Genomic DNA, 114,084 nt, shown 5'->3' on the forward strand with positions numbered 1-114,084 from the left:
GACCAATTCGGGGTTGCGTTGCGATTGATGTAAAACGATTGAGTGCCCGTGACCACTCTTGACGCTCGATGAGCGCTCGTGACGACATGGAAGTGTAAAACCCCATTGATTTCAGTCGAAATCACGTTGTCACTTAATCAACGGGTCCACGGTTCGAGCCCGTGATCACCCACCAATACTTTGCAACGGCAGCACTATTTTCCAAGTCCGTTTTGCATTTGCAGCTGACTATCAAATTTTCGATCACGAGATGTCAGTTCTTCATCTGAAATCAGACGGGATCAACTTCGCCGTGGATGTCAGCTGTGGGCCATAACCGGACCCCCGTTGCATTGCGTGTGCGAATTGAACGTCAGCCTGTCGGCACCGCGACGCCCCTGCAAAGATACCCGACCGAGCGCGGCACGCCGCCAAGGTAGTAGTGATCAACCTCTGGCAGCCGAAAGCCGGCTTTTTCAAAGGTCAACGCGACAGGTCGATTTAGATTGCAGCCGACGGCGAGCCGCTTCCATATTGGGTTGAGCCGATGCTGCCACGCTGAGACCTTCTCATTGTGTGCCAGCCCATGTTCCAAGAACAGCACGCGGCCTGTCGGCTTAAGAACACGCCGTAGCTCTGCAAGAACGCGCATGGGGTCTTCGACGGAGCACAGCGTGTAGGTGACGACCGCCGTGTCTATCGAAGCGTCGGATAGCGGCAATGCCTCGGCAGGCGCCTCGATAATCTCCAAGGGCACCGGAGACGTCGCGTGCCGCCCGGAGCCGATACGAAGAAAATCCGAGCCGGGATCGACGCCTATCACGCGTTTCACACGGCCCGGATCGTAGAGCGGCAAGTTGAGACCCGGGCCAATCCCAATCTCGAGCACTACGCCTGACGCGTAAGGTACGACCTTCAAGCGTTCGGCGGTAATGTCTTGCATTGAGCAGAGGCAGCTTACGAAGCGCGGACCGATGTATCGAGCGTAAAGACCCATGACTTCCTCCTTGAATAAATGGAGTTGGATCCGCTTAAAGAACCTCTTTCTGTGGAAGTGTTCCGCCGGTTACAAGTCCGCTAGGGGTGATAGGCAGTCGTTTTGTGGAACACGCGCCGGCACAACGTATTGGAACGCTGTGGGAGATGTTTCTGTCCCCCACTCGCGCGCAAGCGATTGAGCTCAGTCGCCCACACCCGGATTGGGAGAAAAGTACTTGTCGAATTTCCCCGTCTCGGCCCAGTAGACGCGGGCGTCCTTGGGCATGTCCTTCTTGACCGTTATATTTGGCCACTTCTGCGCGTACTCGTGGTTGAGTGCCAGCCACTTTTCGAGGCCAGGTTCGCTATCCGCCTTGATGGCGTCGACGGGGCACTCGGGCTCGCACACTCCGAAGTCGATGCACTCCTGCGGGTGGATGACGAGCATGTTTTCCCCCTCATAGAAGCAGTCGACCGGGCACACCGCGACGCAATCAGTGGTCTTGCACTTGATGCACTTCTCATCGACGACGTAGGTCATAGTGCGTTCCGTTTTAAAGGGCAGGCGGGAGAGTTACTGTCGCTATCGCCACAACTAGGTCGCGGCAGGGCCCCGTTCCCGCGTCGTCTATTTGTAGGGCGCATCTAGCTCCAGGTTCTTCGCAATCTCGCGCTCCCAGCGGTCCCCATTGTCGAGCAGTCGCTGCTTGTCATAGAAGAGCTCCTCTCGCGTCTCCGTCGCAAATTCAAAGTTCGGACCCTCGACGATGGCATCGACCGGACACGCTTCTTGGCAAAGCCCGCAGTAGATGCACTTGGTCATGTCGATATCGTAGCGCGTAGCGCGCCGCGTGCCGTCGTTGCGGCGGGGGCCGGCTTCAATCGTGATCGCCAACGCCGGACAGATCGCCTCGCACAGCTTGCACGCTATGCAGCGTTCCTCCCCGTTGGGATAGCGCCTGAGGGCGTGCTCACCGCGAAAGCGAGGCGACAGCGGCCCCTTCTCGAAGGGATAGTTGAGTGTCTTCTTCGGCGCGAGGAAATAGCGCATGGATAGGAAGAACGCCGAGACGAACTCGGTGAGGAAGAGAGACTTGATACCCCGTCCGATCGAGGTCATGCGACGAGCCCTTGCAAATCGCATCTGCGCCTCAGTCAGTTTACGCCTTTTCCGTCAACTCAAGTGGATTAAAACACGAATGTGATTGGCGCTTATGTGTGCGGATCCCCACATCCGGAGCGCCATTTTGGTCGCGACATAGCCCGCGCCAGCGTGTCGATCATGGCGCCGTTTGCTGCCCAACGCTGTCGAATGCTCCGCGATCGATCCGCCGCGACAGGATTGAGAGGAGGCTCCAATGGCAACGTATATCGTGTTTGGGAACTTCACCGAGCAAGGCATTCGCAACGCAAAGGATTCGCCCAAAAGGAAGGAAGAATTCAAGGAAATGGCGAAGCAGCTGGGAGTGACGGTGAAGGATCTGTACTGGACTCTCGGACGATTCGACATCGTCCTCATTCTTGAGGCGCAGGATGATACGGTGGCTGCCGAGCTCGGCCTAAAACTTGGCAAGCTGGGCAATGTCCGCACGGAAACAATGCGGGCTTTTGGGCCCACCGAAGTGACCAAGCTACTTGACAAGATCTAACCATCGCGATCCCGTGCGGTTCGCCAACTGCGAGTCCGCCCTGACGCTGGCCGTACGGGTTCTGCGGTAGATCTTGAAACTGCAATGCGAGGCAGTCCAGGTGTCGTCCCGCCATCGCCGATCGAAACCAAGTCGATGACCTTCTCATATTTTGGCGTCGGGGCGCAGATCACCCTCGTCGATATGATCTCCCGGACTGTGGTTGTGGGGCGATGTTCGACCTTTTAATACAATTTTTTGGGCGTAATCCCGCTCGGTTATGATGCCGACGAGATCGCCGTCGGCGAGAGTACGACTAGGGCCCCGACATCATGCTCCGCCATGATCTCGAGTGCAGCGAGCAGACAAGCGTCTCGTTCGACGCAATAGACGTCGTGGCCCTTGCGATTGAGCGCATCCCTTAAAGTTGCTCTGTCGCGTTACCTTTCGGCAGTCCAGATGCGTCCTCGCGACAACGGCCGTCTGGCGACACTCCGCCCAGTGCCCTGTCGCAATTACCCTGGCCGGCAGTCGCTGACAGATACGGCGCGTATGCGTGAGCAGGCCGCCCGCTCAAGGCGTGCATTATTGATCGGATGGCAACCCGTGCAGCAAAGCCGCCGTCAAGGAGGCGGCCACTACTCCGATCCAAGTGTCCTCAATGGTTGCGCGCGCCAATGGGGGCGTGCGGTACGTCAGCCATCAACCGGTGAAACTCGCGGCCATTCAGACGCACCAGAGTGCGATGGTCCCCGCTCTCGAAGTAAATATCATCGAACCCTTCGAGGCTGTCATCCATCACAGCCTGCAGTCCGTAGGCGCCCGCGACCGGTGGAATAGCGCCAAGTGCGCAATCCTTGAATACAGTTGCGACCTCAGCTTCGCTCGCCAAGCCTACCGGCTGCTGCAACCACATGCCGAGCGCGTCGAGGCTCACGTGGCAGGAGGTCGGAACGATCGCTAAGATGTAGGCGTCGTTACGACGTATAAGTACGCCTTTGGCGAGATTGTCCTCTGCGATGCCGCCGGCTTCAGCCGTCGCTGAAGAACGCTTCGTAGGCTCGTGTGTCATCACGTCATAACGGACGTCACGGCCGTCGAGATACTTTTGGAGTGATGGTGCGATACTCAAGGCATACCTCGCTTTCCGACCTTAGTTAGTCAGTCACTTTCGACCGGCGAAAAGGGCCGCCTCCGCGAACACAGCGTATTGGCTGCCCGCTAACGCCTTTTTGCCGGAAACGATTTCGGCGGGTGTGCGCTCACATGCCCTGCCGGTGCAAAGTGCAGCCCCTTGGGCGGTGCGTGGGCCGTTGCGGGCGTGGGCGTCAAGGTCGGAGGCGCCATTGGAATGGCCGTCCGCGACTTCTGAGCCATCTCTTTGGGGGGCTGTTAGCACAGCACCGCCTCGCTTGGTGCCCCACGCCCAGCCGATAGCCGACTCTATTCCGATCACTGTGCGATGTATATTATTTAACCTCCGAACTTGGACTGACGCTCGACTGACGCACGACCCTAAGTCGGTTTCGGCCGGTTCTATTCGGCAAGATAGTTCTCAGCTTCTTCCAGCGAGAAGGAGTAGGGATGTGTGCGGCTGTGCGAACGGATAGGCCCGCCAAATTCTGGATCGACAACCAAGTATCGACCGCGATCCTGGCCGTGGCTCGCCTTAAAAATCGCAAGCCCCTTGCGCGCCGCACCGCGACGCAGGCGGCGCTCACGAGCCGAGAGCAAATCCTTCTGAGCCATCGTCTTCACTTTCTCTCTTTCCCAGCGAAGTGAATAGGCGTCATTGGCAACTGTTCTGCTCGACGACAAGAAACGTGGATGTAAGTACTGGGCGCGACGAGTTAAGTTCAGCAAAGAAGGGGGAGATTGAACGCGAGAATTGCCATGTCGAAGCCGATTAAAGTTCAGATACTGAAGAGGGCCCGAGCCCTGATTGAGGACCAACGGCGTTGGTGTCGGGGCGACCTCGGGCGGGACGCGATGGATGTTTCGGTCGGCCCAACAGACTGCAACGCTGAGAGACGTTGTGCCTTGGGCGCTCTTGTGTCGGCGGCTTATGAATTCACCAACGATCTTCATCTGGCGCACGAGCTTGCCATGACAGCAATGAGGCCCTTCGTCGGAGCCACCGCGCTCACGCACATCAACGACACTGAAGGTCACGCTGCCGTACTCACTCTCTTCGACATCGCCATCGAGCGAGATCACGAAGGTCGGACTAACACCTGAGCTCTTCGAGCCCACGGAACAGTTTCAGCGCTTCGGGCTTGGCAAGCACCATTTTGTTCTTCACCTCGCGGTCCATGATAACATCGTGCACGGCAAGCTCAGTGATCCTGCCGCATTTGGTGCGCGGGATGTCAGCCACGGAGATAATCTTGGCTGTAACATGCCGTGGAGAGGTGCCTTCGCGAATCTGCCCAAGCAAAGCGTCATCGAATGCCACGCCCTGCTTCAGGACGACGAGTAGTACAATGCGGACGTCCCCGTTCACCTCCTGTCGACTTGGCGGTAGATCTTGGGTGGAGAGAGTGAAGCCGTTCTTTTGTCGGCTTTGGGCGCGTAGCTGACGTCGGAAATTGGAAGAGTCGACTATCCCGATGTCGGCTGTCATGTAGCAAGGAACTCGCCCCTAAAAATCGCGTTGACAAGCACCGGCGCTGAGAATGCCCGGTTCTGGAGGAAAAACCCATGCACACGATTGGAAAATTTAGAACCGCCTTCCTCACGGCGGCTGTCGCTCTTTCTATGATGGCAGCGGCGGCCTTCGCCGCCAGCGAGTTTGTGGGCACCTGGAAGGTTAAGGATACGGGCGGTAAGGCCTTTGAGATCACGCTCACGAGCGACGGATCTGCTAAGGCCAATCGCACCGGTGATGGCATGACGGGCACTTGGAAGGAGGAAGGCTCGGCGGCAGTGATAACGTGGGACACGGGCTGGACCACGAAAATCGCGAAGAACGGCAACAAGTATACAAAGAGTGCTTTTAAGAAGGGCGAGCCGGTGGATGGCAAGCCGACTAATACCTCGATTGCCGAAAAGGTAAAGTAAGCACACTGGGCCGGGACGAACCCGCTTTATCCAACAGATCGTACACGAAATCCGAGAAGCCTTGCTGATCGCTACCGCAGGGAAGATAATGAATGTCCGCCCACAAAACCGGCGCGGTGACGGTCGTCGCCTGCCGTTAGACGGTCAGCGTCATTGACGCAAAACGCTTCGGGCGCGGCGAAAAAAGGAGGTCCCCCATGTATGCGGGAATTCGCCAAGCCAAGGCAAAGTCTGGCGCCGCCGAAAAGTTGGCGAGTAAGATCAAGGAAGGTGCGATCCCCATCATCAGCAACGTTCCAGGATTCAAAGCCTACTACGTCGTCTACGCGCCGGATGACACGGTGACGGCGGTCAGCATATTCGACGACTACACATCGGCTGAGGAAGCTAACAAGCGGGCGCTCGCGTGGATCGAGGCGGAGCTCGCCCCGTTTCTCGCCGGCCCTGCGACCGCAGTGGCCGGGCCCGTAATTGTACACACGATCGCGTGAGTGCAACACATACGGTCGCCCAACTTGGAAAGAGCGCGCCAGGCGGCGGGAGCTGTTTGCGCAGCGCTCGACCAGGATTGCCAACATTCAGCACTAGCATGGGATGGGGCACATCTGTTCGCAAAGGAGGAGAAACACAAGAGAGGCAAAGGCCATGAGCGAATTTGTGAAAGTCGCAACGATAAACGAGATTGGGCCGGGGCAAATCCGATTAGTTACCGCAAAGGGCAGAGACATTGCGCTATTCAATCTCGACGGTGAGTTCTTCGCGCTCGACAATCTCTGTACGCATGACGACGGGCCATTGGCCGAGGGAGAGATCTCGGGTCACGAGATCATCTGTCCGTTCCATGGAGAGGTTCTTGGTCAGCCGGCTTACGAAGCGGTTACGCACTACGACGCGCGGGTGACGGGAGTCGACGTCGAGGTCGCTGTGTAGCGACTGCCATGGAACAACTCGTCAGCAGGCAATCAATCCTCACGCTACCGACGCCCGAGTCCGCTTTGGGTCAGGAACAGACGTGGTGTGAGGAGTTGTCGAAGTCCTGCTTATCCCTCCTTAGCGAAACCCATTGGAGATTTTGTAAAACGGGCGAAGCCTGTGATCACTCCTCTGAGGCTCGATTAGGCTAGAAGGGCAACCATCCGGCAACCACCGCTTTGATCGATTGGCGCGATCCGAATGTTGGCTCGGCCTACCAAAGTTTTTCTGCTTACATTCGTCGACGGCATCGGTGGTCGACGTGGGGCACGTTTGAACGAGCGTCGGCTTCTGGCGAAGAATCTTAAGGGCTCTAACGAACCCCGGTTTCTGAGCAGACGTCGGCAATCGCCCTCTTCGCAAACTGACATCAATCTGCTGCTAGCTGTTTAGCTGCTGAAGCTCTCAGCATATTGGAGTTGAACGGTCATTGGGCAGAAAGGTCGATAAGCCTAAGACCATGTCGATCGATGTCCGCGATGTATTCCCGATGCCACACGTCCCAATCGCGCGGCATCTCCGTTACGGCTGAGCGGTTGTGAATGAGGGTGAGGGGACGCGCGCCGCGGTCCATGTTTCCGATGCCGGCTCGCGACCAGATCAGCCCTGAAACACGCTCGAAATAAGGGTGCAGGAAGGCCGTGCGCTGGATGGGCTCTCCCGCTCGTTGGATCTGTTCATCCCTGTGAAAGCCGTGACCGGCAATTTGCATGTTGTCCATGTTGGATAAACGTCATGAGCAAACGGGACGATTTCAAATACGGGGGCCCTGGCCGACGGCAGTCCATCTCTATGTTCGCCGTCCGCCGTTGGTTGGACTACCCGCCCGAATGCACAACATAGCCTTGTATACCGCGCTCTCTGATCCGTCCCAAATCGCAAACGTATATAGCTGGATCGAAAAACGTGCCGGGGCCGATGGATCCGCCCTCGCAAAAGCTCAGCGAAGCTTTGCAATTCGTATCATCGTGACAACCCAAAGCTTGGAACGCGTCACGGCCTGACGTTGTCGCGGACTGGCACTGATCCAAGTCCGTGCGGCAAGTTTCCGAAGCTCGAATGTTTAGGCCAGGTAAGGCCGAAGCAACACTAACGAGACACACAATTCTCGCAAGCCTCATCGGCCAATTCTCTCGATCCGAACACGTCGACATTTGATCGCTCAACCGTCGCTAAGCCGACTGAGTTGCTCGCCATGGGAAATTTTTCGCCTGCCCAATGCGGAGACCATAAATGCGACGACAACAATCCGTTTTCGTGTGGCTGTGATGCGAAGCAACGCGAACGCCGTTGTGCAAATGAACAAATTTTCCGGCTAACGCCAAGTGGAACGGGGGATGCCTGGTTTCTGTTTGAACACTCGGACGCGGGAGAGCAAAACAAGGAGAAGGTCGATGTTGAAATATTCTATCGCAGTCACAGCACTGATCCCGCGAGTTCACTCGCGGTCGCCGATCAGATGGAGCGCGACGACAAAGGGGCAAGCTCCAATGCGAACTCTGCGGCTGAACACGCCCCCGGCCAGATGAAGGAAAGTGGATCGGCCAAAGACTTCGCGCCCGGACAAAGAAAAGAGGAAGGAGGTTCGGCAAAGGAAGTATCACCAGGACATCTCAAGGACAATGCCGCTTCGCGGTCGGATGATAAAGGCGGTTTGGACAGGAACTCGGAAAATTCTGAAGGCCTAAAGAATAAAGGTTCCGATCGCCATTCCGAAGGCGGTACCGACCGTAATTTGAAAGCCGATAAATCTGATCATAACGCGAAGAATGATCGGCTGGAACAATCAGGCAAGATGAAAAAGGACGAGCAGTCGCGAAGCGAAACTCGGAATGGCAATAATTCAACGGGCGCGAGCGAAGGTAGTGAAGGGCGTTCCGGAGGAAAAGGTTCTGTCACCGGCGTCACTGAGGAACAGAGGACGCGCGTAAAATCCGTCTTCATCCAACATCATGTTGAACCGGCAAGAGGCCTCAACGTTTCTGTCAACGTGGGCGTCGCTCTGCCTCATTCGGTTCATCTGTATCCGGTTCCAGAGGACATCGTAATGATTGTTCCGGAGTATCGCGGATACAGGTACATTTTGCTGGAGGATAACCGGGTTGCAATCGTCGATCCCGATACCTTCGAAGTCGTCGACATCATCGTTATCGCATAGCCAAAAGGAGAGACCTCTATGAACCTTTTGTCGAAGAGCGTGATGGCCGCCGCGAGCATGGTAGCTTTGACCGCGACCACCGTTTCCGCGGAGATCGTTTGCAATGATGAGGGCGATTGCTGCACGTGCGAGAAAGGCATGCCTATCGTCCGGAGTTCGGCGTGAAAGTGTACCCGGATGATTGGCGGTGGTCCGAAAGTGAGGGAAAGCGCTATAGGTGGCGCGAGCACGAGGGGCGCGGTTACTGGCGTAACGGTATCTGGATCGAGTTCTAAACTTCGGTTTGGCTGGCGGCTTCGCTTTTTCGTGCGGGGCCGCCAGTCATTCGCTGGGGGGGAGATGTAGCCGATCGGCCGGGGCGGTGGTTAATGACGTCCCTCAACGGCTCTTCACGCTGCGGTCTGAATATTCCGTCGGTCCGGTCTTTTTCCTCGACGACGAATGGAGACCAGTTCCAACAGGTCGGACTTCGCCGGTGACGCCCAACTGGGGAAATATTGCGTGGATTTCGTGGATCGCGCTCTCGAGATGATCAATGACCTTGAGAGCGCTTGAGCGCATTGCAAAGATGCGGGGACTCGGACAGTTGGCCGTCTCGGCCAAAAACTGTTTCCGGTTCTCTATCGCGCGGAGGTTCTCGATGAGCGCTTGCTTCGCAATTTCCAGTTCTTTAGCAGTCGTCATGGCTTGATGCCCAGGAGTTAGAAAATACAGCGGCCGAGTCTTAAAATTTTATCTTAGAAATGGAGACCGCCCTTGCGCCGCTGCTTTCGCTTTGTCCCAGCTGGTTATCGGTCAATGAAGCTGTCGTCCGATGTGCTATTCACCGATTGTGGCGCGTGTTTTTCACTCTGGGACGAACCGCTTTGACGTTTTCGTTGGCTTCAAGGGGCCGGGCGCTTCGTTTCAGCTGGTCCTTTAGGTCGACAGGGCGGCCATGCTTCTTGAGGAGGTCGCGAAACGCTTCGTCGGCAAGCTCTTGAAAGTCGCGCATGCTGTCGGCGGCAAGCAGGCGAACGGCGTCCCAAGTCTCATCATCGAATTGCACCCGCTTGCCCGGCATCGTCTCCCCGCTACTTCAGTTTTCGGCCCGCCCGCCTGCCACCGGCGGCCAGCTTTTGCGACGTCATACTTAGGTCGCTGGCCGTGCCGGTGGGCGGCTTTTGTTTCCTACCGGGCGTCGCGTCGTGGATAGAATTGGCTTCAGCAAAAATTGCGGCCCGACAGCGAGAGCCTGTTAACCGCTTTGAAGCCGGACTGGTTCTCTTTATCCACGACCAAAGCGGCCTCCGGTCTTCGAGGAACGACTTGAGCCCTCGCGTGGTTTCGTCGTGATCCAAAACAAAAGATGTTGTTACCAACACTTCCCGGGGCAGAGTGGGCGACAACAAAGCTAGCTAAGGTTGGAGTAGATTTGTTGGAAAGCGATGAAAGGCATCTCCTGACACAAACCGTCGACGGCCGGTACAGGATGCTGGTCGAGGGGATAACTGATTACGCAATCTATTTGCTCGACGCTGCTGGCCTGGTAACGAGTTGGAATCGCGGCGCAGAGCGGTTCAAGGGCTACAGCGAGGCCGAGATCATCGGACACCATTTCTCTCGCTTTTATACTGATGAAGACAAGGCGATTGATCTCCCCGGCACAGCTTTGCGCACGGCGCGGGAAGAAGGTCGGTTCGAACGAGAGGGCTGGCGCGTACGGAAAGACGGCACGCGCTTCTGGGCGCACGTGGTGATCGATCCGATCCGCGATTCACAAGGCAAACTCGTTGGCTATGCAAAAATAACCCGTGACCTTTCCGAGCGCCGCCGCGCAGAGGAGCAGCTGCGCCAGAGTCAGGAACAATTTCGACTTCTTGTGGAAGGGGTCACTGATTATGCGCTCTACCTGCTCGACTTGACTGGACATGTGAGCAGCTGGAACGCGGGTGCTGAGCGCATCAAGGGATATTCGCGGGATGAGATTATCGGTCACCACTTCTCTCGGTTCTATACAGAAGAAGAACGCGAAGCCGGAGTTCCCACCAAAGGCTTGCAAGAGGCCGCTGCCAATGGCCGTTGGGAAACGGAAGGTTGGCGAGTGCGCAAGGACGGCAGCAGATTCTGGGCTCACGTGGTCATCGACGCGATCCGCAACGATAACGGCGAGCTTGTAGGGTTTGCTAAAATCACGCGCGATGTAACGGAGAGAAAGAAGGCGGAAGAAAAGTTGGAAGAGGCCCGCAAGGCGCTCTTTCAATCGCAGAAGATGGAAGCTGTTGGCCAGCTGACGGGCGGCGTTGCTCATGACTTCAACAACCTGCTTACCGTCATCATCGGCGGACTGGACACGATAGCGCGTAGCCAACCAACCGATATGGTTCGTATCAAGCGGGCCTTGCAAATGGCGCGGCATGCCGCCGACAGGGCAGCGAGCCTTACTTCTCGTCTCCTTGCGTTTTCCCGTAAGCAGGCTCTGGAGCCGACCCCGAGCGATCTCAACACCGTGGTTCGCGAGATGGCCGACCTGCTCCACCGAACGCTAGGAGAGCAGATCGAGCTGGAAAGGATTTTATCGCCACGAGTTTGGACAGTGGAGGTCGACCAAAACCAGCTGGAAACTGCCGTCTTGAACCTCGCTATTAATGCGCGAGATGCCATGCCGTCTGGCGGAAAGCTCACGATCGAGACGCAGAACACCTTTCTCGACGAAACCTATGTCGCCAGAGATGCGGAGGTGCGTCCTGGCCAGTACGTTATGATTGCGGTCAGCGACACGGGTTCAGGGATGTCAAAGTCGACGCTCGCTCGCGTTTTCGAACCGTTCTTCACGACGAAAGAGCTAGGCCGCGGGACAGGGCTTGGCCTAAGCATGGTCTACGGTTTTGTGAAGCAGTCCGGCGGTCACGTCACAATCTACAGCGAGGAAGGTCAAGGAACCACGGTCAAACTGTACTTCCCGCGTCACTTCGCGAGTGCGGATCAGACGGATGCGAAAGTTGACAAGGTCGAAGCCCCGTCGGCCAGCGGTGATGAAGTAGTGCTTGTTGTTGAGGATGACCCTGAGGTCCGCGCCTTCAGCGTTACGAGCCTCGTCGAACTTGGTTATGGCGTGCTCGAAGTGRCCGACGCCGACGCCGCGCTGTCAATTTTGCAGTCGAGCCAACGTGTCGACCTCCTTTTCACCGACGTCATCCTACCAGGTCGCAGTGGAAGAAGCCTCGCAGATGAGACGGCGATAGCCAGGCCCGGTTTGAAGATCCTATTCACCACGGGTTACTCTCGCAACGCCATCGTGCATCATGGCCGCCTCGACGCAGGTGTACGGCTCCTGCAGAAACCGTTCACCTTTGATCAGCTCGCGAGCCGCATACGGCAAGTGCTGGACGAAGCTTAGACGGGAAGACAACACCCAACCAGCCTGCTGCAACTACGCGTGCAAGATCGTGACGCGTGACGTGGCGAGGTCTATTCGCCCATTGTCGGGCGCCGATGCGGAAGGGAGGAATGATGCCGCTGAAGCAGCCGCAATCAGACGGCTACCACTGTCTCTTCAATGGCCTTGCCGCTACCGCCGCCGGCTACGCTGCATCAGTCTGATGATCAGCAAACACCTGGCGGTCGGTATTGTCACACACCGAACACCATAGGCGTCAGTCCCTATCGGTCCGAAGCGAGAACCGCGATCGCTTCGAGCTAGAGGAGTTCCTGCGATCCGCGCCGGATCGCTTCGAATGACCTAATGGCGAATGCCGCTAGCTCTTCGGCGTCCAGTCCGGATACGTTCCCGGCAGATACTACGATGGTCGCGAGGAGTTCTCTGGAGCGCGCTGTATCTGCTGGTTCGACGCCTGAACCTACTGACGCCCAGGCAGCTTTAAAAGCGTATTGGAGGCGATTTACATCGTCCGGGTTAAATGCCCCGGTTTGAAGAATTCTGCGCGCTCGCATTGCTAGTCCCGGTAATTGAACGAGAAAAACTTCCCGAACCGCGCTGCCTTGTCAACATAGTCGGATCGCTACACTCCAGGCCTGCGAGCCCTGAGGCTATCATCATTATCGAAGCTTCCGTAGCGCAGCCTTGATGGCCTCGGCTTCGCTGTCAAAGCGCCGGACAAGCCCGCAATCGATCACCTCGGAACCATCGATGTGCGCGATCCAGAAGTCGCCGTGGTGCTCGATTCTGATCCGGGCGTCGTCTGAAATCAGAGGCGAGCGGTGCACGCTCACGCGGTAACTTTGAAACCGCACGCCGTCCACGGTCAGCCAATGATAGAGGGGGTGCAGCGTCGGCCATTTTGCCATCACGGCTGGAGCACCTGGCGCTGGGATCAGCTCGCGCATCGGCATGGGGGTCTCGAAGCCTAGACGTCGTTCGTCGATGCGTGCCGCTGTGAGTGCCTTCGCGATCCGCCGGGCGGCGCTGTAGCCTTCGATGACGAAAGAGCTTTTCGTTACGACGTCATTGAGGACGATCTCCTCAACGATGCGGGCGGCAGCGTCGCGATCTCTGGCGTTTGGGCAGTCGTCGTCGTCCATATAAATGCGCAAGAACCCGGCCTCTTGATCAAATGACAGGCGAGAACATAGCAAGAACGACTTCTTGTCGGCAACCCGCCGCTGCGCTACATCCACATAATGTGCAATGATACGATTCTTGGTTGCCGAGGCTTTACGGCGGATGGCTCGTTCACGAAGCCCACACGGGCGAGGGGGCCCTCTACCTGTTCCAGGCCAATCACGTTGACATCGTTTTCACGGACATTGAACTCGGGGGAACGTTGAACGGCTGGGAGATCGCTGAGAGGTTTCGCGTGACGCACCCGGGGCTGGGCGTCATTTATACGTCCGGCAGGGATCCAGACGAGTCCAGGAAAGTCACAAAATCCGTGTTCTTTGAAGAGCCCTACGATACCTCGAAGATCGTGGCAGAGTGTCACCGTCTCACGTCGTGGTGAGCATGACTGGACGCGGATGCACAGCTTCCCCGGTACACGCTTTGGCGATCGGACTTCGAGTCGGTCCGATGCGATAGTCGAGGGAAGCGCGCTCGATTGTGACCATTTTCTCCCGGAGGAGCTTTTAGCGAGTTTTGCTCTTCCTCGACTAGGGCGAGCACCACGTACTGAAATTCGACCGTGCCTTCGCCAGGGAATGCCTCGTGCCTGTCTCGCCTCAGCGTTTGAATTTTGTGCGGCGACCGCGAAGTAGGGCCACCGCTTATTCCGATTCGCGCGCCCGTTGGCGCGTTCAACGTACTACGACGGCAACGGCGTCAAGAGGCACGACGAGCCGATAAATGAGCCCGGATGGATGATACGCAAGGTCGACGCGGCCGTTGAGTTGTGCGCCTAGAGACTCCATCATGCGTGTTCCAAAACTTCGCCGGGTCGGTGCAACCACTGCGGGCCCGCCCTTTTCGATCCAGGAAAACCGGAGACGCGCATCTTCCGCGTCAATCGACCAATCAATGGCTACGCGACCGGTGGGTGCAGAAAGAGCGCCGAATTTGGTGGTGTTGGTACATAGCTCATTCAGCGTCATTGCAAGCGAAATTACCGCCGCTGAATTTATTAAAATATCGGGTCCTTCTATGGAAATGCGTCCCATGCCCTTGTCGAAAGGCTCGGTCGCTTTGCTAATGGTGCTGGCGAGACTTGAACTGGCCCACTGGACCTGTAGCAGTAAGTCGTGGGCGCGCCCGAGAGCGGCGAGCCGGCCTTCGATAGCTTTTTGCGCATATGTGATGCTGGTCGCGGTGCGCAGGCTTTGAGAGGTTATCGCACTAACGGTTGCGATCGTGTTTTTGATGCGATGATGGAGTTCACCTACAATTAGGTTTTGTAGGTTGTCCGATGCTTCCCGCTCGCGCGCCTCAATGCCGGCCTTATCAAGAAGGGATCGTGTATCGATTTCGGCTTGCTCAAGAAGTAGCCGCAACGTGCTGTTCTCGGCCGCCAACGCTTCAGCATCGAACGCATGTAAACCCAAAGATTCATCCGGGAGTTCGACGCGGGGAATTATTTTCAGCGCCCCGACTCCGATCATGTCCTGAAGCTCGGCGATCATATGCTCGCCCTCAAGCGGTTTGCCGAAGAACCTACTCTCTGCGGGTGTCTCGCTTTCTGTCGGCGTGATTTGTCCCGACACCAAAATGATCTTTATGGCAGGCCAACGGTCATGAACCGCGTGAGCCAGCTTCAGACCATCCATCGTACCCGGCATTTGGATGTCGGAGAACAGCAGAGAAATATCGGAGCGTTCCTCAAGAATTCGGAGCGCCTCATCCGCATTGACCGCCTCCACGGCTACGAAGCCAGCGTCTTCGACGATGTTCACCGCGCGCATGCGCAGCACCATCTCGTCTTCGACAACCAGCACGGTTGTCGACGCTGCGGCGGGATCTACTGACATTTAGCCTCCGATAGCCAACGGATGGATGGCGTGTGCCTCCACGCTCGCGAAGCTTGATGGAACTGGGGGGTGTTGTCCTGCCAGTGTCAATTCACTTCGCGTTTTGCGTGAAATTTTGCAGACCTCCCGGCCGCTACTGGCGATGCGGTTTCAGTGTCTCGCGACCGTGACCCTTCTCTCGCACTTATTTGGCGATCGAATACGACCAAGATTTCGGAAAAGGCTCGGCCGGACGAGCAGCGACATTCTCGAACATCGTGGGTTTCGATACCTCTTTGAGGATCGCGATCGCCGTCGTTGCAGAGAACCCGAGCGAGAGAATTACGGTGAGTGTAGCCACAGTGACCAAGGAGATATAAGCAAAATAATCTGTGAAGAGAGCGATGGAGAGGGTGTCAAGCCGCAATACTTGAGTGGAGAGCGCTCGAACCGAAATTTGTTGTGTCATTGAGAGTCCCCGCAGGTCCCACGAGCACATGCCCTGCTATTGAAGCAACGTGAGAGTACCTCTGTTTGTTCCGAACCGACGCAGACGAGCAGAGTAGGCGTCCCGGATCTGGCAGCGGTGGAAAGGACCGGTGAAGAAGGACGGCCCGAACGTCGAGCTGGACGTCTACTCATGCATGACAACCGCGCCGAACGTTCTCACGGACTCGATCAACCACGAGCGCATGCCGGTACTGCTCAGCGAGGAAGCTGAATTCGAGACTTGGCTCTCGGGGTCACGGGCGGAGGCGTTCGCGCTCGCGCGAAGCTTGGATCCAGCCGCCATGCGTATCGTGCAGTCAGGGTTCGAGAAGAAGGACTTGCTGGAGGCATCCGAGCATTTCTCATAGCTTAGATGTAGTCGGCCAACTGTCGTTGAACTGTGGATAACCGATGAGGATAGTCCCGATGGCCAATAGAGTACCAGAGGTACCGTGCCAGGGTTTCCGCTGGGCGCCTCGTGCGGCGGCAATTTTCAGCTTAATCCATTTTCTTGGGGCCATAGCGGTCCGCCCAATTTGTTTAGAGTGATTGCGCAATTAGAAGCCCCCGGCGCTGCAGCACCGGGGGTTTCGTTTGTTGGGGACTTGTGGTCAAGCCATAGCAAATCGGGCTGTAACCGATCTCTTCGGCCCGGCCCCTGCGAAGGATTGGGTGAAGTGAAAAACGGAGAGATGGCGCGCTGCAATCCACGATCGCTTCGAGCTTCTCACAAGCACTAGGAAATGCGTTCGCCCGAAGCGTTCCGCGTATTCGTTTTTCTCGCAACTCGATCCTCAAGGTCGGCGAGATCAATAAAGTAATCGGCTTGGCGACGGAGTTCGTCGGCGACCATGGGCGGCTGTGTTTGAAGCGTCGAGACGACGCTGACCCGCTTGCCCTTCTGCTGAAGCGCAGCGATCAGGCTGCGGAATTCACCGTCTCCCGAAAAAATGACGACGTGATCGAGGTAGTCTGACAGACACATGGCATCGACGGCCAGCTCCATATCCATGTTGCCTTTGATTTTCCGGCGACCGGTCGCGTCGGTGAATTCTTTCGTTGGCTTCGTCACGACCGAGAAGCCGTTGTAGTCCAGCCAATCGATGAGGGGTCGAATGGCCGAATGTTCCTGGTCTTCGTAAATGGCAATGTAGTAAAGGGCCCGGACGAATCGACCGGTGCTTTTGAACACCATCAGGAGCGCCTTGAAGTCGATGTCAAAGCCTAGGGCTTTGCTAGTCGAGTAGAGGTTGGCCCCGTCGATAAAGAGCGCGACCCGTTCATTGGGATGGAACATCGCGATCTCCCGCTGAGCGAATGTGAGAGATCTAACAATTCAAAAATCTGCAGACAATGGGGTCGAATTCGAATTTGATGAGCACTCGGCGACTGCAATTCGAATTGCGAGCGTAGTTTTAGGACCGCTCGTGGGTTAAGGTCGACGGCGACCTCCAGAGCAGCACCGGCATGCCCTCGTGGTTGATCGAGTATGTGAAAGAAAGACTTGCTGGCTGCCTAGCGAACGGGCGTTGCGGATCACAAGCCCGAGTACTGAGAGATCACGGCCTGTACCGAGAGATCGCGTGGGCCTTCAGCTTCTTAAGCTCGAACTCACCGGTTTGAGAACCGTCCAACAGGGCAATGGCGACTTGATCCTTACCGCGCACTTCATCTTCATTGAGGTGAAGCTCTGCGCAAGTGATATCGAACGCCTCATCAGGATGTCGAGCTGCTGAGGGGTGTAAACGCTAGCGGGAAATTTCATGACGATAACTCGGGACCAGCGATTGCCTAATCTCCTGTTATCACACGCAATCGGTGATTAGAGCTTCTGAAGCATCTGCCAGCGGTCCCGGTCCGCAGCCCGCCAGCTCGCGGTCTTGATCTTCAACCAATCTCGCGTCTTTCCAGATCGATAAGCGGAATCGCGCCGCTTCGAGACCACGCCCTCGAGTTTGATCGTCTCGCCGGCCGCCAGCAGCCGTCCCGCGTCCGCGAACTCCCCTGAGAACTGCAGACGCTCATCGTCCGCCTGGTTCACGAGATCGTTCAGGATGTCTTTGCGCTGGGAGAGCGGCATAGGGGTAATCCGGACGCCGTCGAGATACAGCAGGTCGAATGCCCACAAGCACAGAGCCGGGGCTTTGTTGCCGAGTTCCATCAATGTTTTAAAGCAGGGGAGGGCATCCGTTCCGCACGCGATGAGTTCGCAGTCGATGATCGCCGATTTAGCCGGGATGCCCGATCGTGCTCCGGAGCGCGCGAAATCGCTTCGTCAGGTCGACACCGTTGCGGCTGTAGAGGGTGGCCGAGCCGTTGTCGATATGAACCTGAGCGCGATAGCCGTCGAGCTTGGCCTCGTGGAGCCATTCCGAGCCGGTCGGCAGCCTGGCCGCCACGGTCGGCAGCATTGGGGGGATGAAAGGGTTTTTGCGCAGCACAGCGGGTAACTAAGAAGGGGCCAATCCAATATGAAGCAGCAGATCAACGATCTGCCGCAGCGCCGAACGAGCTGCTTACTGAATTCATTTTTCTTTGCGCACGCCCTTGTAAGGCGTTTCGGCGGGCGCCTTCTTCTGATCCATAAACTGTCCAGTCTCTTTGCTGCGCTTTGTCCAGGTATCTTCGCCCTCGATCTTCGTTTGCAGCTGCGAGCGTTTTCGCACCGCACCCTTCCTCGCGTTGTCGCCGGTGGGCTTGTTGACCGCCATTTCGCATCTCCTTTGATGGTTCGATGGAGCAATGCGCACAAGCGTCGTAACGTTCCGGGATGATTAGTTATCTAGCGCATTAAAGTTGGCGCAAAACGAGAGTAAGGCGTCGCAGTGCTTTGCACCACGACGCCAGATTCACGACGTCAACTTCACCACCTCTCTGAAAAGGTGAAGCTGGGTCGTCGGGCCCTGCATGTCGGGATATGCAGCGCCAAAGTCGCGGTCAGGGTCGCGCTGGGGGGAGTGGTTCCCTGCCGCGCATTGATTACTTCGTTCACTGAATATGGTTCCTGAACAGAAATGGTAATGGAAACAAGAGTTGCTCAAAGTGCAATGGGCCTCGAACTAGTCTCTGGACTATCGTCCGCGCCATGGCAATATAGGTAACGGGTGCTCGCTATTTAGGGCGGTCTTTGCGACTTAAAACCAATTGCTCGGGGCCATGGCGAACCGCCCAGCTTTTCGAAGCAAAAAAAAGCCCCCGGTGCTGGCAAGCACCGAGGGCTCAAAGGCTCTAAGCTTTCAAAGCAATCGACAGACGCCGATGCCGCTGACGTCCAACTGGTGTTCGATTTCCTGCCATCGTTTGCTGGCCTCGCCCTCTGTCACCGACATCAGGTTGGCAAGTTCTCGATTGCTGGAAACTGAACCGCCGTCGACTTCTGGGCCCTAACGACGGGATGTTGCCGGAAATCGACTACGTTTGCCGGCGACGGAACGGGCTTTTTTCGTTTGCCGGGCTTTGGTGGCGTGGGCTCCGGCAATTCACCGGAAAACATGGCAACCAAAGGGTGCGTCTCGGCAACTGAAAGTGTAGCAGCCTTGAGCGCGGCAAACCTTGCCTCAGGGTCTTCTTCGGCAACTGATGGCCCATCGGACTGTATGTCGATTTTCTCGACCTCCCGGGAGATCGGAGAAATCGACATTGGCGAAGCGTGGCCACGACGCGCACTGGCAAAGGCAGCCCAAGCGAGGGGAGAACTGATCTCGAGGCCTAGGCCAAGGAACAGGTTCGTCATTGCCTGGATGCTGTCGATGCCATTGAGCTTCATGAAGAGCCCGAAGAACCAAGCAATGGTAGACGCCTGAGCGCCAGCCGATGCCGGTTTGCCTTCCGCGATGACTTCCTCGGCAACGTCGAGCTTTGCCCTGAGATCGGCAGCTTCCTGAGCCTTTGAAATCAACGCAGAGGCGTCGATCCAAGGCTGACATGCAACGCGGTTCGCTTCGACCTGACGCGGCCCGTTGCTGGCAGGTGCGAGCACCGTGCAGCCCTGAGTGCGCTTCGCGATCGACGCGTCGACCTTGGCCAAGAGAGAGGACGCCTTGGCAGCGGCCTCGTCGGCAGTCGGCAGCTTCCCGAGCTCTTCAAGCCGGGCCTCAGCCTTAGTGCGCGTGCGTTCGGCGCTGTCATAGCGTTCGATCGCCTTGGCCTTAGGGTCAGATGCTTCCTGTTTGCCGGATGACGCCGCGCCTATCGCCGCCAGACACGAGATCAGGAGAGCGATGAGCGAGAGGATGCCGGCAGCCAGTCGGCCGTATTCGCCACGTGCGGCCCACGCGTAGGACATCGCGCCGTCTTTTGACGATCGCGAAGCCCAGGAAGGCTACCGCAAGACCCCAGCCTCCCTGCGAGAATCCGTACGTGCCATTGAACCAGAGAACGGCACCGGTAAGAAAAGCGGCGCCGATCCCGACAATCAAAGAGTGGTGTTGAGTGTCCGCCGGAAGGCTTGTGGCCCCCGTGCGCTGGGGTGTATTGATAGCCATGTGAAGTTTCCGTCCTGGAATCTCACGCGCGGCCTGCCGCCTGATGTCTCACCATCAGGGATTACGGTGGGCCGTTTGCATGAGGAAGGTTTCTAGTCTCGTCGTTCACGCGCCAACGATGCGCGCCGGTGCGATCGCTCTTTCGGGGCGGCGATGCAGGCCCGTCGTGAAAATGTGAGAAATGTGGTCCGAGCAGAAGCGGTTTGATCGATTTATGGAGCGCCCAAGCGCTGGGTCGTGAAGCCGGCCTCAAGGCGAGGCAGAATGCGGCTGTGGTCTCTTAAGGCCGGATGTCATCCGGCGACGGGCATAGGTGCCCGTTTCGACCTTTATCGTGCGATGAGGAGGGGGCTGAGAGCGTATTGGCCGTGGGGCCCGACAGCCTCGGCTCCGTTCGGAGCGGTGAAGATGTCGAGGGTTGTCTCGGAGAGATCAGGTCTTTGCAGTTGAAGGTATGTCGCAGTCCGCGCGGAAACCTTGAAGAGAAAGATGCCGTCGGTATCGCGATAACGAAGCGCGTAGATGTCATCGACTTTGAAAGTGCCTTGGAGCGTCTTCGTCGAGGACCCGTTGAACGTCTTCCTTCAGGAGGTAGACAGAGACGGCGAGCAGCACCAGATCCTTCAGACAGTAAAAAAGTTGTGCCCGTGCGGACTGTGGGAAGACCAAGGAGCCGCAGCAAGAAATCGCAGCGGCTTATGGATCGGACATCGTTCAGTCGGGCAATTCGAATTGATTATGCGCGGTGTTGGTCGGGTCCCGACTGCGCGAATGGCTCCTTGGTGGCGCAGGCGTTCAGCGCCAAGCTCCGGTTCCGCTTGTGATCGCGCACTAGCGACAGGCCCGCAAGAATTGACGACCGTCATGGCAAAGCCCGTTTGTTCGCCGCTGTTGGCAGATCGATTTCTCATCTGAAACTGAGTGACCGAAAAGGTGAGTTCTATGGATCAGCACGTCACGAATTTGGGGCGAAGCGGACAAACTGATAGCAGGCACGATCTTGAGGTCGCGGAGGTCAATTTATTGACCCCCTTGACCCTTCGTAAGGTCACCATTCGCAACCGCATCGCCGTAGCACCGATGTGCCAATATTCAGCCAAGGATGGATTCGCCAACGACTGGCACCTCGTGCACTTGGGCAGTCGGGCTGTTGGCGGCGCAGGTCTTGTCATGGTCGAGGCGACCGCCGTCTTGCCCGAGGGCCGCATCACGCCAGGCGACGTCGGGCTTTGGAGCGACGAACGCATCGAGCCGCTGGCGCGAATTGCAAGATTCCTGAAGTATCAGAGCGCCGTGCCAGCCATTCAACTTGCCCACGCCGGTCGCAAGGCAAGTTGCGAGCCGCCGTGGAAGGGCGGGCGCCCGATCCAACCCGATGAAGGTGGCTGGGCGGTTGTTGGCCCGAGTGCTCTTCCCTTCGATGAGAAGAGCCCTGTTCCCATCCCGCTCGATCAGCGCGGAATTGACGATGTGATTGGCGCCTTCGAGGCGGCTGCCCGCCGTGCCCTCAAGGCCGGCTTTGAAGTCATCGAAATCCATTCGGCTCATGGCTATCTGCTGCACGAATTTCTGTCCCCCATCAGCAATCACAGGACGGACGAGTATGGAGGTAGCCGCGAGAACCGGATGCGTCTGCTCTTGCAAATCACCGAGCGATTGCGAAACATGATCCCCGATGAGCTTCCTCTCTTCGTGCGGATCTCTGCAACGGATTGGGTGGCCGGTGGATGGGACATCGATGATTCCGTTGCGCTCTCCAAGAAGCTCGCGGCGATGGGTGTCGATCTCGTTGACGTCTCTTCGGGCGGAACCACGGCGACGGCACCAGTCCCGCTGCACCGCGGTTACCAGGTGCCATTCGCCCGCCGCATTCGCCACGAAGCCGAAGTCAACACCGGAGCTGTGGGGCTGATCACCGACGCGGAATTCGCCGACGAAATCGTAACCGGAGGAGATGCTGATCTCGTTCTCATAGCTCGTGAGTTCTTGCGCGAACCCTATTGGGCACTTATCGCCGAGCAAAAGCTCGACAATCCGCCGGAATGGCCAATCCAATACGGCTATGCGATACGCCGCCGAATCTAACGGGTGAAGACGTAAAGCTTGAGTGAGTTGCCGTCGATCGATGAGGCTTGCGTTTCGTCGTTTGATCTACCTAGTGGGGCAGAGATCTCAGCGGGGGAATAAAGGCATCGCAAGCGCATATCGGACTGGTATGGCTCACCTCGTTGCTTTCAGCGTGCAGCTCGCGGTCGTACTTCTTCATCACCATCGAGAGTGCGCGCTGGACTTCGCTGCGAGCGCGCTACCGGTGAGACTATGCGTCGCTTCGAGGCAGCGTCCTTGTGGTCGCGATCATCAACATCAGAATGATGGCTGCCTCGCGCGTGGATCGCGGCCTTGCATTGGCCGCGACCGTTGCGTTGCAAATTTTCACGTTCGCCATCGACTTCAACGCGTACCGGCCGTGGCCTTCGGACGAGCAGCAGCGCTATCACGAAGAGATTTGCCCGCGAGGCGTGTCATGTTGTGCGGATCAATGACGAATTTATTGGCCGCACCGGCGCCAAAAGTTTCGTAAGCTTTTGGAGCTTCGTCGAGCGAGATCACTTCGGTATTGAGCATGCTCGTAAGCGTTGGCATTCGCCCCCAAATGATCGCCATCATTAACTCGCGGTTGTAGCGCATGACGGGGCATTGGCCTGCTGTCATCTTGGGCGACTTAACCCAAGCTTTAGGAAGGTCCAGCGCCATTTTGCCTTGCTTGTTGACGCTGGTGGGAGCTCCCGGATCCATATTCGTGTAAACGCCAGGCACGCCCATTGCACCTGCTGGCTTCACGACTTCCATCAGCGTATTGATGACGGATTCGACTTCGTTTTTCTTGCTGCCGTCCGGCCCGTTACCATGACACTCCAGGCCAACGCAATCGACGGCGCCGTCAACCCATCGTTTGCCGAGGATTGCTTCGATCTGATCCGGAATTGGCGTGGCGCTGGAGGTATCGACGATTTCGTATCCGGCGTTCTTCACGAGATCGAGACGCGCTTTGTTTTCATCGCCGACAATGATGCACGACGCACCCAGAAGCTGCGCGCTTGCAGCCGCGCAGCGCCCAACGGGACCGGCGCCGGCGATGTAGACGGTGGATCCCGTCCTTATGTCCGCCTCAACGCAGCCGTGATACCCGGTCGGAAGAATATCGGAGAGCAATGTGAGATCCCGGATTTTCTCGATGGCCTCATCCTTGTCAGGGAATCGCAGAAGCTGGAAATCCGCCCACGGGACAAGCATGTATTCTGCTTGTCCGCCTTGCCAGCCGCCGAGGTTGAAACCGTAAGCGCCGCAAAAGCCAAGATCTTCATTGGCCCTCAAGCAGACGTCTGTATGGCGATCGCGGCAGCTATCGCAGGTGCCGCAGGCCACATTGAAAGGAACTGAGCAGATATCGCCCTTCTTGATGTGCTGGACATGCGAACCGACCTCGACGACCTCGCCCGTATTCTCGTGTCCCATCAGCATTCCGGCGGGCGCTTCAAAACGACCGTTGTAGATATGAAGATCGCTGCCGCAGATGTTCGTTGTGACAAGTTTGAGAATGGCTGCGTGCTCGATCTTTCGTCCCTTGGGATCTGCGAGCTTCGGATAACCTGCGTCCCGGACTTCCATTTTGCCCGGACCCATAAAAGTGACTGCGCGATTATTAGCCATCGGTGGATTCCCATCGCTTGCGTTGAAACGTTGTTAGACTCGCAAGTTGGGCGGTGCAGCGTACTTTCGAAATGACAGCCGTCATTTTTGCCGGGACTTGGTAGGCTTAGATGGTTTGCCGGTTGACGGCGGCTCAATCGCGTCTCTGACTTGAAGTAGCACATTTCGGAGAAAGCATGGGTAAGCCTCTCCATATTGCTACGGTGGCGGAACACCGTGCTTTCCGCCGCATGTTTTCTAAAAATCGGATGACCATTGGCGTCTTCTTTCCAATCGAAGCTTTCGAGGGTGATGTGCCCGCTATGAGCGGACAGGAACGCCTTGCGCAGCAAGCCGAGAAACTGGGATTCAGCGCATTATGGACACGCGATGTTCCGCTTCGCGATCCGACCTTCGGGGACGTCGGGGACAAATCTATGATGCGTGGGTTTGGCTCGGCTGGATCGCGGCGCAGACATCGATGATTGGATTAGCTACCGGCTCGATTGTACTTCCGCTTCGTCATCCAATTCACACTGCCAAGGCTGCAGCGTCTATCGATCAGCTGAGCAACGGAAGATTCGTGATGGGCGTCGCTTCTGGAGATCGTCCGGTCGAGTTTCCAGCGTTCGGCGCCGATTGGAACAAACGCGACGTATTGTTTAGAGAAAATTTGCAAGTGCTGCGCGAACTCCTCAATGAGGAATTTCCGCGCATCGAGTCGGTCTACGGCACGATGCTGGGAACTGCAGATCTGGTCCCGAAACCAACGGGGAGGCTTCCGCTTCTGGTCACAGGCTCAAGCCTTCAAAGCCTCGATTGGATTGCAGCCGATGCGGACGGATGGATCACTTACCCACGTTCTCCCGAATTGCAAAAAGTACATGTCGCGCGATGGCATGCAATGGTAGCGGCGCTTGCGCCGGGAACGTTCAAGCCATTTGCGCAATCCCTTTATGTCGATCTCGCTGAGGATCCGAATGCTTCGCCGCGTCCTATTCACCTTGGATTTAGCGGTGGCCGCAAAATCGTACTGCGATTCCTTGATGCCTTGCAGGTCGCAGGTGTCAATCACGTCGCTTTGAACCTGAAATACAGCAAGCGCTCGGCGGGCGAGGTTTTGGACGAGATCGGACGAGAAATCATTCCGGTTTTGGTAATGAGCCGGGGCCCCGCGGCGGTAAAAGAGCTTCTCGGCGATTGGCATGTAATCGCTTCTAACGCGTCGTTCCGCGAACCGATTTTATCCGCCCCTCGCGCAGCAAGGGCGTCACGCCCTCGGCGTTGGAGGGCGTCGCGTAATAGAACCCCTGAGCGTACCGACATCCGGCGCTGATCAGGAAACCCGCCTGAGCATGGTTTTCTACACCTTCGGCTACGACATCTATATCGAGGTCACGAGCCAATTGAACGATCGATCGAGCGACCACAGCATGGCGCGCATCGAACGGAGCATTGGCCACGAACTCTTTTGGAATTTTGAGGCGGTCCACCTGATGCGTCACGAGATAAGACAGAGAAGAGTAGCCAGTCCCAAAGTCGTCGATTGCGATTCTGAATCCGAGGTCTCGCAATTCCCGCAGGGTATTGGCAGCGCGATGGTCGATAGCAACCGTCTCTACGAGTTCAATTTCTATTTCGCCTGCATTGATCTCCCACCGGGTCAGGCAGTCCCGCACGAACCGCACGAAAGACCTCTGCTGAAGCTGAAGCGAGGAAACGTTTAGGGAAATAGTGCGGGAGGTGTTCGCTTGCTGCCACAGCTTCCACTGTCTGCAGGCTTCGTTGAATACCCACTCTCCAACGGGCACGATGAGAGATGTTGTCTCTGCCAGCCCAATGAATTGGGAAGGAGGGATGAAGCCATGGGTGAAATGACGCCATCGCAAGAGCGTTTCGAGTCCGACGATGTCCCCGGTCTCGATATCGACCTGCGGCTGATAATGAAGTTCGAATTCTTCGGCGTGCAACGCTTGCTTCAGTTCGTTCGCTGTAATGTATGGCTGACATCCCTTGATGCGGGTTGGGCGTCGGGCTGCCACGGCATATCTTCCTTCGTATCCAACGATCACGATGCCGGCCCGCTTCGAATTGACTGAGCGTCGTCTCGGCACATATCTTTTTTGGCCACTGTTCTATTTGCGTTAGGGCGTGCAGACCGAAGCTAGATGCCGAGATGCCGGCGTAGAGCAGCTCTTATTTCATCAGCCTCGGTCCACTCGCTTGCTCCCGCCCCCTGACGAAACAAGTGACCGACCGCGCGGCTCAGTTAGAACTACCTCGGAAGACATTTCGGAAATCGGCTACATTGACGCAAACCATCGGCTGATCTGGATGCATCACCGCAGGCGAACATGTCGCCTCGCCCTAGTCCTTGCCGTGGTGTCACTCTTGGAGTCACTTACTGCGATGGCCTGCTACGCAGTAAGACGGCCGTCCGAAAAGCGATGAGAACACATCAGCCCCCACTTCTAATGGACTAATGGACCGGATTTTTTCTACTGCCGACGTCCACCAACGGGACCGATTTGACTATTGGCACGACGTCGCTTGCGCGACCATCGTGGACCACGACGCTAGCCCTGAGCGGCGCTCCCATTTCGCGGCCGATATCTCAGCGGGCGCGATCGGTGACGTCGAGGTCATTCTCTTTCGCAATTCTCCGATGTCCGTTTTGCATGGCGCTCGTCATGTCGGACATACCAGAGATGATCAGGTCTTCCTCTGCAAACAAATGGCCGGTGAGCTGCGATGGGAGCAAGATGCCCGCCACTGCATGCTAACGCCGGGAAGCTTTGCGCTTCTGGACCCGAGACTGGAATATGAAGGATCCTTTTCCGGAGATTCTCAGCTCTTGGTCTGCAAGTTGCCTCGGCGCGACCTCGAGTCCCGATTGGGACGAACTCGAGAACTGGTTGCACGCGCGATAACTTCGTCGACTGACGACGAAGTGTTGCTAGCATCCTTTCTTTCGAAGCTGGCCGAGCATTGCGGTAAGATGTCTATACCCATCGCCCAGCTCCTAGAAAATCTCACTCTCGATCTTGCCGCCGTAATCTTCGCGAAGAAGCTCCAGCGCCCGCCGCGAGTTTCGAGCTCGCGGGTCCTGATGCGCCTCAACATTCGCGCGTTCGTTGAGTCTAACTTACGAGATCCCAAGCTTGATGCAGCGATGATAGCCACCTTGTCGCGAACAAGCTTGCGCTACGCAAATTCGGTGCTCGCTGATGAAGGCACGTCGCTCTCTCGGTTGATTCTGGAACGGCGGTTAGAGCGCTGCCATGCTGCTCTCGGGGATCCCGCCCAAACGCACCGGTCCATAAGTGATATCGCGTTCGGATGGGGCTTCTCCGATATGACCCACTTCGGCCGCTCCTTCAAAAAGCGATACGGTATGCTGCCGAGGGACTTCCGTAAGTCTCGCTAGTGCGGACCGTCCATGGGAAGGCGGAGCGATCGACAATGAAAAATTTCATAAATGCGACGTTCGCATTTTGCCAAAACCCGCTGCATTTTTAGCCGACGATTGCTGCCCGAACCGCTGATCCCTCAGCCGCTCAATGATGTAATTGCCAGAGGGCTGGTCGCCTGACGGGTTAAGAGGCGGTGTCGGGGCTCGCTGCAGGAAGAGTTTCGCCCTTTCTATTGCGCTCGCCAGGTAGCGAGACTAACGCGCGTACTGGCCGGGCGTTGTTATGACCCAGTGAACTTCGTCATCGCAGCTTGTCCGCAGAATAGCTCGACCGATGAGGGGCTCATTTCTTTATGCGGCTAATCGAAAATGCGTGTCTCTGCACAATGTCCGCGCTTTGCGGATTTCTGCTTCTGAAGTTCGAAAGGGATGAACCGTGGCCGGTTGGTCTGCTTCTGGCGGCGGCGATGATCCTGTTCATTCCCTTCGTACGGAATCGTCTTGAGGCCTACTGGCCGGTGTCGATCGCGGGTTCATGCATCCTCTTTGCTTTCATGATTGGATCGGCTCACGATCAAGGTTCTGGCTTCAAGAGTGATGTGAAGTATAGGGGTCCCCGATACGATGATGATCAATTGTTCGGGATGCACGATGCGTGGAAGAGGTCGATTGAGTCCGATGACGAAGCCGGCGGAGTAGGCAAATCAATCGCAGGTGCCGCGTTCGCCGGCGAAAGCCATCCCCGTATCATTGTCGACTACTGTCGATTAGACCTCCCGTGTTGGGCGAAGAAGTATCTTGCAGAGGCCACAAGCGCCTGCCGTCCCCAAATAGAGCGCCTATCCAAGTCCCGATTTGAATGGACCGATGGATGGCTTGATCAGACATTCACCAAGTATCGGTGGAAGGAACGAGAGGATGGCGTCATCACATTTATTGGCGACAAGCTTAGGTCGCAGAGCATGTTCGGCGGTTGGGAATTCCAAATTTACACCTGCGATTACGATCCCGACACCAAGGGTGTTGTGGGGGTGAATTCGGTTCCAGGCCGGCTGCCCCTCGATCCAAATCGACGATCTCCGGATAATAATTGAAAGCCGCTGCGCGAAACTCGGCGAGAGCCGTGCGAAGCACGACCGCATAAGCGGTCATGGATCGCGAGAGGATGCCGCGTGTTGTCGACGACGTTGGTTACGCCCGGTGCAGTCCACGCAACGCGCTCCGCTTCCTCGGCTGGCTCCATGGCCTGCACGACCCCTGAGAACCACTTCTCCATCGTGCTCCTCAACAATGATGCTGATTGCGTCGAGCTAGGCATCGCGCCGGAAGGCGTTAACGATCTTCTCTTTGATGGCGTCGGGCTCGGCTTCCGGCTTCAGTTGGATTCGATTGTGGACGCCCTTCAGGCCCTTGATCTTGCGCACGACATCCTCTGCGACTTGGCGCTGAGAAGGGCCTGGCACCAAACCCTCCAAGGTCACGTGCCCATCTTTTACGATGACCTTTATGCCCTCTGCGGAAGCGGAGAGCTCAGTCTGAATGGCACCGAGGGCATCGTGCGCGATATCCGGGTCAGGCCGTTCGTCGATCTTTGGCAGGCGCACCACAAGATCGTCGGCAATTCCGCCGACCCCGGGGAGGCATTTGACCGTTCGCTCCGCCTCATACTTATCCGCGTAGCTACGCACGTAGCCGGCCAGGGTTACTACGCCGCCTCTGACGGCGATGGCGATGTCCTCTGAATTGAGGTCTGGATGCGACCTGAGTTCTTGTTCGATCTCGCGCTTGATTTCGTCGTCCGATCGCATGTCATCACCTCGTTTTACGCTTGAGCACAAGCCGGCGCGCGGAGCGCGCGACTTGAGAGCTACAGGAACTCACACCGCGTATCCTTGATAACCGTCATTTTCCGAACGGCCGCCGCCTGCTCGCGGACGAACCTCAACGAGATAAAAAACGCGAAAAAAAATAACTCTCAATGTGGGTACACATCGAGTTTCGCTTAGCAAATCTCTTTGGAGCTCTCAGGCGACGATGGATTGGATTGCTGCAACACCTGGGGATCGTGTGTCGCGAGGAATGGTACAAACCAAATCATCAAGACTTGGCCGGAGCAGGGGCAAGGCCCGCCAGCCGTGAACGAAATGCGAGGTGTAAACAGAATTGGCTTAACCTGAAACTCCTCCGATGGTTCCACCCAAACCCGCCTGGTTACGCAGTTTTACGATACGAAGTTTTACGAGGTTGGCCATTCGCCGGATATCCGCGATGGTCTCGAGCCATGACTTAGTTAGTGCAGGAGGTCGTTGTGAATGGTCGCGCACTCGAACTCCAGCGCTCTAAAGCCGTACTTAAAGGCGATAACATCGAGGATTACTGCGAGCACCACAAGTGGGACGCCTTAGACTCAATAGCAACTGTTACCTCCTACGGATTTCACCAAGAGATCTCGAGCGGCGATGAAATCGGCTACTGGTATCGGGTCGTCGAGGGTGCTGCAAAGCGTTGTGCGACGCAGCCCGATGGCCGTCGTCAGATCGTCAATCTCCTGCTTCCTGGAGACTTCTTCGGTCTGGTTGCTGCCGGCGGGAGCGGCTTGACAGTCGAAGCGCTCGTCGATGAAACGCAGATTGCTCGATATCCGCGCCGACGGGTTGAAGCGCTCGCAGATGTCGATCCCGCGGTTGCTCGCCTCGTGCGGGAGATCGCATTCAGGACAATATCGCGGCTTGAGGCTCAATTGCTCATCGTAGGAAGGGTCACAGCTTTGGAAAAAGTAGCAGCCTTCCTCCTTGAGATGGGTGAGCGGCTTCCATTTGAAACGTACGATAGAATCGCTCTTCCAATTTCCCGCTCGGACATTGCCGAGTTTCTTGCCATTTCCGCCGAGACCGTAAGCCGGTCCTTGTCAGGATTGAAGCAGCGCGGGCTCATCAGATTTTCAGGTACGCGCCAAGTAAGGATCGTCGACCGAGAGGCGATCGAGGATGGGGGCCGCAGATGTCGAATGAGCAAGTCGTGATCGAGCAGACTGTTGTGCCGGCAATGACCGCTGTCGATGAAATCTTATCGGCGTGGCCTTCTAGGCTCCGATTGGGTGTCAGCCAAGCGAAGCCAAAACCGACAGGCGTATCGCCACAGCCAGGCGTCGTGTGCCTAGTCGATCGAGCAAGCGTGCCCGGTGTACTTCGACGGTCCGGACGCTGATCCCGAGATCATAGGCAATGGTTTTGTTGGCATGACCAGCGACGAGCCCGTCAAGAACCTGCTTTTCGCGAGGGGTTAAAGCAGCAATCCTGCGCGCCGCGCGAATGCCCTCGCGGGCAGCGTTCGCGTACAAGTTTGCCGAGAATGCGCTTTCGATTGCTTCGAACAGGCGGTGGCCATCAAAAGGCTTCTCGATGAAATTGACGACTCCGCTCTTGAGCGCTGCCTTGACGGCCGTCGGTACGTCGCCTTGGGCCGTCATGAGGATCACGGGCGCGAGAACGTCGAGTGCGACGAGGCGCCGATGGAGTTCCAGACCGTCCATGCCGGGCATGTGCAAATTGAGCAGGACACAGCCGCCTGCAAGTTCCGAGGCAGATTCTATGACAGCGATGGGAGAATCATATGTTGAAGCCTCATATCCAGCTGCGCGCAGGAGATACTGGAGTGAATGCCGTAGCGAGACATCATCATCAACGATGTGAACCATACGCTTATCAGGCTGCATCGGCTTTTCCTCGGGAAACAGCAGGACGCGTAAAAGCGAAAAATCGTACCTCTATGATTGAGGCTCGCTTACGGATATGCGCGCCATGCGCTTCTATGATCGATTGAAAAATGGAGAGGCAATTTCCATGCCTCCCCTCCTTGTGAATGTGAAAGGCTGAAAGAGACCGCTGGTTATCTCCGGAGCGAGCCGCTGCCGCTCCGTGATGACGCCGTCGCCTCTGAGATCCATAGGCGCTGACATGATGCCAAGTTTGCCGCCGGCCTCTTTGGCAGCGTTCCGCTGCGAGCTTTCTATCTGATCAGCCGCGCTCCCATAGGAAGGAGCCGCTATGATCTCGGCGCGAGCGCCGGAATTCTGCCGATTGGAGGTGTGCGTAGCTTGGATCGACTGCTCGGCGGATTTTCCTCGCATCGAAATATGAACGAGTTCGAGATTAAGCATGGAGCGAAGCGCTGCGGTGACGCCATCTGCGATTTGAATTGATCGTAATCCTTAGAGATGGAAGGCAACGTCGAGATCGCGACAAGGTTCCGAATGCAGCGCCTAAGTTCCCGTACGTCAGTAGGTGCTTCAGTCCACAGCATAATCCTGTGCCTTAGCGACGAGTGCTCGCGAGTTCTTAAGGAGTCGACCCAGGACCAAGCACGCGATTTGCCGACGGCGAACGATTTTCGCACCTCATTCCTTAAGGGCGACTAAACTAAAGATCGTAGTTATTTATCGGACGATTAAGGAGTGCAGTGTCGGAGCGCTGCATCACTTCGCAGATTTGACGGCTGTCATGGCCACACCACCCCGGCTTCCATAACTATTGGCGTAATGGCGACGCTGCGCCCCAGGTCCGCTGATATTTGGCTCGCCAATCGGGCGCAACTCCATGCTTTGCAAGCCTTTGAGCAAGCCCCGCGGGGGATTTCTGAAGCAATGCCCGAAGCCAGAAAGGCTAGACAGTATGAGCGCTGACGGCAGTTACAGCTGCGGCTGCAGAAGCAGCGTGACGAACGCTTTAGCCTTCGCGTCTGCCGGTAGCACGCCGATGCCTCCTCTAACACCAGAACCAAGTTCACGCCGATAGCATTCCAAACCATGCGCCATCGCATGGGGAAAGATGAAAAGGAGTTGCAAGTGGCAAACCCCGTTCTGAAAAAAAATAAAATAGCTTTCGTTGTTACAGACGGTTTCGAGCGGGTCGAACTCGATGACGCGGGCGCGACGACGGTAGTTGTATCTCCGAAGAGAGACCACGTGCGGTCATGGGAATTCACGGAGTGGGGCAACACTTTCTCAGTCGATGTACCCCTCGATAGCGCAGATGCTCAAGACTTTGACGCTTGTGCTGCCCGGAGGTGTGCTCAATCCGGATACGCTGCGCATCATCCCGAAAGCTGTCGACTTCGTGAAGGCGTTCTTTGAGGCTGGAAAATCAGTGGCGGCAATCTGCCATGGACCCTGGACTCTCATCGAGGCGGGCGCCGCAAAAGGGAGACGGATGACGTCATGGCCGTCACTCAGGTCCGACCTAAAAAATGCTGGAGCGGAATGGGTCGATGAGGAAGCAATTATCGACAAGGGTCTCGTTACAAGCCGTAAGCCGGACGACATTCCAGCCTTCAACCGGGAAATGATCAAGCTGTTCAGCGATGCCCGCGCATCTAGATCGCAAGCTGCGTAGTTGGCGGATAGAGATCTGGCGCCTGCGAGCGATGACTTGAGGTGACGACTGTGATGAGAAGGCAATTGAGCCGATGAGCGAAACCACGGAAATCGCACGGGAGCAGACGATAACTGCTCCAGCCCTCTTCCAGGCGGTGAAGATCGGCAGATATGCGCTGCCCCATCGTGTCGTCATGGCGCCACTGACCCGATCGCGAGCGCGACAGCCAGACAATGTGCCAACTCTTCTCATGACCTCCTACTATGCGCAGCGCGCGACCGCCGCGCTGATCATTAGTGAGGGGACACAGGTATCTATGCAGGGACAGGGCTATGCTTGGACACCCGGTATTCACACACAGGAGCAGGTTGAGGGCTGGCGTGTGGTCACGAGCGCTGTTCACGGCTCCAGCGGTCTCATGTTTATGCAGCTTTGGCATGTGGGGCGGATTTCGCATCCGGCCTTACAACCCGACAAGATGTTGCCGGTCGCGCCCTCGGCGTTGAAGCCGGAGGGCATGGCTTTCGTTGAAAATGAGCGTGGCGAGGGTGAACTCGTTCCGTTCGTGAGGCCGCGCGCTCTCGAAACGGCAGAAATTCCCTATGTCGTCCGACAATATGTGCGCGGCTCCCAGAACGCCATCGCTGCTGGATTCGACGGCATAGAGATCCATGCGGCCAATGGCTATTTGATCGATCAGTTCATCAGTTCTCGCACCAACAGGCGCACCGACCAGTATGGCGGGAGTGTCGACAACCGGTCCCGCTTCCTCTTCGAGATCGTCGAGGCCTTGGTAGCGATTTGGGGCGCCGACCGCGTCGGTGTCCGGCTCTCGCCGCTGGGTTCGTTCAACGACATCGGCGATGATGACCCGGAGGCGACATTCGGCAGCATCGCCGAAACGCTCTCGGGCTTCGGGCTCGCCTACCTGCACATCGTCAACCCGGCTATGGCCGATTTGGAGAAGGGGCAGCAACCCGCTTCGCGCGCCCTCAACATGGTCAACCTGATACGGAAAATGTATCGCGGCACCCTGATCGTCGCTGGGGGCTTTGATCTCACCACTGCGTCGGAATGGATCGAGCAGGGCAGAGCCGACGCGATCGCCTTTGGTCGCAAGTTCATCGCCAACCCTGACCTACCCCTCCGACTGCGCCTCGGCGCGCCGATCAATGCCGATGATCCCGCCACGTACTACGGAGGCGGAGCCAAGGGCTACACGGATTATCCAACGCTCGCTCAGGAGAAAGGCGAGACGCCAAGAGCCGTCGTCGACGACCGGTGGCGCTAGGAGAAAACCGATGACTTCGATACCTCACAACGAAAGCGTCCTCTCTGGCGGGCATCGCGCGAGGATGCTTCCAAAGACGATGCGAGCAGCGGCAATCGACCACTTCGGCGGCCCAAAGCAGCTCGCGATCCACATGGTTCCTGTCCCTGACATTAGTGACGACGAAGTTCTGGTGGCTGTGCACACTGCAGGTGTTGGTCCTTGGGACGCCGACATGAGGGAGGGGGAACTCTTCGGACCACCCCGCTTTCCTTTGGTCCTCGGGACTGACGGCTCGGGCACGATCGCGGCTGTGGGTTCTCGTGTTCGGCGTCTCGAACTCAGTGAACAAGTCTACTCGTATAGTTACGAAAATCCCAAGGGAGGATTTTATGCCGAGTTCGTTGCGGTAGCGGCCGAAAAGGTAGCACCAAAGCCGAAATCGCTTCATCTGGAACAGGCCGGTGCAATCGCAACGACAGGGCTCACCGCGCTTCAGGGAGTAGACGATGCCTTGCACGTAGCAAAGGGCGAGAGTGTCATCATTTACGGCGCCGCGGGCGGTGTCGGAAGTCTTGCCATCCAATTCGCAAAATTGCGAAAAGCACGGGTGCTTGCAACCGCGACGACGGCCGAGGCCCTGGCGTTTGTGCGCGAGTTGGGTGCGGACGAGGCTCTGAATGCCGGCGATCAAAATCTCACCGACGCCATTATGCGCTGGGCACCTGATGGAATTGACGCCGTTCTCGCGCTCGCCGGAGGCGTCGCACTGGACCGGTGCGTCAATGCTGTGCGCAAGGGCGGACGTGTGGCCTATCCGAACGGGGTAGAGCCTCTACCCAAACGGCGGAACGGTGTCGATTTCACCGCTTACGACGCGATAGCCGGTGTGCATGAGTTCAAGCGTCTGAATGACACCGTAGATGCATCGCGACTGAAAGTTCCTATCGCTGCCCGATATGGCCTCGACGAAGCAGCTAAGGCTCACGAGCATCTGGCGCAACGACACGTTCTTGGCAAGATCGTTCTTCGCGTCCGCAACGGCTAGCAGAAATGGATGCTGTCTCGGGCATACGCGCCTGGGTCGTCCGTACCACAAGCCAGGAGCTTAGGGGATGCGCCAGAGAAAGGAACAGGCGTTTCAACGAGAAGTCGAGTCGGAACCTCCCTCGCTTCCGCGGGTGCGCCTTGCCGAGACCGATCGGCTCGAGGCGTTCAGCGACGGCGTCTTCTCGATTACGATCACCCTCCTTGTGGTTGAGATTGTGCGCCCTGAGCATGAACCTGGGCATCTTCTGAACAAGCTGCTTGATCAATGGCCGAATTACGTCGCGTTCCTGGCATCGTTTTGTTACGTCGGCGTGATCTGGCTCAACCATCATGCGGTCTTCTCGCGAGTCCGCTATTGTGACCGCATGTTGCATCTCGCCAATCTTTTCGTCCTCCTGACGTCGGCACTGATACCGTTTCCCACGGCGCTCCTTTCTTTTGCCCTCCAGCACGGCAATCTCTTCGACGCGCAGGTGGCGGAAGCCGTCTATGCGTTGATCGGCGGGCTGATGTGCCTGGCGTGGCTGCTCCTGTTCCACGTGCTGACCATTCGTCCATACCTGTTGCAGAAAGACATAAATCCGGGCTTTTTTCCGAAGGAACGAGTGCGAGCTTGGATCGGTATCGCTCTGTATGTGATTGCAGGATTGATGGGATGGTTCTGGTCGCCGCTATTAGCGCTGGCGATCTATCTGTCGTTACCCATCTTCTATGGCATCACATACGAAGGACTGAGCGAGACGCGGCTTAGTCTGATCAAAAGAGGAAGATAGTCATGGCTCTTCACATCAAGACGGTTGATCGCGGGCCTGCAAAAGAACACGGGGGGACCATGCGAACCGTCGCGCTTCCATCAGGGGAGCGGGTGCATAAGCTTGGTCTGGGGACTTGGCATTTCGGCGAAGACCCGGCGCTGCGCGCGCAACAGATCGCGACCTTGAGGCATGCCATCGATTTGGGCGTCACGCTCATCGATACTGCCGAGATGTACGGCGAGGGCCTTGCGGAAGAGCTGATCGGCGAAGCGCTGAGTGAGCGACGCGACGAAGTCTTCCTCGTTAGTAAGGTCTATCCGTATAACGCATCATTCTACCAACTACCCGTCGCCTGTGCGAACAGCTTGCACCGCCTCCAGACCGATCGAATCGATCTTTATCTACTGCATTGGCGCGGAAGTATTCCCCTTCACGAGACTGTTGCCGGATTCCAAGCGCTTCAGGATGCAGGCAAGATTCGCTACTGGGGCGTCAGCAACTTTGACACCGATGATATGCAGGAGCTCTGGAACGTTCGCGGCGGGAGGGCCGCGGTCACGAACCAAATCCTCTATAACCTCACGCGGCGCGGTCCCGAATGGGAATTGCTGCCGTGGATGCGGCAGCACAACATTCCAATCATGGCTTATTCGCCGATTGAGCAGGCACGCCTTCTCAAAAATAGGAGGCTCATAGAATTTGCGAAACGGCATGGAATGACACCGGCGAGCGCTGCTCTCGGTTGGTTGCTTGCCAACGATGACGTGATCGCAATTCCTAAGACCTCCAGTCCGGAACGTCTCGAGGAAGACGTCGCCGCATTGAGTATCGAGCTGACGAAAGAACAGCTCGCAGAACTCGACAAATTATTTCCCCCGCCCGACGGCCCGCGCGCGCTCGAGATGCTATGAAGCCATTCTCGGCGGCAGCGGGGCGTCCGACGTCCAGAACACCCTGACGCTTATCGATCTGGCGAAAAGCGGGCCTTCACGTCCTTGGCTTTGGTTGATGGCCGGCGTGCGCCCTTGGCTCTTCCTGAGGCGATCGCAGCGTGATTGCCGTGGCAAGATCCAAGAGGTCCTGTTCGAGTTCGTCGCGCAGCGTAATACCCATAAGCGGTGACATGAAAGGCTGGGCCGCTTTTCCGACCTCCGTTTGTGGGCGGGCACGAAAAATCAGCATGATGCGGGAACCGCCCCCAAAAATTCCGTCGATCACATGATCCAGATCAAAATCTATGTCGGAATCTTCCACCGATAAGCGCATTTGCCGGGGTGGCTCAGACGCGAGACCTCAAAGACCTGGGTCGTCTCGCGGCCGAATAAAAAGCGTGACACACGCAGCTTCGCACCCTCAGTGACCGGCTCCGGCGTCAGCAGTTCGACGCTTCGGATCGAGCCGATGATCAGAGGCCAATCGCGGACATCCGCAAGCGTTGCGAAGGCGTCGCGGGGAGACGCTGCGACATTCCTTTTGAGGTTGATCTGCATGACCATCCTAAATCAGTCGCGAACGTCACCGAACATCAACGGAGGTTTGAGTCTTCGATGGCCAAGATGAGCAAGGCTGATTCCTTGATGTTTGCAGGAACTCGAGCGCCGTCGTTCACTACCTTCAGAACAGCGTCGGCAAGTCGTCGCCGCGCTTCGTCGCGAAGTCTCGGGCGAGCCTCGTAGCGTTTTTCGATCTCGCTCCAAGCGCCTTCGAATGCATCGACGAGAATGTTCAAAGTCTCCGGATCATGCGGTTCTGCACTTGCAAAGAGTTCAGCGGTTTCCATCGAATCTCCGCGTCTTCAAAACCTTGGGACGATGGTTCGCGAGTATGCGCAGCAAATGCTGCTCGCGAGAGGTCGCAGATTGAGAGTTTCACCGCATTGATGGTTGTCATTCTTCCGGACTTTTTCCATCGAGCGATCTGCGGAGCGTGAGGCAGGGTCTCCGCGTTATTTACAGATTTAAGCGCCCCGCACTCTGTTCCAACAATTGACGATCATCAGTATGGTGCTGAGCGAGAGCGCTGCCAAAATCGTAAAAAAGTATAAGCGTATAATCGCTGACTTCCGAGAATGTGGTAACTCAAAGCCGAAATCGCAAAATGGCGACCAGCGGTGCGTGATCCGGAAGCTCTTCATTGGAAGCACCCAGCACTCGCGCTCCTTTGATGAACGCCCGCTTCGCGATCTCGTCGACAACGCTATAGGTCTCGGCATCATCTGAAACGGCGTAGGTAACGCTCCCGTCGTCGTCGTCAACTACGCCGGGAATATTTGCGTCGATATCGATGATCAGCTTATCGATCGCTCCGTATGTAGCGCAGTGAGCGGCGTATGATACGTCCGTAGTCGCAAACCGAGGTTTCAACTCGTCGTAGTCGCCAACGATCTTTTGGATCTCCCGCATATACAAGCGTTCTAGAACAGCCACGGCGTCGTCCGAGAGCTGCCCATCCGTCTTGTCGTCTGGATTGCCCGAGATCATGTCCGGTAAAAGATGGGGCGAGGAACTATGCGATCTGAATATCGAGGCTAGGGGCTCCTCCGAGGCAAGTATCAAGGGCGTGTCGCGGCCGGTCAGGACCGATCTTAGAGCATTGTCGACTTTGTGCACGTACTCCTGCATGAGCACCTTTTCGTACTCGGGCAGCATAAGGTTGATACTTGGCGCGCGCACATACACGTGCAGGCCTTCGGGTAAGCTCTTCGGAAACTTTGGAACGTGAACGATCTCCGGCTGCTTATTCGCGAAGATGTGAAGGAGGCGGGCGCTGTTCTGGGTGAGCGCCAGGACGTAAGCCTCGTGGGGCATCGTCATCGTGCGCATCAGGGGCTGGATATGAAACCGGTCAGCGACCTCGGCCAACGGCTTTACCGCATTCGGCAATCGAAACGTGCGCATGTTTTCCGGTGTGGCGAGGATGCCCAGCCCTCTGCTCTGGGACTTCCAGAACTCGGATACTTCCTCGAATTTCTTGCGGTACCGCTGACGTAGCCTGACTTTCTCCTCGATGTCAGGGTCCTTATTGATGCCTAGAAGGTGCTCGAATTGACCTGAGAGATGCGAGAGGCTCTCCTCATCGAGATTGACCTGCTGCAACTGACGTACTGCGTCCTTCACTAAATCCTTGAGAAGGAGGCGATTGGCATGACCAGCTTCGCGCGCCGGATTGATCGGCAGATAAATCGATACGCAGGTCTCGTTGCGTACAGCAGCTAGCCCCTTGAATTCGGAAACATCCGGTATGTCGACATTCTGCATCGCCGAATCCTTCGTGGCTCAATGCCTGGAATATTGAATGCACGTAGTCAGTCGAGCATCTTGCGAGGCCGACCAGGCGAAGGCCGATTTCAATGATTGTAGAGGAACACTGGGAGCTTTAGCAGAGCTGCGCGGTCCGCCCCCGGCAGGACGATCAACCCTGACGGATCATCGAGTTTGAGGCTACGAAACGGAACCGCGACCAGTGATCCGCTAATTCCGACATAGTCGCCGACGACCAATACAGCAAATACCTGATTGTCATTCCTTGAAAAGATAAAATCATCGATCCGGCCAACGTCCTCACGTTTGTCATTGACGACCGTCTTTTGCTTCAGATCTTCGCCTCGATAGCCCTTTGCAACGTCTTTGAGGTCTAGCGGTACGAGGCCGACCTCCCGGGCGATCGTCGGGGCGGATAGGAAGACAAGCGCGGCGGAAAGAACCGTGCGCAAGAATAATCTGCGGACCATCTGTCGGTGCCTCCTTAGTTATCGCTGACCCGATCCAACCGCGCGATAAAACGGATCAACGCGTGTTCAAGGCTTCATCGGAGGCACGACTTTGTCGATCGCTCCAGTGGGCCCCGAGGCTTGGGAGCCCGAGGGCGAGGACATAGTCGGGACAACACGCGAGAGAAGACTCGTCGGCGCGGCGCCAAGAGCTTTGTATTCGTATCCCGCCAACTTCATCAGTTGTTCCTTGCTGCCACCGCCTAACACAAACTTATCACCTTCCGCATCGATCGTGAGGTCCTCGTAGGGAACGATGACAAGCTTGCCACCTATGCCCAGAAAACCACCGACCTGAAGCACAGCAAAATTGACATTGTTACCGTCGATGACAAGTTCGTCCAGAGTGCCGATCTTTTCACCCTTGGCATTGTAAATCTTGGTACCGAGAAGCTTTGAGGCTCGATAGCCTTTCGCGACGACTTTGGCGTCGACCTCAACAAGTTCAACGCTTGCTGCGGCACGTGCGGGTTTATTCTCAAGCGTCGTGAGCGGAATTGTAGCAATCGGAAGCAGGGCGGCCATAAGGAGCAGATGAAAAGAATACGTCTGAGAGCGAACATGCGATCGAAGGATGACGATCGAATTTGCAATGGGGTCTGGAACTGCAAGCGTCCGTCTAGTAAAATCGAGAGTCATGAATGGTTCCTCTTTGAGTGCGACCACGCCAGCCCATACATGCAAGCTATGAGTGATTTTGGGCAGGCGTGCCTCTTCGAGCCATGATGGCCGTCAATTTTTTATGGCGGAGTTATATGGCCGAGTTACCTGACATGACATGCACCTTCCTCATCCGCTTTAACTTGCCTCATACGTTCGGCTCCGCTTTGATCTCCTTCGCGGCCCTCGATTGAAACTCCAGACTCGTCTTTCTGAGTTCATATGCTGTGACCCCAACGCCATTGGCTTCGAAGTCGCTCATCAATTTTTCGAAGACCCCCTCGCTTCCGCGGGTCACCTGAATTTCGGTAAGCTCCCTGATATACTCGCCGACCGCCGATCCGGAGAGGTTAAGCTTCGCCGCAGCCCATTCGCCCAGAAGCTTGTTTCGGCGCGCTTCAATCCTGAATTTCAGTTCCTCGTCGATGGCAAACTTCTTCTCGAATGCCCTTTCACGCTCTTCGAACGCGGTCATGTCTTGGCTTCGCTCTTGCTGCACGGCTTTCATGGATGAATGGCCGCGAAGGAACCCAGCGATGAAGCAGCGTTTTCGCCGCGGCCTCGGATGCTCCGTGGTAACTTCCGACAGCTGATGTGAACTGCTCGGAAAGTCTATGACAGGCATCAATTCTATGGGGCGCGAGCGGAGCCAGAGAACATCAAAGGAAACGGGTTTCCTACGGGGATTTCACCAATCTACATCGTGCTCGGCAAGCCCGTACGTCCATCGCATTTTCGGCGGGGCCAAGGCGCGGCGATGAACTATTGGTCGGCAGAACGGTGTGAGTGATCCACGTCTATCGCGATGGCATACGTCCGGACCAGAAATGACGACCGTCAATGACAACGCCTATCATCGAGCCAATATTTTGAGCAGCATGGTGTGCGTTTCTTCCGTCAACTTTGGGGCGCGGTGGTTCGACAGCCGTGCCTCTGTTTTTTGGCCTCTGTTTTTTGTCACGCATCGATTGCATGATGAGCACGCAAAATGAGCGCGCAAACCGGTTTTTGCAAACCGGACTGTAAGGGCATTTTGCCGGGCATCGTTCGCCGTGACGACTGTCAGTTTTGAAGTCTTTGCGGCGTGCCGCGCCGGATTCGCCGCGAGCGCTGGATAACCTGGATAGCAAAGCCTCCGCCGATGCCCTGGTGGCGTCTTGACAACCGTCATGGCGGCAAAACCGCAGAAGCCGTTGATTGTAGCGAATATGAATCGGAGCGATGGAGGCAGAAGTGGCCACCAAAATCATTGGCATAGACTTGGGAACGACCAATTCCTGTGTCGCTGTGATGGAAGGCAAGCAGGCGAAGGTCATCGAGAACGAGGAGGGAGGGCGGACGACGCCTTCCATTGTGGCGTTCACGAAGGACGGTCAGGCACTTGTTGGTCTGCCCGCAAAACGACAGGCCGTAACCAATCCAGAAAACACGATCACTGCGATCAAGCGGTTGATCGGGCGCCGTTTCGACGACGCGATCGTAAAGAAAGACGAAGCCCTGGTCCCCTACAAGATCGTCCCCGGAGACAACGGCGATGCATGGGTAGAGGCCAACGGCAAAAGATATTCACCGTCCCAGATATCCGCCTTCATCCTGCAGAAAATGAAAGAGACGGCGGAGCGGCACCTCGGCGATAATGTTACTCAGGCCGTTATTACCGTGCCAGCCTATTTCAACGACGCGCAGCGGCAGGCGACCAAGGACGCCGGCAAGATCGCGGGCCTCGAAGTCCAGCGCATTATCAACGAGCCGACAGCAGCGGCTCTCGCTTATGGGCTCGACAAAAAAGGTCAAGGAACGATCGCTGTCTACGATCTAGGAGGCGGTACGTTCGACATTTCAGTTCTGGACATTGGCGATGGCGTTTTCGAAGTGAAAGCGACCAATGGCGATACATTCCTAGGCGGCGAAGACTTCGATAAGCGGCTTATGGATTACGTCGCCGACGAGTTCAAGAAAGAGCAGGGCATCGATCTGCGCAATGACCGTTTAGCGCTGCAGCGCCTGAGGGAAGCGGCCGAGAAGGCAAAAATCGAACTCTCCACGACAATGGAGACGAGCATCAATCTGCCTTTCATAACGGCAGACCAGAATGGGCCAAAGCATCTCGATGTGAGGATCACGCGCGCAAAATTCGAATCGTTGGTCGACGATCTGGTGCAACGGACGATCGAACCATGCAAAGCCGCGCTGAAGGATGCGAAGGTCGATGCAAAGAAGATCGATGAAGTGGTGCTGGTCGGCGGCATGACCCGGATGCCGAAGATCCAGGAGACCGTGAAGGAATTCTTCGGGAAAGAGCCGCACCAGGGCGTGAATCCGGATGAAGTCGTTGCCATCGGTGCAGCGATTCAGGCTGGCGTACTGCAAGGCGATGTCAAAGACGTGCTTCTTCTTGACGTAACACCACTCTCACTCGGCATCGAAACATTGGGCGGCGTATTCACGCGCCTCATCGATCGCAACACCACGATACCGGCGAAGAAAAGCCAATCGTTCTCGACCGCTGAGGATAACCAACAGGCCGTCACTATCCGTGTCGGCCAGGGTGAACGCGAGATAGCAGCAGACAACAAACTCCTGGGTCAGTTCGATCTCGTCGGAATTCCCCCGGCACCGCGAGGCGCGCCGCAGATCGAGGTGACTTTCGACATTGATGCAAATGGCATTGTCCATGTCTCCGCCAAGGACAAGGGCACCGGCAAGGAGCAGTCGATCCGCATCCAGGCGTCTGGCGGTCTTTCCGAGGCCGACATCGACAAAATGGTGAAAGAGGCCGAGGCGCATGCCGCCGAGGATAAGAAGCGCCGAGCCTTGATTGAGGCGCGAAACCAAGCGGAAAGTTTAATTAATTCGACGGAGAAGTCACTCGCCGAGCACGGCGCCAAACTCGACCCCGCGGACAGGACGGCTATCGAGACGGCCCTTTCCGATCTCAAGTCCGCAGTTGCCGGAGACGATGCTGCGCAGATCGAAGCGAAAGCCAGTGTCCTGAGTCAATCCGCAAGCAAGCTTGGCGAGGCGGCTCAGGCACAGACTGCAGGAGCCGGCAACCAGAACGAGACGTCGAACGAAGGAGCGGGCGGTGACAACGTCGTCGATGCGGAATTCGAGGACGTCAACGACCAGAGGCGTTCATCGCATTGATCCATGGCTGAGCAAGACCAAATGCGCCCCGTCGGCGCCGAGAATGAAACAAAGCAGCCCCAGCAACCGTCCACGGCGGAACTCGCGGCGGAACTGGCAGCTACTAAAGATCGCTTGTTGCGGGCGCTCGCAGACCAGGAAAACGTCCGCAGCCAAGCTCGAAGAGACCGAGATGAAGCTGCTAAATTTGCGACTTCGGGCTTTGCCCGCGACTTGCTGTCGTCGGTCGACAACCTGGAGCGCGCCATCGCGAGCGTCCCCGAAGCCGAACGCTCCTGGTCCGTAGTTGCCAATCTCCTGCAAGGGATCGATGCGACGCGTCGAGCCCTTCTAGACACATTCGCCAATCATGGCCTTGTGCGGATTGACCCGCTCGGAGAACCGTTCGATCCGCACCGGCATGAGGCGAGCTTTGAGGAATCCGATACGCAATGCTCGCCGGGAACAGTGACGAGAGTTATTCAGCCCGGCTACATGCAACACGACCGTCTCCTCAGGCCGGCTCTCGTGGGCGTCAGCAAGGCGCCTGATTCTGCCCGAGAGAACAAGTCGACGAATTGAGGTGCTCGTACGAATTCCTCACAATCATTCTTGGCAGCCATGCCAAGCAGTCCGGTATGCGCTGATACGCACGCGCTGAACGCACGCCCCGAGAGGGCGGGCTCGACTTTTACCGCTCTTACTATCGGCCGTAAGCGGCTTTGCGTCGGTGCCGTTCGACCCATTCCGGCTTGAATGCGGCGACGGTGATCTTCCGTCCGTCGGAGCCATTCCGGATTGCCCTCGACGAGACGACGTGCAGCGCGCTGCGCAAAGCATAGATCTGATCGATGAGATGCAGAATTACGGAAATTCCCTCATCGTTGACGCCCATCGAACCGCGAAGATCGAGAATGAGCCGCACTCGCGCGAGATCGATCGTCGAGAAACGCTGGCCGGACCGCGTTTGCCTCGGACAAATCCATCCAGCCTTAGTCCACGTTTGAATCGCCGTAGACGAAATTCCAGCCAATCGGGAAAACTCTTTCGTATCGAACATTACACTCCCATCTTTTGCCGAGGATTCTGGGCTTTTCCGGCCGGCCATCTCTCGGCAAATGCTTCAAGCTCTGCATCCGGCTGATCGGGGAGCATGATCTGCAGGGTTAGATATTCGTCGCCCCGCTTGCCGTCTCGCCCTGGGACGCCTTTCCCTCTCAGCCGAAGGACCTTTCCGGTATTGGACCACTTGGGAATCGTGGCCGCCACCGGTCCGGCGGGTGTCGGAACAGTAACCTTGCCACCAAGCACGGCCTCGGTAAGAGAAATCGGCAAGTCAAGACGGATGTTGCGGCCGTCGCGTTTGAAAAATGGATGTGAGCGGACGGTGATCTCAATGAATGCGTCTCCCGCGTTGCGGCCATCTGGGCCGGCATCTCCCCGTCCCGCCAGACGAAGCGTTTGACCATCATTTGTGCCGGGCGGAATAACGACGTCGAGACTACGCCCATCCGGCAGAGTGATGCGCTCCGATGTGCCGTTCACAGCATCAAGGAAATCGACCTCTAGGCGATAGTGCCTATCATCGCCGCGTGCGCGGAAGCCGCGCCGGCCGCCTCGGGAGAAAATAGCCGATAGAATGTCGTCTGCATTCCCGAAGTCGCTGAAGCCCGACGCCGTTTCATATCGCTGCGCACCCGCGCCTGCCTGTGCGAAGTCGCGATAGTATCGCCGTTGTGGCCGCTCAGCACCCGACGCGTCGATCTCGCCGCGATCGAAGCGGGCACGTTTTTCCTCATCGCCCAGGACGTCATACGCTGCCGAGAGGGCCTGAAATTTGCTCTGCGCCTCCTTGTCACCGGGGTTGAGGTCGGGATGCAGCTTCTTGGCCAGTCGGCGATAGGCGTTCTGGATGTCCTTCTGAGAAGCGCTCCGTGGTACCCCAAGAGTATCATAGGGGTCGGCGCTGGCCATTGCGTCTGATCTCCCTAGCCAATAATAGCGACGATGATAGGCCGTAAGTGCGCACCGTAAATTGAYGGTCGTCAACGACGCGGCACGTCGTGCGAGACATCATCACCAAATTCCGCGCTCTCATGCAGATCTCGAGCAGGAGAAAAGTTATGTTCGGCGACGCAACGCTTTCACCACCTGAGTACTGGAGCGTGAGGGCTTCTTGGCGCACTGACGATGGACGGACGATGGAAGGATTTGCTCTGCTTCACGAAGCATTGGTGATGCAGCAAGCCACCCGGGACTGAGAAGATACTCGGCCCGCAAATCTGACGATCGTCAAGGCGGACCCGCAGCCAATCGTCCTAACGTTTCTCCTGCTGGGGCGGACCGCGCATATGCGGAGACAGACCGAAGCGGCGAGATACCCAATGACGTGGTATGAACCTCTGAATCCCAATCTCACAAGCGCAAGAATTATGGTGCTTGCGGACAATTGGTGGGCGATCGCGCTCGGGATCGCGGCTTTTCTCGCGCCGGCGGCGGCAATGCTTCAATGCTTTACGAGATACTCTTATTCGCTGCCATGCGAGTCCGTTGATTGGCGTCGTGGCGGTCACATGCTGGATGGGTGCTTATGCGTTGGTCTTCGACGCCACGCTTATCATGCTCGCCTTCAGGCTGCGGAAGCATAGAGGCGAGCACATTCCCGCCGCTATGGCGACATCCGGTCGAGGACGGAGGCGACTGTGACCAACATCCTAGGCAAAGGAGTTCGGGCCCCAGGCTTCACGCTCAACGTCACACCGGACCAAATGCTATCGCTTGACGAGTTTTCTGGTCGACGGGTGATCCTAGCATTCTACCCCGCTGACTGGAGTCCGGTCTGCGGCGACCAGTTGAGTCTCTACAACCATGTCCTCTCCGAGTTTCGGAGATACGGCGCCGAACTGCTCGCCATTTCTGTAGACGGTGCTTGGTGCCATCAGGCGTTTGCGCAAGATCGCAAACTGCATTTTGCGCTTCTTTCGGACTTCGAACCGAAGGGCGCCGTCGCCAAATCCTATGGCGCCTACCGAAATAAAGAGGGAGTGGCTGAGCGAGCTTTGTTCGTCATCGATGAAAAAGGAACGATCGCTTGGAGCTACCAATCGCCGATCGCTGTTAATCCAGGCGCGGACGGTATTCTCGACGCCCTGGAAGCGCTTCCTTCGCAGGAGACGTCCAATGTCGCGACTAAGAGTGCCAGTAACGCCGCTTGACCATATTCTCGGAAAGCCTCACGCGCCGGTAATGCTCGTTGAATATGGCGATTACCAGTGTCCGTTTTGTGGGGCTGCGCAGCCGGTATTGGCGCAAATGTTAGCGCAGTTCGGCGACAGCGTTAGCTTGGTCTTCCGGCACTTTCCGCTGGTCGAGATTCATCCGTTCGCCGAACCGGCAGCGGAATCGGCGGAGTTCGCGGGCAGCCGCGGGGTGTTTTGGCAGATGCACAGAGCCATTTTCGCCAATCAACATCAGCTCAGCATACCATTTCTCATCAACCTCGCAGCACGTTTGAAGCTTCCGCCAATTGCGCTTCGCGATGCGCTTGCGGCGCAAACTTTTGAGAGCAAGGTTCAGGCCGATTTTATCGGCGGCGTGCGAAGCGGCGTGAATGGTACGCCAACGTTCTTCGTGAACGGAACGAGACACGACGATCCCTACGGCGTCGCAAGTCTACCGTCGGCGATCGAGCGTGTAATGAGCACGTTGCCGTGTGACCGGATCGAATACCATTCCTGACGCTGCCTTATCAGCGAGTTCTTTATGCTGTTGTTCAACCAAAATGTCCGACAGCACGTGAGAGAGACAGAACTAGCGGCTTGAGGAACGGAGGATTAATGTCGATTGCGAGGCGGCTAGCCGTTCGCGTCCCGGAGCTTGGAAGCGAGCGCGTCGACCTTTTCGATCGCGGGCGGTTTAGCGAGCAGCGCTGCGGTCTCATCCGACATCAGAGCCGCTGCGACACGTCCCGAAAGATGCGCGTTGCGTCCGAAATCGTCCGGGAAGGCGTCGAAAATGCCGAACGTCGACGGCCCCGGTCGTAGCGCGAACCAGACTGTCGTCGCAGGCTCGGCTTCGATGATCGGCAATGCACTTGTGAGGAATTTTTCTACGGCGGTCTCCTTGCCGGGCTTTACCTCGAGGCGAACGAACAATGCAACGGTGGCCATGAGATTTCCTCCATCATGCGGTGCCTTGGGTTTCGGGAAGTGTATCTCGAGATGCCGGCCGATCGAGGCGAGAGCAGCGCAACGGCAGGTAGCCGCCGGCGAGCTGTGTCTCTCCGGCATGGTGCGTTCAGAACCCATCGCGCAGCAAACGCACCTGCGTTCAATCGCGGGGGACCTTAGTAGTATCGCGGAATCGGCCCTAGATGCGGCGTCGGCCGGTCCGAAAGGTCGAAGAACACTTCGTCGACGTAACACCAGCCCCATCCGTCCGGCGGATCGTAAGCTTCGATGATCGGGTGCTTCGTTGCGTGAAAATGTTTCGTAGCGTGCCGGTTCGGGGACTGATCGCAGCAGCCGACATGACCGCAGCTGCGACAGACCCGCAGATGCAACCACGGATCCCCCGATTTTAAGCATTCCTCACACCCGAGAGCGCTTGGAACGACGTCGCGGATTCGCGCGATATGTGCGCAATTGTTCGCCATACTCAACTGTTCTCCGACGTGCGTACCCGCAAGATTGGAGAATATATGGTCGTGAATAGGCGTGTGAAATGATGCCCGTCAAGGTGCAGTTGAGTTCGGGGAAGCATTCGGATACCCACCCGTGCCGCCAAAGGGTGCCGCATTGGACGCCATCACGGCCATCAAGAATGCCCAAGTAGCACAGTATTTGTTTGCGTTCGTTCGCCGATCGATTCTTTGCGCTCTTGCGCGGAAATTGAGCTCTCGGCGAGGTACGAGTGCAGTTCCGCGACGACTGCCGCTCCTTCCCCGATGCCGGCCCCGACCCGTTTCACCGAACCCGAGCGGACGTCCCCGATGGCGAATATGCCGGGTACACTCGTCTCGAGCGCCCGAGACCGTCCATTAGGCCCAGCGGACGCGGGCACGTCGCTTTCGCAGCCTGTCGTAATGAAGCCTTTCGCATCGACGGCAACACCGCAACCCTCTAGCCACTTGGTTGCGGGATCGGCGCCTATAAACAAGAAGACGTTACGGATCGGCTTCTCGGTTTCCTTACCGGTTGGTTTGTGTTGCCACCTTACCTGGGTGAGCCTGCCCTCCTCATTCCCGGCAAGCGCAACAAGCTCGGTCTCCATCAGGACCTCGATGTTAGGCGTTTCCTTGATGCGGTCGATGAGATAGTGGGACATCGTCGCGTCCAGGCTGGGTCCGCGCACCAGCATCCAGATCTTTCTGGCGTGGCGGGATAGGAAAACGACTCCCTGGCCGGCTGAATTGCCCCCACCGACCAAAACTATCTCGGCATCTCGGCACATGCGTGCCTCGATCGGCGAAGCCCAATACCATACACCGCGGCCCTCGAAATCCCGAAGGTTCGGGATATCCGGCCGCCTGTAGCTGGCCCCGGAGGCTACCACCACCGCCGTGGCGTTGGTAGGTCTGCCCTGCTCGAGTTCGAGCGTGCGCGGCATGTCATTGCAGTGAAGCCGCTTTACGGGCACCGGGATGATGATCTCGGCGCCAAACTTCTGTGCCTGAACATAGGCGCGCCCCATGAGCGCCTGGCCGGAGATCCCAGTCGGAAATCCAAGGTAATTCTCGATGCGTGAGCTTGCTCCCGCCTGTCCGCCGAAGGCGCGTTGTTCGAATACGATCACCGACAATCCTTCGGAGGCTGCATAAACCGCCGTTGCGAGGCCGGCGGGGCCCGCGCCGACGATAGCCACGTCGAAGGTCCGGTGCGGCAGGTCGGTACGCGCCATACCGAGCATTTGCGCGAGTTCAGCCTCGCTGGGATTCTTGAGCACCGTTCCATTCGGGCACACCGCCAAAGGCAGCTCGTTGGGCCCGTAACGATCGATGAGTGCCGCCGCTTCAGGATCCTCGCTGGGATCGATAACCTGATGCGGTTCAGCGTTTCGGGTTAGGAAACCCTGCAGCCGCACCATGTCGGGACTCTCGGCGGGACCGATCAAAACGGGCCCACCCGATCCCATCTCGATTAAGGCGACACGTCGCAAGATTAGTGCGCGCATGATTTTGTCGCCGAGATCGGTCTCGGCAGTAAGTAGGTTTCTCAATTTCTCGGGAGGGATGAGAAGCGCTTCGACGTCGTTTACGGCATGCCCGTCGACCAGCGCGTGCTGGCCCGACAGCTGGCCAAGCTCGGCAAGAAACTCGCCAGGGCCCTGCTCTACAATCGGTTCACGGTGGCCTAACGGATCCCGGCGGGAAACAAGGACACTTCCGGAAATGAAGACGAACATACCGGGCGCCTCTTGACCGGCGATGAATAGAGGCTCGCCCGATGCGTATCGCCGGACTTCACCGAAGCGCCGCAATCTGTCGACTTCTTCAGGCGTAAGCTTCGGGAGCATCTGATCGCGGCGGGTATCGATTGTAGCCATAGGGAGCCCCAAAAGATGACACGAAGCGCCTAGGTACCATGCTGCACATTTGCGCGATCATGACGGCCGTCAATTACGGCGCAAAGGTCGTGGCGCAAGGCTATCTGACATCCGCGCTTTTCTCGGGATCGGCGGACGTTTGATCGCCGTTCTATATGACCCTCGAAAAGCTTCCTGAGTTCCGCTTTAGAAGTCCCGCCTAGCGGACGTCGTGGTTCTTGCCGATCTGTGCAACTTGATTGAGAGGGCGAGCATCGCCACGCCGAACGAAATGGAATAGGCAAGGAGCCAGTTTGCGAGCTTGCTTGCATCGGTTTCTGCGGACGGTCCTGCGGCTGCCTGCAGCGCACCCCACGCGATCGATATTCCCCCACTGAAAGCTAGAAGCAAGCGACCATAGCCATCGGCTAGGCGCCGTGACGCGGCCAGAGCAATCGCGCCAGTAAGAACCGCCCATGCGCTTGTCAGGTGCACGAAGGGGATGATCGCCAGCTCCGGCATCGCAAGTATTACGCCGGCCATTGCGAGGTTGATCGAACCTTCGAGAACGAGCATCTTCCATCGCTCTCCGCGCTGGATCGCTCGAATACCGGATATGATGGCGAAGATCCCGTCCGCCGTGACGTACACGCCAAAGGCTATGATGAGTGATGCCCCTGTTGGGCGGGGCAGTGTCAAAACAAAGATGAACGCAATCGCCGCAATCACGCGCAATCCGACTGCCCACCAATTTCGCGCTAATCCCTCGCTCATTGGGCGAGAACGTGAACCTCTATCATCCGCCGCGTGCAATGTTCGAGACCAAATGTCCGCCATAGTGTGAACTCACGTCGAAACGACCCCATCGTCCGCAAACGATGATCCGCTTTCTAAGCGAAGTTCGCAGGCCGGAAACTGATGGTCGTCAATCTTGTGGCAAGCTGCAAATTTGATGTTGTTATGGGCAGCTCTCGGTAGACGGTCTATCCCGAACGCCAAGACGTGACGGGCAGTCGCGACCCGAATAACGCGCGCAGAGATTTTCTGGAATGATTATTGGTCGGAAAGGGCCCGTCGGATCTTCGCAAGGTCTTCGGAGTTAGCTTGACCGACCTCGGGAAATTTCAGATCCAGCCCATCGAGAACGTCGACCATGACCCGCGCGACGACCAGGTGCGCAAACCACTTGCGGTCCGCGGGCACGACGTACCAGGGAGCACCATGGGTACTGGTCTTGCGAATCATGTCGACGTACGCGTCCGCATAATACTCCCATAGCCGGTGATCGGTGACGTCGTTCCGCGAAAACTTCCATCGCTTGGCGGGATCGTCTAACCGCGCCAATAGGCGGCGCCTTTGCTCTTCCTTCGAGATAGAAAGATGAAATTTGATAACTACAGTGCCGTTTCGTACGAGATGACGTTCGAACGCGTTAATATCTTCAAACCGCTCCGCCCAGATTGATTTCGTGATGAGCTGAGCGGGAAGTCGTTCGTTTGCGAGTAGGTCGATGTGGACGCGGACGGTGAGGACTTCCTCATAGTAGGAGCGATTGAAAACTCCGACTTGTCCTCGTGCGGGAAGGCGCAACGCAGCCCGCCAAAGAAAATCGTGGTCGAGCTCGTGAGACTCTGGCACTTTAAAGGAATGCGCACTACATCCCAGCGGGTTGAACCGTGCCATAACGTGCCTGATGGCACTATCCTTCCCCGCCGCGTCGACGCCTTGCAGTATAACGAGTACCGCCCAGCGGTGTTCCGCATAGAGACGTAGCTGCAGGTCAACCAACCGCTCGATGAGATTAAGTAGCTCTGCCTCCGCTTCGCTCCGATCGAAGCCCGACGTATCTGGCGGGTTGAAGCCTCTAAGGGAAAAGCCCTCGGGCTTGTCAACCCGAAAGCGTTTTACATATTCCAGCTCTTTCATAGGACACTCTGCTTGGTCGGACGCAACATCTGCTAACAGCTGCTGAAAGGCGACTATGGACAATGACGGCCATCAAGATTGCGGGAGAGAAGCGCGGGCAATCATGACGACGATCAATTACAGAGTCTGGGAATGCCGCATTGTGCCACCGGGAAAAAAGTGAACTGAGCGGATCAAGAACCGAGCTCGACGCGATGATCAAAGACGTGATGGTGCCTCTCGATGGATCAGCCGCAGACCAAACCCGTCTGCACGCAGCCGAAAGCATCGCCGACCTCTATGATGGCCGGATCATCGGCCTGTTCGTGAACTTGCTGCCGACCTTGTTGGCAGCCGATCCTAACATAGGCGAACTCGGCAAAGTTGACCTCATCTCGAAGGCAAAGGAGGCGGGCGATCGCGTGAAAGAGGGTTTGACCAAGCGGCTCATCGCTCTGGGACGACCTATCGAGATCCGCCGCTTCGACGCATTTGTTGAAGAGTCAGCCGAAATAGCCGCCCGCGAGGCACGCTTGGCTGACGCCTTCGTGGGACTGCTGCCAGACGACTCACGCGAGCCATATGACATTGTCGAAAGTGTTTTGTTTGGATCGGGCCGCCACTTGTTCCTGGCTCCCCATGGCAAAGTCGAGACGAAGTTTCAATTCGAAAACATTCTCATCGCCTGGAATGGTAGTCGAGAAGCGACCCGCGCTCTTGCCGAAGCGATGCCATATATCCGTAGAGCAAAATCAATAGTGGTCGTTCTGGTGAGCGAGAATGCCACCGATGAACCAGAAGCCATCCTAGCCGACGAGGTACTTGATCACCTCGAGCATCATGGCATTCCGGCGGAGCTGCGCCATATCATGAACCCGAAGGAGAGCGTTGGCAAAGCCCTTCTTGAAGAGGCGCGCCGTCACAACGCCGATGTGCTCGTGATGGGCGGTTACGGCCATTCGCGTTTGCGTGAATGGATGCTTGGGGGTGTCACGTATGAGCTTCTTAATAGCTCTTCTGTCCCGCTTATCATCGCGCATTAGGAACGATGGAGAGAACGTCCCTGTCGGACTGGTCTGCTGGCGTCTAGGTAACGCGTTCTGCCGAATTCCGGGAAATGTGAACAGGCGACGATTGGCGCGCGCCGTCGCCGCGCGTCCCGAGCGGGTTTAGCTCGCTCCCCCATCCTCGGTCGTTCGCATTGCTCTATCTTGCTCGCGTACGGCCCAATAAACGCCGCCCAGAGCCAGTGTCGACACCGCTAAGGCCAAGAGCAGGACCGCATCAGCGTCTCCGATCTCAATGACAATGAATTTGCGCAACACGGCGAGCAAGGCGATCAACACGACCGCGCGAACCTGAATGATACTGTGGCCACGTTCTAGAACTCCCATGATCGTGTGGTTGAACTCCAGCGCGATCAGTACAATCATGATCATGCCGAATATGGATCGGAACACATCCGGACGAGAGGGGTCGAGCAAGCCGAGGCGAAGCAACTCGAACGCCGTTTGGACCAAGTGGAACAGAGCGCCAACGATGACAACCGAGATGAGGAAGCCCAGTAGCAAGACAACGACCTGCTCGAAACGCTGATACAGGTTAAGTCCAGCCCAGTTCTCACGGGTTTCGCCGAGGATCCGACCAATCATTTCAAGCCTCGTTTCTCTGACGCGCTCTGTTCGCGTGCCGGATGGATGCGATACCGACCGCCATCCGCGCCGCCGAATGATCCGCCGCTTGCGTAATCATCCGCCGGCTGTTGTAACTTCTCAAGTTGCGATCATACTGAACATGTCTTTACCGCTTTGTGAACCTTATTCCCGGTAGGAAGCGTCCCCGCTCGAGCTGATGGCCCGCACGACAAAGAACAGAAAAAATTCATTTGAAAAAATTGTTCTCAACAGCCCATGTTCGTCAGCGGGATCGCTTCGACAGCGGATAGTGCGGCGCACGAGGGCGCATCGTGCAATAAGCGGCCATTGCCGCGTTTCTTGTGGGCCCAACGATTTGATGCTGTTTTGTGGTTTTAGAAAAGGCTGGGCAAGCTGATGGTCGCGGAAAATTTCAGTGCAGAAGAAACCACCTATCACGTCGATCGTCTCTGGTAGCGAACACGCGGAGCGACCCGCGCGCGTGCAGGTCCGCGGAGCGCGTCAGAACAACCTCAAGAATGTCGATGTCGATGTTCCGCGCGATGCCTTCGTGGTGTTCACTGGCATATCCGGCTCGGGCAAGTCGTCTCTGGCCTTCGGCACGCTTTATGCCGAAGCGCAACGCCGTTATCTGGAATCGGTCGCGCCCTATGCCCGCCGCCTGATCGACCAGGCCGGCGTACCGGAAGTCGATGCGATCGAGGGGCTGCCGCCTGCGGTCGCATTGCAGCAACAGCGCGGTTCGTCCAACGCGCGCTCCTCTGTCGGCAGCGTGACGACGCTCTCCAGCTTGGTGCGGATGCTCTATTCGCGCGTCGGCGAATATCCGCGCAATCAGCCGATGCTCTATGCGGAGGATTTCTCGCCCAACACCGTCGCCGGAGCCTGTCCGACCTGCCATGGGATCGGTCGTGTCTATGACGCAACCGAGAATACGATGGTCCCCGACGATACGCTCACCATTCGCGAGCGGGCGATCGCCGCTTGGCCGCCGGCGTGGCACGGCCAAAACCTGCGCGATATCCTCGTGTCGCTCGGCTATGACGTCGATACGCCATGGCGCGATTTGCCAAAGAAGGATCGCGACTGGATCCTGTTCACGGACGAGCAGCCGACCGTGCCCGTGTATCCGGGTTTTACGGCGCGGGAAACGCGCGCAGCCATCAAGCGGCGCATGGAGCCTGGCTATCAGGGCACATTCACGGGCGCCCGCAGATATGTGCTGGAGACTTTCGCCAAAACGAAAAGCGCGCTGATGAAGAAGCGCGTTTCTCAATACGTCATCGGCCGCGATTGCCCGACCTGTCATGGCAAGCGCCTGAAGCGCGAGTCCCTGTCGGTGAAATTCGCCGGGCTCGACATCGCCGAGTTCGGCGATCTGTCGCTGCTGAAGCTGAGAGACCTGTTGACGCCGGTCGTTCACCGCGAGTTCGGGAATGCCGCGGCCACGGCGAAGGGCCATGTTCTGGGCAAGGCGATCCGCGATGCGGCGGTTGAACGTCGGGTCGCTGCCGGTGGTTCGGCGCACAAGAGCGCGCACGACGTGCGGCGCACACCCAACCTGTCCGAAGAGAAGCGTGCGGCCGCGCAACGCTTGGCGTCTGAATTGCTCGAACGGCTCGGACCGCTGATCGACCTTGGTCTCGGATATATCTCGCTCGCCCGCAGCACGCCGACGCTGTCCTCCGGAGAGCTGCAACGACTGCGCCTCGCCACCCAATTGTCGTCCCAGCTTTTCGGCGTGGTCTATGTGCTCGACGAGCCCTCAGCGGGGTTGCACCCGGCAGATGGGGAAGCCTTGCTCGCGATTCTGCATCGCCTCAAGGCTGCGGGCAACTCGCTATTCGTAGTCGAGCACGATCTCGATCTCATCCGCCAGGCTGAGTGGCTGGTGGATGTGGGGCCCGGCGCCGGCGAGAAAGGTGGCCGGGTGATCTACAGCGGGCCGACCGCGGGGCTGGCGGATGTCGAGGCTTCTATCACGCGTCGTTATCTGTTCGATAAGACGACTGCAGTCGAGCGGATGCCGCGAAAGCCCAAGGGATGGCTACGCTTGGAAAGTGTGACGCGCAACAACCTGCATGATCTGGATGCCGCGTTTCCGCTCGGCTGCTTGACGGCAGTCACGGGAATCTCGGGCTCGGGCAAATCTAGTCTTGTCAGCCAGGCGCTTCCCGAGTTGGTCAGTGTCAGTCTTGGTCGCCCGGTTACCGTTTCCGGCGAGGACGAGGTTGACCCCTTGCTTGCGGTGGCACAGGAAGCCATCACAGGGCGCATCGTGAGCGGCGTGGACCACATCCGACGTCTTGTTCAGGTGAACCAAAAGCCCATCGGGCGCACGCCGCGCTCGAATCTGGCGACTTACACCGGTCTCTTCGATCATGTCCGCCAACTCTTTGCCGAGACGCCCTTGGCGCGAAAGCGCCACTACGGCGCAGGCCGGTTTTCGTTCAACGTCGCACAAGGCCGTTGCCCGACCTGTGAGGGCGAAGGCTTCGTGATGGTCGAACTGCTGTTCCTGCCCAGTGTCTATGCGCCGTGCTCGGCCTGCCACGGCAGCCGGTACAATCCTCATACTCTTGAAGTCGAATGGCATGGCCGCAACATCGCGCAAGTACTTCAGATGACAGTAGACGAAGCCTGCGCATTCTTCGCCGAGGAACCGCAGGTGCTGCGGCCGCTCGACGTGTTGCGCGAGATCGGACTCGGCTATCTGCGGCTCGGGCAGCCGGCGACGGAACTGTCGGGCGGCGAGGCGCAGCGCATCAAGCTGGCGACCGAACTACAGCGCGCGCAGCATGGTAATACGCTTTATATCCTCGACGAGCCGACCTCCGGTCTTCATCCTGCTGACGTCGACCGCCTGATGCGCCAACTGCAAGGACTTGTCGATGCGGGAAACACAGTCGTCGTCGTAGAACATGACATGCGCGTCCTCGCGCAGGTCGATTGGATCATCGACCTTGGGCCTGGAGCTGGAGAAGACGGAGGGCGCATCATCGCCAGCGGCACGCCGGAGAAAGTTGCTGACGTAGCGAATAGTCTGACGGCGAAGTACCTGAAACTGCTGGTGACCCAAAGCAGGAACGGAAATAAAAAGTAGCTTATATTTAGGGCCCAGATGATTGCCTATTCTTCTAGGTGTTGGGCATTGAGCTGCTTCACCCGCAATCTTGCACGGCCAGACAGCTGCGTCACCGTCGTGACAACCCGAAGGAATAGCGTCAATTAGCGACTCTGAGTTCGACGCGTCTGTCGAGCTGGTACAGCTCTTCGGATGGATATTTGCTTCTGTCGACTCCCATGAAGGGTTCGGTCGCGCCCTTCGGCATCAACTCAAGCTTGCCATGATAGCCACCGTTCCGAAGCACGCGCTCGATGGCGACGAGCCGCTCGTGGGAGAGTTCCATCCGGTAAACCACTCGACCAGACCGTCGGCGTGTCGGATGAGGATCGAGAGCTTGCTTTCGCCAATATCAAGAAGGCGGCAGAACATTACGGCGTCGACATGACGGAGAAGAATTGGAAGGAGCTGGGGAGCCTCCCTAGCACCGGAAGAACTAAGGAAGATCGCGAGGCCTCTGCGCGCAAAGCTGCAGAGACGCGCGAAGAGCACAAGCGCCAGCGCCCACACAAGTAGCACACGGGCTGCTTCCTTCATCCGCCGCACGCCATCGCCGGCTGCTACCCATGCTAGCCCGCCAGATTGAAATCCGGACGGGCAGCATTTGCCATCAGAACGACGCTTCTCAGTATCCGCGGATTGGATTCCAATAGTCGCACTTGTGATCCGCCGAGTAGTTAGCTGCGGGGTATACCGACGACGTTGGAATATTCTGCGAATAGAAGTTCGGCGCTGCCGAAGTGAAAGCGGGCCAAGGGGAATTTCCCAAACCATTGGGATTGCCGGACTTCGCGAAGTTCGTCCACGCTGCCACCAATTGGTCCGAGAGAGCGATTTCCTGACCGCTGATCTCGCGTGGCTGTCCCGTCGCCTGATCGATATTCACGCCAAAGATCCCACCATGATAACCAGGAAAAAGGAATTGAATATCGCTGGTATGAGTCGCGAGCGGCGTATAACCGGGCATCTGAGGGAAGTGGTACGGAGCCTTCTGATAGTCGAACTCATAAGCATAGACCGGAACCAACAAAGATAATTCTTTTACTACATGCAGAGTGAGACAATGCTGCGGGTCGGAGCCGAAAGCATTGTAGGCGAGAGCCGGATTGCCGTAGTTAGCGAGCGGATACTGATTGAGCGCCGCTCCGGTCACTCTTGCCAGATATTGATCCTGGGTCATCGCTGCTTGCGGTGACGAGAAGTACTCATTGATACCGACGGTGAAGTTGCCTTCATCGTGAACATCACCAGTCATTATTGGCATCTTGTTGAAGTTTCCCGACTTCCAAGCGTCGTCGGGTTGCAGCGGAATTACCGTGCCGTCCACTGTCACCTGAGCGAGATAGGCCGTCGTAGTGTTGGGCGTCCCCTGAAGTTGCAGGACGCGAGCTGTCGAAAGGTTCCGCAGGCAATTGGCTGCAGCAGCGTCCGAACCCGGGCATCCCGCAGCAACGCCGAAGTTCGTACCACGGGTCAGCGTTGATGCGGCGGTCAGCCACGATGTCGCTGGATAGCTCTGCAAGATTGCTCGTTGGAAAAGTCCCTTAGCATACGGCGATATCAAGTTCGCTTGAGTATCATAAGCGCCTGCTGACTGGCCGCCGAGCGTGACGTTGCTGGGGTCTCCGCCAAAGTTGACAATATTGCGCTGGACCCACCGCAATACCGCCTGCTGATCGAGGACGCCGTAGTTGACGTTGAGGTGGTTCTCCGCATTGATCGCTGGGTTGGAGAAGAAGCCCAAGATGCCGACGCGATAATTCATAGTGACGACAACTGTATCCTGACCGAGCGGGCCGCCGGTCGCGAGCTTACTGCCGTCATAGTCGTTCGATTCGCCGTCTTCGTTCGCGCCGCCGTAAATCCAGACGATTACCGGCTTCTTGGTGTGGCCTTTCCCAGTCGTGAATACGTTGAGATAGAGGCAGTCTTCGTTGATGCCCGGGGGCCCAGCGAATGCTCCAAGCTCGGTGATTTGCGGGCAGGTCGGACCGAACTCCGTCGCCTCGAGCGTTGCCTTCCATTTCTGCACCGGCTGTGGCGGCTGCCAGCGCAAGTTACCCATCGGGGGTGCCGCGTACGGGATCCCGAGAAAGATGTTCACGCCGTTCTTGGTATAACCGCGAACCGGGCCTTCGACCGTACTCACGGTGGGTGGGTTATCGTCGTTGTCGTGGTGATGGCCCGAGTAGTTGAAGTCATGACCCCAGAAAGGGAAGTTGAAAGGGCCGAAGTTGAAGCTGGCTGAGCCAGTGGCAAACGCGGGCAGGACGACCAATCCCGCTGCTAACAGCGAGCAGACATAAGCACTCCGGCGCCCCGACAATAATCGTTGGCCGGCTCGGAATATACTTCGCATGGGCTTCTCCCTGGGTTGACGATTCTCATCGACGTGCGTTCGCCGCCTCGTCTCATTTTTGAGAACACCCATTTATGGCCGCCGAAGTATTTTAGGCTCTGCGGTGAGAGAACATTGATCGGATATGCGTGCACTCCTCTGCGTTTTGGTTCGCAAGGCAGGCAGGCGCATTTGGCACCGAAGCCCAGATGAGTCCGTCGCAAGAATGATCGATTTTCTTTATTAGGCGCGTATCAGACGAGGTATCGCCGAAGTCGTACTTGGCGGATGAAGTCGACGCGCGGCCTGGGCCGCGGCCGGTGCACATCACCTGTTCTGAGGATCCGCGACAGCGTGCACGCTGCCACTAGAACGGTTCTCCCTTACCGTAGAGATTTTTGCGTGAGGCTTCGAAATTGTTTGGTGGGGGCGGAAAGACCTCGCTCCCGCCTATCGCTATACGTGCGCAGGTCTCGGAGCTCACCAACCCAACAACGGGAGGAAAACTAATGGCCCGATCGGTCTGGAATAATCTCGAAGGAGTGCCGCGGCTGAGAGGCTTGCGCGCTACGCTGCTTTTTTCTGCGATGTTCGCGGGCTTCAGTCCGATCGCGCTAGCTCATGATGACCCAAACAATGACGTGCGCTCTCCGCTTGTAATCGAGCACGAGGGTAGCTTCATGGCCGGAGGGACTGTTGTTACCACGCCAGGAGAATTCGTGCCCACCAGTCCAACCCCCGCCGGCCAGACATTGAGCGGCGATCACACATACGTTCAATTTCAAATCCCCCACTCTCATGCGGCAAAACACAACTCGCTTGTAATGTGGGGCTCCTTTGTTGGTAACAGTTGGGAAACAACGCCCGATGGACGTGAGGGCTTCGAGCAGCTCTTTCTGCGAAAAGGTTGGAGCGTTTACATCGCTGATAGGCCGCGGATGGGCCGGGCCGGGCGTACAACTGTCGGAGCGACTGTCACGCCAACGGCGGGAGATCAGGGTTCATTTATTCAATTCCGACTTGGTATCTGGCCCAATCTATACCCGGGATCGAAGTTTCCTCCCGGACCCTATGCCCTTGATCAATTCCGCCGCTGGGGTGTGCAGAGTGTAGGGCCGGGCGACGCGACCCTCACACTGAATGATCTGCTTGCAATCACAAAGCGGGTCGGTCCGACCATCCTGTTCACGCACTCCGCCAGTTCGCTCTCGGGATATCAGGCGGCGATGCAGGATCCAAACATCCAGGGGATCATCGGCCTGGAATCGACAGGCGTGCCTTGTCCATCAGATCATCCGTTCGCGCCCGTCGTCGGCAATTTCGGAACAACCACATGCACGCCAGTCGACCCTGTAGCTTTTAAAAACCTGACGAAAATTCCGATCCTCTTGGAGTTCGGCGACAATATTCCGTCATCGCCGAGCACCTACTTTGGGCTGGACTTTTGGTACCGCATGCATGCCATCGATCTCGAATTCATGGATGCGGTCAATAAGCTCGGCGGGCATGTGACGTTACTGGAGCTCCCGCAGAACGGTATCCGCGGAAATACGCATTTTGCATTCACTGACCTGAACAACGACAAGGTTGCGGATCTGATATCGGCTTATCTGTATAACCAGAAGCTTGATAAGGTTGGTGGTGTCCACGAAGGATCGCAATGAGTTTGACCGTCGAAGGCGGTCTGGAGTAGCCGCCTTTCTAATCTTCGTGACGACCAGTTCAGCAACATAGACCGACCGAGTTACTGAGACCGGCAAACGATTTATTAGGCATTGAGTGTTGCATCTCGCTGCTGGCGAAAGCGGGCGATACTCTTCGCCGCCCGCTTTTCCATGACCGCGAAGGCTGCGTTCATTCCCGCTGACCATGCTTGTACTTTTTCGAACGGAAGGGTGGCCCCTTCATGAGAAAGATACTTTAGGCAGACGCCGCTCTTGCGTTGGTCTGCGTGCCGACCTTAGCCCGAGCCGATCGTTCAGGCGGCGGTGGGAATCACGGCGATCGTGTACAGCCATCCTCCGGCGCTAGTCCCGGCGAGGCCGGCAATGCGACGGGCTCTACCGTCGAGACGCCGACGACTCCACAGAGCAAGGGGATTTGCAGGAAGATCCTAATCAAGTTCCACCAAGCCAGCGTCTTGATCCTGAAAGCCCCGCGTCACCTTCGATCAACGGAACCAACAAATAATGCTCCCGGCGCCACTCATCGGGCGGCGGCTGCCAGCGGCAACCCATCTGCGGCTTGGTTGACGCGCGGGGAGGGCGGAAAATCCAATGCCGCACATGAAGAAAATACGCATGGCTCCGCCGCCGTCGGTTCCCGTCCGCGAGAGATGCGCTTCAATCGTTAGGGATTGCGACAGAAGAGCAAAGTTACGTCGTGGGGCGATACCGTGAGACGAGGTTTGTTGACCGCCATCTCAGATCTCCGTTTTTCCGCACAACAGAGAAGGATCTCGGACAGTTCCCGCATTAGAGGGCGTCTAGAGCTTTAGAGAGCAGACTATCAGCCTTCGATAATGGTTCGGGCTTTGTCCATCGCTGGGTGTCGCCGATTGCCGTCGCCACCGGCAGCACATCGGGCGAAGGGCCGTTTATGTTACGCGAAAAGCGGGTGCCAATTTTTAGGCACCCGTTCGCATTTTCCACGCGGCTCAGAAGTGAACGACCCCGAACAGCATCAGAGCAAGGACGATGGTGAGCGGAACTCCGAGCGCCCAGAGCAGGACAGGCATGGCAATTCTCCATTGTTGATGCAGATTGAATGTCTGCTGGCCGCCAATTGTTCCAATAGTCGGGCGTCGCGCGCTCTCGTGAAGACAGAGCCAACATGCACTGCAGCATGTGGCGACCAGAAAACTTTCCCCGCTCAATGAACATTATCGAACATTTTCCCGCTCACAGAACTTTGCTCTGAGAAGGCCGTAGCGGCGCTGGCTTGTGACGTAAGAGGATCAGGACCAAATCGGTTTGGCCCCGGTGTCCCCCTGAGTCTCATCATGTTGATGGGCGCGAGACACCCCGAACTCGGTGCCGACAAACTTTCCTGTCTGTCCTAAAATGCTGACGCCGGGAATACACCACGAATAGCGCCGTCTCAGACGATCTTCGGCGTTCGGAATTCCTGCTCAAAACGAGTGAGTTTACGGCACCGGCTGAAGTCGCGGTTGGTCCCGGGACTCCCACACCTTCGGCGTGTTTCCTCCAGTGTTACACGCGCTGCCTTCCGACAGCACATGTTCGTGCATTCGCAGAGCAGCGGGTTCTTCCTCGCTTGCGAAGATTTACCAGTCACTGGCTGGGTTCCCTCAACCTTTCAAAAATCGTTTGTGCGCTGCAATAGCAAATTAGACGCCTTTGAATTGCGCGACGCCAAAATCAACGTTGATCCATATGGCGGGCTGATAGCGCAGGTTTTTACACGCTTGTTTCTGCGAATCAATATGGGCCAAGCGCTCTTCCGCTGCACCGGTAACGGCCATTGGCGTTCCTAATGCAGCTCAGAGATTGAGCAACTATTGCAGAGCAAGATGGGAAGAGAACGAGTGAAAGAATAGCGAGCCTTACTCAACTTACCGAGTGGCGCAGAAGATTTATCAAAGATTTCATAGCAACCAAATCTCGGGAAGAGAGGACGCCGTCTTTGTGGGTTGGCTTCATAACTATCCGCGCGCGCAACGCAGGAACTGTGTCCTCCTCAGTTGCGAGCGCGCCCCAACTTTTATTTTCTGCGGGCTCAGATATCATCATTCTGAGGGGTAATTTTCTAGACCTATAGATTTAGGATTTTATCGGGGATTGGGGCATGGAAGCGCGGTGGTTTTACCACGACGGTCAGGTGTCAACTGGTCCGTTCACATGGTCACGTCTTTTAGAACTTCTGGGAGCCGGTTTCATAGAACCGCAGACATTTGTATGGCGCGAGGGGGATCCAGGCTGGGTGACGTTGTCGTCTCTAATCCCGATGCAGTCCGCGACTCCCGCTATTCCTGCTGCTCCCCCACCAATTTCGTCTGCTCCCGATAGCGCCAAGTCAAATCGCAAAACCGGGTCGGCATGGAGTGACAATCCGGCGGAGACTTCCGCCATCTGGCGTCGCTACGGCGCTCGTGTGCTGGACACAACAATACACGGGCTGATCGGATTTTTTTTCTTCGGCTTCGCTTGGTATGCAATGGCACCCATTTCTGCAGACGAGTTTTTCAACTTCATTGTGAAGCCCCATGCACTGCTTGTGAACATGATACTTAGCTGTCTGCTGGCCGCAGTCGTTGGAGGGTTTGTAGTCGGCGGAACGGGATCGTCTGTCGGGAAAGCTATTTTTGGAATCAAAGTCCTCAATGCGCGGAATGAGACCATAGGAATTCGCGAAGGCTTGCTGAGAGAAATCAAGGTATTGGTGTTCGGCCTTGGATTCGGAATCCCTATCGTTGCGCTCGTCACAATGTCAGTGGCGTTTAAGAGGCTGAAGGAGAAAGGGGCTACAAGCTGGGATAAGGGTCGAAATGTTGTCCTTCATCGCGAGAACAACACAATGCAAAGAATTCTGACGGCCGTCGGCCTTTGCTTGATAATCGCAATAGCGATTTTGATGAAATCAGTCTCATGACTTGGTACGTTCTTGAAGATGGCCAAGTTCATCAATTGAGTGATGACGCGTTTCGCCTGCAAGTATCATCTGGCGCTATCCCACCTCAGTCGCACCTTTGGACTGAAGGGATGCCGGAATGGATTCTTGCTTCCAAGTTCTTGGAAACAAATCCGACAAAGCCAGAGATATCGCGACCTTACTTTCTGTTGGGCTTAGTCACTTTCGTCGCCGGGATAACAATCCTGTTTGTGTTCAACAGACCTGAGCTTCTAGACGCTTTGCATGAGCAGTTTGGCCTTCCTTCAGCGATCTTAGCAATAACAACGGCAACGGCACTGTTAGCTGTTGTGGGCGCTATACTGGCGCTAAAGGCTTGGAAGCATCCGGGTCGTCTAAGTGCCTCGCGGTTCGCCGGATTGGTCTTCGTGCTTGGTGTAACGGTTATGTTCTTTGAAGCTGTTATGCTTTGTTCCTTTTTGCTGCAAGCACCGGATACCTACCGGATGCTATCGGCAGCAGAAAATTATACTGATGCCACAATAGTCAGGACGGGCAACGGCAACGCAATTATCTCAGGCACTCTGGGGCCTCATCTGATGCGTGATTTCGAAAGATTAAACGCAACAAGTGGGCCGATAGATGCTGTGCAAATAACAAGTCCCGGCGGACTGATTGCACCCGCGATTGATTTAGCCAACTATTTTGAACTTCACAAAACGACGGTCATCATCGTCGGTCAATGTAGCAGCGCTTGTATTCTGCTGGCAGTGGCTTCACCTCAATCGTTCGCCGAGGCCAACGCCTATTTCGGGTTCCATTACACATTTCCTATCACCCCTGTCCAAAGCGAAATAATGCGCTTTTCACACCAGCAGACGTGGGAAATTTATCGCAACTATCTTGCTCAACACGGCGTGCCCGAAGCAATCCTCGTTGAAGCTGCTAAGCACGGCGCAGACTCCGTCTATCCTGTCACTGCATGGGACATGGCACAGCACGGGGCGATAAAGGGCGTTCTGTCGGGCGGAAAGATCGTGGCCACAAGCAACAAATCATAGAACCGACACGCGAGGCGAACTCCAACGGTCCGAAGAGTCCAGTTCTGTTTCGTCGCGAGCTGAATGCCGCTCTTCCATAGCTCTATGTGGTGGGGGGTGTCTCACCTAAAAACAGGCCCGCGCTACCGGGGAGCAAGTGTGTCCAGGACGCTGTCACTGGCTTCTGGCGCGTTCCTCTGGTTTTCCGCACTAACCGCGAAACCTGTTCGCACAGGAGCGCGTCTTTCGTTTCGCCCAAAGCTGAACGGGAAAAGCACCAACCGACAACATCGCCAACACCTTACAAGCGCCTGACGGCCGGGAACACGGCTAGCGGCAACGGAACTTCATACTGATCATCTAGGTTGATGATAGTGTTCTCAACCCCTTGCTCCCTTCCGGGCGATGGGTGATTGCGTCCAGCCTGATCAGACGTGTGACATGGCTATAGACGAACACAGTCCACAAAAATCGCCGCGTTCAGGATTGGGTATATCACTGCTATTCCTGATGTGGCTGGTGATGATGATCGGAACTGCGGGCTTTTTAGTGTATCTAACAGCTGCCCTGTCTTTGGTATAACAGACTGGCGCTTGGCACGCGGGTATGGACATCCAGGACGGGCGCAAAAATCTTCTCCACTTGCTTGAAAGACAATCGTTCACCGTCGCAGTGGTGGCACGCCAAACGGCGCAAGTAGGCCGACAAACCAGCGATTTTCCTTGAATGTCACAGTGAGGGCTGATGCACGCCAGAACGGGCTCGTTCCGGTGATGGACAGTCACAAAGGCTACTTCACGTTCATGTGGCGAACCTAACGAAGGGCAAGACGCTGGAGGGTTTCGCGAACACGCGCCAGCGGTGAGGAGGTGACGGCGCTTGGATCAGATAGGAACGACGCGCTGCAACGCGGGGTTTGCTGAGCACGGAGTCGTCGCACCGGGCTGCTCAAGGGGACCACCATGGATACTAAATTTAGAGTTTTAATTGGGACCGTCGTAACTTTCGTCGGGTACGCCGTAGCGGCTGGAGCCGCTCAGGCTTATGTCTATTCGGCTGATCCTTTGCAGGCCCGATCTTCAACCGAGGATCGGATTCAACTGGCGCACTTTTTCTATCCCGATCCTAGTCTTTATGCTGACGACCCCTGGGTGGTTAGGGAATACCATCCCCGAAGCTATCGGTACCATCACCGTCATCACGATCATCGTCACCACCATCGCAGTCACCGGGGCGTGACAGGGCCAAATTCGTTGCATGCTGCAAAATAGTCGTTGGCCGGGACTGTCTCGCCTCCTTTTTGTTTCTCAGAGAAGTGGAGCTTTAAGCGTGAACGGGCGATTTACTCCGTTCAGAGGACCGAAGATTCAGAAAGAACACGTCGCGTTGAGCACGCGAGGAATAATGCGGAGTGCTTAGGCATGACCGGTTGCTCAGTCGCTGTCAGCAATCCAGTACGCTTGAAATCGTTCTGCACGGCTCTTGAAATGGCGACGTAATTCAAGCGCGCGCTTCAGGAGGGCGGCCTGCGCTTCGTCGTCCAACACGTCCAAATCAGTGCCCATTTCATTTGCAAGTGCATTTAGCATGCGGGTGATTTCGCTCGCCTTTGACAGTAGCTCTCTGGGAAAGGGTGGCGGTTGATTGGTGGACATTGCAGATGCCTTTCTTTGGACTATAGCTCCTCAGCGCTTTTCCATTGCAGCAGAAGTAGCAGCGGCCGTCTTCATGATGTTGCTCATAAAATTGCAGAAATCTTCATAGCTCCGGTATTCAATCTGTACGCGTGTCCAAGCTTCGCGCCAGATAGGCGTCTCAAAATTTTCTCTGATGCCATTGCACCATATTTTCCATATCTCGTCAGGTATGCGTTTTTCTTTCCGCAGAGCGTACTCTTCGCTGCAGAGATTTATGTAATCAATCATTGCGCGATCAATCCGCGCCCAATCGTCTTCACGCACTTCGCACGTAACGTCTCGGCGAACTTTGGCAAGGCGAAGCTGATCGGGCATACGTTGTGAAATGTCGGCATAACGCCGGAAAAACTCCATGGAGACATGTGTCTGATATAATCTGAGATATCGGTTGGCTGTGATCAACGCGGCCGAAAACGTTCCCACAGCAATGCTAAAAGAGCCGATCACCGAAAGGATAGCGCTATATTGTTGTGCCCATGTCAGTGTCACATAAAGTTGGTCCATTTACCCCCGGTGCCATCATTTTTGCAAAGCCGCTGAAACTGCAAACAATGAAATTGCGAAGATAGAAACGATCAGCCAGAGAACTATTTTATACTTCCAATATTTGTAAAGTCTGTCCGTGTGAGTTGTGGCGGCGTCACTTGCCCAGGCAGACGCGAGCGCGTCCATTATTGTGGGACCTTTGCGTGTGCGGTGCGCGCGGGGAGAAGGCGAGCGATAAGTCCGCATTTTTTTTGGCGGCTTTAGCTTAGCTGGCTTGGGCCATTTGTATGCACTTGGTGGCCTACTGCTCATTGGTCCCGCCCTCCTCGTGTGACTAAATCTTCAGCACAAATTCAGCTTCAGCCATTTTGCAGATTTTTACTCCCTCTGCGAATGAGGCCGCAAATCTCCTAAGGGTCTTCACGACGTGTTTCACATCAACGCAGCCATCATACGGCAACGAATAAAAACCCCATAGCTCCGGTGGCATCCAGCAAAACCGAACCAACCAAATTGAACTGTTCGCCTGATTGCAACGCGAGAGAACGCTAATGCTGGACGCAACGTCCATTTCAGCAGAAGCAGCGAAGGAGATTAGCTTTTTATTGTGTTCCAGCGAAACGACTACAGGACTTTCAAGCCCTTCGTTAGCGTAGATGAGTCCCTCATTGTCCAACTCATAATCTAAAACGGCGGCATCCAGAACGGACGCCAACCGCTGAATGCAAACTTCGCTTTCAGGGATGATTGAGTTGGGGGAACTTAGCGACAGCCGGACTATGTTGGTCATGACCTGCCTCCCTTAGATTAGGAGGCCCGCTGTCCTCCCCTTATGTTTGCCCTATAGGCCGCATCTCGCTTCATACGGAACCACCTTGTCAGGGGTTGACAGGTTGGCTCGGGGAACACCCCGATCTTGATGCATGATGGTTAGTAGGTTAGTGCTGCCGTCCTTTTCAAGGACTGGTTGGAAAAAAGTGCTCGCGGGTCTCCCCCAGTTGGCCAAGCAGACCGGCAAGAAACTGGTGCACTTCGCTTTTTGTCTAAGACATCGCGTTCTAATTCTGGGGAGCTAGGAGTTGGAAGGACCTTTTGAAGTTGGCCGAACGTATCATCGTCGCAACGATATCCACGCCCGCTTTGGCGGTCAACAACAAGGAGGGATAGTCACACCGGCTAATCACCCCATCGTCATCTTGATCACTGGAGAAAGTGGGGCTGAGCACGGTTACAATGACTGGTATCGCCCTGACGGCGTCTTTGAATATTTCGGCGAAGGGCAGATGGGCGACATGGCATTCAGAGCGGGCAACAAAGCGATTTTCGAGCATTCTGCTGCGGGAAAAAGTTTGCTCCTTTTCCGCAAGACGAACAAAGGTCTGCGATTTTAAGGAGAAATGGTCTGCGAAGGATTTCATGCGGAGCCCGCTCCGGACCGTGAGGGAAATATTCGGAACGCAATTGTCTTTGAACTTCGCCATCTGAATGCGCTTGTTGCTGAGCCTGATGTATCGGAAGACGCTCACAATGGTCAGGACCTGGACGCCCTTCGCCAACGCGCCCTTGCCAGCGCGGCTGTTCCGAAGGATGGGACGTCTTCAACGCGGAACGTTTATCAGCGCAGCAGGGATATTCGTCGCTACGTGCTGGCACGAGCTAAGGGACGCTGTGAGGGTTGTTCCGCAGACGCACCGTTTCAACGTCCCGATGGAACTCCCTACCTTGACCCGCATCATCTGCGTCGTGTGAGCGATGGTGGGCCGGATCACCCCGCTCATGTTATTGCGCTCTGCCCGAACTGCCATAGACGTGTGCACGTCGGAGCGGACGGACCAATTTACAATGATCAATTAATCGGACAGATGAAAAGCATAGAGCTTTCCAGTTGAATCTCCCCATTCAAATTGACATTTGTCATCGCCGCTTTAGGCCGTGGGGCCATGTTCATTCTCCTGGAGGAGCCTGAGATGGCCAAAATTGAAACGATGAGCTTGAAAGAGCTTGTGGCCCTGGAATCAAAGATCAAAGCCGCGATGGAGTCGGCGCGGGCCAAAGGCAAAGCTGAGATAAAACATAAAGTTTCTGCTCTGGCTCAAGCGCACGGATTCTCCGTAAGCGAGCTTTTCGGCGTTCGCGGTAAAGCCAAGAGCAAAGGGGCCGCGAGATACGCCAACCCCGATGACCCTTCACAAACCTGGACCGGCCGAGGTCGGAAGCCCGATTGGCTTCGGGCATACCTGAAGAAGGGCAAGAAGCAGGACGACTTTGCGATTTAACGACAAGGCACTCAGAGCGAGCCCTGCACAATTTGTCGGGTGTTGCCCCCCCGGGAGGTCTCGCCGCCTCCGCTAATATTCCAGTTCTTCCCTGATATAGCAGCGACGATACGGAAACCGGATTTTCTCAACCTCAATCGGACTTCCATCTTCTCTAAGAAGCTCAAAGAAATCGGGAAAGCGTTCGGCTTTGAAATCGCCGATGCAAACGCTCTGCTTCTTCTTGGGAACGAACCCATCTGAGGTGCCGATCAGATATCCAGAGCGGTCATTGTAGGGCTTGTAGATCACAAACCGTTGTCCGAACTGCGGGCAGGTCTGACGAAGAAACCCGATCATGTTGCCGCTATCAAATTCGTCCCGGCCCAAGAGCAAATAGCAGTGCTCCACCAAACATTGGTACTGGAAGAAGCCGGTCGTTCGTCGGAAGGTAACTTCCACATTGATCCGGCCAAATCGTTTGCTCTCCTCATAGAAGCTCTGATGTTGTTGCTCCAGATTATCTGGTGCAGGGCAACCAGCCCGCCAAAGGCTCACAAAGGCAGCGTAACAGCCTGCGATCATCCCGTTGACGGCATCTATGCTGCTTGGTCGGATGAACGCTGAGGATTGCCTTTGAGGCCCGTCCCACAGGCTGAGCAAGCTCGCCTGGATTTCCGATACGCCGACTGGCTCCGACGAAGCGGCGGAAGCAGTCCTTGGCAACGCGGAGCCCGCAACAGCGGCGGGTAGAAACTTGAGCAGAGTGCGACGCTGAACGGAGTAATTTGAGGATTTTGCAGGCGCAGTTTCATACATGAAAAACCTCCCGATTCTCAGGAGGCGCGCCTCCCTTTGTTTGTCCGGCTTTCCGGACCACATCCCGCAAATCGCGGTCACCACCTGCAAAGAGACAGGTTGGTCAGTCCTGACGGACTGTCTTGATGCTGAACAGGATATTGGTACGCCGTTATCGTGATTGCAAGAGTGCGATGGTGTTCACTTGCTAGGCGACGACGTGAACTTGAGCGTAGTCTGATCCAAAACGCACGTCGGATGGCAGGGAGCGCCTGGGAAAAGGGGGTAAGGTTTGGCCGAAGGCCCTATCCTAAGCGCTCATCAGAGGAGGGAGGCCGCCGCGAAACCGGGAAAACTTTAGTTGTCATTGCGAAGAGCTTAAACGCAGTCACGGCTCCATCTCACTGACTTAGTGGAGAGAGCGAAGAGTTTCACATTCAAAGGACGGGGGATTCTCGTCTTCATTCAATATTGGAATCTTCAAGAAAAAGGAGCGTATTCATAATAACGAATTACAAGTCAGCAAGAGACCTGAATTGATCCGTGACCCGCAGGCTCGGCGACGGTTGCGAGCGGAAGCACCTGGAGGAATAAGCGCTGGGTCGCACTTTCGGGCTTAGACTTTCCATTTGCTAGGGTGGGCATGGCCGCATCCCCCCTTTTTAGCGAGACAGACTTCGCCAAAGGTTGGTAGGGAGCGAACCTTCGCTCCCCTTCTTGACGCGACTAACTTCTCCATGTCCCCGCAAACACGCTCAACTGCTTTGCCGACATGCGGGTGAAGCTGTTTTAACGGCCTCGCGTCGCCATGAGTTCAGACTTGCCCGGACTTTTTTGCGTATGTGGGCTTCATTGGGATAAGGCAAATGCAGCCAAACTTCGGTGTCCGTCACACCACCAGCTTTCAACCGCCATACGACCTTATGAAGTTCCTCGTGACGCCCCTCAGTCATGCCCAACAGTGGAGCCGTAATTTTAGATATAGCAGCCGACGTGAGTGCGGAGCCTTTACTTGCCCTTATGTCATCTTGTCCCGGCACAGGTATCACCTTCGCTATGAATTGCGGGTTCAAGGCATGTCGGGCGAAATCTTTCTGGTCCGTGCCGAAGGTTTCAAAGAAAGCCCATTCTGGATAGGCGCGGTTGGTGCAGGGCAAGTAGAATGATTGAACGCCAGAGCGGCAAGCCGGGTCTAATTTTGCTGACGCCTGCGTGAAGCCTGACTCTTCAAGCCGGGCAACGATGCTGTCGTAAACCGCCTGATGCTCGGCAATTGATTGTGCTGGCTTGCAGTAGGGCAGGATCACCCGGAACTTGTTTGGCCGTTTGGGCTCCGTGAGAAGCTGTTGCAGATGATAAAGGACGTGCGCAGGGGTCCGGTCGGGTCATTCCAGAAAATGCCCTTGAACCGCTCCGGGCTGAGGTTTCCATCATCAAAATCCAAGACCATCGCCGACGAGCTTGCGAACGAAGCTTGAGTCCGGAAGGATTCCCCTTCGCGTCCGTTGAAGGTAGCTGGATTGAACAGATATTGCTCTTCCTTCGTCTCCAACTGTGCCTTGGATTGTTGTCTCAGAGCCTTGATGAACTGCGGCAGCAGAAGGTTCACTGAGCGAAACTGCTCCGGCTTGTGATCCGTGACGCGTTTGTGGAAGGTCACGCAGCAAGTGGAGGTCTCCTCCCCCTTAGCAGTCCCTTTGCTGTCTTGGGCGGCGGATTCCCAACTATTTTCCTTTAGAAAGAGATCTGGTTGGCAACTAGCCGCTCCTCCGATGAGGTTCTCGCGAGCTTTCTTGGCCGTTGACCTTTGGTCCTTCTGTGTCGGCGTCAAAGGGGACAGCTTCGTTGGCAGCTTGATATCGCCGATCTTCGCAACATCTTCGCAGCCCGTTAATTCGGCAAGATTTTTGGCGACTGGTTCATCGGCGATGATCGCGGTGACGACTTCTTGGGAGTTTAGGTTCCGCAATGAGGTTCGCATTGTGGCCTGATACGCGGGGTCACTGCCGGTTGAGCGCAGCAACTCGTCATGGGTAAAGCCCAAATCCTGCAGGGTTCCGCAGTGAGCCGGAGAGCGATTGAGAGCCGCACAAAAATAGAGGTTTTGATAATCTTGGAGGGAGTTTTCACCCCGACATGGCGGACTGATGCGACGGGCGTTTGGGAGACCAAGTATAACTATTGTGATGCTCTGCCGAAGCGCTTCCTAGCTACCTCTACGTTGCGGCTTGAGACCAGCGGCGTGATTTCCTCGTATCTGGCGATCGTACGGGCTAGCCGAGCTTTATCGGCGCGGATGTATTCGATCCAGTGATCGTCTTCGTACACGCGTCTGCATCGCGGAGGAGTGTGCTCCCAATCGGCAGGCATGCGGCGAGTCATAGAGGAACTCGGCCTTTTTGTTCCTGCAGTCGGAAAAAAAATGAATTTAGCGAGTGATGTTCGGGAGGATTGGCACGCTTTTACAAATGCGCTGACGTGTCAACTCCCCAACCGACCTTGAGCTGGAAGCAATCGCCCGCCGCCGACCTTGGCTTGCTGCTCGCTGCCCCACCGCTGAGAGCGGCGTTCCGGCTTCACCGAACGAGGCCAATCGCCCGGGCACGCCTGCGTTTGTCTCGCCTTTGAGGTGGGCGAAGCGTCAAAAAAACACAGATGCGCGCACAGACTTGCGCGCGCCACGACTTCTCTTAGATTCTGAGTTTTAAGGTGAGACAAGCCGAGACAAGCGAACCCCACGCTCAAAAAGGCGCCGTGGATCGGCACAGTGGCTCGACCGCATTGAGCCAAAGCCCAGACGAAATCGAATTGGTCTGTCCCGGCAGTCGTCATGCGCTTCGCATCACCCACCTAATCACCCACCGAAACCACGGACACGCTGGGTTCGCCCTGTATGAGTATCCTTGCAGTCGGGAAAAGCCTGCTCATGTCTGCTTCTCGCTAAGAATGCAACAGAATGGCAATTTCCCATTCCGTGTCCCGGAAGCCTGCCGCGAACAGGCAAAGCCCTAAGACTACGGCGAGACGCTGTGAACCCAATCAGTGTATTGTGCAGTTGCCATGTGCCGGAGAGCTCGGGAAAAGATGCGCGCCGACTTTCAAGATCACGCCTTGGCCGAACTTCTTCGCCTCAAGCGCAAAACATCCAGCGTCGCGATCCAGATATATAATGTGACTCACATGATTCGTCGCTTCTTCGACTTGCATCTCCCGTCCATCGTAGCGTATTTCGGATAACGACACCGCCAATTCTGCCATTTTTAGGGTGTGAACTTCGATTTCAATCTTGCTGGTTTCAATGGGCTGAGAAGTCTTCGCACCTAACACCGCGAACTGACGGTGAATACAGACAAGTGCTGAATCAAACTTTTCGGACAAATCTGTCGCGTCGGGCCGAGGACGAGGGGCAACTCGCGCCGTGTTTCCCCCAAACTCAATGACAAAATTTTGCTCGAAGCCGCTTCCCTCGAATATGGACGATTTCCAGAGAGCCGATGCGTCGGGTAAATTAGTCAGCTTCACGCCTTTCCCTGTCAACAACCGTCGACGTGTCTTGGCGTCGAGGCTGATAACTCCTGTTGCAGTCCAAAGGCCAAACACCTTCATACGGAATACACTTTCATTACTCATTTTATACGATTTCCATAAATACAACATCCGCTGTTCCGCGCCAAAATGGTTTTGACTCGGGTCTCGGATTTAATTTTCAATTATCAAGAGATGATATTTCAGCCGCTCAAGGCTACTCCGAAATATCGCCGATATTATATCAAATAATAGGTGCGATTGCAATTAGTAACAGTGCATTTTCGTTTTTTGATGAATGAGACGGCGCGATCGCCAATGATATTTTGCGGGACCGAAACATCGGGAAACAGCATATTGACACAACTCATGATGTTGTTGGCCGGTTCGCTCCGACCTTTTGGGCATTAGGAGGCGCACGTGCGGAATTGCGCGCCCCGGTAATGCTCTCAGAATGCGAGAGTCAAGGTGAGACAGGCGCGACAATGGGTAACTCCTCGCGCTCGCCCGTTACTCCGTTCCCGCTGCCCTGAATCGGAACGGCAATGGGTTGTTATTGGCAACCGACGTTTGCAAGCGCCCAAAGGGCTCTTCGTGGAGGAGGGGCGCCGGGGCAACGGGGGGGAGAGTATCTTTCGTCTGCAGCGCCACGGAATATTCCTCTTCGGTTATCAAACCGGCTTTGCGCGCGTGGTTTAGGGCATCGCGGCGCGGAGGCAACTGGCGCATGGTCGGGAGTTGAGCGCGACGCCCGTCAGCATCGGACGGCGCCTTCGGCCGGCTTTCGCCTGTCGCCCCGACATAATGGTGGAGTGTTTTGATGATCGTGTGCAGAGCGCAGTCGTGCCGTGTCGCGCTTGGATCAAAATCACGAAGCCACAATCGAACATACTGTTCCAGGCGCTGTGATTGCATTTTCAGCGGGATATCGTCGCGCCAGCGATCAAAACCGAATGACGCCTCCCCGCCGACCGGAACCTCGTCTCCCTTGAGGGTCCTGAAATCTCCGCGCACAAGAAGATCAACGATACATTTCTCAAGCGCGGAACGCGACAAAGCCATCTGCCGCACCGCCGCATCGGTCTTGACGTTGGTATTGATAAGCAACTGTTCGCTCCCGCCTATGCGCCGGAATGAATGATTGAGGGCCTCGTAGACGAAACGTTCGGCGCCTCCTTTGTTATTCCACTGATCAAGAAGATGCTCAAACTTGTCCGTGCCGCGCCATGCGGACGACGTTTCAAGGACGGTGTATCTGCGATCACCCGGTTTGATGTGCAGGAAGTGGTCGTGATTTGAGATCACAACGAGCCGGGCATAGTTGTCGACCGTTATCGGCGCTTTGAATTTGGGATTGATCAGCACTTTGTCGCCGGTGATGAGTTCCTTCATCTTGTCGAAGGCATTTTTGTCGCCCGCGAAGGCGGCCTCTTCCAGCACGATAGCAAGCTTGCCGACCAGTGCCTCGTTGAAGTCGCCCAAGATCATCTTGTGATTCGCGACTCTCAAAACCATGTCGCCCAAAATGCTGCTCAGCAATTTTGCAAAGACGATACTCTTGCCGTCGCCGGGTTCGCCGCGCACTGCAATGCAAGTGTCCACGCGCTCGCCGGGGCAGGCGATGATGTGCATCAGCCATTCAAGCACCCATTCGGCGACCGACGCATCGTTCTGGGCCCAAACTTCACAAATCAGTTCGTGCAGCAACGAGCATGAGCCTGAGGCATCAGGCTCCACCAGCATGCCGCGAAAGAGGTTGTATTCGTCCGCCGCCACCGTGCCTGATGGCTTGAAAACGAGGCCTCCAAGGTATTCTTGAGCGTTCTTTGGCGGTTTTGCGAGGAAACATCTTGCGGGATAGATGATATCCTTCCCGATTTGAATCCAATCTTTGCGGTAAAGAAATTCAAAATCATCGCGTCCCATGAGCGCCTTGGAAAGGTCGGGCTGGCGAAGATTCATCATCATGCCCTTGCCGCCCGTGTTGATTTTGGCAAAATCGCGCACGTAGTCCCGGTGCGGGTTGATGAGTGCCGCCTCGGCGGGCGACAAAAGACCTAAGCTTCCCGCAAAAGATTTGGCGCTAACCAAAGACTTAGCTCTTTTGAAATCCTCTTCTACAGCCCTTCGTTTGGCGTTGAATTTTTTTTGGATCTCGGCAAGGCTGTCATCAATGTCCCGCGCGGATAGCTCGCCCGTCGTCTTCTTTCTGGCCAGGTCGGCTAATGCGGTCATGTAGGGCTCGGCTTCCAAGTTTTTTGCGCGCGCGCAGCACTCCATCAGATTGCTGACGGTGACCCTGCCCGATGAGATGAACTCGGCCATCTGCGCCGCGGTGATGTCGCTTCCGATTTGTGTCCCGCACAGAGTGTTGAGCCGGGTAAAATCGAACTGTCCTGTTTTTACGCCAGCGTTGGCATGGAAGATGCCGACATCCATGCCCGCGCCTTCCCGATCTACAACCCAAAGGTCGTCAGAAAAGGAGCGATCTCTCCGCATTTCATGGAAGACCCGCGCCGAAATTGGACCGCCGCCCAAGTCGGGACTCAGCAAATCGTCGGTCGTGATCCAAGCCGTCTCCAGCATCTTCTGGACAAAAACCAACCGGTCCACTGCCGTGCCGTTCCCGCGATCCGTCAAGCAATGGTCATGAGAGCAATGGATGCCGAAGCTGCGCTGCCCATTCTCGCCAGCGTTGATGACAAATGTGCCGTTTCCTCCTGTCTCGCTATGCTCGTCTTCAAACGGGCATATGATGTGCACGCCGGATTCTCCCGCGCGCGGAGAGCGGAAGATATGGCTGGGCGCGCGCTGGCGCAGAGCGGTCTCTATTCGAAACGTCGAGTCATACTGTCCGATCCAGGCCCGCAAATTGACGCCCTGATGGGTAAAGTTCAAATCGCGACGCGGCGTGTTGAGAGAGTGTGTGGATTTCGACACCGGCTGCTCGATGGCGAAATCATTGAGGTCCAGAAGGTCGCCTGGAAGGACCTCAGAAAACCTTTCGGCTCCGGGCCGGCATGACGGGTAAAAGAACGCTCTCGCAACATCACTGCAGGAAACGTCCCACTGCACACCCAGGGAATTTGCGACGGCAGCATACCGTGCCTTCCAAATGGCGTCGAACTGAGCTTCGTCGCCTCCCACTTTCATAAATTCGATGCGCCGGAGGGGAGATTTAAGGGGCAGCACGATGCGATATTTGGGAAGCGGTGCGTGTCGGACAATACAAACGGGTCCGTTGGCTGTCGCGGTTGCCGGTGCGACGATCTCTATTTCGTCAACAAACGTCTTCCGATAGTGACGTTTGTCCAAGAGAAATTGCCGCGCGCCTTCTACGCTGACATCGAAAGTTCCCGAAAAGCTCCGGTAATCATCGAGTTTGATTGGCGTTTCCGAGGTCATATGCGAATGCGTCGAATAAACAATTGCGTAATAGTTCTTTGATTGCAGCGTTTCGCGAATGCGTTCGAAGGTTTCGCCCTTATCCAGATCAAGAACGACGGCCGAGAGTTCGCAGACGGCCGCTTTTTTCCGCCTATCGCCCTGAATGGCGCCCGGCAGAAATGCTTTTGCAGCTTTTTTGTCGTGAACCTCGGCGTGCGTAAGCATCTGTTGCGTGAATGCGGAGAGGGAAAGTTTTCGCGTTTGCCAGCCTTCGGCCCGTTGCAAGCGATCGTTTTCACTGACAGAAATCCATATGCTGTCAGCAGAAATTGGAATTTTTCGAGCTTTGCGATCAAGTGGGCCGGAGTCTTGTTTTTCGAGAGTGATGTAAAATGATTTTTCCATAGTCAGTCAGTCCTTTTGCAATGAGGTATGAGATAAAATGGAAGCGCGCGGGCTTAGCCGGCCAGGGATCAAAAAGCTCGTGGATCCGGCAACCGAACGGTTGGAGTATTCAAATTGTTAGATTGGTTTGTTTGGCAGCGTGCCGCGTGCCTTAAGCCGATTCTTTATCAAAATGGGCTGTTCGTATAATTGTGAAAACTATATAGTTTGACTTTAGTCCACCTCCAATTTCGTTTGTTCAGCTGTGAACAGATGGCCTCCGAGTTCGCACTCAACTTTTTCCGCCCATACTTCGAGGGCTTTGGGTTGCTCACTGAGATAGGTATGACGGTTATAAATTGCCGCGACGCCTGAGAGTTCTTGGGGCGGTGATCCAAAATCAGCTCAATGATATAGGGCGGGATTCCCATTGCGGGCACGCGAATGCTTTTTTAGGCCCGCTCGGATGACCTATGACGGGGTGTTAATGTCAAAACACTTCGGGAAGATGCTCAGGCGTTTTCAAAGTTGATTCATGTTCAGCAGTGATTGAAATTTCGAAGCCCACCCTGAGCCCGATCTGATCTCGTCAAAGGAGTCGCCGCGCGCGTGCCTTCGCATCCTAATTCGGCCGCCGACCTGCGAGCCAGGCCTGTCGGCCGAACCTATAAAGTCACGCAAAGTCAAAGCCCGCTTTGCTATTGACCTGTGTCCGTCCAATTCGGCTAGATGCCCGCGCTGGTTGATAAAGTGCGCGGGCATATCCCCTCTGGCTAAGATGATCCGAGGGATTGTCAATTGTCCCATCCGAGTCACAAAACATTGCCGCTAAAATGCGAACGGCAAAGCGCTGGCGAGACGATGAATCTCTTTTCGCCTACAGCTCGGCTATTTCTGCTTCTTTGCTGCGAGACGCTCGGCCGCCTCCCAGAAATTGGCCTTGTTGGGCTCTTTCGCTTCAAGCTCGTTTGACAGGCGGGTCGTCCTGAAAACGGGTTCACCTTTCCGGTACTCACCCGTGGGTTCTACGAGTCCAAGACGCTGAAGATTGGCAAGTGCTTTCGCGATGTCTTGTTTTGTAAAAGCCTGCTTATTCATCTGCACACCTGTATAAAGTTTCCGCAAATGCAGGAGCCGGTTGTCGGACCCGATTTTTCCACTCTCGCACGCCACACACTTGGCAATACGCGTTGTTTATTGAGCTTTTAGGTCCCGCTGTCGCTGGTCGATCTACGGCGACGTGAGGCGAGCCACGCATCCAATTCGTCGCTGGAATAAATGACGCGCCGGCCCACCTTTGCGTAATGCGGACCGCCCCCCGTGCAGCGCAACTTGTTAAGGTAACTCCGCGAGATACCGAGAGCTTCAGCCGCTTCAATAACGGACAGATTTTCGCGCATGCATCCTTCCTTCAGTCTTATGAGGAGGATTCTACGCGAGAGCCGGGGCACACCTCACGAGTGTTTTTTTGGCTTTTTGTGGTTGAACACACGTCCTGGCGAAAAGCCTGTCAGTCTGCCGGCTTCGTAAGCGGAAATGAGATATTCGCGGATCTTGCGCAGGCAGAGGGAATTGCCATGCTTCCCAATGAGCTTACTGTGCGGATCTCGCGCTGCAGCCGATCGGACTTTCGTCGCGAGCTGCGTGAAGTTGATGTTCGACCCATTGACAATTATGGCTTCTGCGCGATTGACCGCCTCTGCAGCCCGCTCGTCGCGCTTCCGCGCATTGCCGACCGCTCCGGGATATCGCTCCCGACGTGTGAGGCTTTTAGCGATTGGAACATACCTCTTGGCTATATGTAACGCCTGGGTGGCTCTGCTCCAAAGCTCCGCATCAATCGGTATTGCTTCTCCCTTGACCTTCGGTTTCCAACCCTTCGCGTACCGGACCTGCGATTTTTGCGCCCAGAGTTCGGCGATGAGCGCATCCAAGACCTCGGAGGAAACACTTGGATCGGTTGCGTCGATCAGCAGGATTGYCGCTGTAAGCCTGAGCTTCTCGTAAGCGGCAAGGAAAGCACGCGCGACGTCTTGAATCGCAGGACGCTGTGCAGCAGGGCAAGAGGGGCTGCCGTTATATCCTGACCTGGGCGTTCTGGGACGTAGGTCCCGGTCCGGAGTTGGCGCTGGCCTGAACAGGGCCCGGGCGGCCGCGACGCACAAGTCCAAATGCGGATCAGCGAATTCAGCGAACGGCATTTAGGTCTCCTGGCGCGGCTGCGCTATTTGAAGCGATGTAGCAATGGAAGCCCCGATTTCATCGTTCGTTTCCGCCAATTTCTCGTCGGCAAGGTGGGCATAGCGCGCGGTGGTTGCCGGGTTTGCGTGCCCCAGCAGGCCGCCGATCATTTGCAGCGAGACGCCTTGCGCTGCGGCCACGGATGCAAATGTGTGTCTCAGGTCATGGATGCGGACATCATCCAAACCCGCCAGGTGTCTGATGCGCCGCCACGGCTTTTGCAGATTGACGAGACACGCCTTGGCTTTGTCGCCGCAGATCACATAGGGATTGTTGTCCTGGCGCGGAAGGCTCCGCAAGACGTCAATCGCGCCGCCGCTCAGGTGGATCATCTTTTCGTCGGTTTTGCTGTCCGGCAACATGAGCCGACGGCGGGTCAGGTCGACGTCCGACCACCGCAACGTGCGAATCTCGCTGAGGCGCGCGCCGGTTAGAATGAGGAGCCAGATGGCGGCGATGGCCCAGGGGGACGCCATACGATCGCGCTCGGCCTTGGCGAGGGCATTGCCCAGTCGTGCGATTTCGGGTTCGGTCAGAAACCGCTGGCGTTTGCGCTCGCGGAACCTGTCGATGTGACGACAGGGATTGGTGACTTCGCTGCGGAGCCCGTGCAAGTCCGCCCAACTGAAAACTTTCGACAGCACCGCCAGCAGCCGGTTGGCCTGATAGGGCTTATCGCGCAGGCTTAGATGAAGCTTGGCGATATCGGACCTTTGCACGTCAACGAGGGCGCGTGACCGGAGCGCTGGCGGTACGTGCAGTCGCAACAGGCGGTGATACTCTGCGGCGCTCGTGGCCTTGAGTTTGGCGTCGACGTGCTGTTCGAGAAAGAGGTCGACGACGACGCCCAGCGACATCTGGGCCCTGAGCCTTGTTCGCTCTTCAGCCGGGTCTCCGCCCGTCGCGATACTGCCCAACAGCTTCTTGGCTTGGGCGCGCGCCTGGTCTGCCGTCAGCGCACCGAGCGTCCCAATCTTGACCCTCCGCGTCCGACCGATGCGGCCGTTCAACCGATATTGCACGACGAAGGTCTTGCTCCCGGAGGGCGTAACTTTGAGCCCGAAACCGCGCAGCTGGTCATCCCACAGGTACACGTCGGTCCCGTGCGGCCGGATTGCATCGACTGTCCGTTTACTGATCCGTCCTCTGGCCATCGCCGTCTCCCAGTAATCACCCAGTAAGCAGGGCCGAAGGGAAGCGCAATGTGGCACAGACAACCGTAGGCAATCAAGTGGCTGATGTTCCTAATGGTTTTACATCTGCAGGAAACCCCGGACAAACCTGTAAAAGATAGAACCCGAAACTTTTAATCAGAGGGTCGTTGGTTCGATCCCAACCGGGCTCACCACCAACATCAATAACTTCGTTCGCCCGCCGGAAGGAATGGATCGCCAAGAGCTGATCCTTCCAAAGTCACACGCAAGGCTTTTCGAAATAAAAAGACACGCAGCCGGTGGCCTGACAATCGGCGGGTTATTTATTTGTTGCGCCCAATATTCTGTTCCACGGCCCCCACGGGAGTGCGAGTCGATTCAGAATCTCTGCCGCCTTCCCGGCCGACGCGCTTTGGTTCTTCGATCTCACATGCCGGAATTCGCACGTGTCTGCCATGCAAGCTTCCTAGATACAACCGTTCGGATTCCGGCCGCGCATAGACCGTCGAATGATGCAATTCAAACACGAATGCGATTTGAAGAAGCGTCGTTCTTGAGAGGACGGAATTGATCGTTGACGCTTTGTGGTTGCGTGTTTAGTTCTTTTCCCCGGGGACACGGTCCGTGGGGGCGGACATCGGCAATTCCAATTAGCTAATTGAGACGGCGCGCGTGCTGCGTAGCCGGATTTGACGGCGATCAAACTCGCCGTTTCCCCCAAAGTTATATGGACGCCGGTATGTGCCCGAGGTCCTTTGCAGTGATGACGACCTGAAGGCAATTACGCAGGCAACCGCCTAATAGAGGTCAGCGCGGTTGATCCGATAAACTGAGGGTGGGAATTCTATTGTGAGGGGCGACGATGAGGGTAGTCCTCGGCTGACATTTCCCAGCCACGAAAATCGGTCTGCGCTTTCGCAAATTGAGCGGAGTTCCCTCTCCGAGGAGCTTCGCCTATCCGACTTCAAAGCATCGACTTTGATGCAGTACGTGCTGAAGAGTAACCTCGCAGTCCGGCGGCGAAGCGCGCTTGGAACGCTGGCTCGGAAGTTCGGCAAGAGCAAACTCGCGAAGACATGCAGAACTTTGGAGCGGTCCGGTCTCTTCGACCGCGATTGGTATTTGCAACAATACGACGATGTCCGCGCTTCCAGAATTGAACCCGTGGCCCACTACATTTTGTGCGGGGCTTTCGAGGGGCGCAAACCCAACCGCGCGTTCGATACGGTTTACTACTTGAAAGCCAATCCTGACGTGTATGCCAGCGGTCTCAATCCGCTGCTTCACTACATCCGCGTCGGAGAGAAGGGGAATCGAAGGCCGTCGCAGAAGTTCGACCCGGCGGCTTATCGCCTTTCAAATCCGGATATCAGTGCTGCGGGCGGCGCGCTCCTGAAGCATTTTCTCCGGCAAGCGAACAATTCGTCTGCGGGACCGGCCTATTCTCCCAAGGAGCCGGCGTGGAGCGTCTTCGAGGAGATCCTCAGCACCAAGGGCGGACGCGCGGAACAGGCCAGCGGTGCCGCGGTCGTCGATGTCGTCATCCCGGTGTTCAAGGGATATTCCGATACGTTGGCCTGCATTGCGTCGGTGCTCTCGAGCGCGAACCAAACGGCGTTTGAGCTGGTGGTCATCAACGATGCTTCGCCGGACGAGAGGCTCAGCGAGGCGCTCACTCGCCTTAGCGTCATGGGGCTCATCACGCTCATCGAGAACGACGTTAATCTCGGTTTCGTAAAAACGATCAATCGCGGGATGAGCCGATCGAACCGGGACGTCATCATCCTCAACAGCGACACGTTGGTTTTCAATCACTGGATCGACCGGCTTCGCGGTCATGCGAATGGAGCCAAGGTCGGGACGGTGACGCCATTCACCAACAATGGCGAGATTTGCAGCTATCCCACGTTCTGCGCTTCCAATCCCGCGGCTCTGGAAATCGAATTCGCGGAATTGGATCAATTGGCCGCCGTCGTGAACAAGGGCCGATCTCTCGAAGTGCCGACGGGCGTGGGATTTTGCATGTATATCACCCGCGCTGCACTCGATAGCGCCGGTTATTTCGATTTCGAATTGTTTGGGGTTGGGTATGGCGAGGAGAATGACTTCTGTCTGCGCGTTAGCGAATTAGGATTTTCCAATAAGCACGCATTAGACGTTTTTGTTTTTCATTCCGGATCCGGGTCTTTCGGAACGAGAGAAAAGACGCTCAAGCGAAACGCAATCCGTACGCTGACAAAGAAATACCCCGATTATCAAAAGGTCATCGGCAAGTTTATCGAGCGTGATCCGGCCCGCATTTACCGGACGAAGCTCGATGTGGCTCGCATGCTGCGCCAGGCTCCAGCCGCTCTGACATTGGTCTTTACTCATGCGCTCGGTGGGGGCGTTGAAAAGTTTCTCCGCGACCGGTCCGCGCGCTTGCCATCGGGCGAAGCGATCTTGGCGGCGTATCCCGATAAAGGCGGCAAAGGCATTCAGCTGCACCGGGGCCGGGCGGGCCTCGACCTGCCTAACATTCCGAGTTTCGACCTGGATGCCGACGAGCGGTCGTTCGCTGCTTTGCTCGTCGAGTTGAACGTAACCAGGATCGAGGTGCACAGCACGGCCGGATGGTCCGTCTCGCTGTTCGAAAAGCTCGGGCGGTTGAAAGATTTGACCGGGGTTTCCTATGACGTCCACCTCCACGACTACACCGCGATCTGTCCGCAGATCACGCTCATCGATCAGAGCGGAGTGTATTGCGGCGAGGCTGGCGTCGAAGCGTGCGATCGTTGTCTCTTGGCAAAGCCCGACAGGCTGAGGGACATTCATCCGGATGCCGACAGGTTTTTCCTGACAAACATTCGCGCTTGGCGAGAGATCTATCACCGGTTCCTGATCGCTGGCCGGAGCGTCGTTGCGCCTTCGGAAGATACGCGGCGGCGGGTGCGCAAGTATTTTCCAGATGTCGAAATCCGGGTCGAGCCGCATCCGGAAGACCGTCAGACGCATTCCGGGATCGCGCGGACATATACGGACGGCCCCGTGAAGGTCGCGGTCATCGGCGCTATCGGTCCGCACAAAGGTTCCAACGTTTTGCTCGAATGCGCGCGGGACGCAATGCAGCGTTCTTTGCCCCTCGAATTCGTCGTGGTCGGATACACGGATCTCGACGTCCAAACGTTGCCGCCAAATTTGAAAGTTACGGGACGCTACGAAGAACACGAGGCGATCTCGATACTCGAGCGGCAGAACGCGCATGTCGTTCTGATGCCGTCGGTGTGTCCGGAAACGTATTGCTACACGCTGTCGATCGCGCTTTCGGCGGGGTTCCCGGTCTATGCGTTCGACCTCGGCGCTCCGGCTGAAAGGCTCGCGAACGACGCAAGGCACGTCTTGCTTCCGCTGTCTCTGATGACGGAGCCAGCTTCCCTAAACGATCTGTTGGTTTCGAACATTCTACCATCGCACTTAAGCGCATAATTCAACGGGCAGGTAATGGTCACTTTTCAGGGATTAGAGCGTTCGCGTAAGTGGTCGAGGCTGATGGCTGCTATTCGCCATCCGCGAAAGCGCGATAAACGCCGGAAGTACCGGCGTCGCGTGGTGGACTTGCAGCCGGCTGCGATCAGCGGTGACCAAGGCGGATCGGATGCGGTGTCGGTCCAGCGCCTCGTGCGCGAGGTGATAGCCTCGGAATTCGACACCACCTATTACCTGGATCGCTACGATGATGTTCGCGCGGTTGCGGCATCGGCAGTCGCCTTCGATGCGCTAGACCATTATGTGGAAATGGGTTGGAAAGAGGGTCGCGACCCAAATGCCGATTTCTCGACCGAATACTATATTCAGGCAAACCCGGATGTTTCGACGTCTGGGATCAATCCCTTTTTCCATTTCCTGACGATCGGCAGAAGGAAGGGATTATCGCCAAGTCTCAAGAAGCGGAGTGCCGGATCGGCGTCGGACCTCATCTATGAGGTTATCGCCAAAGAATTCGATTGTGAGTACTACCTCCGTACGAACCGCGATATCGCACGCGTCAAGGAGGCGAATAAAGATTTCGATCCGATTGCGCATTACATCACGAACGGTTGGCGTGAGGGACGAAATCCTCGAGCGGATTTTTCGACGAGCGACTACATGCTGGCGAACCCCGATGTCGTTGCCGCGAATTTGAATCCCTTCTACCACTACATCGGAAGTGGCAGGCGAGAGGGACGGGCCCCTACTTTGCCGGGCGGGTTCCGCACGCGCTATCTGAGGACGATGCGTTCGTTGCCGGAAGTCGTCTCGGCCTGGACAATTCCTTCGAGGCCATACCTGCCGAAATCGGCAGCCGCGCTCGCGCAGGCAATTTCATCGTCCGCGGAACGCACGGACGGCCGCATCGCGATTTCGTTGAGCCACGACAATTACATCGAAGGCATCGGCGGCGTTCAGCTGTGCGTGAGGCAAGAGCAGCAGGAGTGCCTAGCTCTCGGCTGCACATATCTCAATATTCATCCGGTTCAACCGCTGCCGATTTTGGCGGCTTCCGAGAACTGGTCGGGTCAGTTGGTTCGATTGGTTTTGAACGGTGAGGTGATCGGCGTCACGACAGCGGCCAACCTGATCGCGGCCATTGAACCGGTGGCAACCAGCTTCACGAAGGCCGCCGTTTTCGTGCACGCCATGCACGGTCTCACGACTGAGATGGTTCTTGCGCTCGCAGATGCCGTGCCCGACAGCCAAACATATTTTTGGCTGCACGATTTCTTCTCCGTCTGTCCGGGCTACAACCTGCTGCGGAACGACATCACGTACTGCGGTGCGCCGTCTCCGGATTCGCAAGCCTGTTCGATTTGCAAATACGGCGACAGCCGGCGCGAGCACATTTCCCGATTTACGGCGATGTTCGAGAGCGCGAGATTTACGGTCGTGTCTCCGTCCGACGCCACCTTGGATCTCTGGAAAAAGTCGTCGCATCTTTTTCAGGGACGGGCGATCGTGCACCCGCATTGCGCCTTGGCGAGCAGTCCTGCGCCGGCGCGAGATGCCGCCAAGCCGATTAAGTTCGCTTTCATTGGCAGCCCGACGGTGCACAAGGGGTGGCCCGTTTTCAAAATGCTCGCCGATGCCGGATGCACTCATCAGAACTATCAGTTCTACTATTTCGGAATGGCCGACATAGGTGAAACTCAGATCGAGCAAGTCAAGGTCAGCGTCTCGCTGGAAGACCGGTCTGCCATGAGCGATGCGCTCGCGGCGCACGAGATCGACTACGCGATCGTCTGGTCTCTCTGTCCTGAAACGTTCTGCTTTGCTGCCTACGAGGCTGCTGCCGCCGGGGCTTACGTTGTCACCAATCGCGATTCCGGGAATGTTGCGAGAATGGCCGCCGACAAGTCTTTAGGAATGGTTCTGGCCGACGAGCACGAGCTGCTCGAACACCTGAACAACGGGTTCTTCGAACGACACCTGGGGAAAATCGAACCTCACCGGGGAAGCTTGGATTTTCGTTGTTTCGCGCGCGAATTGTTCGGTGATGTCCAATGACAGTCTGTTGCTTCACGAGTTTCACGTTCAGCTATCTGGCGAAAGCTGCCGTTCTCGCGGCTTCGGTAAAACGCTATCATCCCGACTGGGTCATATGTGCGGTCATTACCGATCGCGAACCGAGCGGATACACTTTCGATCCTGAGACCGTACCATTCGACGAGATTGTTTGGGGCGATGAATTATTCGGGTCGGCAACTCCGGCGTGGCTGTTCAAGCACGACATCGTCGAAGCCTGCACCGCCGTGAAGGGGCGAGCGCTTCGCAAGCTGCTGCAACAGTACGACAAGGTCATCTACCTCGATCCGGACGTTGCTGTTTTTGGCCCGATGACGTCGATCGTCGATGGGCTCGACCGATACTCGACGCTTCTTACGCCGCATCAGCTCGATCCCGCGGTTACCGAAAGCTCCATTCGCGATAACGAATTCAGCTCGTTGAAGCACGGCACTTTCAACCTGGGGTTTCTTGCAGTCCGCAACGACGCTGAAGGCGACCGCTTTGCAGAATGGTGGGAGGATCGCCTTACCAGGTTCTGCTTCTCCGATCCGGTGAGCGGCCTTTTTGTTGATCAAAAGTGGTGCGATCTAGCTCCCGCATTCTTCAGCGAGTTGGGCATCGTTCGCGACCCCGGTTACAACGTGGCCAGCTGGAATCTCAATCGTCGGCGTGTGACCGTCGACGTCGATGGAGCGATCAAGGTGAACGGTGAGCCGCTCAAATTCTATCATTTCACGAAGCTCGGCGAGGTCGGCGATACCGCGACGATGCGATATGCCGGAGACAGTTTCGAGGTCTTTGAAATCTGGGCCTGGTACAAGCGCGCGGTTGCGAGCTGGACCGACACGAGAATCCCCGAAAGATGGTGGCACTACGCGCAGTACGATAACGGGGAAAGAATCCCCCAGTACGCGCGGGAGCTCTACAGAAACCGCCCGGATCTTCAGCGCCACTTTCCGCATCCGTTTTCGACGGCCGGAGAATCTTACTTCGCGTGGCTTCAGGCTCAGGGGATCACATCCGGGGCTGCAGGCTAGAGTGATTGCACCTCGGCCGTTCGTTGGAGAGACGCATTGAAGTGGTACTTTTGCCTGGACGCCTTCGGCGCCAATCGCGAAATTGGTGCATGGGCGGAGCTCGCAGTACAGAGCGCGCGTAAAAACACGAGCCTGCATCCGGTCTGCCTCTTCGACGGCCCCGCGGACGATCCGCTCGTCGGCCGGTTGAAGGCGTTGGACGTCGAGGTGATCATCTCGCGTTCACGCTTGGCGGACATCATTGAAAACGCGCACCGCACGTCGAACTATCCGATCCACGGAAAGGGCGCTTTTCTTCGCGCGGAGATCCCCCGCATTGCGGCCGGCGACGAGCACGCGTTTTATACCGACTGCGACGTCTTCTTCTTTTGCGACCCACAGACGTCGGAATTGAAGCCAGACTTTTTTTCGGCTGGTCCGAGGCAACTGCTCAGCCAGACCGATCGCTTCAACAGCGGAGTTCTCTATTTCAACGTCGAACGGTTTCGTTCGGTTGAAGACGAATTTTTCGCGTTCTGTCAAAGCAACTTGTTCAAGTTCCTTCCGGGGATGGACGAGCCGCTCTTCAACGCATTTTTCCGCGACAAGTTCGATCCGTTGCCGGCGGGCTTGAACTGGCGACCGTTCTTTGGCTTCAACCGATCCATCTCGGTGTTGCATTTTCATGGACCTAAGCTCGAGCATATCGCAGCCTATCTTGCTACGGGCCCTGATGCGGACTGGGGTCATTATGCAAAGGATCTGACGGCCCTCATCTCGAGCAGCGTGCATTCCTATTATCGCTACATCGAAGAGATCGTTGCCGCGGTTACGCCGCCGCCTTATCTGGATGTTTCAATCCAAAAAATTCTTCGTTTGTATCCGAAGTTTTGTTCCAGCATCTTCGAGTTGCACGGAGAGGCCGTTCTCAGCAAGCGAATGGAATTGCGCGAGCTATCCGGCGCCTTGAAAAAGCGACAGACCAAAGTAGCCGATTACATATTCGGGACAGCCTCGAAGGAGGACGTCATCGTCTCTGAATATCTCTTTGAAGGCGAAGCAGTCATGTATCCGCATTTTCTGGTCAAACTCTTTTCGAATGCGGGAGTCGGTGAATTGCGGAAGGTGTCATACGCCTATAAGGCCGACCCGAATACATGGCACGACTGTTCTCTCGATGCGCTTGAGAAGCGTGTATGTGAAGTGGACGTTCTCCCTGACGGCGGGCTGCGACTCTCGGCGCAGGCGCACGAGGTTCAGGTCGTGATACCGCCGAAAGCCATTCCGAACCGGCGTGATGTGCACGCGATCCTTGTGGAGTGCCGGGAGTGTGCAGACGAAGCCGCTACGGGAATTTATGCGGATTCCCAGGGTCTCTTTTTCGCAGTTAATGGCGCAACGCCCACTAAGACAACCCGACAGCAGTAATCGGGAGACATCGCGGCTAATCTGGCCGCGATGCCATCGCCAGTTCCGGCACGTTGCCGGGAACGTTGGGGCTGCGATCCTTGTCGACATACGGTCGGGGCGCAACAGGGGCAAAATTTGCGCCCACAGCGCCCCTCTCGGCGGCGCGTGCTGCGTCAGTGGCGTCTCGATGATTGATCAATAGGGCGGTTGTTTGCGGGCGCACTGGGTCCGGGCGGCTTCTGTCCACCATGCGAGGTCATCTGCAAACCGCGGGAACGCTTTTTTGAGCGCGGCTCCCGGTTCGCCGACTGGCTCGCCTTTGTCGTCGAGCGTCTGGGCTATCGGGCCAACCGCGAGTGTCGAGGAGATGACGACCATTCCCATCTCCGACAGTGTGCCGTGCCAGGTAAAACTCGATCTGGCGCCGGCGATCCGGCCCGCGGAATAGCTGGCTATCGCCGCCGGACGCCAATACCACTCCTCCAGGAAATGGTCGGTGAGATTTTTCAGGCCCGGCTGCATTCCCCAATTGTATTCTCCCGTCACGAAGACGAAGGCATGGGCCGCTTTGATTTTCTTCGCGAGCTCTTCCATCGCCGGCGGCGCGGACCCCGGCTTATATTCTTTATACATCCGATCGAGCATCGGCAGGCCGACCGCCTTGGCGTCGATAAACTCGACGTCGGCGCCGCGGGCGCGGAGTTCGGAGACGATGAAGTCTGCAAGGCGGATACCCTTTCGGTCGCTTCGATAGGAACCGTAAAAGACGAGGATGCTATCCGCCATAAAACCATCTCCTTGCGATCGACACTTTGCGCTCAACGGGCGCGGCCGCCCAGCCGGCGTGCGGTCTCGGGCAACGTGGAGCGAGTGCTCGGGGTTCCTCGCCGTGCCGATCGTTGGCTGCGCTTCCGGCGCGTGATTTCACATCGGCTTCGCATCATCGCCGTTGCGCCGGGCGAGCACCTCTTCGGATTTCGGCGCCGGCTTCAATGTCGCCAGCGCCTCTTGGACCGTGGTCATGAACTGCGCTGGGAAGATGATGGTCGAATTCTTCTCGGTCGCGATCTCGGCCATCGTCTGCAGCGTTCGCAATTGCAGGGCGACCGGATGCTGAGTGATAATATCGGCGGCTTCGCCGAGTTTCACGGCCGCCTGGAATTCACCTTCGGCGGCGACGATTTTCGCGCGGCGCTCGCGTTCTGCTTCGGCTTCCTTCGCCATCGCGCGCTGCATGTTGTCGGGGAGGAATATGTCCTTGATTTCGACTGCCGTGACCACTGTACCCCACGGCACGGTGTGCGTGTCGATGACTTCCTTGATCAGCTCGTTGACGTCCGTCGTTTGTGCCAAGAGCTGATCGAGCGAGAAGCGGCCGACGACGTTCCGGACGGTCGTTTGGCTGATCTGATTGATCGCCTCGTAGACATTCTCGATCGCGATGACCGCCTTCTCGGGATCTGAAATATGGTAGTAGGCGACGGCCGCGATATCGATCGATACGTTGTCCTTGGTGATGATTTTCTGGGACGGAATTTGCATCGTGACGGTGCGGAGCGAAACGCGCGTCATCGTTTGGAGCGGGGTCAAAAGGAAAATCAGCCCTGGCCCTCGAACGCCTGCGAATTTGCCGAGTGCAAAAACGACGCCTCGCTCGTATTGCCGAAGGATCCGCAGGCATAAGAAAATGTAAATGAGCAATACGATCGAAATGATAGGTCCGAACATTTTCCGATCTCCCTTGGCGGCATATCAGCGATGCGCAACCCAAAACCGTCTGCGCGAGGAGCGTTTAGTCACGATATCACCATGACATGCCCGGCCGGGAAGATTTTGTCGTCCGGCGCGGAGCTTGAATTGTTTGAGCGACTCCCGACTTAAGTTTTCTGAAGCCTGGAGGTCATGCGATGTCACGATTGATAGCGATAGCTGCCGGAATGGCTATGCTCGCTGCGGCTGTTCCGGCCGAAGCCGGAGGGGGGCCTGCAGCAGGAGAGTTAGAGGCTGCTCGCGCCAACGCGCGCGCTGGCGGCCCGGTGAGCGAGCGCGACGCCGAGTTTTTGCACCGGTACGGTTGCACGAGTGGCACGGACAGTCCGGCATGTAGGACGGGAAAACATTATCGCTCCTCCTATGGCAGGCGGTACCGCAGGTACTGAGGTTAACCGCTGTGTTTCGCTGAAGCGCAACGCCATGAGCTGGGCGAGATTTCTGAAAAAGATCTTTCGGAGCAAATGCCGGAGGCTGGCGGTTTGACAATTCCACTGGAATTAAGGCAGCAATGGAATGTGAATATCGGATGAATGAAATTGCAATTCGGCGGCGATCCCGCGGCGGCGTATAGCCATCTGAAGTGGCTCATTAATCTTCCCCATATACGAATTCGAGCACGATGCAACACGCCGGTTTGAAACCAAATCGGGTCGTCGGGTGTTTGATCGGTTACGAGCTCGCGGGGGCATCCCGCCAAGTTGGAGGAACGCAATGAGGAAATATATCGGTATTGCTGCCGCGCTGGCATCCGCTTTGCCACTCGCAATGATCTCCACGACGGCCGATGCAGGTCCGCGTCACGGATACGGCGGCCGGCATTACGCTCACGGCGGATATGATCGTGGCCGTTACGGTCATCATCGCGGCCGTGGCTATTGGCACAATGGCCGTTGGATTGCGCTCGGTATTGGCGCTGCGATCGTTGGTGCAGCCGCGGCTGATGCCTACGGCGGTTGCTACTGGCGTCATGGATATCGCTACTGCGACTAACTCCGAGCAAGCCTGAATGAATTGCCCGGTCTCGAAAGAGGCCGGGTTTTTCGTTGCGTCCGCTCGCGCGCGTGATGTTCGAACGCGGCCGGTATGCCGCGAGGTTTTACACAGGAGCCTGTGTACTACTCGAATTGTGTGGGAATCCGACGGCCGCGTGGTTGGCGGATGCCAGCCTCTCATGCTGCTTAGTGCGCTTTGAGTGAGGGGAGTATGTGATGTTGGGTTCTACGGCGTCTAAGGTCGTTGCCTCCGTCGTTCTTGTCGCGTCTGCAGGCGGCACGGCGAGCCTTCCGGTAAAACCAGAATATCCCGTATCCCGTGACACTCCCGTCGCCCTCGACAATCGTTCGCTGCTCGTTGCAACGCTCGCCAATGGCGATCTGCAGACGCAGTGGATGTCTCGCGATGTCTGCGAGCATATCGCGGCTTCCGTGGTTTCGGGCGATGCCGTGGCCGGCGTGAGGGCGGACGGCGTGAAGGTCTATATTGCTCGCGCCAATTGCAGCACGCGGCGTGTTGCTGTCCATTCAAGCGCGACGGCTCTCAACGATGCCGTCGAAAGAAACGGGCGCTTGGGCAATTGAGCTGAGGTTGCCGCGAGGCTGGCGATGAAATCAAGAAGGCCGCCTTTGGCATTGTTATAAAACTCTGCCAAGGGCGGCCCTCGTGCAATAGTACTCTAGAATACATAGGTAGATGCAATACGGTATTCGTAGCAGCGGCGAACGCGGCTTTATATCATCCGTTTGGATGATAGGCCGTCAGGAAAATCGCGCGATGTGAGTAGGGGCCCAGCCCGGTCGCGAAACGAAAATCGGTGTTCAGACGAGTCGTTCATTTTTCCGCCATTTCTTCTGGTGTCAGGCGGCGTTCTGCCGGGTGTCCGGTTCTGCCCGGAGAATTTCCCTTATGACGTCTGAGGGTTGCGCTTTCTGAAACAGGAAGCCTTGCGCCAACGTGCAGCCGTAGTCCTTGACGATTTCGAACTGCTCCGCCGTTTCGACGCCTTCGGCCGTCGTCCGCATGCCGAGGGTCCGGGCCAGCTCGACGATGGTCGAAAGAATGGCGCGGGCTTCCATCGAGATCGCGAGATCGCGGACGAAGGACCGGTCGATCTTGATCTTCTGGAAGGGGACCTTGGTCAGCGAGCTGAGCGAGGAGTAGCCCGTGCCGAAATCGTCCATCGCGATTTCCACGCCGAGATCGCAGACCTGCCGAAGAATATGGGTCGCGAGCTGCACGTCCTTCATAATGGTCGATTCAGTGACTTCAATTATGAGGCGGTGACTCGGCAAGCCGGATTCGGCGAGGGCCGTCTTGACGGTGTCGACGAAGCTTTCGGCTTCGAGCTCAATGGCGCTGACGTTGACAGAGACGCTTGTCTGGTCGGGCCACGCCATCGCTTCCTTGCATGCCTGGCGCAGGACCTTCGCGCCGAGATCGGCGATCATGCCGATTTCCTCGGCGATGGGAATGAAGTCGGCGGGTGAGGCAAGGCCGAGACGGGGATGCCTCCAGCGAAGCAGCGCTTCGGCTCCGACTGCCGTCATCGTCTGTACGCAGAAAATCGGCTGGTAGTGGAGTTCGAATTCGTTGTTGTTGATGGCGTCGCGCACCTCGGTTTCGAGAAGATTGCGCGCCTTGACCTTGGCGTCGAGTTCGCGCTCGAAAAGCCGGTAGGTCCCTCTTTGATCTTCTTTGGCCGCATAGAGCGCAAGGTCGGCGAGGCGGAAGAGTTCGATCGGATCACAGCTATGATCCGGGGCCATCGCGATGCCGACGCTGCCGCCGCAGATGACGTCCTTCGTGCCGATGCGTACGGGCTCGCTGAGGATGCTGATCAGGCGCTCGGCTAGTTTCGTCGCGCTCGATGGGTGATCGAGGTCCACAATCAGCACCGCGAATTCGTCGCCGCCGAGACGAGCCACGGTATCGGTTTCGCGCAGCGTCTTGGTGAGGCGGTCGGCCATGACCTGCAATAATTCGTCGCCGGCGGCGTGGCCGAGCGTGTCGTTCACGACTTTGAAATTGTCGAGGTCGAGCAAGAGAAGCGCCATGCGGTCTCCGCGTTTCGCCCGCGCCATCGCAAGCTGCATGCGCTCGGCAAGCAAGTGGCGGTTGGGGAGGGACGTCAACGCGTCGTGGCGGGCCATGTAGGCCGCCTTGCGATCCGCCTTCCGGCGTTCGGTCACATCGATGGCGGCGATCAGAAGAGCATCGCGGCCCTCATGTACGAGCGGACGGACGTAGACTTCGACTTCCATCGAACGTCCGTCGCGGCGGTAATGCTTGAACGACTGCGGATCGTCGGTCTGACCAATATGCTGGACGCTGCTTTCGAGCGGCAAAATGAGGTCGCCGCTCTGAATTTCCCGTAGCGACAGACGCGAGAAATCCCGGCGAGTGTAGCCGTAGTGAGAAGCCGCAGCGTTATTGACGGCGAGTATGGCCATCTGGTCCCGGCTGACGACGAACATCGGCAAGGGGTTGTTCTCGAACAGCAGCCGGATCGATGCTTCGCGCTGCTTCATCTCGGTGATGTCGATGCGCAGGCTGATCAGGCCGCCCTCGCTGGTCCGGCATTCCTCGATCAGATAGCAACGGCCATCGTCGAGAAGCTGCTCGTGTGGAAGGGCGGGTGTGCGAAGGTTCTTCAGACGCTCGGCGAGCCAGGCTTCTTCGCGCCCGAAAGCCTCGGGATACATCTGGCGCTCTAGGCCGATGCGCACCGCTTCTTCGAGGCTGCCTCCGACGACGATCGTATCGATGGCGCGATGATAAATCTGGGCGTACTTTTTGTTCCAGGCGACGTACCGGTTGTCGGCATCGAGGATCACGATGCCCTCGGGGAGGATTTCAATCGCCTCCTTCAACCGGTTGTGCATCTTCTCAAGCTCGGCCTTCTGCTCGGAAATGGCCTGTTCCTGGGTCTGAAGGTGATCGTTCAACCCATCGCGCAGAGCGATTTCCGCCGAGAGGCGYTCCTGCAGGCGCGACTGTGAATCGATTGTTTCGGCGAGCGGCATGACCGTCAGAAACGCGGTGAGGATCAGAAGCTGCGTCATCTGGACGTCTGTAAGCAGAGCCAGCGGCGAGATCTGCTGGCCATTTTGAAGGCCGATGGCGGTGCATGCGAGCACGGCGGCCGACATCAGCAACGTCGCGGCCGACGTCGCATTGGGTCCGAGGCGGCAGGCGATCAGCACGAGCACAGGCATAATGAGGAACGCGAGGTATCGTTCAGGCAGGCCGACAACCAGAACCATCGTAATCGCGAGGGCCGTGAAGAGCGCGTACGTTTCCCAGCTCGATACCGTTGACGAGGGCGTCGTGCGGGCCAGACGAAGGCGGACGATCGCGGGAGTGACAGTCAGCAAACCCAGCAAGTCCGCGAAGAACCAGGACGTGAACACATGGAGTGTTACGGCTTGGTACGTCGCCGCGGCGATAAAGGCCGCTGCTATTGCCGCGATGGCCGAACTTGCCGTGGCGGCGATCGAGAACGACATCAGGAAGCGGAGACTGCGGAATTCAGATGGCTTCGGTTCTTTGAAGTTGATTATGCGAAATGCAACATAGGTCTCGAGGGTATTTGTCAGCGCGAAGCCGATGTTGGTTGCCAACTCGCGATGCGCGAAGATATTCGCGATGATATTCGCAATGAAACAAAGAAAGAGAATTTGGTGCCGGCGCCATGGCCGTTTCGCGAGGATCACTGCGGCAAGCGTTATTCCATTCGCCGGCCAGACGGTCGCTATGCCATCGACGTTCTGGGTATAGGCAATAGACAGATAGGAGACGACGCCGAATATGATCGCCACGGCGAGCGCGCGAGCAAGGCCGTCGTTATCGGCCGCATATAGCTTTCTCAACTGCGAGAATGAGCGAAAGCGGTCCCCGCTATCAAACATGTCTAAAGCTCTCATCCCCCGTCGAGCCGAAGATCGGCGCGATATTCCCATTTCAAATCGGATCAGCGTAGCGCCTAATTAACAGGCAGAAATGCCAATTAATTCAGCAGTCTCCGTCACTTGTTCCAATCTTGAGCTAAGCTGAAGCGATATCATTAATTTAGGGTCAAGGCGGATATTGCGAGGCAGCAATTAGATTCCATTTTGGCCTGCATAAACGGGCCAATCGGTAATTCGGGCGACAAAATCGGAGAGGCGAAAGCCGAAGGAATTAATTTTGTTAATTGATGGAGAGGAAGCAGGCATGGCCGCGCCGCGGCTTTTTGCGGCACGCCTAGGAGAGATGCGGGCTCGCCTCAGCGCCTGGTCTTACAGCGCTTTATCTTCAGCGAAAGCCAGCGGCTTCGCGAAGTTTGCCGATTGCATCTTTCATGGACGGCGATGTGAAGCGCGCGCGCCATGACGTGCGCTGATCAAGAAGGCTTTCGGCTTCAGGTCCGGTTTTGCCGGCGCGTGCCGTGGAGGCAATGGCGAGCGCTTGATGGACCAGGGTAGACCGGTGCGCTGTGCGGCTGTTGAGGTTTCGGATTTTGCCCGCAGGTAACGCGGCCATCTGCTTCGACTTGCCGAGTGTTGCTCTCCGAAGGCTGGCCTTCGCGACGGGTGCGGAGAGTCCTAGCTTTTGGATGGGGCGATCGACTGCCCATGCCGGATGTGTGATCGCGACAAGTGAAAGAACGGCACACACGCGGGCCGTGATTTTGGTTCGCTTCAATTCCATCGCCGTCTCCCTGAATTATTCGAACGCGAGAATTTGCCGGAATGCCGAGCCGCGTTGGCTTCGGGGCGGATGATCTCGTGTGATGCGGCGGGGCTGGTGCCGCTGTTCCGCGTGGAACAGGCTCATGTTGCGAGTGGGGGCGTTCCGTCGCAGCGACGGGCCGCGCGTCCGTAATCACGCGGGATGAGCGCGGAGCTATGAGCGTGCGACAGTTCGCAGTTGCAAAATGACGATGGCTCGGCTCTCGACGGGGAACAAATTCCGTAACATAGGCCGTTAGTTACCTTTGCCATCGCTTTCCTGCGATGCAGCGAAACTCGACAGGAAGAGGCTAGTACATGGACGTGAGGGCGGAAGCTTTTGACAGCGTGCAGACAACGTACGCGAAGCTGACCCCCCGTCAGGTCAACCTCGTACATTTCGCGCTGGCGATGGGCGGTTTCGCAATCGGCACGACCGAATTCGCGGCCATGAGCCTGTTGCCGTATTTCGCGGCGACTTTCGGAATTTCCGAGCCCGATGCCGGATACGCCATCAGTGCGTACGCACTCGGCGTCGTCGTTGGCGCTCCTGTCATTGCCGTGCTCGCCGCGAATTGGTCGCGGCGCACGTTGCTTCTGACGCTGATGACTGTCTTTGCCGTCTTGAATGTGATGACAGCACTTTCGCCGACGTACGGCTCGATGGTCGCCTTTCGCTTTCTCAGCGGCGTTCCTCACGGCGCTTACTTCGGTGTCGCGATGCTCGTTGCGGCGTCGCTCGTTCCGGCGAACGCCCGGGCGCAGGCCGTTGGCCGCGTGCTTATCGGTCTTACGATCGCGACGGTGATCGGTGTTCCCGTTGCGACATGGATCGGGCAGGCGCTCGGCTGGCGTTCGGGATTTGGGATCGTCGGTGTTCTTGCAGCTCTGACGGTTTCACTCATTTGGTTCTATGTGCCGGCAGACCAGCCGACCAAGGAAGCGAGCATGCTGCGCGAGCTTGACGCGCTGAAGCGGCCGCAGGTGTGGCTCACGCTCGCCATCGGCGCCATCGGCTTCGGCGGCATGTTCGCCGTCTATTCGTATCTTTCATCGACACTGACGGACGTCACGCACGTTCCGTCCTACGTGGTGCCGATCGTGCTCGTCTTCTTCGGCGTCGGCATGACGGTCGGCACGTACGTCACCGGCCGGCTCGCTGATCGGGCCTTGATGCCGACGGTCGGTGGCCTGTTGCTTTGGAGTATGGCGTCGCTGGCGCTCTTCCCATTTGCGGCCGGCAACATTTACGCGGTGACGCTGGTGGTGTTCATGATCGGCTGCGGAGGCGGTCTCGGAACCGCACTGCAGACGCGCTTGATGGACGTCGCCGGAGAAGCGCAGACGCTCGCTGCCGCTCTCAATCACAGCGCGTTCAATACGGCGAATGCCCTCGGCCCCTGGCTCGGCGGCATGGCCATCGCGGGCGGTTATGGTTGGACGTCGACCGGTTGGGTCGGCGTGGCGCTGGCGATCGGCGGCTTGTTCTTCTGGGCGCTTTCGCTTGTGACCGACGGCAAGCGGCGAGCGTGACCTGTTCGGCGAAACGTTATTGTCCTTCAGTGGCCTGCGGCCTCGGCCGGAACCGCTTCGGGCTTCCGCATGAGCAGCGTGAAGAGCGCGGCAGACGCGAATAGCACGGTCAGCACCAGGAAGAGATCGGCAAACGACAGCACATTGGCCTGCATGCGCACCATCATCGCGAGCTTCTTCAGCGCCGCCATGTCGCCGTCGGCCTGCATCGCGTTCGAGAATGTCTGTTGCATGCCCGCAAGGCGATCTTCGGCGATGGGATGTCCCCACGAAACCTGCTCGTGCAAGCGTGCGAGATGGAGATCGAGACGCTTGTTCAGGAGTGTATTGATGATCGCCAGGCCGACGGCGCCGCCGAGGTTGCGCGTCAGGTTGAAAAGGCCGGACGCGTTCTTCAGCTGGTCGGGCGGCAGCGTGCCGAGCGAGAGGTTATTGATCGGCACCATGCACAGCATCAGCGAGGAACCGCGCAGGATCTGCGGAAGCAGCAACTCCCAGAAATCCCAGTCCGACGTGATGCCGCTCGCGATGTAGGTTCCGGCCGCAAAGCCGATGAAGCCGATCAACATCATGATGCGCGGATCGAGGATGCTCGAGAGGCGCCCGCTGATCGGCGCGGTCAGGAACATCGCGACGCCGGTGACGAACATCGTCTCGCCGATCATCAAGGAGCTGTAGCCGCGCACCTGCGCAAGGTACACGGGATAGACGTATGTCAGCCCGTAGAGGCCTATGCCCATCGTGAAGCTGAAAGCCGAACCGAATGCGAAGTTCCTATTCTTGAAAGCTCGAAGCTCGACGATCGGATCTTTCGCGGTCGCGGCGCGCCAGAAGAAGACGATGGCTCCGACAACGGCCAGAACTCCGAAGATTGCGATGGTCTGGTCGTCGAACCAGTCGTAACGGGGGCCTTCCTCGAGCACGTATTCGAGCGAGCCAAGAAACATCGCCATCGCGATGAGGCCGACGTAGTCGAAGCGGTCGAAGAGCGCCAAGTTCGGCTTGTCGAAGTCGACGAGGAAGTAGACGGCGATGGCGACGAGGATGCCGGGCACGACGTTGATGAGAAACAGCCAGTGCCATGAGAAGGCGTCGGTGAGATAGCCGCCGACAGTCGGTCCTATCGTCGGTGCGAGCGTCGCGACGAGGCCGATGATGGGGGAAACGATGTTGCGCTTCGACGGCGGAAACAGCGTGAACGCGACGGCGAAGACACTCGGGATCATGCCGCCGCCGATGAACCCTTGGATCGCGCGGTAGAGGATCATCTGGTCGATCGTCGTCGCGGTGGCGCAGAGGGCGCTCGCGGCCGTGAAGCCGACGGCGGCCGTAAAGAAGAGCACACGCGTCGAGAGGGCGCGTGCGAGGAAGCCCGACAGCGGGATCATCACGACTTCGGCGATGAGATAAGCCGTCTGGACCCACGGAATCTCGTCAGAGCTTGCTGAGAGCCCCGCCTGGATTTCGCTCAGCGATGCCGAGACGATCTGAATGTCGAGGATCGCCATGAACATGCCGAAGACCATGGCGAGGAAGCCCGCGAGCTGGCGCGGCGTAACGCCGATCCATTCGAGCTTCTTGGGTTCGTCGGGCGATAGGGTCAAATCGGCCATGGCTTGGCGCCGCCTTTTGCCGGAAGCTATCGCAGCGCGGCTTGATCGGGACCGGTGTCTTTCGGCGTCGTCCGCGTATCGACGCTGACAACGACGGAGAGACCGGGGCGCAATTTGTTGTGCGCGGTCGCCGCGGGAATGGTGATCCGAACCGGTACGCGCTGAACGATCTTCGTGAAGTTGCCCGTGGCGTTCTCAGGCGGCAGCAGCGAGAACTGGGAGCCCGATGCGGGCGAGACGCCTTCGACGGTGCCCTTCAAGGTTTCGCCGTTCAAAGCGTCCACGCGCACCGTCGCGGTTTGTCCCGGGACGATTTCGGGAAGCTGCGTTTCCTTGAAGTTCGCATCTACGAAGACCTTGTCGAGCGGCACGACCGCGGCGAGGCGTTTGCCCGGCGTTACGTAATCTCCGACCTGGACGCCGCGATTGCCGACGACGCCATCGAAGGGCGCGCGGATGACGGTGAAGGAGAGATCGCGCGCGGCCTGATCGACTGCGACCTGCAATTCCTTCGCGACCTTTTCGGCCTGATCGCGCTGGGCGTGAAGCAGCGCGACGTTGGCGTCGGCGGATTGAATTGCGGCTTCGTTGGCTTTGACTTGAGCGTAGGCGGAATCTCGCGCGGCGATGGTGGCGTCGAGCGACGCTTTCGTCGCGTAATCCTTGGCGGTCAATGCATCCGTGCGTTTGAAGTCAGCGACGGTTTTGACGACGTTGGCTTTCGCGGAGTCGAGTTGCGCGCGGGCTTGTTCGCCGGAAGCTTCGGCCGCTTTTATCTGAGCATCGAAGGTTTTGATGGCGGCGAACTGTGTCGCGAGCTTCGACTGGGCCTGCTCGAGCGCCAAGCGATAGTCGCCGTCGTCCAGCCGCACGAGCGTTTGGCCTTCCTTCACCTGCTGATTGTCGACGACGGGCACCTCGGCCACGATGGCCGGGATCTTCGGCGAGATGATCGCCATGTAGGCCCCGACGTAGGCGTCGTCCGTCGAGACGAGGAAGCGGCCGACGGTGATGTATTCATAAGCGAAGTAGGCGACGCCCATGAGGGCGAGCGCGCCGACGCCGAGGAAGATCGGTTTGCGGCGGGATGCCGGCTTCGCCGGGCCGGTCGCCGTCGTGGTTTCGGATTTCGATTCGCGCGCGTGGGGCTGCTCGGACGTTGGAGCGGTGTCTGCTTTTGTCCCCTGCGTCCGGGCAAGCGCGCTCGGGTTGGACCCTAAGCGCGGCCGTTCATCGGCTCCCGATGCGGTGCCGGTCTCATTCGGTCTGGGGCGCAGCGCCAGACGACTACTCGAATTCCCACCCATAACACCCAATTCCCTCCAAAACCGCGGAATTAAACCGTCCGGTTCAGTTGATGACTTGACATACAACGCGGATGGGTGACTATCAAGACGAAACTGAACCGTTTGGTTCTATTTATTGTATGAGTACTGAACCGCGAGTTCAGAGCGTATAAGGATGACACACATGGAATCAGCGCATTTGACCCCAGACCCAGCGAGAGAAGACCGGCGCGGCGGTCGCCCCGCCGCGGGGACCGATCCGCAGAAGCGCCGCCAAATTTTGGAGGGTGCGGGCCGGATATTTTCGACTGCGGGTTTCGATGCTTCGAGCATGAGCGACGTTGCTCGCGAGGCGCGCGTCTCAAAGGCGACGCTCTACGTCTATTTCCAGGACAAGGAGCATCTCTTCACCGCGATCTGCGCCGAGAGACGCGATCGCAATATCTCCGAGATCCTGTCGTTGCTCGATAACGAGAAGCCGTTTGAAACCGTTCTGACGGAATTCGGCATCGAGGTGTTGACGATCATGTCCGAGCCGTTCGTCGTCGCCGCGCATCGGATCGTCATCGGTGTCGCTGAACGGATGCCCGAAGTCGGAACCGAGTTCTTCGAACGTGGACCGAAGCGGGTCGCAACAGCGCTCGCCAAATATCTCGACATCCACGTTGCGGCGGGGCGGCTCGAGATTGCCGATACCTATTTCGCTGCAATGCAGTTTTTGGAACTGATACAGGCCTCCATTATCCGCCCACGGCTTTATGGTGCGATCACGGAGCGGCCGACGCGTGAAGAGATCGAAAAGAATGTCGCGTCCGCGATCGCGCTCATGACAGTGGGCTACGGGCCGCGCAAGCTGCGCTAGACCGCACTATCACTTCTCGAGACGTGCTAGCTCGCGAGCGCTGGCACGCTCTCGGCGAAGCCGAGGTCGCGGGGCTCGGCGGTTGGAACACCTGCGATCGTCCGCCAGCCCGGAAGATTGGCGAGCGTCGGGTCGATGTAGGTGTGGTGCCAGAGCTGCGTTGCGAGCACGGCAACGAGCCCGAGTTCGGCGGAGCTGCGTTGATAGCCCCAGGGCGACAGTCCCTGATATTTTCCTCGCCATTCGCGCACAGCTTCAGGATCGAAATATCCCGCCTTCTTGATCGAGGCATCGCTCAAGAGTTCGTCGACGTACGGCAGCCGCTGTTGGAGGAAGAAGCCGTCGAGCGGCGCGCGGAACATGCCCTTGGGCCGCCATGCGACCGATTTCGGCAGCCACTTTTCGGCGACGCGGCGAAGAAGATACTTCTCGGTGAGGCCCTTGAACTTCCACTTCGGATCGATGCCGGCGAGGAAATCAAAGACGTTGTTGTCGAGAAACGGATAGCGCATCTCGACGGACTGGCTCATGGCGATGCGATCGCCTTTGAGGCTCAGAAGCTGTCCGGGCAGATGAATTTTTCCGGCCCAGTAGACGCCGCGATTGACTGGATCCCAGGTCTTCGCGCGCGAGATGTCGGACTCGATTGCCGCGTAGGGATCGTGGCCGCTCAATTTGGCGCGCATGCTCGAGCTGTAGAAGCGGAGGCGCGAGGCGCCGAGAAGACTGTAGAATCGCTGGAACGCGTGCATGCCGCCCGACGACTCTGCGTTGCGAACAAAATAGGCGATGGTCTCATCGCTGCAGCCGAGCCAGCGGTATAAGAATTTCTCGGCGAGCTGCGGTGCTACGCCGGCCGACGCTTTGCCCATCCATTCGAAGATGCGATCGAACTTGTACCAGGGATAGCCGGCGAGCCACTCGTCAGAGCCTTCGCCAGTCAGCGCGACCTTGAAGCCGCGTTCGTTCACTTTGCCGGCGAGCATCATCAGCGCGGTGCACGAGGTGTCCGTCACGGGTGCTTCTGTGGCGACGAGCAATTTCTGGTAGTTCGCGACGATGTCGTCCGATCCGCAAGGCACGATGTAGGGATCGGCGGAAAGGTGCTTCGAGATGATCGCGGCCTGCTCGGTTTCGTCGAGCTTCGGGTCGCGGATTTTGACGGTGAATGTCGCCGGTGCGGCGCCGAGGATGTCCTTCGCCATCGCGACGACGGTGCTCGAGTCGACGCCGCCCGAGAGGTAGGACGCAACGGGAACGTCGGCGCGCAGGCGCCGCTTCACAGCCTCGTAGAGAACGCTTTCGAAGTCATCGACGAGTTTCTTCTCGTTCTGTCCGCGTGCTTCTTGACCCGCAGCTGGGAAATCCATTTCCCAATAGGTGCGCTCACTGATCGTCGCGTCTTCGCCGCTGCGGCCGCGCGAGATCGTCAAGAATCTGCCCGGAGGCAGAATGTTGATGCCTTCGAAGCAGCTGAACGGTCCGGGCACAGCCAAGAAATTAAAGACCGCATCGATGCCGCGTTGGTCCGGCTTCGGCTCGACCATTCCGGTCGCGAGAATCGTCTTGATCTCGGAACCGAAGATCAGCCAGTCGCTGCCAAACCGTGTCGTGCGTGTCCAGAAGAGAGGGCAGATGCCGAAGCGGTCGCGCGCGAGGATGAATTTCTGCTTGCGTTCATCGGCCAGGGCAACGGCGAACTGGCCGTTGAGCTTGGCGAACATGTCTTCTGCGAACTCTTCCCACATGTGCGGGAAAATTTCGGTATCGCAGTGCGTCTTCAAAACGTGGCCGCGGTTTCTCAGATCCTGGCGCCAGTCGTCGTGATCGAAAATCTCGCCATTGAAGATTGCCGCGATCTGCTTGTCTTCGTTGAAGACAGGCTGCTGGCCGTCGGCGAGGCCGACGATGCTGAGACGGCGCGACGCAAATCCAAATCCGGGACGCTGCAGGTAGCCGTCTTCGTCGGGGCCGCGATGAAGCATCGCGTCGGCCGCGCGTTTCAAGACGGACAGCGGAACGGAGCGCCTATCCTTAAGGTCGATTATTCCGAAAATGCCACACATAGAAATTATCCAACGGTTCTCGCAGGGCCGCCCGGGCTGCTGACGAGGGATGAAAAGTGCGACGCCGTCCCGCTCCGCCGGATACCGAGACGCGGCCGCTTCTGCGACTGCCCCAATCGTAATGGATTGGCTTGCCGAAACCTATATGGCCACAAGGGCTCGCAATGGTGGTTACCGTTCGCGACAAATACGCGCGTCGCCGGGCATTTTCGATTATTGGGTCCTTTAAAAAGGCGGCTGGATCGCTGCACTGCGTTAGCCGCGTGACGGTGCCTTGAATGGCTTGCGTATCCTCCATTTTGCTGAGGTGCTCGCGGGTGCTGCCCGCGAGCGTTGCGCATCATGGGTTGGGCTTGGCGGGCTCGGTTGCCCTGTCGGCGGCAGCCTTCGCATCGGCGGCGGCTTTATCGGCTGCGGCCTTGGTTTCTTCTGCAGCCTTTTCGGCAGCGGCCTTCGTGTCAGCTGCAGCTTTGTCAGCAGAAGCCTTTGCTTCGGTCGCAGCCTTGTCGGCCTCGGCTTTTTCCTTGGAATTGTCGCAGGCGACAAGTCCGAGAGCGCTGATCACACTCAAGGCGACGAGAAATTTCCTCATTTTGACTTCTCCCTTTCACGCGCTTCCATTTTTTATAGCAAGCATTTGTGTGCCGCGCATTCATTGGGGCGCAACCTGAAAGAGAAATCAAGGCAATAGAAGAGGTCGTGTATCCGGCGTTAACAGCAAACGATCTGTGTGAGTGAGAATTGAAATTAAGAGTCTGGCTGCCGTTAAGCTATTCGTTGCGGCGGCGCGTCATGAACGCAAGGCGTTCAAGAAGATGAGTATCCTGCTCGTTCTTGATCAAAGCGCCGGCGAGCGGCGGAACGAGCTTTCTCGGATCTTTCTCGTTCAATAACGCCGGGTCGATGTCCTCATGCAAGAGGAGCTTCAACCAGTCGAGAAGCTCAGATGTCGACGGCTTTTTCTTCAGGCCCGGAACGTCGCGAAGTTCGTAGAAAACGCGAAGAGCATCATTGACGAGACGGTTCTTCAGGCCCGGGAAATGTACATCGACGATCCGGCGCATCGTCTCGGCGTCGGGGAACTTGATGAAATGAAAGAAGCACCGGCGGAGAAATGCGTCCGGCAGCTCTTTCTCGTTGTTCGAGGTGATGAGCACCACGGGACGCGTCTTGGCTTTGATCGTCTCGCCCGTTTCGTAGACGAAGAATTCCATCCGATCGAGTTCTTGCAGAAGATCGTTGGGGAATTCGATGTCGGCTTTGTCGATTTCGTCGATCAGCAGCACACTGCGTTTCGGCGCTTCGAATGCGTCCCACAGCTTGCCGCGTTTGATATAGTTGGCGATATTCTTGACGCGCTCATCGCCGAGCTGACCATCTCGCAGTCGCGAAACGGCATCATATTCATAAAGGCCTTGCTGCGCTTTCGTCGTCGATTTGATGTGCCATTCGATCAACGGGGCATCGAGGGCCTTCGCGACCTCCGTCGCGAGGACCGATTTACCCGTGCCGGGCTCGCCCTTGATGAGGAGCGGCCGCTCGAGCCGAATCGCGGCGTTGACCGCGATCTTGAGGTCGGGCGTGGCGACGTAAGAGGAGGTGCCTTCGAAGTTCATGAGGGTGTCTAGGGGGCCTGAGGAGCGTGGAGCAAGGTGACTGAAGCGCACTCCTCGGCAAGGATCTGTTAAAGGCTGATAGCTGAGGAATTCGCCATCTCAGTATAAGTGCCTGTAATCATTGAAGCAAAGCTATATCTATCAAATTTAGTATGGCTTCGTAGCGAGCTTGACTCGGGGGGCCTCACCCATAGATAAGGGTCGGCCGAAAGAGGCCGAGTCAGGGTCGACTTTTTTCTGCGGAGGACTATCGGCTCGAGCGAACGCAGCCTCTGGAGAGGCGGACGATGAGCAAGGCAACCGGAACGAAGACGGCGAAGCCTAAGACGGTCGCCAAGAAGCCTGTCGCGAAAGCCGGGCCGCCGGTGAAGAATGACAAAATTTTAGCGAGCGCTGCAAAGGCGGCTCAGGCTAAAAAGCCCGATACGTCAAAAGCCAAGGCGGCAAAGACCGCTGCGAAAGTGACACAGACCAGGGCTCCGACGGGGAACATCGCTCCACCCGTTAGCAAGCCGGCGCCTCAGAAGCCGAGCCAGGCGATTGCGCCGGCACGAACATTGGCTGCCGCAAAGCCGGCAGCGCCGAAAAAGTCAGAGGGTACAAGCACCAAGATGGCTGCACGCGTAAAGATTGCAGATATCGTTCTCCCGCCGGGCTACAAGCCTTCGGAGAATGAGCCTTTCATGAATGACATGCACAAGGCTTATTTCCGCAAGCGCCTGCTCGACTGGAAGGATGAGATTCTTCGTCAGACACGAGAAACGCTGGCGATCTTGCACGAAGATTCAACGCAGCACGCGGATCTTGCGGATCGCGCTACGTCGGAAACGGATCGGGCCACGGAACTCAGAACGCGCGATCGTCAGCGCAAGCTCATTTCCAAGATCGAAGCGGCGCTGGGCCGAATCGAGGACGGCTCGTATGGCTATTGCGAGGATACCGGCGAACCGATCGGCCTGAAGCGCCTCGACGCGCGGCCCATCGCAACGCTTTCGGTCGAAGCGCAGGAGCGCCACGAGCGGCGCGAGAAGGTCTATCGCGAGGAATAGGCTCGCAGCCACCGGCTGAGCCGTTTCGAAAACGAACGGTCCTTCACGGCTCGTTAAAGGTTTCGGCTCACATTCAACCTCGTGCCGTGCAGGCGTCAGGATGAGGTTGCGTCGTGAGCGCTCGTATTACTTTCTTGTTGTCCGCCGTTATTGCGGCCGCGACAGGCGGCCTACCGCAATTCAATCCTGTCGAGGCCGAGCCATTGAAAGCCGCCGTTGCGGCTCATCCGCTGCGGGAAGCCAATCCGGCCGGCTGGAAATTATCGCCAGCAAGTCTCGTTACTAACGGTTCCAAGGGGGTTGGCGGCCCCGTCGCAAGTGAAACGCGGCGGCTTGACCTCAGCAAGCTCACGATGGCCGATTTCGGCGACGTCGACCAATCGCGCTAATTGAAATTAAAGTTTGGGCGGCGGGGACAAGTGTTCCGCCGGTTCAGGGCTGCGGCTGAAAATCGGGGTTCGGCGCACGGGCGCCGCCACGGCTTCGTTCGGCGTTGCGGTCGCTGCGCGCCCACCAGAGGAATTGATTCCCGTCTCTATGACGACATCGACGGGGCCACCAATCATTATCAAATGCTCGACGTCGTCCCGCCGGATAAGGACGAGCTTGCGGCGGCTATCAACGCTGGCCTGATCTACAACATCGAGGCGGCGGTCGCCTTTCGGCCGAAACAAAAGGGCCGACGGCGCAGTTCCTGTAAGATAGGCGCGGACGAACACGGCCACCCCCGCGCAGAGAACAGCGACAACGGCCAGCAAGAACGTCCAAAAAATATAGGTTTCCATTGATTGCCTCGCCGCCGGATTGCCGGTTGTGCCGATATCTTTCGAACTTCAAGGCTTCGATAGCCCCGAGTTGACTGCATGTTAACTCTCTTAAGCGAAGTCTTATGCAAGCGAAAATCGCCGCACCGTTGCGGTACAGTTGCAGTTGCGTTTGAGTTCCATGTCCATGCCCCAGTCCGACGTCTCGATTTTCGAGAATCAGCTAGATTCTCTGTCCATGAAGGATCGCGAGGCGTTGAGGACGGATGCCGCCCCGATCGATCCGCTGAACTCAGCGGAAGGGTTCGGCGGTTTCCTCCCTATTATCATTGTCGCCGCCGCCGGTGGCTCACTTTTGTTCGGGCTGCTGGCCAGCGGCTCGGGCGAGCCGTTGCTTTTGACCATCATCGCGCTTTTGGCGATGTTCGGCATTTTCATGCTTTTCGGGATCGTGGCCGGGCATATCAGGCTCGGCGCACGGTCGACGCCCGCGGACTTCCTAAAAGCCGCAATCGACGCTCACGACGAGCCGCAAATCATCGCCAATTCCGACGGCACGGTTCTTTACGCGAATGCTGCCGTCGAGCGCATTCTCGGACGACATGAGGCGGGGCCTTTTTCAGCGCTCGAGACTTTGCTCACGGGCGATGCGGAAGGAACGCAGGCATACTTCCAGCTGACGCGGGCAGCGGAGCGGGGCGAGGCGCGGCGCGAAGATGTTCGACTGCGGCCGAGCGTTGCGGGCCGCCCGTCATGGGTTCGCATCATCGTGCGCCCGTTTGCGCCGTCCGATGAATCAACCTCCGATCTTTCGCCGCGTCAGCGACTCGTGTCGTGGCAGATCATCGATGTTTCGAGCGAAAAGAGCCGCGAAGCTCAGCGCATCGAGAAACTCGAGGCTTCTCTCGCGGCGTTTGACGCGATGCCGGCCGGTTTCATGTGGGTGTCGTCCGTCGGTGGCGCGATCCTTCATGTCAACGCCGCGTTCGAACAATGGCTCGGCTATCCGGCGGGCGCGTTGCGCGTGCGCAATCTCGGCCTCGCGGAACTCGCGGGCACGGAGGGTCTCCGTCTTCTCAAGCTGATGGCGACCATTCCGGAAGCCGACCAGCGCGTCATCGATCTCGATTTGACGCGGCAGGACGGCCGCATCGTCGCGCTCACGTTGCTCGTCGAGCCCGTCGGCGATCAGTCCGAACTCGGTTTCACGATCACGGCGATCAACCGGCAGACGGCTGGCCTCGTCGATCGCGGGCAGCAGGATGTGCGCGCATCGCAATTCTTCCAATCGGCGCCGTTCGGTATTGCGGCGCTCGATGCCGAAGGCCGGATCGCCAATTGCAACACCGCCTTCATGCGGATGGTTCTCGACGGTAAGCCGGCGCAGGACGTGCTGGCGGCGGAAGCGCTGTGCCGTACTGCGGACCCCGAAGAGCGTCTTCGCATCGAAGCGGGACTTGGCGAAGCTCTCACTGGCCGCGGCAACATTCAGCCAATCGAAATCACGGCCGGCGCGCAACGCGAATTCACGCGCCGCATTTACATGTCGCCGCTCGCCGCCGTGCAAGGCGGAGCAGCAGCCGCTCTCTATGTGATGGACGCGACGGAGCAGAAGGTGCTCGAAGGCCGCGTCGCGCAGGCTCAGAAGATGGAAGCGGTCGGCAACCTCGCCGGCGGCATCGCGCACGACTTCAACAACGTGCTGACGGCGATCATCGGCTTCTCAGATCTTCTGCTGCAAACGCACCGGCCGAGCGATGCGGCTTACCGGGACATCAAGAACATCCAGTCGGCGGCGAACCGCGCGGCGAGCCTCGTCGCGGGCCTTCTCGGCTTCTCGCGCAAGCAGACGCAGCAGGTGACGGTCGTCGACGTCGGCGACGTGACGTCAGAGATGATGCCTGTCCTAAAAACGCAGGTCGGCGAGAAAATCGATCTGAAGATGCAGGCCGAGCGCGATCTTTGGTACGTGAAGGCCGACAGCAATCAGCTCTATCAAGTCGTCTTGAACCTCGTCCGCAATGCGCGTGATGCCATGCCGAACGGCGGCAAGCTGACGATCAAGACACGCAACGTGCCTGAGCGCGAAAGCCAGAAGATGAGCGGCGTTCCGGGCTTTACTCCCGGCGAGTACGTCGTGATCGAAGTCGCGGACACCGGCACCGGCATGGCGCCGGAGGTCATGGAGAAAATCTTCGAGCCGTTCTTCACCACGAAGGGCGTCGGCAAGGGCACGGGCCTCGGCCTCGCGTCGGTCTACGGCATCGTCAAGCAGTCGGGCGGTTTCATTCAGCCCGAGAGCGAGATCGGCAAGGGCACGACGTTCAAGGTGTTCCTGCCTCGTTACTTCGTCGAAGACGGCGAGGACGTCGAAACGGTGCTTCCTCAAACGATCGCCGCCGCCAAGAAGCAGCTTACGGCGACCGATCTCACGGGCACGGGCCGCGTGCTTCTCGTCGAGGACGAACCGGATGTCCGGCACTTCGCAACGCGGGCGCTACGGCGGCAGGGGTATCATGTGATCGAAGCCGCCGACGGCTTGGAGGCCCTCGAGTTGATGGCCGCCAACGAAGGCGAGATCGACATCGTCGTTTCCGACGTCGTGATGCCGGAGATGGACGGTCCGGCGCTCTTCAAGGAACTCAGGAAGCGCAATCCGTCGATCAAGGTGATCTTCGTCTCGGGTTATCCGAATGAAGCTTTCCGCGAGACGATGGGCTCGGACGATTTCGCGTTCCTGCCGAAACCGTTCTCGCTGCCGCAGCTTGCGGCCAAGGTGARGGACGAGCTGGCGAAGTAATTGCTCTTTAAGTTGCGCCCGGCGACTCCCCTGTGGGGAGCCGGCCGCCGGGCGCGAAGTGTGGCGCGAAGCACCGAGCTTGCGATATGACCCCCACCCCTGACCCCTCCCCGCAAGGGGGAGGGGGATAGACGCTTAGATCTCGCCCTTCAGACCGCGCTCGAAGTATTTGTGGATGATCTTGTCCTGGTTCTCGAGCAGCCAATCGATCGAAGGCTGGTAGTTCATCGCCTTATGGATGGCGAGCGAGGTCGCCTTGCGGTGAATGTCGAACAGAACTTTGTGGTCGAGTTTTTCGATCGTGGCGACCGACGGATGGAGCCAGACCGAAACGATGATGCCGAGGTCGTCGACCTTGTCTTTCGGCAGATCTCCGGAACGCACGGCATCGAGCACGCCCATCGCGGTGGCGTATTGGACGGTGCCCATCAGGATGCTCGTGTAACGCTCGTTGTCGACTGTCACTTTGCTGACGCAGATCGTCGGCGGGCGAACCATGACGTCGGTGTTGAGAAGCGACAGTACGCGGGTGTGGCCTTTGACCTGATCGCCGAGGAGGGTCGCAAACGCGGTGCCGAATGGCCCGTCCATCTCGCCGATCGCAACTTCGGGTTCAGCCGCCGTTCCCGGAGGGCCGCCTGCAACGAGGGCTTCGCCGACGCGAATGCCGAAACGCCCTGATGCGGGGCGGGAAGTAGGACTGCTCATTACGTGTTCACCTTGTGCTTCGGATTGTCGTTATGGCGCCGGTTTAGACGCGGATATCGAGATAACCCAGAGTGCAGGTGGACGCGCCATAAGTTCCAGTTATGGCGCGCCAAAGGTTGCGAGTTGATCCAGAACGCCCGTTTATTCGCAGGGCGTGTCGACGAGGCCGTCAGCGGCGGCCGAGTATCTGCGGCAGGTGTTCGCCGCGACGGGGGTCGCCTCTTCAGTTGTTGCGACGGTTGCCGTTTTCGTTGCCGGTTTCGAGGCGTCGTCTTGTGACGTCACGGCAGCTGTTTCCGGCAGACGGTCGCTTTTTTTCAGCACTGGCTTCAGCTCTGGCGTCGTCTCCGCGGCCGCCGTTTGCTTCGCCGCCTCGGCTGCCGCGAGCTTCTGGGCTTCTCTTTTCTCGAGGGCTATGAGGCGCGCCCGCTTTGCGGCGGCAGCTTGCCGGGCTTCGGCAATCCGGCGCTGTCTTGCCTCGGCTTCGTAGCGGCGACGGCGCTGCTGCTCCCAGGCATTCTGCTCGGCAGCGTGGGCTCCGGCGCGAAGGATGAACATCGCAAAATGGCCGCCGCCACCCATGCGCGCTTGGGCAGTCGACGCGAATACGCTAGCGGCCACGACAGCGGCGAGGAACGTGGCGGAAATCTTGTGCACGGGAGCCTCCTTGGCTTGAACATGCACAGGAGATTGCATCGTGGCGACAAGTGGCGCTGTTTCGCCGGTTACAGGTGTAGCGTTAATGGAACTCCAGGCTCCGCGTTCGCGGGGTGTGAGAACAAAACGAGATTGACAGATTCGGAACAAATCAAGTACACAGATCCTTAATTGATGGCGTGGGGCGCTTGCCATAGGGATTGAGGGTGACACGATGGAACGGCCGGACTGGACTGTGCTCGAAGGGGGCAAAATGGATAAGAAGCAGGCGCTAGAGAATGCACTCGCGCAGATTGACAAGGCCTTTGGCAAAGGGTCGATCATGCGTCTCGGCGCCAGTGAGAAGCTCGACATCGAGGCGATCTCCACGGGATCGCTCGGTCTTGATATTGCGCTCGGAATAGGCGGCCTTCCCAAGGGGCGGGTCGTTGAGATCTATGGGCCTGAATCGTCGGGCAAGACGACGCTGACGCTGCATGTGATCGCGGAGGCTCAGAAGAAGGGCGGAATTTGTGCGTTCGTGGACGCCGAGCATGCGCTCGATCCCACCTATGCGCGGAAGCTCGGCGTCAAGGTCGAGGACCTCTTGATTTCGCAGCCCGACACAGGCGAGCAGGCGCTGGAAATCGCCGATACGCTCGTGCGCTCGGGCGCGATCGACGTGTTGGTCGTGGACAGCGTCGCGGCGCTCACTCCGCAGGCCGAACTCGAGGGCGAGATGGGCGATATGCAGCCCGGAATGCAGGCGCGCCTCATGAGCAAGGCGTTGCGCAAGCTGACCGGCGCTATATCCAAGTCCGGCACCATGGTGATCTTCATCAACCAGATCCGTATGAAGATCGGCGTCATGTTCGGCAATCCGGAGACGACGACGGGCGGCAACGCGCTGAAGTTCTACGCGTCCGTTCGCCTCGATATTCGCCGCATCGGGCAGATCAAGGAACGCGAGGAGTCGGTCGGCAACCAGACGCGCGTCAAGGTCGTCAAGAACAAGGTGGCTCCGCCCTTCAAGCAGGTCGAGTTCGACATCATGTATGGCGAAGGCATCTCGAAGGTCGGCGAGCTGATCGATCTCGGCGTCAAGGCTGGGCTCGTCGAGAAGTCGGGCGCGTGGCTTTCCTATAATGGCGACCGTATCGGCCAGGGCCGCGAGAACGCCAAGACCTATCTCAAGGAAAATCCGAAGGCGGCGGCCGAGTTGGAGCGGGCTATCCGTGCCAATGCCGGGCTCATCGTCGAGAAGATGCTTGCCGATCCGGGTGTTGGTGAGGACGACGGGGAAGAGCCGGACGAGGACGGCGTTCTCCCTGATGAGGAGTCTGGCAAGAAGGTCGCCAAGGCGAAGCGCTAAGGAGGCCACGATCGGCTGCTTCCGGCCGAGGTTACTGTGCGCTGCTGTCGCCCACCGGCGAACCGATCCTCGGATCAGCCCGAGGATCGGATACCCGACGGGTCTGGCAGGCGGGTTTTGACGGGCGCTGGGCGTTCTGAAAATGCCGCGCCTCGCGTCATTCAGTCCGCTATCGCCTTTTCTGGACACGTTCAGAGGCCGCCGCTACAACGGCGGCCTTAAACCGTTCCGAGGCGCGTTCTCGGAGCAAATTCACTCTCAATATCAGGCTCGAAAGCACCATATGGCCGGCGTCAGCGAAATCCGCGCTTCGTTTCTCGATTTCTTTGGAAAGAACGGGCACGAGATTGTGCCGTCATCGCCGCTCGTGCCGCGTAACGATCCGACGCTCATGTTCACGAACGCCGGGATGGTGCAGTTCAAGAACGTCTTCACCGGTCAGGAGACGCGCGCCATTCCTCGCGCCACGTCATCGCAGAAATGCGTGCGCGCGGGCGGCAAGCACAACGACCTCGACAACGTCGGCTATACGGCGCGCCATCACACGTTCTTCGAGATGCTCGGCAACTTCTCGTTCGGCGACTACTTCAAAGAACGCGCGATCGAACTTGCCTGGAATTTGCTGACGAAGGACTTCGGCCTCGACAAGACGCGGCTGCTCGTCACGATCTATCACACGGACGACGAGGCTTACGCGATCTGGAAGAAGATCTCGGGCTTCTCCGACAGCCGGATCATTCGCATCCCGACGAGCGACAACTTCTGGCAGATGGGCGACACGGGACCGTGCGGGCCCTGCTCGGAAATTTTCTTCGATCATGGCGATAAGATCCCTGGCGGTCCTCCGGGCTCAGCCGATCAGGATGGCGATCGCTTCATCGAGATCTGGAACCTCGTATTCATGCAGTTTGAGCAACGCGGTCCGGGAGACCGCGTGGCACTGCCGAGGCCGTCGATCGACACGGGCATGGGGCTCGAGCGCGTCGCCGCGGTGCTGCAAGGCAAGCACGACAACTACGAAATCGATCTCTTCCAGAATCTCATCCAGGCCATTCGGCAGGAAGCCGCCAAGGCCGGTGCGAAAGAGAGCGGCGGCGAGGCCGGTCCCGAATTCCGGCATGTCGCGCAACGCGTCATCGCCGATCATCTTCGCTCGACGAGCTTCCTGATTGCGGACGGCGTGCTGCCGTCGAACGAGGGTCGCGGCTACGTGCTTCGCCGCATCATGCGCCGCGCCATGCGCTACGCCGCTCAGATCGGTTGCACCGAGCCGCTGATGTATCATCTCGTCCCCGCGCTCGTTCGCGAGATGGGGGATGCCTATCCGGAACTCGTCAGGGCGCAGCCGCTCATTGCCGAGACGCTGAAGCTCGAAGAGACGAAGTTCCGGCGCACGCTGGACAATGGGCTCAAGCTTCTCGGCGAAAGCTCAGGCAACCTGAAGAAGGGTGCGGTGTTTCCCGGCGACGTCGCGTTCAAGCTCTACGATACCTTCGGCTTTCCGCTCGATCTGACCGAAGACGCGCTGAGGCCGCGCGGCATCACTGTCGATACGGCTGCGTTCGGCGAAGCGATGAAGAAGCAAAAGGATGCCGCGCGCGCCGCCTGGAAGGGTTCGGGCGAGGCTGCGACCGAAGGCCAATGGTTCGAGATCAAGGACAAGACCGGCGCCACGGAATTCCTCGGTTACGATACAGAGACGGCTGAAGGCATCATCACCGCGCTCGTTTCGGGCGGTTCCGAGGCGACGGAACTGAAAGCTGGCGAAGAAGGCGCGCTGATCTTCAACCAGACGCCATTCTACGGCGAAAGCGGCGGGCAGCTCGGCGATCAGGGGCTCGTGAAAGGCCCCAAGGGCGCGATCTTCCGCGTGACGGATACGCAGAAGAAGCTCGGCGATTTGTTCGTGCATTTCGGCAAGGTCGAGAAGGGGAGCTTCAAGGCGGGCGACGCCGTGGAGCTCGAGGTCGATCACACGCGGCGGTCGGCGACGCGGGCCAACCATTCGGCGACGCATCTTCTGCATG

The 114,084-nt window shown here is 57.3% G+C and carries 108 protein-coding genes, 1 pseudogene and 2 riboswitches (1 of these 111 only partly in view); of the genes and pseudogenes, 45 read left to right on the top strand and 64 right to left on the bottom strand.

Going from position 1 to position 114,084, the window contains the following annotated elements:
• Window positions 1-352 precede the first annotated feature (352 nt).
• The 3 genes from AC1DK3_RS18750 to nuoI all read right to left on the bottom strand — a co-directional run bounded on the left by AC1DK3_RS18750 (window position 353) and on the right by nuoI (window position 2,077).
• Complete coding sequence (locus tag AC1DK3_RS18750; RefSeq protein ID WP_477194002.1) at window positions 353-1,006, bottom strand: class I SAM-dependent methyltransferase; 654 nt, start codon at window positions 1,004-1,006, stop codon at window positions 353-355.
• Between the two features lie 153 nt (window positions 1,007-1,159).
• Window positions 1,160-1,498 (bottom strand): ferredoxin FdxA, encoded by a 339-nt coding sequence (fdxA, locus tag AC1DK3_RS18755; RefSeq protein WP_477193765.1) that lies wholly within the window; start codon window positions 1,496-1,498, stop codon window positions 1,160-1,162.
• Window positions 1,499-1,585: 87 nt separating this feature from the next.
• Complete coding sequence (gene nuoI / locus AC1DK3_RS18760) at window positions 1,586-2,077, bottom strand: NADH-quinone oxidoreductase subunit NuoI (protein ID WP_477193766.1); 492 nt, start codon at window positions 2,075-2,077, stop codon at window positions 1,586-1,588.
• Window positions 2,078-2,315: 238 nt separating this feature from the next.
• Between nuoI and AC1DK3_RS18765 the strand changes: the two genes are divergently transcribed.
• The gene (locus tag AC1DK3_RS18765) at window positions 2,316-2,606 is read left to right on the top strand and encodes a GYD domain-containing protein (protein WP_477193767.1); all 291 of its coding nucleotides are present in this window, start codon (window positions 2,316-2,318) and stop codon (window positions 2,604-2,606) included.
• A 637-nt stretch (window positions 2,607-3,243) separates the two neighbouring features.
• Here AC1DK3_RS18765 and AC1DK3_RS18770 read toward each other — a convergent pair.
• Both AC1DK3_RS18770 and AC1DK3_RS18775 read right to left on the bottom strand, forming a co-directional pair.
• The gene (locus tag AC1DK3_RS18770) at window positions 3,244-3,717 is read right to left on the bottom strand and encodes an aminoacyl-tRNA deacylase (RefSeq protein WP_477193768.1); all 474 of its coding nucleotides are present in this window, start codon (window positions 3,715-3,717) and stop codon (window positions 3,244-3,246) included.
• A gap of 404 nt (window positions 3,718-4,121) precedes the next feature.
• Window positions 4,122-4,343, bottom strand: coding sequence for a hypothetical protein (locus AC1DK3_RS18775; protein WP_477193769.1), 222 nt, complete (start codon window positions 4,341-4,343; stop codon window positions 4,122-4,124).
• 135 nt (window positions 4,344-4,478) lie between these two features.
• Here AC1DK3_RS18775 and AC1DK3_RS18780 point away from each other — a divergent pair, with 135 nt between their 5' ends.
• Complete coding sequence (locus AC1DK3_RS18780) at window positions 4,479-4,823, top strand: DUF6197 family protein (RefSeq protein WP_477193770.1); 345 nt, start codon at window positions 4,479-4,481, stop codon at window positions 4,821-4,823.
• Here the strand turns inward: AC1DK3_RS18780 and AC1DK3_RS18785 are convergent.
• Window positions 4,813-5,094 (bottom strand): annotated as a pseudogene (locus AC1DK3_RS18785) (acetoacetate--CoA ligase); the annotation flags it as partial. The gene AC1DK3_RS18780 and the pseudogene AC1DK3_RS18785 sit on opposite strands and share 11 nt — an antisense overlap.
• A 191-nt stretch (window positions 5,095-5,285) precedes the next feature.
• Here AC1DK3_RS18785 and AC1DK3_RS18790 point away from each other — a divergent pair.
• The 3 genes from AC1DK3_RS18790 (at window position 5,286) to AC1DK3_RS18800 (ending at window position 6,575) form a co-directional block, all read left to right on the top strand.
• On the top strand, window positions 5,286-5,645 hold the full coding sequence (locus AC1DK3_RS18790; protein ID WP_477193771.1) for a hypothetical protein: 360 nt from the start codon (window positions 5,286-5,288) through the stop codon (window positions 5,643-5,645).
• 197 nt (window positions 5,646-5,842) lie between these two features.
• Entirely contained in the window at window positions 5,843-6,136 is a 294-nt protein-coding gene (locus AC1DK3_RS18795) for an antibiotic biosynthesis monooxygenase (protein WP_477193772.1), read from the top strand.
• Between the two features lie 154 nt (window positions 6,137-6,290).
• The gene (locus AC1DK3_RS18800; protein ID WP_477193773.1) at window positions 6,291-6,575 is read left to right on the top strand and encodes a Rieske (2Fe-2S) protein; all 285 of its coding nucleotides are present in this window, start codon (window positions 6,291-6,293) and stop codon (window positions 6,573-6,575) included.
• Window positions 6,576-7,044: 469 nt separating this feature from the next.
• Here AC1DK3_RS18800 and AC1DK3_RS18805 read toward each other — a convergent pair whose 3' ends face one another.
• Window positions 7,045-7,338, bottom strand: a complete 294-nt coding sequence (locus tag AC1DK3_RS18805) for a hypothetical protein (RefSeq protein ID WP_477193774.1) — start codon at window positions 7,336-7,338, stop codon at window positions 7,045-7,047.
• A 474-nt stretch (window positions 7,339-7,812) separates the two neighbouring features.
• Between AC1DK3_RS18805 and AC1DK3_RS18810 the strand changes: the two genes are divergently transcribed.
• Entirely contained in the window at window positions 7,813-8,775 is a 963-nt protein-coding gene (locus AC1DK3_RS18810; protein WP_477193775.1) for a DUF1236 domain-containing protein, read from the top strand.
• 378 nt (window positions 8,776-9,153) lie between these two features.
• Here AC1DK3_RS18810 and AC1DK3_RS18815 read toward each other — a convergent pair whose 3' ends face one another.
• Entirely contained in the window at window positions 9,154-9,459 is a 306-nt protein-coding gene (locus AC1DK3_RS18815) for a hypothetical protein (protein WP_477193776.1), read from the bottom strand.
• A 139-nt stretch (window positions 9,460-9,598) separates the two neighbouring features.
• The gene (locus AC1DK3_RS18820; protein ID WP_477193777.1) at window positions 9,599-9,838 is read right to left on the bottom strand and encodes a hypothetical protein; all 240 of its coding nucleotides are present in this window, start codon (window positions 9,836-9,838) and stop codon (window positions 9,599-9,601) included.
• Window positions 9,839-10,246: 408 nt separating this feature from the next.
• On the opposite strand from AC1DK3_RS18820, the gene AC1DK3_RS18825 reads away from it, so the two are divergent.
• A complete protein-coding gene (locus AC1DK3_RS18825; RefSeq protein WP_477194003.1) occupies window positions 10,247-12,154 on the top strand; it encodes a hybrid sensor histidine kinase/response regulator in 1,908 nt (635 codons plus the stop codon).
• A 659-nt stretch (window positions 12,155-12,813) separates the two neighbouring features.
• Here AC1DK3_RS18825 and AC1DK3_RS18830 read toward each other — a convergent pair.
• Window positions 12,814-13,308, bottom strand: coding sequence for a hypothetical protein (locus tag AC1DK3_RS18830; protein WP_477193778.1), 495 nt, complete (start codon window positions 13,306-13,308; stop codon window positions 12,814-12,816).
• A 110-nt stretch (window positions 13,309-13,418) separates the two neighbouring features.
• Here AC1DK3_RS18830 and AC1DK3_RS18835 point away from each other — a divergent pair, with 110 nt between their 5' ends.
• A complete protein-coding gene (locus tag AC1DK3_RS18835; protein WP_477193779.1) occupies window positions 13,419-13,715 on the top strand; it encodes a response regulator in 297 nt (98 codons plus the stop codon).
• 292 nt (window positions 13,716-14,007) lie between these two features.
• On the opposite strand, the gene AC1DK3_RS18840 is transcribed toward AC1DK3_RS18835, so the two are convergent.
• The gene (locus tag AC1DK3_RS18840; protein WP_477193780.1) at window positions 14,008-15,171 is read right to left on the bottom strand and encodes a sensor histidine kinase; all 1,164 of its coding nucleotides are present in this window, start codon (window positions 15,169-15,171) and stop codon (window positions 14,008-14,010) included.
• A 184-nt stretch (window positions 15,172-15,355) separates the two neighbouring features.
• Complete coding sequence (locus tag AC1DK3_RS18845) at window positions 15,356-15,619, bottom strand: hypothetical protein (protein WP_477193781.1); 264 nt, start codon at window positions 15,617-15,619, stop codon at window positions 15,356-15,358.
• Window positions 15,620-15,725: 106 nt separating this feature from the next.
• Between AC1DK3_RS18845 and AC1DK3_RS18850 the strand changes: the two genes are divergently transcribed.
• Window positions 15,726-16,007 (top strand): SOS response-associated peptidase family protein, encoded by a 282-nt coding sequence (locus tag AC1DK3_RS18850; protein WP_477194004.1) that lies wholly within the window; start codon window positions 15,726-15,728, stop codon window positions 16,005-16,007.
• A 368-nt stretch (window positions 16,008-16,375) separates the two neighbouring features.
• On the opposite strand, the gene AC1DK3_RS18855 is transcribed toward AC1DK3_RS18850, so the two are convergent.
• Window positions 16,376-16,936 carry a LabA-like NYN domain-containing protein gene (locus tag AC1DK3_RS18855; protein WP_477193782.1) on the bottom strand — a complete coding sequence of 187 codons (561 nt, stop codon included), beginning with the start codon at window positions 16,934-16,936 and terminating at the stop codon, window positions 16,376-16,378.
• A gap of 286 nt (window positions 16,937-17,222) precedes the next feature.
• Here AC1DK3_RS18855 and AC1DK3_RS18860 point away from each other — a divergent pair, with 286 nt between their 5' ends.
• On the top strand, window positions 17,223-17,375 hold the full coding sequence (locus tag AC1DK3_RS18860) for a hypothetical protein (protein WP_477193783.1): 153 nt from the start codon (window positions 17,223-17,225) through the stop codon (window positions 17,373-17,375).
• Window positions 17,376-17,461: 86 nt separating this feature from the next.
• On the opposite strand, the gene AC1DK3_RS18865 is transcribed toward AC1DK3_RS18860, so the two are convergent.
• The 4 genes from AC1DK3_RS18865 to AC1DK3_RS18880 form a co-directional block, all read right to left on the bottom strand.
• Window positions 17,462-17,878: an ATP-dependent DNA ligase gene (locus tag AC1DK3_RS18865; protein ID WP_477194005.1), complete on the bottom strand. Its 417-nt coding sequence runs from the start codon at window positions 17,876-17,878 to the stop codon at window positions 17,462-17,464.
• Window positions 17,868-18,050, bottom strand: a complete 183-nt coding sequence (locus AC1DK3_RS18870) for an ATP-dependent DNA ligase (protein WP_477193784.1) — start codon at window positions 18,048-18,050, stop codon at window positions 17,868-17,870. The genes AC1DK3_RS18865 and AC1DK3_RS18870 overlap by 11 nt, the downstream gene beginning before the upstream one ends.
• A 114-nt stretch (window positions 18,051-18,164) precedes the next feature.
• On the bottom strand, window positions 18,165-18,350 hold the full coding sequence (locus tag AC1DK3_RS18875; RefSeq protein WP_477193785.1) for a hypothetical protein: 186 nt from the start codon (window positions 18,348-18,350) through the stop codon (window positions 18,165-18,167).
• Between the two features lie 617 nt (window positions 18,351-18,967).
• A complete protein-coding gene (locus tag AC1DK3_RS18880) occupies window positions 18,968-19,924 on the bottom strand; it encodes a hypothetical protein (protein ID WP_477193786.1) in 957 nt (318 codons plus the stop codon).
• A 1,222-nt stretch (window positions 19,925-21,146) separates the two neighbouring features.
• On the opposite strand from AC1DK3_RS18880, the gene AC1DK3_RS18885 reads away from it, so the two are divergent.
• Window positions 21,147-22,208, top strand: coding sequence for an NADH:flavin oxidoreductase/NADH oxidase (locus AC1DK3_RS18885; protein WP_477193787.1), 1,062 nt, complete (start codon window positions 21,147-21,149; stop codon window positions 22,206-22,208).
• A gap of 366 nt (window positions 22,209-22,574) precedes the next feature.
• On the opposite strand, the gene AC1DK3_RS18890 is transcribed toward AC1DK3_RS18885, so the two are convergent.
• Entirely contained in the window at window positions 22,575-23,834 is a 1,260-nt protein-coding gene (locus tag AC1DK3_RS18890) for a glutathione-independent formaldehyde dehydrogenase (protein WP_477193788.1), read from the bottom strand.
• Between the two features lie 358 nt (window positions 23,835-24,192).
• Here AC1DK3_RS18890 and AC1DK3_RS18895 point away from each other — a divergent pair, with 358 nt between their 5' ends.
• The gene (locus AC1DK3_RS18895) at window positions 24,193-25,149 is read left to right on the top strand and encodes a TIGR03571 family LLM class oxidoreductase (protein ID WP_477193789.1); all 957 of its coding nucleotides are present in this window, start codon (window positions 24,193-24,195) and stop codon (window positions 25,147-25,149) included.
• Here AC1DK3_RS18895 and AC1DK3_RS18900 read toward each other — a convergent pair.
• Window positions 25,031-25,855, bottom strand: coding sequence for an EAL domain-containing protein (locus AC1DK3_RS18900; RefSeq protein ID WP_477193790.1), 825 nt, complete (start codon window positions 25,853-25,855; stop codon window positions 25,031-25,033). The genes AC1DK3_RS18895 and AC1DK3_RS18900 overlap by 119 nt on opposite strands.
• A 440-nt stretch (window positions 25,856-26,295) precedes the next feature.
• On the opposite strand from AC1DK3_RS18900, the gene AC1DK3_RS18905 reads away from it, so the two are divergent.
• The gene (locus AC1DK3_RS18905) at window positions 26,296-27,240 is read left to right on the top strand and encodes an AraC-like ligand-binding domain-containing protein (RefSeq protein ID WP_477193791.1); all 945 of its coding nucleotides are present in this window, start codon (window positions 26,296-26,298) and stop codon (window positions 27,238-27,240) included.
• Window positions 27,241-27,692: 452 nt separating this feature from the next.
• The gene (locus tag AC1DK3_RS18910) at window positions 27,693-28,319 is read left to right on the top strand and encodes a hypothetical protein (RefSeq protein WP_477193792.1); all 627 of its coding nucleotides are present in this window, start codon (window positions 27,693-27,695) and stop codon (window positions 28,317-28,319) included.
• A gap of 216 nt (window positions 28,320-28,535) precedes the next feature.
• On the opposite strand, the gene AC1DK3_RS18915 is transcribed toward AC1DK3_RS18910, so the two are convergent.
• Window positions 28,536-29,033, bottom strand: coding sequence for a BON domain-containing protein (locus AC1DK3_RS18915; protein ID WP_477193793.1), 498 nt, complete (start codon window positions 29,031-29,033; stop codon window positions 28,536-28,538).
• Window positions 29,034-29,533: 500 nt separating this feature from the next.
• On the opposite strand from AC1DK3_RS18915, the gene AC1DK3_RS18920 reads away from it, so the two are divergent.
• Window positions 29,534-30,247: a helix-turn-helix domain-containing protein gene (locus AC1DK3_RS18920; RefSeq protein WP_477193794.1), complete on the top strand. Its 714-nt coding sequence runs from the start codon at window positions 29,534-29,536 to the stop codon at window positions 30,245-30,247.
• 78 nt (window positions 30,248-30,325) lie between these two features.
• Here AC1DK3_RS18920 and AC1DK3_RS18925 read toward each other — a convergent pair whose 3' ends face one another.
• Window positions 30,326-30,940 (bottom strand): response regulator transcription factor, encoded by a 615-nt coding sequence (locus AC1DK3_RS18925; protein WP_477193795.1) that lies wholly within the window; start codon window positions 30,938-30,940, stop codon window positions 30,326-30,328.
• Between the two features lie 972 nt (window positions 30,941-31,912).
• Window positions 31,913-32,188: a hypothetical protein gene (locus AC1DK3_RS18930; protein WP_477193796.1), complete on the bottom strand. Its 276-nt coding sequence runs from the start codon at window positions 32,186-32,188 to the stop codon at window positions 31,913-31,915.
• Window positions 32,189-32,255: 67 nt separating this feature from the next.
• Here AC1DK3_RS18930 and AC1DK3_RS18935 point away from each other — a divergent pair, with 67 nt between their 5' ends.
• The 5 genes from AC1DK3_RS18935 (at window position 32,256) to AC1DK3_RS18955 (ending at window position 36,583) form a co-directional block, all read left to right on the top strand.
• The gene (locus tag AC1DK3_RS18935) at window positions 32,256-32,615 is read left to right on the top strand and encodes a DJ-1/PfpI family protein (protein ID WP_477193797.1); all 360 of its coding nucleotides are present in this window, start codon (window positions 32,256-32,258) and stop codon (window positions 32,613-32,615) included.
• Window positions 32,616-32,688: 73 nt separating this feature from the next.
• The gene (locus AC1DK3_RS18940) at window positions 32,689-33,888 is read left to right on the top strand and encodes an alkene reductase (RefSeq protein WP_477193798.1); all 1,200 of its coding nucleotides are present in this window, start codon (window positions 32,689-32,691) and stop codon (window positions 33,886-33,888) included.
• Window positions 33,889-33,898: 10 nt separating this feature from the next.
• Complete coding sequence (locus tag AC1DK3_RS18945; RefSeq protein WP_477193799.1) at window positions 33,899-34,915, top strand: quinone oxidoreductase family protein; 1,017 nt, start codon at window positions 33,899-33,901, stop codon at window positions 34,913-34,915.
• A gap of 67 nt (window positions 34,916-34,982) precedes the next feature.
• Window positions 34,983-35,690, top strand: coding sequence for a TMEM175 family protein (locus AC1DK3_RS18950; RefSeq protein WP_477193800.1), 708 nt, complete (start codon window positions 34,983-34,985; stop codon window positions 35,688-35,690).
• A gap of 59 nt (window positions 35,691-35,749) precedes the next feature.
• Entirely contained in the window at window positions 35,750-36,583 is an 834-nt protein-coding gene (locus tag AC1DK3_RS18955; RefSeq protein WP_477194006.1) for an aldo/keto reductase, read from the top strand.
• 76 nt (window positions 36,584-36,659) lie between these two features.
• On the opposite strand, the gene AC1DK3_RS18960 is transcribed toward AC1DK3_RS18955, so the two are convergent.
• The 7 genes from AC1DK3_RS18960 to AC1DK3_RS18990 all read right to left on the bottom strand — a co-directional run bounded on the left by AC1DK3_RS18960 (window position 36,660) and on the right by AC1DK3_RS18990 (window position 40,576).
• Window positions 36,660-36,938, bottom strand: a complete 279-nt coding sequence (locus AC1DK3_RS18960) for a hypothetical protein (protein WP_477193801.1) — start codon at window positions 36,936-36,938, stop codon at window positions 36,660-36,662.
• The gene (locus AC1DK3_RS18965) at window positions 36,908-37,162 is read right to left on the bottom strand and encodes an SRPBCC family protein (RefSeq protein ID WP_477193802.1); all 255 of its coding nucleotides are present in this window, start codon (window positions 37,160-37,162) and stop codon (window positions 36,908-36,910) included. The genes AC1DK3_RS18960 and AC1DK3_RS18965 overlap by 31 nt, the downstream gene beginning before the upstream one ends.
• 35 nt (window positions 37,163-37,197) lie before the next feature.
• Complete coding sequence (locus AC1DK3_RS18970) at window positions 37,198-37,452, bottom strand: hypothetical protein (RefSeq protein WP_477193803.1); 255 nt, start codon at window positions 37,450-37,452, stop codon at window positions 37,198-37,200.
• A 298-nt stretch (window positions 37,453-37,750) separates the two neighbouring features.
• Window positions 37,751-38,929 (bottom strand): baeRF11 domain-containing protein, encoded by a 1,179-nt coding sequence (locus AC1DK3_RS18975; RefSeq protein WP_477193804.1) that lies wholly within the window; start codon window positions 38,927-38,929, stop codon window positions 37,751-37,753.
• 89 nt (window positions 38,930-39,018) lie between these two features.
• Complete coding sequence (locus AC1DK3_RS18980; protein WP_477193805.1) at window positions 39,019-39,402, bottom strand: PRC-barrel domain-containing protein; 384 nt, start codon at window positions 39,400-39,402, stop codon at window positions 39,019-39,021.
• A gap of 66 nt (window positions 39,403-39,468) precedes the next feature.
• Window positions 39,469-40,080, bottom strand: coding sequence for a PRC-barrel domain-containing protein (locus tag AC1DK3_RS18985; RefSeq protein WP_477193806.1), 612 nt, complete (start codon window positions 40,078-40,080; stop codon window positions 39,469-39,471).
• Between the two features lie 169 nt (window positions 40,081-40,249).
• Window positions 40,250-40,576: a DUF1476 domain-containing protein gene (locus AC1DK3_RS18990; protein WP_477193807.1), complete on the bottom strand. Its 327-nt coding sequence runs from the start codon at window positions 40,574-40,576 to the stop codon at window positions 40,250-40,252.
• 815 nt (window positions 40,577-41,391) lie between these two features.
• Between AC1DK3_RS18990 and dnaK the strand changes: the two genes are divergently transcribed.
• Both dnaK and AC1DK3_RS19000 read left to right on the top strand, forming a co-directional pair.
• The gene (dnaK, locus tag AC1DK3_RS18995) at window positions 41,392-43,248 is read left to right on the top strand and encodes a molecular chaperone DnaK (protein ID WP_477194007.1); all 1,857 of its coding nucleotides are present in this window, start codon (window positions 41,392-41,394) and stop codon (window positions 43,246-43,248) included.
• Window positions 43,249-43,251: 3 nt separating this feature from the next.
• Entirely contained in the window at window positions 43,252-43,809 is a 558-nt protein-coding gene (locus AC1DK3_RS19000; RefSeq protein WP_477193808.1) for a nucleotide exchange factor GrpE, read from the top strand.
• Between the two features lie 121 nt (window positions 43,810-43,930).
• Here AC1DK3_RS19000 and AC1DK3_RS19005 read toward each other — a convergent pair whose 3' ends face one another.
• A complete protein-coding gene (locus AC1DK3_RS19005; RefSeq protein ID WP_477193809.1) occupies window positions 43,931-44,287 on the bottom strand; it encodes a chaperone modulator CbpM in 357 nt (118 codons plus the stop codon).
• Entirely contained in the window at window positions 44,287-45,201 is a 915-nt protein-coding gene (locus AC1DK3_RS19010) for a DnaJ C-terminal domain-containing protein (protein WP_477193810.1), read from the bottom strand. The genes AC1DK3_RS19005 and AC1DK3_RS19010 overlap by 1 nt, the downstream gene beginning before the upstream one ends.
• A gap of 728 nt (window positions 45,202-45,929) precedes the next feature.
• Here AC1DK3_RS19010 and AC1DK3_RS19015 point away from each other — a divergent pair.
• Entirely contained in the window at window positions 45,930-46,442 is a 513-nt protein-coding gene (locus tag AC1DK3_RS19015; protein WP_477193811.1) for a redoxin domain-containing protein, read from the top strand.
• Entirely contained in the window at window positions 46,408-46,965 is a 558-nt protein-coding gene (locus AC1DK3_RS19020; protein ID WP_477193812.1) for a DsbA family protein, read from the top strand. The genes AC1DK3_RS19015 and AC1DK3_RS19020 overlap by 35 nt, the downstream gene beginning before the upstream one ends.
• 116 nt (window positions 46,966-47,081) lie before the next feature.
• On the opposite strand, the gene AC1DK3_RS19025 is transcribed toward AC1DK3_RS19020, so the two are convergent.
• The 5 genes from AC1DK3_RS19025 to AC1DK3_RS19045 form a co-directional block, all read right to left on the bottom strand.
• Window positions 47,082-47,396: a putative quinol monooxygenase gene (locus AC1DK3_RS19025; RefSeq protein WP_477193813.1), complete on the bottom strand. Its 315-nt coding sequence runs from the start codon at window positions 47,394-47,396 to the stop codon at window positions 47,082-47,084.
• Window positions 47,397-47,572: 176 nt separating this feature from the next.
• Window positions 47,573-47,881: a UBP-type zinc finger domain-containing protein gene (locus AC1DK3_RS19030; RefSeq protein WP_477193814.1), complete on the bottom strand. Its 309-nt coding sequence runs from the start codon at window positions 47,879-47,881 to the stop codon at window positions 47,573-47,575.
• Window positions 47,882-48,042: 161 nt separating this feature from the next.
• Window positions 48,043-49,770 (bottom strand): FAD-dependent oxidoreductase, encoded by a 1,728-nt coding sequence (locus AC1DK3_RS19035; RefSeq protein WP_477193815.1) that lies wholly within the window; start codon window positions 49,768-49,770, stop codon window positions 48,043-48,045.
• A 186-nt stretch (window positions 49,771-49,956) separates the two neighbouring features.
• Entirely contained in the window at window positions 49,957-50,523 is a 567-nt protein-coding gene (locus tag AC1DK3_RS19040) for an HdeD family acid-resistance protein (protein ID WP_477193816.1), read from the bottom strand.
• Between the two features lie 279 nt (window positions 50,524-50,802).
• Window positions 50,803-51,675, bottom strand: coding sequence for a PPK2 family polyphosphate kinase (locus AC1DK3_RS19045; RefSeq protein WP_477193817.1), 873 nt, complete (start codon window positions 51,673-51,675; stop codon window positions 50,803-50,805).
• Between the two features lie 194 nt (window positions 51,676-51,869).
• Here AC1DK3_RS19045 and AC1DK3_RS19050 point away from each other — a divergent pair, with 194 nt between their 5' ends.
• Window positions 51,870-52,697, top strand: a complete 828-nt coding sequence (locus AC1DK3_RS19050; RefSeq protein WP_477193818.1) for a universal stress protein — start codon at window positions 51,870-51,872, stop codon at window positions 52,695-52,697.
• A gap of 126 nt (window positions 52,698-52,823) precedes the next feature.
• On the opposite strand, the gene AC1DK3_RS19055 is transcribed toward AC1DK3_RS19050, so the two are convergent.
• Complete coding sequence (locus AC1DK3_RS19055; protein WP_477193819.1) at window positions 52,824-53,306, bottom strand: phosphate-starvation-inducible PsiE family protein; 483 nt, start codon at window positions 53,304-53,306, stop codon at window positions 52,824-52,826.
• A gap of 436 nt (window positions 53,307-53,742) precedes the next feature.
• Between AC1DK3_RS19055 and AC1DK3_RS19060 the strand changes: the two genes are divergently transcribed.
• On the top strand, window positions 53,743-56,412 hold the full coding sequence (locus AC1DK3_RS19060) for an excinuclease ABC subunit UvrA (protein ID WP_477194008.1): 2,670 nt from the start codon (window positions 53,743-53,745) through the stop codon (window positions 56,410-56,412).
• Window positions 56,413-56,533: 121 nt separating this feature from the next.
• On the opposite strand, the gene AC1DK3_RS19065 is transcribed toward AC1DK3_RS19060, so the two are convergent.
• Window positions 56,534-56,719, bottom strand: coding sequence for a hypothetical protein (locus AC1DK3_RS19065; RefSeq protein ID WP_477193820.1), 186 nt, complete (start codon window positions 56,717-56,719; stop codon window positions 56,534-56,536).
• Between the two features lie 339 nt (window positions 56,720-57,058).
• The gene (locus AC1DK3_RS19070) at window positions 57,059-58,792 is read right to left on the bottom strand and encodes a carboxylesterase/lipase family protein (RefSeq protein WP_477193821.1); all 1,734 of its coding nucleotides are present in this window, start codon (window positions 58,790-58,792) and stop codon (window positions 57,059-57,061) included.
• A 488-nt stretch (window positions 58,793-59,280) separates the two neighbouring features.
• Between AC1DK3_RS19070 and AC1DK3_RS19075 the strand changes: the two genes are divergently transcribed.
• Complete coding sequence (locus AC1DK3_RS19075; RefSeq protein ID WP_477193822.1) at window positions 59,281-60,435, top strand: alpha/beta hydrolase; 1,155 nt, start codon at window positions 59,281-59,283, stop codon at window positions 60,433-60,435.
• Window positions 60,436-62,120: 1,685 nt separating this feature from the next.
• Here the strand turns inward: AC1DK3_RS19075 and AC1DK3_RS19080 are convergent.
• Window positions 62,121-62,255, bottom strand: a complete 135-nt coding sequence (locus AC1DK3_RS19080) for a hypothetical protein (protein ID WP_477193823.1) — start codon at window positions 62,253-62,255, stop codon at window positions 62,121-62,123.
• 323 nt (window positions 62,256-62,578) lie between these two features.
• On the opposite strand from AC1DK3_RS19080, the gene AC1DK3_RS19085 reads away from it, so the two are divergent.
• On the top strand, window positions 62,579-63,382 hold the full coding sequence (locus AC1DK3_RS19085) for an RDD family protein (RefSeq protein WP_477193824.1): 804 nt from the start codon (window positions 62,579-62,581) through the stop codon (window positions 63,380-63,382).
• Window positions 63,379-64,422, top strand: a complete 1,044-nt coding sequence (locus AC1DK3_RS19090) for a GYF domain-containing protein (RefSeq protein ID WP_477193825.1) — start codon at window positions 63,379-63,381, stop codon at window positions 64,420-64,422. Before AC1DK3_RS19085 ends, AC1DK3_RS19090 begins: the two co-directional genes overlap by 4 nt.
• Window positions 64,423-65,834: 1,412 nt before the next feature.
• Here AC1DK3_RS19090 and AC1DK3_RS19095 read toward each other — a convergent pair.
• The 3 genes from AC1DK3_RS19095 to AC1DK3_RS19105 form a co-directional block, all read right to left on the bottom strand.
• Entirely contained in the window at window positions 65,835-66,056 is a 222-nt protein-coding gene (locus tag AC1DK3_RS19095; RefSeq protein WP_477193826.1) for a hypothetical protein, read from the bottom strand.
• Between the two features lie 30 nt (window positions 66,057-66,086).
• The gene (locus AC1DK3_RS19100) at window positions 66,087-66,602 is read right to left on the bottom strand and encodes a hypothetical protein (RefSeq protein ID WP_477193827.1); all 516 of its coding nucleotides are present in this window, start codon (window positions 66,600-66,602) and stop codon (window positions 66,087-66,089) included.
• A gap of 316 nt (window positions 66,603-66,918) precedes the next feature.
• Complete coding sequence (locus AC1DK3_RS19105) at window positions 66,919-67,374, bottom strand: type III secretion system chaperone family protein (protein WP_477193828.1); 456 nt, start codon at window positions 67,372-67,374, stop codon at window positions 66,919-66,921.
• A 32-nt stretch (window positions 67,375-67,406) separates the two neighbouring features.
• Window positions 67,407-67,512: riboswitch (SAM-I-IV-variant riboswitch) on the bottom strand.
• A 151-nt stretch (window positions 67,513-67,663) separates the two neighbouring features.
• Here AC1DK3_RS19105 and AC1DK3_RS19110 point away from each other — a divergent pair.
• From AC1DK3_RS19110 to AC1DK3_RS19120, 3 genes are all read left to right on the top strand, one after another.
• Window positions 67,664-67,975, top strand: a complete 312-nt coding sequence (locus AC1DK3_RS19110; protein ID WP_477193829.1) for an SRA domain-containing endonuclease — start codon at window positions 67,664-67,666, stop codon at window positions 67,973-67,975.
• A gap of 6 nt (window positions 67,976-67,981) precedes the next feature.
• Complete coding sequence (locus AC1DK3_RS19115) at window positions 67,982-68,473, top strand: HNH endonuclease (protein ID WP_477193830.1); 492 nt, start codon at window positions 67,982-67,984, stop codon at window positions 68,471-68,473.
• A 78-nt stretch (window positions 68,474-68,551) separates the two neighbouring features.
• Window positions 68,552-68,860 carry an H-NS histone family protein gene (locus AC1DK3_RS19120; protein ID WP_477193831.1) on the top strand — a complete coding sequence of 103 codons (309 nt, stop codon included), beginning with the start codon at window positions 68,552-68,554 and terminating at the stop codon, window positions 68,858-68,860.
• Between the two features lie 72 nt (window positions 68,861-68,932).
• On the opposite strand, the gene AC1DK3_RS19125 is transcribed toward AC1DK3_RS19120, so the two are convergent.
• From AC1DK3_RS19125 to AC1DK3_RS19165, 9 genes are all read right to left on the bottom strand, one after another.
• On the bottom strand, window positions 68,933-69,658 hold the full coding sequence (locus AC1DK3_RS19125) for a hypothetical protein (protein ID WP_477193832.1): 726 nt from the start codon (window positions 69,656-69,658) through the stop codon (window positions 68,933-68,935).
• Window positions 69,659-69,684: 26 nt separating this feature from the next.
• Window positions 69,685-69,792: riboswitch (SAM-I-IV-variant riboswitch) on the bottom strand.
• 600 nt (window positions 69,793-70,392) lie between these two features.
• Complete coding sequence (locus AC1DK3_RS19130; protein ID WP_477193833.1) at window positions 70,393-70,944, bottom strand: hypothetical protein; 552 nt, start codon at window positions 70,942-70,944, stop codon at window positions 70,393-70,395.
• Window positions 70,941-71,681, bottom strand: coding sequence for a hypothetical protein (locus AC1DK3_RS19135; protein WP_477193834.1), 741 nt, complete (start codon window positions 71,679-71,681; stop codon window positions 70,941-70,943). Before AC1DK3_RS19135 ends, AC1DK3_RS19130 begins: the two co-directional genes overlap by 4 nt.
• A 995-nt stretch (window positions 71,682-72,676) precedes the next feature.
• Window positions 72,677-73,267: a hypothetical protein gene (locus AC1DK3_RS19140; protein WP_477193835.1), complete on the bottom strand. Its 591-nt coding sequence runs from the start codon at window positions 73,265-73,267 to the stop codon at window positions 72,677-72,679.
• 405 nt (window positions 73,268-73,672) lie between these two features.
• Window positions 73,673-76,954, bottom strand: coding sequence for a primase-helicase family protein (locus AC1DK3_RS19145; protein ID WP_477193836.1), 3,282 nt, complete (start codon window positions 76,952-76,954; stop codon window positions 73,673-73,675).
• Window positions 76,955-77,821: 867 nt separating this feature from the next.
• Complete coding sequence (locus AC1DK3_RS19150; protein ID WP_477193837.1) at window positions 77,822-78,031, bottom strand: hypothetical protein; 210 nt, start codon at window positions 78,029-78,031, stop codon at window positions 77,822-77,824.
• Window positions 78,032-78,138: 107 nt separating this feature from the next.
• On the bottom strand, window positions 78,139-78,333 hold the full coding sequence (locus tag AC1DK3_RS19155) for a helix-turn-helix transcriptional regulator (protein WP_477193838.1): 195 nt from the start codon (window positions 78,331-78,333) through the stop codon (window positions 78,139-78,141).
• A gap of 54 nt (window positions 78,334-78,387) precedes the next feature.
• Entirely contained in the window at window positions 78,388-79,134 is a 747-nt protein-coding gene (locus AC1DK3_RS19160; RefSeq protein ID WP_477193839.1) for a hypothetical protein, read from the bottom strand.
• Window positions 79,135-80,328 (bottom strand): tyrosine-type recombinase/integrase, encoded by a 1,194-nt coding sequence (locus AC1DK3_RS19165; RefSeq protein WP_477193840.1) that lies wholly within the window; start codon window positions 80,326-80,328, stop codon window positions 79,135-79,137. It abuts the gene before it with no gap.
• A 990-nt stretch (window positions 80,329-81,318) separates the two neighbouring features.
• Here AC1DK3_RS19165 and AC1DK3_RS19170 point away from each other — a divergent pair.
• The 4 genes from AC1DK3_RS19170 to AC1DK3_RS19185 all read left to right on the top strand — a co-directional run bounded on the left by AC1DK3_RS19170 (window position 81,319) and on the right by AC1DK3_RS19185 (window position 88,292).
• Window positions 81,319-83,793 (top strand): glycosyltransferase family 2 protein, encoded by a 2,475-nt coding sequence (locus AC1DK3_RS19170; protein ID WP_477193841.1) that lies wholly within the window; start codon window positions 81,319-81,321, stop codon window positions 83,791-83,793.
• A gap of 63 nt (window positions 83,794-83,856) precedes the next feature.
• Window positions 83,857-85,848: a glycosyltransferase family protein gene (locus tag AC1DK3_RS19175; RefSeq protein WP_477193842.1), complete on the top strand. Its 1,992-nt coding sequence runs from the start codon at window positions 83,857-83,859 to the stop codon at window positions 85,846-85,848.
• Window positions 85,845-86,885 (top strand): glycosyltransferase family protein, encoded by a 1,041-nt coding sequence (locus AC1DK3_RS19180; RefSeq protein WP_477193843.1) that lies wholly within the window; start codon window positions 85,845-85,847, stop codon window positions 86,883-86,885. Before AC1DK3_RS19175 ends, AC1DK3_RS19180 begins: the two co-directional genes overlap by 4 nt.
• A 36-nt stretch (window positions 86,886-86,921) precedes the next feature.
• Complete coding sequence (locus tag AC1DK3_RS19185) at window positions 86,922-88,292, top strand: hypothetical protein (protein ID WP_477193844.1); 1,371 nt, start codon at window positions 86,922-86,924, stop codon at window positions 88,290-88,292.
• 177 nt (window positions 88,293-88,469) lie between these two features.
• On the opposite strand, the gene AC1DK3_RS19190 is transcribed toward AC1DK3_RS19185, so the two are convergent.
• Together AC1DK3_RS19190 and AC1DK3_RS19195 are read right to left on the bottom strand one after the other, a co-directional pair.
• On the bottom strand, window positions 88,470-89,060 hold the full coding sequence (locus tag AC1DK3_RS19190) for an NADPH-dependent FMN reductase (protein ID WP_477193845.1): 591 nt from the start codon (window positions 89,058-89,060) through the stop codon (window positions 88,470-88,472).
• Between the two features lie 138 nt (window positions 89,061-89,198).
• The gene (locus AC1DK3_RS19195) at window positions 89,199-90,002 is read right to left on the bottom strand and encodes an SPFH domain-containing protein (protein ID WP_477193846.1); all 804 of its coding nucleotides are present in this window, start codon (window positions 90,000-90,002) and stop codon (window positions 89,199-89,201) included.
• Window positions 90,003-90,758: 756 nt separating this feature from the next.
• Between AC1DK3_RS19195 and AC1DK3_RS19200 the strand changes: the two genes are divergently transcribed.
• Entirely contained in the window at window positions 90,759-91,037 is a 279-nt protein-coding gene (locus AC1DK3_RS19200) for a hypothetical protein (RefSeq protein WP_477193847.1), read from the top strand.
• 218 nt (window positions 91,038-91,255) lie between these two features.
• Window positions 91,256-91,624, top strand: a complete 369-nt coding sequence (locus tag AC1DK3_RS19205; protein WP_477193848.1) for a hypothetical protein — start codon at window positions 91,256-91,258, stop codon at window positions 91,622-91,624.
• Window positions 91,625-91,900: 276 nt separating this feature from the next.
• Here the strand turns inward: AC1DK3_RS19205 and AC1DK3_RS19210 are convergent, their stop codons facing one another.
• Both AC1DK3_RS19210 and AC1DK3_RS19215 read right to left on the bottom strand, forming a co-directional pair.
• Entirely contained in the window at window positions 91,901-94,951 is a 3,051-nt protein-coding gene (locus AC1DK3_RS19210; RefSeq protein ID WP_477193849.1) for a bifunctional diguanylate cyclase/phosphodiesterase, read from the bottom strand.
• A gap of 385 nt (window positions 94,952-95,336) precedes the next feature.
• Entirely contained in the window at window positions 95,337-95,732 is a 396-nt protein-coding gene (locus tag AC1DK3_RS19215) for a hypothetical protein (protein ID WP_477193850.1), read from the bottom strand.
• Window positions 95,733-96,070: 338 nt separating this feature from the next.
• Between AC1DK3_RS19215 and AC1DK3_RS19220 the strand changes: the two genes are divergently transcribed.
• Complete coding sequence (locus AC1DK3_RS19220) at window positions 96,071-97,285, top strand: MFS transporter (RefSeq protein WP_477193851.1); 1,215 nt, start codon at window positions 96,071-96,073, stop codon at window positions 97,283-97,285.
• Window positions 97,286-97,311: 26 nt separating this feature from the next.
• On the opposite strand, the gene AC1DK3_RS19225 is transcribed toward AC1DK3_RS19220, so the two are convergent.
• Together AC1DK3_RS19225 and AC1DK3_RS19230 are read right to left on the bottom strand one after the other, a co-directional pair.
• Complete coding sequence (locus tag AC1DK3_RS19225; RefSeq protein WP_477193852.1) at window positions 97,312-98,898, bottom strand: DHA2 family efflux MFS transporter permease subunit; 1,587 nt, start codon at window positions 98,896-98,898, stop codon at window positions 97,312-97,314.
• Between the two features lie 26 nt (window positions 98,899-98,924).
• Window positions 98,925-100,205 (bottom strand): HlyD family secretion protein, encoded by a 1,281-nt coding sequence (locus tag AC1DK3_RS19230; protein WP_477193853.1) that lies wholly within the window; start codon window positions 100,203-100,205, stop codon window positions 98,925-98,927.
• A 163-nt stretch (window positions 100,206-100,368) separates the two neighbouring features.
• Here AC1DK3_RS19230 and AC1DK3_RS19235 point away from each other — a divergent pair, with 163 nt between their 5' ends.
• Complete coding sequence (locus AC1DK3_RS19235) at window positions 100,369-101,046, top strand: TetR/AcrR family transcriptional regulator (protein WP_477193854.1); 678 nt, start codon at window positions 100,369-100,371, stop codon at window positions 101,044-101,046.
• Between the two features lie 26 nt (window positions 101,047-101,072).
• Here the strand turns inward: AC1DK3_RS19235 and asnB are convergent, their stop codons facing one another.
• From asnB to AC1DK3_RS19250, 3 genes are all read right to left on the bottom strand, one after another.
• Window positions 101,073-103,112: an asparagine synthase (glutamine-hydrolyzing) gene (gene asnB / locus AC1DK3_RS19240; protein ID WP_477193855.1), complete on the bottom strand. Its 2,040-nt coding sequence runs from the start codon at window positions 103,110-103,112 to the stop codon at window positions 101,073-101,075.
• A gap of 340 nt (window positions 103,113-103,452) precedes the next feature.
• A complete protein-coding gene (locus AC1DK3_RS19245) occupies window positions 103,453-103,704 on the bottom strand; it encodes a hypothetical protein (RefSeq protein ID WP_477193856.1) in 252 nt (83 codons plus the stop codon).
• A 178-nt stretch (window positions 103,705-103,882) separates the two neighbouring features.
• Complete coding sequence (locus AC1DK3_RS19250; RefSeq protein WP_339083330.1) at window positions 103,883-104,728, bottom strand: AAA family ATPase; 846 nt, start codon at window positions 104,726-104,728, stop codon at window positions 103,883-103,885.
• A gap of 611 nt (window positions 104,729-105,339) precedes the next feature.
• On the opposite strand from AC1DK3_RS19250, the gene dksA reads away from it, so the two are divergent.
• Together dksA and AC1DK3_RS19260 are read left to right on the top strand one after the other, a co-directional pair.
• Window positions 105,340-105,777, top strand: coding sequence for an RNA polymerase-binding protein DksA (gene dksA, locus AC1DK3_RS19255; RefSeq protein ID WP_339086892.1), 438 nt, complete (start codon window positions 105,340-105,342; stop codon window positions 105,775-105,777).
• Between the two features lie 113 nt (window positions 105,778-105,890).
• Window positions 105,891-106,166, top strand: coding sequence for a hypothetical protein (locus AC1DK3_RS19260; protein WP_477193857.1), 276 nt, complete (start codon window positions 105,891-105,893; stop codon window positions 106,164-106,166).
• Window positions 106,167-106,172: 6 nt separating this feature from the next.
• Here AC1DK3_RS19260 and AC1DK3_RS19265 read toward each other — a convergent pair whose 3' ends face one another.
• Entirely contained in the window at window positions 106,173-106,562 is a 390-nt protein-coding gene (locus AC1DK3_RS19265) for a flagellar biosynthetic protein FliO (protein ID WP_477193858.1), read from the bottom strand.
• A gap of 166 nt (window positions 106,563-106,728) precedes the next feature.
• Here AC1DK3_RS19265 and AC1DK3_RS19270 point away from each other — a divergent pair, with 166 nt between their 5' ends.
• Window positions 106,729-109,341 carry an ATP-binding protein gene (locus tag AC1DK3_RS19270; protein WP_477193859.1) on the top strand — a complete coding sequence of 871 codons (2,613 nt, stop codon included), beginning with the start codon at window positions 106,729-106,731 and terminating at the stop codon, window positions 109,339-109,341.
• 135 nt (window positions 109,342-109,476) lie between these two features.
• Here AC1DK3_RS19270 and fae read toward each other — a convergent pair whose 3' ends face one another.
• Together fae and AC1DK3_RS19280 are read right to left on the bottom strand one after the other, a co-directional pair.
• The gene (fae, locus tag AC1DK3_RS19275) at window positions 109,477-110,049 is read right to left on the bottom strand and encodes a formaldehyde-activating enzyme (protein WP_339083336.1); all 573 of its coding nucleotides are present in this window, start codon (window positions 110,047-110,049) and stop codon (window positions 109,477-109,479) included.
• Between the two features lie 141 nt (window positions 110,050-110,190).
• Window positions 110,191-110,706, bottom strand: coding sequence for a hypothetical protein (locus tag AC1DK3_RS19280; protein WP_477193860.1), 516 nt, complete (start codon window positions 110,704-110,706; stop codon window positions 110,191-110,193).
• A gap of 214 nt (window positions 110,707-110,920) precedes the next feature.
• Here AC1DK3_RS19280 and recA point away from each other — a divergent pair, with 214 nt between their 5' ends.
• On the top strand, window positions 110,921-112,057 hold the full coding sequence (gene recA / locus AC1DK3_RS19285; RefSeq protein WP_477193861.1) for a recombinase RecA: 1,137 nt from the start codon (window positions 110,921-110,923) through the stop codon (window positions 112,055-112,057).
• A gap of 283 nt (window positions 112,058-112,340) precedes the next feature.
• On the top strand, window positions 112,341-114,084 hold the 5' portion of the coding sequence (gene alaS, locus AC1DK3_RS19290; RefSeq protein WP_477193862.1) for an alanine--tRNA ligase. 956 nt of this gene lie beyond the right edge of the window; the window shows 1,744 of its 2,700 coding nt (coding positions 1-1,744); it begins with the start codon at window positions 112,341-112,343; its stop codon lies off the right edge, out of view.

The organism is Hyphomicrobium sp. 01T421 (assembly GCF_056398805.1).

Excerpts from the sequence above, each read along its gene's own strand:
- fdxA (WP_477193765.1), bottom strand. The coding sequence starts at position 1,498 with ATGACCTACGTCGTCGATGAGAAGTGCATCAAGTGCAAGACCACTGAT.
- nuoI (WP_477193766.1), bottom strand. The coding sequence starts at position 2,077 with ATGACCTCGATCGGACGGGGTATCAAGTCTCTCTTCCTCACCGAGTTC.
- AC1DK3_RS18765 (WP_477193767.1), top strand. The coding sequence starts at position 2,316 with ATGGCAACGTATATCGTGTTTGGGAACTTCACCGAGCAAGGCATTCGC.
- AC1DK3_RS18780 (WP_477193770.1), top strand. The coding sequence starts at position 4,479 with ATGTCGAAGCCGATTAAAGTTCAGATACTGAAGAGGGCCCGAGCCCTG.
- AC1DK3_RS18790 (WP_477193771.1), top strand. The coding sequence starts at position 5,286 with ATGCACACGATTGGAAAATTTAGAACCGCCTTCCTCACGGCGGCTGTC.
- AC1DK3_RS18795 (WP_477193772.1), top strand. The coding sequence starts at position 5,843 with ATGTATGCGGGAATTCGCCAAGCCAAGGCAAAGTCTGGCGCCGCCGAA.
- AC1DK3_RS18800 (WP_477193773.1), top strand. The coding sequence starts at position 6,291 with ATGAGCGAATTTGTGAAAGTCGCAACGATAAACGAGATTGGGCCGGGG.
- AC1DK3_RS18805 (WP_477193774.1), bottom strand. The coding sequence starts at position 7,338 with ATGGACAACATGCAAATTGCCGGTCACGGCTTTCACAGGGATGAACAG.
- AC1DK3_RS18810 (WP_477193775.1), top strand. The coding sequence starts at position 7,813 with ATGGGAAATTTTTCGCCTGCCCAATGCGGAGACCATAAATGCGACGAC.
- AC1DK3_RS18815 (WP_477193776.1), bottom strand. The coding sequence starts at position 9,459 with ATGACGACTGCTAAAGAACTGGAAATTGCGAAGCAAGCGCTCATCGAG.
- AC1DK3_RS18820 (WP_477193777.1), bottom strand. The coding sequence starts at position 9,838 with ATGCCGGGCAAGCGGGTGCAATTCGATGATGAGACTTGGGACGCCGTT.
- AC1DK3_RS18840 (WP_477193780.1), bottom strand. The coding sequence starts at position 15,171 with ATGTCAGTAGATCCCGCCGCAGCGTCGACAACCGTGCTGGTTGTCGAA.
- AC1DK3_RS18845 (WP_477193781.1), bottom strand. The coding sequence starts at position 15,619 with ATGACACAACAAATTTCGGTTCGAGCGCTCTCCACTCAAGTATTGCGG.
- AC1DK3_RS18855 (WP_477193782.1), bottom strand. The coding sequence starts at position 16,936 with ATGTTCCATCCCAATGAACGGGTCGCGCTCTTTATCGACGGGGCCAAC.
- AC1DK3_RS18870 (WP_477193784.1), bottom strand. The coding sequence starts at position 18,050 with ATGCTGCCGACCGTGGCGGCCAGGCTGCCGACCGGCTCGGAATGGCTC.
- AC1DK3_RS18875 (WP_477193785.1), bottom strand. The coding sequence starts at position 18,350 with ATGGCGGTCAACAAGCCCACCGGCGACAACGCGAGGAAGGGTGCGGTG.
- AC1DK3_RS18880 (WP_477193786.1), bottom strand. The coding sequence starts at position 19,924 with ATGTCCTACGCGTGGGCCGCACGTGGCGAATACGGCCGACTGGCTGCC.
- AC1DK3_RS18890 (WP_477193788.1), bottom strand. The coding sequence starts at position 23,834 with ATGGCTAATAATCGCGCAGTCACTTTTATGGGTCCGGGCAAAATGGAA.
- AC1DK3_RS18895 (WP_477193789.1), top strand. The coding sequence starts at position 24,193 with ATGGACACGCGATGTTCCGCTTCGCGATCCGACCTTCGGGGACGTCGG.
- AC1DK3_RS18905 (WP_477193791.1), top strand. The coding sequence starts at position 26,296 with ATGGACCGGATTTTTTCTACTGCCGACGTCCACCAACGGGACCGATTT.
- AC1DK3_RS18910 (WP_477193792.1), top strand. The coding sequence starts at position 27,693 with ATGATCCTGTTCATTCCCTTCGTACGGAATCGTCTTGAGGCCTACTGG.
- AC1DK3_RS18915 (WP_477193793.1), bottom strand. The coding sequence starts at position 29,033 with ATGCGATCGGACGACGAAATCAAGCGCGAGATCGAACAAGAACTCAGG.
- AC1DK3_RS18925 (WP_477193795.1), bottom strand. The coding sequence starts at position 30,940 with ATGCAGCCTGATAAGCGTATGGTTCACATCGTTGATGATGATGTCTCG.
- AC1DK3_RS18935 (WP_477193797.1), top strand. The coding sequence starts at position 32,256 with ATGCTCAAGACTTTGACGCTTGTGCTGCCCGGAGGTGTGCTCAATCCG.
- AC1DK3_RS18940 (WP_477193798.1), top strand. The coding sequence starts at position 32,689 with ATGAGCGAAACCACGGAAATCGCACGGGAGCAGACGATAACTGCTCCA.
- AC1DK3_RS18945 (WP_477193799.1), top strand. The coding sequence starts at position 33,899 with ATGACTTCGATACCTCACAACGAAAGCGTCCTCTCTGGCGGGCATCGC.
- AC1DK3_RS18950 (WP_477193800.1), top strand. The coding sequence starts at position 34,983 with ATGCGCCAGAGAAAGGAACAGGCGTTTCAACGAGAAGTCGAGTCGGAA.
- AC1DK3_RS18955 (WP_477194006.1), top strand. The coding sequence starts at position 35,750 with ATGCGAACCGTCGCGCTTCCATCAGGGGAGCGGGTGCATAAGCTTGGT.
- AC1DK3_RS18960 (WP_477193801.1), bottom strand. The coding sequence starts at position 36,938 with ATGCGCTTATCGGTGGAAGATTCCGACATAGATTTTGATCTGGATCAT.
- AC1DK3_RS18965 (WP_477193802.1), bottom strand. The coding sequence starts at position 37,162 with ATGCAGATCAACCTCAAAAGGAATGTCGCAGCGTCTCCCCGCGACGCC.
- AC1DK3_RS18970 (WP_477193803.1), bottom strand. The coding sequence starts at position 37,452 with ATGGAAACCGCTGAACTCTTTGCAAGTGCAGAACCGCATGATCCGGAG.
- AC1DK3_RS18975 (WP_477193804.1), bottom strand. The coding sequence starts at position 38,929 with ATGCAGAATGTCGACATACCGGATGTTTCCGAATTCAAGGGGCTAGCT.
- AC1DK3_RS18980 (WP_477193805.1), bottom strand. The coding sequence starts at position 39,402 with ATGGTCCGCAGATTATTCTTGCGCACGGTTCTTTCCGCCGCGCTTGTC.
- AC1DK3_RS18985 (WP_477193806.1), bottom strand. The coding sequence starts at position 40,080 with ATGACTCTCGATTTTACTAGACGGACGCTTGCAGTTCCAGACCCCATT.
- AC1DK3_RS18990 (WP_477193807.1), bottom strand. The coding sequence starts at position 40,576 with ATGACCGCGTTCGAAGAGCGTGAAAGGGCATTCGAGAAGAAGTTTGCC.
- dnaK (WP_477194007.1), top strand. The coding sequence starts at position 41,392 with ATGGAAGGCAAGCAGGCGAAGGTCATCGAGAACGAGGAGGGAGGGCGG.
- AC1DK3_RS19000 (WP_477193808.1), top strand. The coding sequence starts at position 43,252 with ATGGCTGAGCAAGACCAAATGCGCCCCGTCGGCGCCGAGAATGAAACA.
- AC1DK3_RS19005 (WP_477193809.1), bottom strand. The coding sequence starts at position 44,287 with ATGTTCGATACGAAAGAGTTTTCCCGATTGGCTGGAATTTCGTCTACG.
- AC1DK3_RS19010 (WP_477193810.1), bottom strand. The coding sequence starts at position 45,201 with ATGGCCAGCGCCGACCCCTATGATACTCTTGGGGTACCACGGAGCGCT.
- AC1DK3_RS19020 (WP_477193812.1), top strand. The coding sequence starts at position 46,408 with ATGTCGCGACTAAGAGTGCCAGTAACGCCGCTTGACCATATTCTCGGA.
- AC1DK3_RS19025 (WP_477193813.1), bottom strand. The coding sequence starts at position 47,396 with ATGGCCACCGTTGCATTGTTCGTTCGCCTCGAGGTAAAGCCCGGCAAG.
- AC1DK3_RS19030 (WP_477193814.1), bottom strand. The coding sequence starts at position 47,881 with ATGGCGAACAATTGCGCACATATCGCGCGAATCCGCGACGTCGTTCCA.
- AC1DK3_RS19035 (WP_477193815.1), bottom strand. The coding sequence starts at position 49,770 with ATGGCTACAATCGATACCCGCCGCGATCAGATGCTCCCGAAGCTTACG.
- AC1DK3_RS19040 (WP_477193816.1), bottom strand. The coding sequence starts at position 50,523 with ATGAGCGAGGGATTAGCGCGAAATTGGTGGGCAGTCGGATTGCGCGTG.
- AC1DK3_RS19045 (WP_477193817.1), bottom strand. The coding sequence starts at position 51,675 with ATGAAAGAGCTGGAATATGTAAAACGCTTTCGGGTTGACAAGCCCGAG.
- AC1DK3_RS19050 (WP_477193818.1), top strand. The coding sequence starts at position 51,870 with ATGATCAAAGACGTGATGGTGCCTCTCGATGGATCAGCCGCAGACCAA.
- AC1DK3_RS19055 (WP_477193819.1), bottom strand. The coding sequence starts at position 53,306 with ATGATTGGTCGGATCCTCGGCGAAACCCGTGAGAACTGGGCTGGACTT.
- AC1DK3_RS19065 (WP_477193820.1), bottom strand. The coding sequence starts at position 56,719 with ATGGAACTCTCCCACGAGCGGCTCGTCGCCATCGAGCGCGTGCTTCGG.
- AC1DK3_RS19070 (WP_477193821.1), bottom strand. The coding sequence starts at position 58,792 with ATGCGAAGTATATTCCGAGCCGGCCAACGATTATTGTCGGGGCGCCGG.
- AC1DK3_RS19075 (WP_477193822.1), top strand. The coding sequence starts at position 59,281 with ATGGCCCGATCGGTCTGGAATAATCTCGAAGGAGTGCCGCGGCTGAGA.
- AC1DK3_RS19080 (WP_477193823.1), bottom strand. The coding sequence starts at position 62,255 with ATGGCCGTTACCGGTGCAGCGGAAGAGCGCTTGGCCCATATTGATTCG.
- AC1DK3_RS19085 (WP_477193824.1), top strand. The coding sequence starts at position 62,579 with ATGGAAGCGCGGTGGTTTTACCACGACGGTCAGGTGTCAACTGGTCCG.
- AC1DK3_RS19090 (WP_477193825.1), top strand. The coding sequence starts at position 63,379 with ATGACTTGGTACGTTCTTGAAGATGGCCAAGTTCATCAATTGAGTGAT.
- AC1DK3_RS19095 (WP_477193826.1), bottom strand. The coding sequence starts at position 66,056 with ATGTCCACCAATCAACCGCCACCCTTTCCCAGAGAGCTACTGTCAAAG.
- AC1DK3_RS19100 (WP_477193827.1), bottom strand. The coding sequence starts at position 66,602 with ATGGACCAACTTTATGTGACACTGACATGGGCACAACAATATAGCGCT.
- AC1DK3_RS19105 (WP_477193828.1), bottom strand. The coding sequence starts at position 67,374 with ATGACCAACATAGTCCGGCTGTCGCTAAGTTCCCCCAACTCAATCATC.
- AC1DK3_RS19115 (WP_477193830.1), top strand. The coding sequence starts at position 67,982 with ATGGTCTGCGAAGGATTTCATGCGGAGCCCGCTCCGGACCGTGAGGGA.
- AC1DK3_RS19120 (WP_477193831.1), top strand. The coding sequence starts at position 68,552 with ATGGCCAAAATTGAAACGATGAGCTTGAAAGAGCTTGTGGCCCTGGAA.
- AC1DK3_RS19125 (WP_477193832.1), bottom strand. The coding sequence starts at position 69,658 with ATGTATGAAACTGCGCCTGCAAAATCCTCAAATTACTCCGTTCAGCGT.
- AC1DK3_RS19140 (WP_477193835.1), bottom strand. The coding sequence starts at position 73,267 with ATGAGTAATGAAAGTGTATTCCGTATGAAGGTGTTTGGCCTTTGGACT.
- AC1DK3_RS19145 (WP_477193836.1), bottom strand. The coding sequence starts at position 76,954 with ATGGAAAAATCATTTTACATCACTCTCGAAAAACAAGACTCCGGCCCA.
- AC1DK3_RS19150 (WP_477193837.1), bottom strand. The coding sequence starts at position 78,031 with ATGAATAAGCAGGCTTTTACAAAACAAGACATCGCGAAAGCACTTGCC.
- AC1DK3_RS19155 (WP_477193838.1), bottom strand. The coding sequence starts at position 78,333 with ATGCGCGAAAATCTGTCCGTTATTGAAGCGGCTGAAGCTCTCGGTATC.
- AC1DK3_RS19165 (WP_477193840.1), bottom strand. The coding sequence starts at position 80,328 with ATGGCCAGAGGACGGATCAGTAAACGGACAGTCGATGCAATCCGGCCG.
- AC1DK3_RS19175 (WP_477193842.1), top strand. The coding sequence starts at position 83,857 with ATGGCTGCTATTCGCCATCCGCGAAAGCGCGATAAACGCCGGAAGTAC.
- AC1DK3_RS19180 (WP_477193843.1), top strand. The coding sequence starts at position 85,845 with ATGACAGTCTGTTGCTTCACGAGTTTCACGTTCAGCTATCTGGCGAAA.
- AC1DK3_RS19190 (WP_477193845.1), bottom strand. The coding sequence starts at position 89,060 with ATGGCGGATAGCATCCTCGTCTTTTACGGTTCCTATCGAAGCGACCGA.
- AC1DK3_RS19195 (WP_477193846.1), bottom strand. The coding sequence starts at position 90,002 with ATGTTCGGACCTATCATTTCGATCGTATTGCTCATTTACATTTTCTTA.
- AC1DK3_RS19200 (WP_477193847.1), top strand. The coding sequence starts at position 90,759 with ATGAGGAAATATATCGGTATTGCTGCCGCGCTGGCATCCGCTTTGCCA.
- AC1DK3_RS19205 (WP_477193848.1), top strand. The coding sequence starts at position 91,256 with ATGTTGGGTTCTACGGCGTCTAAGGTCGTTGCCTCCGTCGTTCTTGTC.
- AC1DK3_RS19215 (WP_477193850.1), bottom strand. The coding sequence starts at position 95,732 with ATGGAATTGAAGCGAACCAAAATCACGGCCCGCGTGTGTGCCGTTCTT.
- AC1DK3_RS19220 (WP_477193851.1), top strand. The coding sequence starts at position 96,071 with ATGGACGTGAGGGCGGAAGCTTTTGACAGCGTGCAGACAACGTACGCG.
- AC1DK3_RS19225 (WP_477193852.1), bottom strand. The coding sequence starts at position 98,898 with ATGGCCGATTTGACCCTATCGCCCGACGAACCCAAGAAGCTCGAATGG.
- AC1DK3_RS19230 (WP_477193853.1), bottom strand. The coding sequence starts at position 100,205 with ATGGGTGGGAATTCGAGTAGTCGTCTGGCGCTGCGCCCCAGACCGAAT.
- AC1DK3_RS19235 (WP_477193854.1), top strand. The coding sequence starts at position 100,369 with ATGGAATCAGCGCATTTGACCCCAGACCCAGCGAGAGAAGACCGGCGC.
- asnB (WP_477193855.1), bottom strand. The coding sequence starts at position 103,112 with ATGTGTGGCATTTTCGGAATAATCGACCTTAAGGATAGGCGCTCCGTT.
- AC1DK3_RS19245 (WP_477193856.1), bottom strand. The coding sequence starts at position 103,704 with ATGAGGAAATTTCTCGTCGCCTTGAGTGTGATCAGCGCTCTCGGACTT.
- AC1DK3_RS19250 (WP_339083330.1), bottom strand. The coding sequence starts at position 104,728 with ATGAACTTCGAAGGCACCTCCTCTTACGTCGCCACGCCCGACCTCAAG.
- dksA (WP_339086892.1), top strand. The coding sequence starts at position 105,340 with ATGGCTGCACGCGTAAAGATTGCAGATATCGTTCTCCCGCCGGGCTAC.
- AC1DK3_RS19265 (WP_477193858.1), bottom strand. The coding sequence starts at position 106,562 with ATGGAAACCTATATTTTTTGGACGTTCTTGCTGGCCGTTGTCGCTGTT.
- fae (WP_339083336.1), bottom strand. The coding sequence starts at position 110,049 with ATGAGCAGTCCTACTTCCCGCCCCGCATCAGGGCGTTTCGGCATTCGC.
- recA (WP_477193861.1), top strand. The coding sequence starts at position 110,921 with ATGGAACGGCCGGACTGGACTGTGCTCGAAGGGGGCAAAATGGATAAG.